General features: G+C 71.1%; 97 protein-coding genes, 11 tRNA genes, 1 other RNA gene and 1 riboswitch (1 of these 110 running past the window's edge). Of the genes, 57 read left to right on the top strand and 52 right to left on the bottom strand.

The window, feature by feature from the left end; all coding sequences use genetic code 11:
- A protein-coding gene (gene sigJ, locus ACWD02_RS37085; RefSeq protein ID WP_451219446.1) for an RNA polymerase sigma factor SigJ crosses the window boundary here: on the bottom strand, window positions 1-845 show its 5' portion. The gene continues 103 nt to the left of window position 1, outside the view; the window shows 845 of its 948 coding nt (coding positions 1-845); its start codon is at window positions 843-845; its stop codon lies beyond the left edge, outside the window.
- Between the two features lie 150 nt (window positions 846-995).
- On the opposite strand from sigJ, the gene ACWD02_RS37080 reads away from it, so the two are divergent.
- From ACWD02_RS37080 to ACWD02_RS37050, 7 genes are all read left to right on the top strand, one after another.
- Entirely contained in the window at window positions 996-1418 is a 423-nt protein-coding gene (locus ACWD02_RS37080) for a hypothetical protein (RefSeq protein WP_451219443.1), read from the top strand.
- Window positions 1419-1450: 32 nt separating this feature from the next.
- Window positions 1451-2260, top strand: coding sequence for an ATP-binding cassette domain-containing protein (locus ACWD02_RS37075; RefSeq protein ID WP_451219440.1), 810 nt, complete (start codon window positions 1451-1453; stop codon window positions 2258-2260).
- On the top strand, window positions 2260-3558 hold the full coding sequence (locus ACWD02_RS37070; RefSeq protein WP_451219437.1) for a DUF7224 domain-containing protein: 1299 nt from the start codon (window positions 2260-2262) through the stop codon (window positions 3556-3558). Before ACWD02_RS37075 ends, ACWD02_RS37070 begins: the two co-directional genes overlap by 1 nt.
- Complete coding sequence (locus tag ACWD02_RS37065) at window positions 3555-4169, top strand: hypothetical protein (RefSeq protein WP_451219434.1); 615 nt, start codon at window positions 3555-3557, stop codon at window positions 4167-4169. Before ACWD02_RS37070 ends, ACWD02_RS37065 begins: the two co-directional genes overlap by 4 nt.
- A 38-nt stretch (window positions 4170-4207) precedes the next feature.
- Entirely contained in the window at window positions 4208-5095 is an 888-nt protein-coding gene (locus tag ACWD02_RS37060; protein WP_451219431.1) for a DUF2797 domain-containing protein, read from the top strand.
- 29 nt (window positions 5096-5124) lie between these two features.
- Window positions 5125-5571 (top strand): ankyrin repeat domain-containing protein, encoded by a 447-nt coding sequence (locus tag ACWD02_RS37055; RefSeq protein WP_451219429.1) that lies wholly within the window; start codon window positions 5125-5127, stop codon window positions 5569-5571.
- A gap of 506 nt (window positions 5572-6077) precedes the next feature.
- The gene (locus tag ACWD02_RS37050; protein WP_451219426.1) at window positions 6078-6422 is read left to right on the top strand and encodes an antibiotic biosynthesis monooxygenase family protein; all 345 of its coding nucleotides are present in this window, start codon (window positions 6078-6080) and stop codon (window positions 6420-6422) included.
- Window positions 6423-6492: 70 nt separating this feature from the next.
- Here the strand turns inward: ACWD02_RS37050 and ACWD02_RS37045 are convergent, their stop codons facing one another.
- A complete protein-coding gene (locus ACWD02_RS37045) occupies window positions 6493-6777 on the bottom strand; it encodes a hypothetical protein (protein WP_451219423.1) in 285 nt (94 codons plus the stop codon).
- Window positions 6774-7070 (bottom strand): hypothetical protein, encoded by a 297-nt coding sequence (locus ACWD02_RS37040; protein ID WP_451219421.1) that lies wholly within the window; start codon window positions 7068-7070, stop codon window positions 6774-6776. Before ACWD02_RS37040 ends, ACWD02_RS37045 begins: the two co-directional genes overlap by 4 nt.
- Before the next feature lie 171 nt (window positions 7071-7241).
- On the opposite strand from ACWD02_RS37040, the gene ACWD02_RS37035 reads away from it, so the two are divergent.
- From ACWD02_RS37035 to ACWD02_RS37005, 7 genes are all read left to right on the top strand, one after another.
- On the top strand, window positions 7242-7718 hold the full coding sequence (locus tag ACWD02_RS37035; protein WP_451219651.1) for a GntR family transcriptional regulator: 477 nt from the start codon (window positions 7242-7244) through the stop codon (window positions 7716-7718).
- Window positions 7719-7789: 71 nt separating this feature from the next.
- Window positions 7790-8551 carry a response regulator transcription factor gene (locus ACWD02_RS37030; protein ID WP_451219419.1) on the top strand — a complete coding sequence of 254 codons (762 nt, stop codon included), beginning with the start codon at window positions 7790-7792 and terminating at the stop codon, window positions 8549-8551.
- Complete coding sequence (locus ACWD02_RS37025; protein ID WP_451219416.1) at window positions 8548-10134, top strand: sensor histidine kinase; 1587 nt, start codon at window positions 8548-8550, stop codon at window positions 10132-10134. Before ACWD02_RS37030 ends, ACWD02_RS37025 begins: the two co-directional genes overlap by 4 nt.
- A 26-nt stretch (window positions 10135-10160) precedes the next feature.
- Entirely contained in the window at window positions 10161-11531 is a 1371-nt protein-coding gene (locus ACWD02_RS37020; protein ID WP_451219413.1) for a glycosyltransferase, read from the top strand.
- Window positions 11528-13708, top strand: a complete 2181-nt coding sequence (locus tag ACWD02_RS37015) for an ArnT family glycosyltransferase (protein WP_451219410.1) — start codon at window positions 11528-11530, stop codon at window positions 13706-13708. Before ACWD02_RS37020 ends, ACWD02_RS37015 begins: the two co-directional genes overlap by 4 nt.
- Before the next feature lie 158 nt (window positions 13709-13866).
- Window positions 13867-15384 (top strand): MFS transporter, encoded by a 1518-nt coding sequence (locus ACWD02_RS37010; RefSeq protein ID WP_451219407.1) that lies wholly within the window; start codon window positions 13867-13869, stop codon window positions 15382-15384.
- A 96-nt stretch (window positions 15385-15480) separates the two neighbouring features.
- Entirely contained in the window at window positions 15481-16251 is a 771-nt protein-coding gene (locus ACWD02_RS37005) for a TetR/AcrR family transcriptional regulator (RefSeq protein WP_451219404.1), read from the top strand.
- 23 nt (window positions 16252-16274) lie between these two features.
- Here the strand turns inward: ACWD02_RS37005 and ACWD02_RS37000 are convergent, their stop codons facing one another.
- The 4 genes from ACWD02_RS37000 to ACWD02_RS36985 form a co-directional block, all read right to left on the bottom strand.
- Complete coding sequence (locus tag ACWD02_RS37000) at window positions 16275-16736, bottom strand: PPOX class F420-dependent oxidoreductase (RefSeq protein ID WP_451219401.1); 462 nt, start codon at window positions 16734-16736, stop codon at window positions 16275-16277.
- A 26-nt stretch (window positions 16737-16762) separates the two neighbouring features.
- Window positions 16763-17581 (bottom strand): YceI family protein, encoded by an 819-nt coding sequence (locus tag ACWD02_RS36995; RefSeq protein ID WP_451219398.1) that lies wholly within the window; start codon window positions 17579-17581, stop codon window positions 16763-16765.
- A gap of 173 nt (window positions 17582-17754) precedes the next feature.
- A complete protein-coding gene (locus tag ACWD02_RS36990; RefSeq protein WP_451219395.1) occupies window positions 17755-20280 on the bottom strand; it encodes an MFS transporter in 2526 nt (841 codons plus the stop codon).
- A 14-nt stretch (window positions 20281-20294) separates the two neighbouring features.
- A complete protein-coding gene (locus ACWD02_RS36985; protein ID WP_451219392.1) occupies window positions 20295-20774 on the bottom strand; it encodes a MarR family winged helix-turn-helix transcriptional regulator in 480 nt (159 codons plus the stop codon).
- Window positions 20775-20946: 172 nt separating this feature from the next.
- Between ACWD02_RS36985 and ACWD02_RS36980 the strand changes: the two genes are divergently transcribed.
- Complete coding sequence (locus tag ACWD02_RS36980) at window positions 20947-21150, top strand: hypothetical protein (protein WP_451219389.1); 204 nt, start codon at window positions 20947-20949, stop codon at window positions 21148-21150.
- Between the two features lie 91 nt (window positions 21151-21241).
- On the opposite strand, the gene ACWD02_RS36975 is transcribed toward ACWD02_RS36980, so the two are convergent.
- The 9 genes from ACWD02_RS36975 to ACWD02_RS36935 form a co-directional block, all read right to left on the bottom strand.
- A complete protein-coding gene (locus tag ACWD02_RS36975) occupies window positions 21242-22027 on the bottom strand; it encodes a hypothetical protein (protein WP_451219386.1) in 786 nt (261 codons plus the stop codon).
- Between the two features lie 110 nt (window positions 22028-22137).
- Window positions 22138-23013: an RNA polymerase sigma factor SigF gene (locus ACWD02_RS36970; RefSeq protein WP_451219383.1), complete on the bottom strand. Its 876-nt coding sequence runs from the start codon at window positions 23011-23013 to the stop codon at window positions 22138-22140.
- A gap of 244 nt (window positions 23014-23257) precedes the next feature.
- The gene (locus ACWD02_RS36965) at window positions 23258-24217 is read right to left on the bottom strand and encodes an RNA polymerase sigma factor SigF (protein WP_451219380.1); all 960 of its coding nucleotides are present in this window, start codon (window positions 24215-24217) and stop codon (window positions 23258-23260) included.
- Window positions 24218-24453: 236 nt separating this feature from the next.
- The gene (locus tag ACWD02_RS36960) at window positions 24454-24747 is read right to left on the bottom strand and encodes a Dabb family protein (protein ID WP_451219377.1); all 294 of its coding nucleotides are present in this window, start codon (window positions 24745-24747) and stop codon (window positions 24454-24456) included.
- A gap of 52 nt (window positions 24748-24799) precedes the next feature.
- Window positions 24800-24979: a hypothetical protein gene (locus ACWD02_RS36955; RefSeq protein ID WP_160505981.1), complete on the bottom strand. Its 180-nt coding sequence runs from the start codon at window positions 24977-24979 to the stop codon at window positions 24800-24802.
- Between the two features lie 398 nt (window positions 24980-25377).
- A tRNA-Ser gene (locus tag ACWD02_RS36950) sits at window positions 25378-25462 on the bottom strand.
- A gap of 58 nt (window positions 25463-25520) precedes the next feature.
- Window positions 25521-25952 carry a tRNA adenosine(34) deaminase TadA gene (tadA, locus tag ACWD02_RS36945; RefSeq protein ID WP_451219648.1) on the bottom strand — a complete coding sequence of 144 codons (432 nt, stop codon included), beginning with the start codon at window positions 25950-25952 and terminating at the stop codon, window positions 25521-25523.
- 62 nt (window positions 25953-26014) lie between these two features.
- Complete coding sequence (locus ACWD02_RS36940; protein WP_451219645.1) at window positions 26015-26587, bottom strand: tRNA adenosine deaminase-associated protein; 573 nt, start codon at window positions 26585-26587, stop codon at window positions 26015-26017.
- A 205-nt stretch (window positions 26588-26792) separates the two neighbouring features.
- Window positions 26793-26978 carry a hypothetical protein gene (locus tag ACWD02_RS36935; protein ID WP_367043588.1) on the bottom strand — a complete coding sequence of 62 codons (186 nt, stop codon included), beginning with the start codon at window positions 26976-26978 and terminating at the stop codon, window positions 26793-26795.
- Window positions 26979-27117: 139 nt separating this feature from the next.
- Between ACWD02_RS36935 and upp the strand changes: the two genes are divergently transcribed.
- Window positions 27118-27753 (top strand): uracil phosphoribosyltransferase, encoded by a 636-nt coding sequence (gene upp, locus ACWD02_RS36930; RefSeq protein WP_363210194.1) that lies wholly within the window; start codon window positions 27118-27120, stop codon window positions 27751-27753.
- A 3-nt stretch (window positions 27754-27756) separates the two neighbouring features.
- On the opposite strand, the gene ACWD02_RS36925 is transcribed toward upp, so the two are convergent.
- Both ACWD02_RS36925 and ACWD02_RS36920 read right to left on the bottom strand, forming a co-directional pair.
- Entirely contained in the window at window positions 27757-28401 is a 645-nt protein-coding gene (locus tag ACWD02_RS36925) for a LytR C-terminal domain-containing protein (protein ID WP_451219373.1), read from the bottom strand.
- A 166-nt stretch (window positions 28402-28567) separates the two neighbouring features.
- Window positions 28568-28864 carry a type II toxin-antitoxin system VapB family antitoxin gene (locus ACWD02_RS36920; RefSeq protein WP_003955420.1) on the bottom strand — a complete coding sequence of 99 codons (297 nt, stop codon included), beginning with the start codon at window positions 28862-28864 and terminating at the stop codon, window positions 28568-28570.
- Between the two features lie 264 nt (window positions 28865-29128).
- On the opposite strand from ACWD02_RS36920, the gene ACWD02_RS36915 reads away from it, so the two are divergent.
- Complete coding sequence (locus ACWD02_RS36915; RefSeq protein WP_451219370.1) at window positions 29129-30679, top strand: helicase HerA-like domain-containing protein; 1551 nt, start codon at window positions 29129-29131, stop codon at window positions 30677-30679.
- A 422-nt stretch (window positions 30680-31101) separates the two neighbouring features.
- Here the strand turns inward: ACWD02_RS36915 and ACWD02_RS36910 are convergent, their stop codons facing one another.
- Window positions 31102-31257, bottom strand: a complete 156-nt coding sequence (locus ACWD02_RS36910; RefSeq protein WP_451219367.1) for a hypothetical protein — start codon at window positions 31255-31257, stop codon at window positions 31102-31104.
- 622 nt (window positions 31258-31879) lie between these two features.
- Entirely contained in the window at window positions 31880-32458 is a 579-nt protein-coding gene (locus ACWD02_RS36905; protein ID WP_451219364.1) for an HhH-GPD-type base excision DNA repair protein, read from the bottom strand.
- A gap of 200 nt (window positions 32459-32658) precedes the next feature.
- On the opposite strand from ACWD02_RS36905, the gene ACWD02_RS36900 reads away from it, so the two are divergent.
- The gene (locus ACWD02_RS36900) at window positions 32659-34260 is read left to right on the top strand and encodes an ABC-F family ATP-binding cassette domain-containing protein (RefSeq protein ID WP_451219361.1); all 1602 of its coding nucleotides are present in this window, start codon (window positions 32659-32661) and stop codon (window positions 34258-34260) included.
- Here the strand turns inward: ACWD02_RS36900 and ACWD02_RS36895 are convergent.
- Together ACWD02_RS36895 and ACWD02_RS36890 are read right to left on the bottom strand one after the other, a co-directional pair.
- Window positions 34257-35474: a cation:proton antiporter gene (locus tag ACWD02_RS36895; protein ID WP_451219358.1), complete on the bottom strand. Its 1218-nt coding sequence runs from the start codon at window positions 35472-35474 to the stop codon at window positions 34257-34259. The genes ACWD02_RS36900 and ACWD02_RS36895 overlap by 4 nt on opposite strands.
- A gap of 55 nt (window positions 35475-35529) precedes the next feature.
- Window positions 35530-36459 carry a LysR family transcriptional regulator gene (locus ACWD02_RS36890; RefSeq protein ID WP_451219355.1) on the bottom strand — a complete coding sequence of 310 codons (930 nt, stop codon included), beginning with the start codon at window positions 36457-36459 and terminating at the stop codon, window positions 35530-35532.
- Between the two features lie 124 nt (window positions 36460-36583).
- Between ACWD02_RS36890 and ACWD02_RS36885 the strand changes: the two genes are divergently transcribed.
- Window positions 36584-37069, top strand: a complete 486-nt coding sequence (locus ACWD02_RS36885; RefSeq protein ID WP_451219352.1) for a cupin domain-containing protein — start codon at window positions 36584-36586, stop codon at window positions 37067-37069.
- 8 nt (window positions 37070-37077) lie between these two features.
- Window positions 37078-40314, top strand: a complete 3237-nt coding sequence (locus tag ACWD02_RS36880) for a BTAD domain-containing putative transcriptional regulator (protein WP_451219349.1) — start codon at window positions 37078-37080, stop codon at window positions 40312-40314.
- A 64-nt stretch (window positions 40315-40378) separates the two neighbouring features.
- On the opposite strand, the gene ACWD02_RS36875 is transcribed toward ACWD02_RS36880, so the two are convergent.
- Together ACWD02_RS36875 and ACWD02_RS36870 are read right to left on the bottom strand one after the other, a co-directional pair.
- Window positions 40379-41203 carry an ABC transporter permease gene (locus ACWD02_RS36875; protein WP_451219346.1) on the bottom strand — a complete coding sequence of 275 codons (825 nt, stop codon included), beginning with the start codon at window positions 41201-41203 and terminating at the stop codon, window positions 40379-40381.
- Window positions 41204-41305: 102 nt separating this feature from the next.
- On the bottom strand, window positions 41306-42259 hold the full coding sequence (locus ACWD02_RS36870) for an ATP-binding cassette domain-containing protein (RefSeq protein ID WP_451219343.1): 954 nt from the start codon (window positions 42257-42259) through the stop codon (window positions 41306-41308).
- A 366-nt stretch (window positions 42260-42625) separates the two neighbouring features.
- On the opposite strand from ACWD02_RS36870, the gene ACWD02_RS36865 reads away from it, so the two are divergent.
- From ACWD02_RS36865 to ACWD02_RS36855, 3 genes are read left to right on the top strand one after another with little or no spacing between them, the layout of a single operon-like run.
- Complete coding sequence (locus ACWD02_RS36865) at window positions 42626-44005, top strand: FAD-binding oxidoreductase (protein ID WP_451219340.1); 1380 nt, start codon at window positions 42626-42628, stop codon at window positions 44003-44005.
- A gap of 53 nt (window positions 44006-44058) precedes the next feature.
- A complete protein-coding gene (locus ACWD02_RS36860) occupies window positions 44059-44343 on the top strand; it encodes a hypothetical protein (protein ID WP_451219337.1) in 285 nt (94 codons plus the stop codon).
- Between the two features lie 57 nt (window positions 44344-44400).
- Complete coding sequence (locus tag ACWD02_RS36855) at window positions 44401-45510, top strand: sulfite oxidase (RefSeq protein WP_451219334.1); 1110 nt, start codon at window positions 44401-44403, stop codon at window positions 45508-45510.
- A 70-nt stretch (window positions 45511-45580) separates the two neighbouring features.
- On the opposite strand, the gene ACWD02_RS36850 is transcribed toward ACWD02_RS36855, so the two are convergent.
- Window positions 45581-45668: transfer RNA gene (locus ACWD02_RS36850), tRNA-Ser, on the bottom strand.
- A gap of 121 nt (window positions 45669-45789) precedes the next feature.
- Between ACWD02_RS36850 and ffs the strand changes: the two genes are divergently transcribed.
- The 6 genes from ffs to ACWD02_RS36820 all read left to right on the top strand — a co-directional run bounded on the left by ffs (window position 45790) and on the right by ACWD02_RS36820 (window position 54599).
- Window positions 45790-45888: signal recognition particle sRNA small type (gene ffs / locus ACWD02_RS36845), an RNA gene on the top strand.
- Between the two features lie 44 nt (window positions 45889-45932).
- Window positions 45933-48290 (top strand): DNA polymerase III subunit gamma and tau, encoded by a 2358-nt coding sequence (locus ACWD02_RS36840; RefSeq protein WP_451219331.1) that lies wholly within the window; start codon window positions 45933-45935, stop codon window positions 48288-48290.
- A 144-nt stretch (window positions 48291-48434) separates the two neighbouring features.
- A complete protein-coding gene (gene purD, locus ACWD02_RS36835; RefSeq protein ID WP_451219328.1) occupies window positions 48435-49688 on the top strand; it encodes a phosphoribosylamine--glycine ligase in 1254 nt (417 codons plus the stop codon).
- Between the two features lie 313 nt (window positions 49689-50001).
- Window positions 50002-51837, top strand: coding sequence for a hypothetical protein (locus tag ACWD02_RS36830; RefSeq protein ID WP_451219325.1), 1836 nt, complete (start codon window positions 50002-50004; stop codon window positions 51835-51837).
- Between the two features lie 293 nt (window positions 51838-52130).
- Window positions 52131-53618 (top strand): N,N-dimethylformamidase beta subunit family domain-containing protein, encoded by a 1488-nt coding sequence (locus tag ACWD02_RS36825; protein ID WP_451219322.1) that lies wholly within the window; start codon window positions 52131-52133, stop codon window positions 53616-53618.
- A gap of 84 nt (window positions 53619-53702) precedes the next feature.
- A complete protein-coding gene (locus ACWD02_RS36820) occupies window positions 53703-54599 on the top strand; it encodes a phosphoribosylaminoimidazolesuccinocarboxamide synthase (protein ID WP_451219319.1) in 897 nt (298 codons plus the stop codon).
- An 81-nt stretch (window positions 54600-54680) separates the two neighbouring features.
- Here ACWD02_RS36820 and ACWD02_RS36815 read toward each other — a convergent pair.
- The 8 genes from ACWD02_RS36815 to ACWD02_RS36780 all read right to left on the bottom strand — a co-directional run bounded on the left by ACWD02_RS36815 (window position 54681) and on the right by ACWD02_RS36780 (window position 59253).
- Window positions 54681-54756 (bottom strand) — tRNA-Gly (locus ACWD02_RS36815).
- A 23-nt stretch (window positions 54757-54779) separates the two neighbouring features.
- Entirely contained in the window at window positions 54780-55388 is a 609-nt protein-coding gene (locus tag ACWD02_RS36810) for a response regulator transcription factor (protein WP_160505955.1), read from the bottom strand.
- Entirely contained in the window at window positions 55385-56683 is a 1299-nt protein-coding gene (locus tag ACWD02_RS36805) for a sensor histidine kinase (protein ID WP_451219314.1), read from the bottom strand. The genes ACWD02_RS36810 and ACWD02_RS36805 overlap by 4 nt, the downstream gene beginning before the upstream one ends.
- Entirely contained in the window at window positions 56680-57474 is a 795-nt protein-coding gene (locus ACWD02_RS36800) for an ABC transporter permease (protein WP_451219311.1), read from the bottom strand. Before ACWD02_RS36800 ends, ACWD02_RS36805 begins: the two co-directional genes overlap by 4 nt.
- Window positions 57471-58424: an ABC transporter ATP-binding protein gene (locus ACWD02_RS36795; RefSeq protein WP_451219308.1), complete on the bottom strand. Its 954-nt coding sequence runs from the start codon at window positions 58422-58424 to the stop codon at window positions 57471-57473. Before ACWD02_RS36795 ends, ACWD02_RS36800 begins: the two co-directional genes overlap by 4 nt.
- 138 nt (window positions 58425-58562) lie before the next feature.
- A tRNA-Gly gene (locus ACWD02_RS36790) sits at window positions 58563-58638 on the bottom strand.
- A 79-nt stretch (window positions 58639-58717) separates the two neighbouring features.
- Window positions 58718-58789: transfer RNA gene (locus tag ACWD02_RS36785), tRNA-Gly, on the bottom strand.
- 146 nt (window positions 58790-58935) lie between these two features.
- The gene (locus tag ACWD02_RS36780; RefSeq protein WP_451219306.1) at window positions 58936-59253 is read right to left on the bottom strand and encodes a histone-like nucleoid-structuring protein Lsr2; all 318 of its coding nucleotides are present in this window, start codon (window positions 59251-59253) and stop codon (window positions 58936-58938) included.
- A 345-nt stretch (window positions 59254-59598) separates the two neighbouring features.
- Between ACWD02_RS36780 and purS the strand changes: the two genes are divergently transcribed.
- The 6 genes from purS to ACWD02_RS36750 all read left to right on the top strand — a co-directional run bounded on the left by purS (window position 59599) and on the right by ACWD02_RS36750 (window position 65194).
- Window positions 59599-59850 (top strand): phosphoribosylformylglycinamidine synthase subunit PurS, encoded by a 252-nt coding sequence (gene purS / locus ACWD02_RS36775; RefSeq protein WP_135332092.1) that lies wholly within the window; start codon window positions 59599-59601, stop codon window positions 59848-59850.
- Window positions 59847-60527, top strand: a complete 681-nt coding sequence (gene purQ, locus ACWD02_RS36770; protein ID WP_344522188.1) for a phosphoribosylformylglycinamidine synthase subunit PurQ — start codon at window positions 59847-59849, stop codon at window positions 60525-60527. Before purS ends, purQ begins: the two co-directional genes overlap by 4 nt.
- Window positions 60524-62773: a phosphoribosylformylglycinamidine synthase subunit PurL gene (gene purL, locus ACWD02_RS36765; protein WP_451219302.1), complete on the top strand. Its 2250-nt coding sequence runs from the start codon at window positions 60524-60526 to the stop codon at window positions 62771-62773. The genes purQ and purL overlap by 4 nt, the downstream gene beginning before the upstream one ends.
- A gap of 103 nt (window positions 62774-62876) precedes the next feature.
- Complete coding sequence (locus ACWD02_RS36760; RefSeq protein WP_451219299.1) at window positions 62877-63515, top strand: TetR/AcrR family transcriptional regulator; 639 nt, start codon at window positions 62877-62879, stop codon at window positions 63513-63515.
- 9 nt (window positions 63516-63524) lie between these two features.
- Window positions 63525-64319: a sterol carrier family protein gene (locus ACWD02_RS36755; protein WP_451219296.1), complete on the top strand. Its 795-nt coding sequence runs from the start codon at window positions 63525-63527 to the stop codon at window positions 64317-64319.
- A gap of 59 nt (window positions 64320-64378) precedes the next feature.
- Complete coding sequence (locus ACWD02_RS36750) at window positions 64379-65194, top strand: META domain-containing protein (protein ID WP_451219293.1); 816 nt, start codon at window positions 64379-64381, stop codon at window positions 65192-65194.
- Here ACWD02_RS36750 and ACWD02_RS36745 read toward each other — a convergent pair.
- From ACWD02_RS36745 to ACWD02_RS36735, 3 genes are all read right to left on the bottom strand, one after another.
- Window positions 65160-66497, bottom strand: a complete 1338-nt coding sequence (locus ACWD02_RS36745) for an LPXTG cell wall anchor domain-containing protein (protein ID WP_451219290.1) — start codon at window positions 66495-66497, stop codon at window positions 65160-65162. The two genes, ACWD02_RS36750 and ACWD02_RS36745, sit on opposite strands and share 35 nt — an antisense overlap.
- A gap of 155 nt (window positions 66498-66652) precedes the next feature.
- Window positions 66653-68053, bottom strand: coding sequence for a sulfatase family protein (locus tag ACWD02_RS36740; protein ID WP_451219287.1), 1401 nt, complete (start codon window positions 68051-68053; stop codon window positions 66653-66655).
- Window positions 68054-68131: 78 nt separating this feature from the next.
- Window positions 68132-68233 (bottom strand): putative leader peptide, encoded by a 102-nt coding sequence (locus ACWD02_RS36735; RefSeq protein ID WP_451219284.1) that lies wholly within the window; start codon window positions 68231-68233, stop codon window positions 68132-68134.
- Between the two features lie 163 nt (window positions 68234-68396).
- Here ACWD02_RS36735 and purF point away from each other — a divergent pair, with 163 nt between their 5' ends.
- Both purF and purM read left to right on the top strand, forming a co-directional pair.
- The gene (gene purF / locus ACWD02_RS36730; protein ID WP_451219281.1) at window positions 68397-69923 is read left to right on the top strand and encodes an amidophosphoribosyltransferase; all 1527 of its coding nucleotides are present in this window, start codon (window positions 68397-68399) and stop codon (window positions 69921-69923) included.
- Window positions 69924-69962: 39 nt separating this feature from the next.
- Complete coding sequence (gene purM / locus ACWD02_RS36725) at window positions 69963-71030, top strand: phosphoribosylformylglycinamidine cyclo-ligase (RefSeq protein ID WP_451219279.1); 1068 nt, start codon at window positions 69963-69965, stop codon at window positions 71028-71030.
- A gap of 113 nt (window positions 71031-71143) precedes the next feature.
- Here the strand turns inward: purM and ACWD02_RS36720 are convergent, their stop codons facing one another.
- Both ACWD02_RS36720 and ACWD02_RS36715 read right to left on the bottom strand, forming a co-directional pair.
- On the bottom strand, window positions 71144-71401 hold the full coding sequence (locus ACWD02_RS36720) for a DUF3073 domain-containing protein (RefSeq protein WP_363310544.1): 258 nt from the start codon (window positions 71399-71401) through the stop codon (window positions 71144-71146).
- Window positions 71402-71691: 290 nt separating this feature from the next.
- Complete coding sequence (locus tag ACWD02_RS36715) at window positions 71692-72774, bottom strand: Leu/Phe/Val dehydrogenase (protein ID WP_451219275.1); 1083 nt, start codon at window positions 72772-72774, stop codon at window positions 71692-71694.
- Between the two features lie 209 nt (window positions 72775-72983).
- Between ACWD02_RS36715 and ACWD02_RS36710 the strand changes: the two genes are divergently transcribed.
- Together ACWD02_RS36710 and bldC are read left to right on the top strand one after the other, a co-directional pair.
- Window positions 72984-73868: a hypothetical protein gene (locus ACWD02_RS36710; RefSeq protein WP_451219272.1), complete on the top strand. Its 885-nt coding sequence runs from the start codon at window positions 72984-72986 to the stop codon at window positions 73866-73868.
- Between the two features lie 511 nt (window positions 73869-74379).
- Window positions 74380-74586: a developmental transcriptional regulator BldC gene (bldC, locus tag ACWD02_RS36705; protein ID WP_003949541.1), complete on the top strand. Its 207-nt coding sequence runs from the start codon at window positions 74380-74382 to the stop codon at window positions 74584-74586.
- 523 nt (window positions 74587-75109) lie between these two features.
- Here the strand turns inward: bldC and ACWD02_RS36700 are convergent.
- The 3 genes from ACWD02_RS36700 to hrpA all read right to left on the bottom strand — a co-directional run bounded on the left by ACWD02_RS36700 (window position 75110) and on the right by hrpA (window position 79629).
- Window positions 75110-75319, bottom strand: coding sequence for a DUF6274 family protein (locus ACWD02_RS36700; protein ID WP_451219269.1), 210 nt, complete (start codon window positions 75317-75319; stop codon window positions 75110-75112).
- A gap of 159 nt (window positions 75320-75478) precedes the next feature.
- Window positions 75479-75553 (bottom strand) — tRNA-Asp (locus tag ACWD02_RS36695).
- A 95-nt stretch (window positions 75554-75648) separates the two neighbouring features.
- On the bottom strand, window positions 75649-79629 hold the full coding sequence (hrpA, locus tag ACWD02_RS36690; RefSeq protein WP_451219267.1) for an ATP-dependent RNA helicase HrpA: 3981 nt from the start codon (window positions 79627-79629) through the stop codon (window positions 75649-75651).
- An 84-nt stretch (window positions 79630-79713) separates the two neighbouring features.
- On the opposite strand from hrpA, the gene ACWD02_RS36685 reads away from it, so the two are divergent.
- The 4 genes from ACWD02_RS36685 to ACWD02_RS36670 are packed head-to-tail and all read left to right on the top strand — an operon-like array spanning window position 79714 to window position 82890.
- On the top strand, window positions 79714-80079 hold the full coding sequence (locus ACWD02_RS36685; protein ID WP_451219264.1) for a hypothetical protein: 366 nt from the start codon (window positions 79714-79716) through the stop codon (window positions 80077-80079).
- A 55-nt stretch (window positions 80080-80134) separates the two neighbouring features.
- Entirely contained in the window at window positions 80135-80893 is a 759-nt protein-coding gene (locus tag ACWD02_RS36680; RefSeq protein WP_451219261.1) for a DsbA family protein, read from the top strand.
- Window positions 80890-81750, top strand: a complete 861-nt coding sequence (locus tag ACWD02_RS36675) for a cytochrome c biogenesis CcdA family protein (protein ID WP_451219258.1) — start codon at window positions 80890-80892, stop codon at window positions 81748-81750. The genes ACWD02_RS36680 and ACWD02_RS36675 overlap by 4 nt, the downstream gene beginning before the upstream one ends.
- 30 nt (window positions 81751-81780) lie before the next feature.
- Window positions 81781-82890: an ABC transporter permease gene (locus ACWD02_RS36670; RefSeq protein ID WP_451219255.1), complete on the top strand. Its 1110-nt coding sequence runs from the start codon at window positions 81781-81783 to the stop codon at window positions 82888-82890.
- Window positions 82891-82965: 75 nt separating this feature from the next.
- Here ACWD02_RS36670 and ACWD02_RS36665 read toward each other — a convergent pair.
- From ACWD02_RS36665 to ACWD02_RS36650, 4 genes are all read right to left on the bottom strand, one after another.
- A tRNA-Phe gene (locus tag ACWD02_RS36665) sits at window positions 82966-83039 on the bottom strand.
- Window positions 83040-83063: 24 nt separating this feature from the next.
- Window positions 83064-83138 (bottom strand) — tRNA-Asp (locus ACWD02_RS36660).
- A gap of 39 nt (window positions 83139-83177) precedes the next feature.
- Window positions 83178-83250: transfer RNA gene (locus ACWD02_RS36655), tRNA-Glu, on the bottom strand.
- Between the two features lie 79 nt (window positions 83251-83329).
- Window positions 83330-84886 carry a metallophosphoesterase family protein gene (locus ACWD02_RS36650; RefSeq protein WP_451219252.1) on the bottom strand — a complete coding sequence of 519 codons (1557 nt, stop codon included), beginning with the start codon at window positions 84884-84886 and terminating at the stop codon, window positions 83330-83332.
- A gap of 59 nt (window positions 84887-84945) precedes the next feature.
- Between ACWD02_RS36650 and ACWD02_RS36645 the strand changes: the two genes are divergently transcribed.
- From ACWD02_RS36645 to ACWD02_RS36605, 9 genes are all read left to right on the top strand, one after another.
- Window positions 84946-85296: a metallopeptidase family protein gene (locus ACWD02_RS36645; RefSeq protein ID WP_190082831.1), complete on the top strand. Its 351-nt coding sequence runs from the start codon at window positions 84946-84948 to the stop codon at window positions 85294-85296.
- 99 nt (window positions 85297-85395) lie between these two features.
- Complete coding sequence (locus tag ACWD02_RS36640; RefSeq protein WP_451219249.1) at window positions 85396-85971, top strand: hypothetical protein; 576 nt, start codon at window positions 85396-85398, stop codon at window positions 85969-85971.
- A 320-nt stretch (window positions 85972-86291) separates the two neighbouring features.
- Window positions 86292-88568, top strand: a complete 2277-nt coding sequence (locus ACWD02_RS36635; RefSeq protein WP_451219246.1) for a DEAD/DEAH box helicase — start codon at window positions 86292-86294, stop codon at window positions 88566-88568.
- Between the two features lie 132 nt (window positions 88569-88700).
- The gene (locus ACWD02_RS36630) at window positions 88701-90224 is read left to right on the top strand and encodes an amino acid permease (protein ID WP_451219243.1); all 1524 of its coding nucleotides are present in this window, start codon (window positions 88701-88703) and stop codon (window positions 90222-90224) included.
- A 110-nt stretch (window positions 90225-90334) separates the two neighbouring features.
- Window positions 90335-90407, top strand: a tRNA-Lys gene (locus ACWD02_RS36625).
- A gap of 141 nt (window positions 90408-90548) precedes the next feature.
- Window positions 90549-90622: transfer RNA gene (locus tag ACWD02_RS36620), tRNA-Met, on the top strand.
- Window positions 90623-90770: 148 nt separating this feature from the next.
- The gene (locus ACWD02_RS36615; RefSeq protein ID WP_451219240.1) at window positions 90771-91928 is read left to right on the top strand and encodes a PP2C family protein-serine/threonine phosphatase; all 1158 of its coding nucleotides are present in this window, start codon (window positions 90771-90773) and stop codon (window positions 91926-91928) included.
- A 202-nt stretch (window positions 91929-92130) separates the two neighbouring features.
- Window positions 92131-92277: riboswitch (cyclic di-AMP (ydaO/yuaA leader) on the top strand.
- 11 nt (window positions 92278-92288) lie between these two features.
- Window positions 92289-93374: a M23 family metallopeptidase gene (locus tag ACWD02_RS36610; protein ID WP_451219237.1), complete on the top strand. Its 1086-nt coding sequence runs from the start codon at window positions 92289-92291 to the stop codon at window positions 93372-93374.
- Between the two features lie 131 nt (window positions 93375-93505).
- Window positions 93506-94450 (top strand): aldo/keto reductase, encoded by a 945-nt coding sequence (locus tag ACWD02_RS36605; protein ID WP_451219234.1) that lies wholly within the window; start codon window positions 93506-93508, stop codon window positions 94448-94450.
- On the opposite strand, the gene ACWD02_RS36600 is transcribed toward ACWD02_RS36605, so the two are convergent.
- From ACWD02_RS36600 to ACWD02_RS36585, 4 genes are all read right to left on the bottom strand, one after another.
- On the bottom strand, window positions 94447-95799 hold the full coding sequence (locus ACWD02_RS36600) for a PrsW family glutamic-type intramembrane protease (RefSeq protein ID WP_451219231.1): 1353 nt from the start codon (window positions 95797-95799) through the stop codon (window positions 94447-94449). The genes ACWD02_RS36605 and ACWD02_RS36600 overlap by 4 nt on opposite strands.
- A gap of 76 nt (window positions 95800-95875) precedes the next feature.
- The gene (gene trmB / locus ACWD02_RS36595) at window positions 95876-96667 is read right to left on the bottom strand and encodes a tRNA (guanosine(46)-N7)-methyltransferase TrmB (protein WP_451219228.1); all 792 of its coding nucleotides are present in this window, start codon (window positions 96665-96667) and stop codon (window positions 95876-95878) included.
- A 137-nt stretch (window positions 96668-96804) separates the two neighbouring features.
- Entirely contained in the window at window positions 96805-98007 is a 1203-nt protein-coding gene (gene lhgO / locus ACWD02_RS36590) for an L-2-hydroxyglutarate oxidase (RefSeq protein ID WP_451219225.1), read from the bottom strand.
- Window positions 98008-98149: 142 nt separating this feature from the next.
- Window positions 98150-99616 (bottom strand): MFS transporter, encoded by a 1467-nt coding sequence (locus tag ACWD02_RS36585; RefSeq protein ID WP_451219222.1) that lies wholly within the window; start codon window positions 99614-99616, stop codon window positions 98150-98152.
- A gap of 698 nt (window positions 99617-100314) precedes the next feature.
- On the opposite strand from ACWD02_RS36585, the gene ACWD02_RS36580 reads away from it, so the two are divergent.
- Window positions 100315-102414, top strand: a complete 2100-nt coding sequence (locus ACWD02_RS36580; protein ID WP_451219220.1) for an asparagine synthase-related protein — start codon at window positions 100315-100317, stop codon at window positions 102412-102414.
- Between the two features lie 124 nt (window positions 102415-102538).
- Window positions 102539-106018 (top strand): AfsR/SARP family transcriptional regulator, encoded by a 3480-nt coding sequence (locus ACWD02_RS36575; protein WP_451219217.1) that lies wholly within the window; start codon window positions 102539-102541, stop codon window positions 106016-106018.
- Window positions 106019-106076: 58 nt separating this feature from the next.
- On the opposite strand, the gene ACWD02_RS36570 is transcribed toward ACWD02_RS36575, so the two are convergent.
- Window positions 106077-107975, bottom strand: coding sequence for a sigma-70 family RNA polymerase sigma factor (locus tag ACWD02_RS36570; protein ID WP_451219213.1), 1899 nt, complete (start codon window positions 107973-107975; stop codon window positions 106077-106079).
- A gap of 249 nt (window positions 107976-108224) precedes the next feature.
- Window positions 108225-108998 (bottom strand): TetR/AcrR family transcriptional regulator, encoded by a 774-nt coding sequence (locus ACWD02_RS36565; RefSeq protein WP_451219210.1) that lies wholly within the window; start codon window positions 108996-108998, stop codon window positions 108225-108227.
- Window positions 108999-109372: 374 nt separating this feature from the next.
- Between ACWD02_RS36565 and ACWD02_RS36560 the strand changes: the two genes are divergently transcribed.
- On the top strand, window positions 109373-110731 hold the full coding sequence (locus ACWD02_RS36560) for an NAD(P)/FAD-dependent oxidoreductase (RefSeq protein WP_451219207.1): 1359 nt from the start codon (window positions 109373-109375) through the stop codon (window positions 110729-110731).
- Between the two features lie 142 nt (window positions 110732-110873).
- Complete coding sequence (locus ACWD02_RS36555; protein WP_451219204.1) at window positions 110874-112547, top strand: ATP-binding SpoIIE family protein phosphatase; 1674 nt, start codon at window positions 110874-110876, stop codon at window positions 112545-112547.
- Window positions 112548-112550: 3 nt separating this feature from the next.
- Here ACWD02_RS36555 and ACWD02_RS36550 read toward each other — a convergent pair whose 3' ends face one another.
- Complete coding sequence (locus ACWD02_RS36550; protein ID WP_451219201.1) at window positions 112551-113828, bottom strand: MDR family MFS transporter; 1278 nt, start codon at window positions 113826-113828, stop codon at window positions 112551-112553.
- A gap of 122 nt (window positions 113829-113950) precedes the next feature.
- Here ACWD02_RS36550 and ACWD02_RS36545 point away from each other — a divergent pair, with 122 nt between their 5' ends.
- Entirely contained in the window at window positions 113951-114499 is a 549-nt protein-coding gene (locus ACWD02_RS36545; protein ID WP_451219198.1) for a MarR family winged helix-turn-helix transcriptional regulator, read from the top strand.
- Window positions 114500-114830: the final 331 nt, after the last annotated feature.

Here is a 114830-nt window from a genome sequence, read left to right as displayed (position 1 = left end):
CCGTCCGCGGTGATCTCCAGGCACATGACGCCGACGACCCGGCCCTCGACGGCCACCACCAGGGCGGGGCCGCCGTTCGCCGTAGTGGCCCAGACGTCGGGCGAGCCGCCGACGATGGCGCGCTTGGCCTCGCTGGGCTTGCTGAACAGGCCCCGCATGAACCGCGCGACCGCGACGGCGCCCTCGAACGCCTTGGCGCGCGCGGGGACCTTGCCGCCGCCGTCGCCGATGGAGATGGCGTCCTGCGTGAGCAGCCGCACGAGCGGCTCGGTCTGCCCGCTGGTGGCCGCCGCGAGGAACTCCTCGACGATGCGCTGGGCGGTGGCCTCGTCGATCTCGGTGCGGGCCTTGCCCGCAGCGACGTGCTTCTTGGCGCGGTGGAAGATCTGCTGGCCCGCGGACTCGGTGATGTCGAGGATCTCCGCGATCTCCCGGTGCGAGTAGCCGAAGGCCTCACGCAGCACGTACACCACGCGCTCGTTGGGCGAGAGGCGCTCCATCAGGGCGAGGACCGCGTACGAGACGGACTCGCGCTGCTCGGCGGTGTCGGCGGGGCCGAGCATCGGGTCACCGGCGAGCAGGGGCTCGGGCAGCCACTGGCCCACGTAGGTCTCCCGGCGGGCGCGGGCCGAGGTGAGCTGGTTGAGGCACAGGTTGGTGAGGACCTTCGTCAGCCAGGCCTCGGGGACCTCGACGTGGTCGACGTCCGCGGCCTGCCAGCGCAGGAAGGTGTCCTGCACGGCGTCCTCGGCGTCGCTCGCCGAACCGAGGAGGCGGTAGGCGATGGCTTCGAGCCGGGGCCTCGCGGCCTCGAACCGGTCCACGTCGTTCACGGTCAGAGCCATGCTGCGGATCCTAGCCCGCGTCCCATGACGGCCCCATGACGAGCACCGATGTGATCACCGGCACAACCGTGCCGAACTTCGCCGGAGTCACGGATTCCGCACATAGCGTGATCAACGACCAAGTAAGTCCTGCTTTATTGGAGGATCTTGATGCGCAAGTTGTACACGGGGAAGCGCAAGCTCGCGGTGGTCGGGACGCTGACGGCGATCGCCATCGGCGTGCCGGCCGTGGGTGCGGTGGCGGCGGAGATCAGCGGGAGCAGGCTGCCCTTCTCCATAGCCACCGCGGGGAACAAGGAGGACGGTGACCGCTGGAAGGGCAAGAGCAGCGGTCACGCCAAGGCCTGTGGCGATGTGCCGGTGAACGACACCAGGACGTTCAGCGCGTACATCTACCAGGACAAGAGCTTCCGCCCCGACCCGAAGATCGCCGGCACCTCCCGCAGCTACAAGCAGGCGTACGGCTGCAGTGGCTACAAGGGCACCAGCACCAGCGGCAAGTACTACACCAAGGCCACCTGGGCCGGTATCCCCGGCAGCCGGGCCTACGGTTACGTGAACGCCCAGAACTGATTCGTGAACGCCCAGAACTGATCAGGAATCACGTGACCATCAGCAAGAGCGCCGCCGCGACCGGCTCCCAGCCGGTCGCGGCGGTCGCGGCGGTGACCGTCCAGTACGGCTCCACGGTCGCCCTCGACGACGTGTCCCTCGAATTTCCCTCCGGCGTCACCGGACTGCTCGGCCCCAACGGGGCGGGGAAGAGCACTCTGTTGTCGCTGCTCAGCACGGCTCGCAGACCCAAGTCCGGTTCGGTCACCCTCCTCGGTGACGAGGCGCCGGGGCGGGCGCGGGTGCAGCGCATCCGGCAGCGGATCGGCGTGCTCCCGCAGTCCTTCGGGTTCTATCCCCGTTTCACCGTCCAGGAGTTCACCGAGTACGCGGCCTGGCTGCGCAAGGTGCCCGCGGGCGAGCGGCGCGAGCGGGCCCGCGCCGCGTTGCGCCTCGTCCAGATGGAGAAGCACGCGGACCGGAAGATGGGCGCCCTGTCCGGCGGCATGCTGCGCCGCGTCGGCATCGCCCAGGCCATGGTCAACGAACCGGCCCTGGTGCTCCTCGACGAACCGACCGTGGGCCTCGACCCGGCCCAGCGCGTCGGATTCCGTGCGCTGATCCAGGAGTTGGGCGAGCGTTCGGCCGTGGTGATGAGCACGCACCTCGCCGAGGACGTCGCCCACGTGTGCGACCGGGTGGCGGTCCTCCTCGAAGGGTCGGTCCGCTTCACGGGGACGGTCGCGGAGTTGTGCGCGCTGCCGGACGGGGGTCCATCCGGGGCGGACGGCAAGGACGTCGACGGGGGAGCCGTGGAAGCCGGTTATCTGCATCTCGCCGGTACGGAAGCGGTGGCGACCTGATGCGTGTGCTGCTGACCGAGATGCGGCGCGGCGAGGCCAAGTGGGCCGCCGCGCTCATGGGCGCGATCGGCGTCTACTACTTCACCGCCGACAGCCCCGACGAGAGCGACTGGATCGGCTGGTGGACCCAGACCAGCCTCCAGGTCCAGCTCTACTCGGTGATCGTGATGGGCTCGGTGATGAGCGCGGCCGCCGCCTGGGGAGCGGGCCGCGCCTTCCGGCACCGGACCAGGGTCTGGGCGGACACCGCGGCGCGCGGCGGCTGGGCGCAGGCGCTGCTGCTGTGGCTCGCGGTGTGGCTGTGGGCGTTGATCGCGTACGCCGTGCTCGTGGCCGTCGCGTTCTCGCGGACCGCGGGGGTCAGTGACGTCAGCGAGCCCGCATGGACGCCGTTGCTGCTCGGGGCCGGGATGATGGGCCTGGAGATCGCCGTGGGGGTCGCGATCGGTTCGGCGCTGCCGTCCCGCGTGGTCGCGCCCTTCGCGGGAATCTTCTGGTACGGACTCTTCGTCTTCGTCGCGTTCGTCCCCGACACCCCGCTGGACAAACTGTTTCCGGCGATAGACGAGTTCTGGAGCTCGGAGTTCGAGCCCAACACCACGCGCATGCTGATCGCCTTCGCCTGGTGCCTGGCCCTCGGCCTGCTCCTGACCGCACTTCCCGCGCTGCGACGCCGCGCGTCGCTCACCCCGCGGCCCCTCGCCCTCGGGGCGCTCGTCGTGGCGGCCGTCGTCGCGGGCGGTGCGCTCGTCGCCTTCCGTACGCCGACGCCCGACTCGTACTGGGCGGTGCGCAAGGCCCAGCCCGCGCAGCCGCTCTGCGCCACGAGTGGCGGCACGAAGGTGTGCCTCTGGCCGGAGGACCGCCATCTGCTGCCCAAGGCCCGCGCCGCGGTGAAGACCGTCGACGCACGGCTCGGCGGCCTGAAGGGGCTCAACCGGGCCTTCTACGCGAGCGGCCTGAAGCGGCCGCCGGGCGCCGCCGAACTGTCCCTCATGACACCGGCGGAGACCGAGGCCGACCTGACCGACGCGCTCTTCGCGGCGGCGCTTCCCCAGCCCAAGTCCTCCTCCTGCGAGCCTCACTTGCTGAAGGAGACCGGCGGCTACCCCGACACGTTCCTCTTCGAGGCCGTCATCCGCGGCCGGGCCGGGGCACCCGGCGAGTACTACGGCGAGAAGTTCGGCCGCGTCCTCGCCCGCATCACCGAAGCACCAGCGGCGAAGCAGGACGCGTGGATCGAGGAGGCGGCCGGGGACATCCGCGCCTGCCGTGCCGTCCCGGAGCCGCCGCGGTGAACGCGGCAGCCGCCTTCGTACGGTGTCGTGGCCTGCCCCGGGCCGCCGGTGTCGCGCTGCTGATCGCCCTCGCGGCGACCGCGTTCGCGGGGCAGCGCGTCGCGGTGCCGGAGTTCCGCTATCTGGTCGACTTCAGCGTGCCGGTGGCGGAGATCGTGCCGCTCGCCCACGCGGTGGTCCTCGCCACCACGCTGTTCTCGCCGATGGCGGACCTGGAGCAGACCGCGGCCCAGCCGATGAGCCGCCTGCGGGGCGGGTATCTGGTGCTGCTGCTCGTGCTCGCCCTCGGCCTGACCGCGCTGCCGCTGCTCACCGGCGCGACCGCGGAGGTGTTCGGCTCGGCGGCCCGCAACGTCGTCGGCTACCTCGGCCTCGGCATGATCAGCGCCCGCCTCTTCGGCAGCGGGCTCGCCTGGCTGCTGCCGCTGGGCATGTTCGGCCCGACGCTGCTGCTCGGCGTGGACAGCGACAACACCCCGGAGCCGTGGGCCTGGTCGCTGCACGCCTCGTCCAGTACGTCGGCTGCTGCGGTGGCGGTGCTGCTGTGGCTGACGGGGGTGGTGGCGGCGGCGACGGGCCGGCCACGACAGACGGAGCGGGCGGAGCAGTAGGGAGCAGCAGGGGCTCCGCGCTGCGCGAGACTGGCGGTATGGAGTGGCGCAGTGCGGGGTTGAGCTGGGCGGACGGTGCGGATGGTGCGGATGGTGCGGATGGTGCACGGCCCGTGCTCGTGTGGGAGCGGGGGGACGTCGTGAGTCCGCTGGTCGTGGGGAGGCGCGTGGGCTTCCGTGCGCTCGGCCACCGGGGGTGCGTGGGGGCACGGGGGAACTCCTGCCCGGTGGCCGCCGCGGTCCCGGCGCGCGGGACGCAGGCCCGGTGCGCGGAGTGCGCGCGCCTCGACCGTGCGCATTCGGTGGCCGCCGACACGATCGCCGACGATCCGCGTACGTACCGCGTGTACTTGGCATGGTTCGGTGCTGAGCTACTGAAGGTGGGAATCACCCGAGAGGAACGAGGGCCGGCCCGGCTCCTCGAACAGGGAGCGGTGGCCTTCGCCTGGCTGGGCCGTGGGCCTCTGATGGCGGCGCGCCGGGCCGAGGAGTTGCTGCGGGTGGCGCTCGGGGTGCCGGACCGGATCTCGTACGCCAGGAAACGTGCCGTGAGGGCGAGCCTGCCGGGCGGGGAGGAGCGCCGGCGTGAACTGGAGGAACTGCACGGCTTCGCCCTCGCGCTCGAAGGCTGGCCGGAGTCGCTGGAGCGGCTTCGAGCGCCTGTCGTGGACCACGGCGAGACGTTCGGGGTGGACCGCCTCGCGGGGGACGCGGGTTACGCGGTGACGGAACTCGTCGACGGCGGCGTGGTCCTTGGCGACCTCGTCGCGGTGGCCGGCCCCGACATCTATCTCACCGACGGCGGCCGCCTGCTCGTCCTGGACAGCCGACTGCTGCGGGGGTGGCGACTGGAGGGGGCGGGCGGCGCGGCGCGTACGAGTGTGCCGGTACGGGAGGTCCCTGCGGTCCAGGACGGCCTTTTCTGACCTGACCTCCGGGGGGTGCCCCTATCTGTTTGGTCAAGGTCGTGGGTCAGGTCTGTTTGGTCAAGGTCGTGGGTCAGGACGGCGGCATGACGGATCGGGATCTGCTGGGGCGGACGGCGGTGCACTATGCGGCGGCTGATGGAGACGCGCAAGGCATGAAGGTGCTGTTGGCCGGGGGTGCCGACCCCGAGGCAGCCGATGCCGCGGGCTGGACGCCGCTGCATTTCGCGGCTCAGGCCCAGGCGTCGTCGGCCATCGAGGTCCTCGTGGCGGCGGGTGCGGCGGTCGATCCCGCGGATAGTCACGGGAACACGCCGTTGTGGAGGGCGGTGTTCTGTTCGCAGGGCGAAGGGGCCGTGATCCGGCTGCTGCTGGAGGCCGGCGCCGACCCCGACCGTGTCAACGCTCATGGTGTGAGCCCGCGGGCCTTGGCCGGACGGATCGTCAACCATGACGTTGCGCCCCTCGGATCATGAACAAGAACGAGGGGGCGCCATGGCGGACCGGGGTCGTGTCCCAGGAAGTGGCGTAGTAATCCGGAGTTCACGACTCCGCAGGTCATCGTGACAGTGAGGCTGCCGCCCCACCCGAACATCGTCGGCGTCGCCACGAACAGCGCCGCTGCCGCTCGTAAACGCCCGGCGGCGCCGGCAGACGAGTAGGCGAGTGACGGAGGGGGGCTGGGCTGGGCTGCCGGGTGCTGTCACGCTGCGGCGCCGACCGCGTGCCGCGGCACCCGGGCCTTTCGAGTGCGGCCGCATGCCGCATGCTTCGCGTTCGCCGTGCCAGCCGCACTTGCTGTGCCGGCCGGGTGCTGTCGCGTCTCCCGCACCCATCGCACCCATCGCACCCGTCGCGCCTGCCGCGAAGCCGGCGCGCTTCCGCGCCCCCAGCTGACCGAATGGTCAAGTCTCTCTGCCCGTACGGCAATGAAGGGCTGGCGAGGGTGGACAGGCAGGTGGGGGCCGTTGAGGCTGTGGTCATGAGCGATCGAGCCGTCAGACCTGTCCTGCCTTTCCAACCCCCCTACTACGCCGTCGTGTTCAGCTCTCTGAGGACCGACTCCGACGACGGTTACGACGAGACCGGCGACCGCATGGACGAGCTCGTCGCCTCCGTGCCCGGCTTCCTGGGGATGGACTCCGCGCGGACTCCCGGCGGCCTCGGTATCACCGTCGGGTACTTCCGCGACGTAGACGCGATCGCGCAATGGCGCAGCGACGCCGAGCACCGTACGGCCCAGAAGCGGGGGCGCGCCGAGTGGTACGAGCGGTACGTCGTGCATGTAGCCAAGGTGGAGCGCAGCTACGGCTTCGAGCGGGGGTAGGGGCGGCCCTGTGGCAAGAAAATCCCGGCGGTGCGGTCCACCGCCGGGATTTTCTTGCCACGCAGACGTCTCAGCGCAGCCTGTGACCCCGGCTCTCCGCGACGCGCAGAGCGTCCTGGAGCGCCTCCGTCAAGCGCTCGGCCAGGTAACGGATCTCGCCCTCGGTGGCGTCGCCGAGCATGCCGCGCGCGTACGTGAGCAGCTCGCCGCCCATGCCTAGCTGTACGGACTCCATGGCGTCGGCGACCCGGGACACGGGGCCCGTGGCGTCGCCGATCAGGTAGCAGGGCTTGCCCTCCGGGCCGGACCAGGGCAGCAGGCGGGCGGGGGTGATGAGGTCGTCATCGTCCGTCATCGGGCCACCTCCACGCCGTGGATCCAGTACGGGCCAGGCATGTCCAACCCGAGTGTCGCCAGTGCCAGTTCACGGCGGCGGGTGTGTTGTTCGTGCGCGGTGAGGTACGGGCGTACGAGGCGGCTTGCCTCTCCGGTCAGGGGAAGCAGGGCGTCCAGACCGTAGCGGCTGCGGGGGGTGGAGAGGTCCGGGCCCGCTGATCTGGGGGGCGTGGAGGCGGTCGTCGTGGGCGTGGGGTGGGGGATCAGGAGGAGTCTCACCCAGGCGGTGAGGTGGCGGATAAGGTCGGGCATGTCGTCAGCTCCTTGCTTTGGTTGGCTGATGGCCACGCCCCCGGACGGTTGCCTCCGTCGCGGGGGTCTCGGCCTCCGTCACGATAGCAAGGCTAACCGAGCATGCTAGGGCTAACTGAACAATTCCCTGAATCGCACTGGAGTGCATGGCATGCCCATCATGGTCTGGTGATGGAATTCGCCCCAGACAAGCCTCGCTGGCGCCAAGTGGCCGAGGTGATTCAAAACCGGATTGAGGACGGCACGTATCCCTCGCGCAGCCGTGTGCCGTCCGTCGTCCAACTGACCGCAGAGTTCGGCATCGCCAACGCGACCGCGCACAAGGTGCTTACGGGGCTACGCGCGAAGGGTCTGACCTACACCGAGCCGGGTCTCGGCTCTTTCGTCTCCCCTGCTTCCCGGTCAAAGGGACCCGCTGAGAGCCACGACACCCAGCCTGCCTGGCGCCAGGTCGCCTCAGTCATCACCGCGCGCATCAGCGACGGCAGCTATCCCGTTGGGGCGCGAGTACCGTCCACGTTGGAACTGTCCGCCGAGTTCGAGATCGCGACATCCACGGCTCAGAAGGTGCTTGCCCACCTCAAGGAGGAGGGGCTCGTCCGAGCCGAGGTCGGTCTCGGCTCGTTCGTAGCTGAGCCTCGGCGGTAGGCCCCCGTTTCTCAGGAAATTCACAGGTTCCGGCAAGGGCCCTCTCAGGCCCCCCGCCCAAGCTGTACGCCATGACTACGACCTCGCCCCAGGGGCGTACCGAACTGCTCAGGGCGGACGGGAGCCCCGTCCGCGTGCTCGTCGTCGATGACGAGGTTTCGTTGACCGAGCTGCTCTCCATGGCCCTGCGCTACGAAGGCTGGCAGATCCGCAGCGCGGGGGACGGCGCCGGTGCGGTACGCGCCGCCCGTTCCTTCCGGCCCGATGCCGTCGTGCTCGACATGATGCTGCCGGACATGGACGGCCTGGCCGTGCTCGGACGGCTGCGGCGTGAACTGCCCGACGTGCCCGTGCTGTTCCTCACCGCCAAGGACGCCGTCGAGGACCGCATCGCCGGGCTCACCGCCGGGGGCGACGACTACGTCACCAAGCCCTTCAGTCTGGAGGAGGTCGTCGCCCGGCTGCGTGGGCTCATCCGTCGGGCGGGGGCCGCCGACCGGCGCAGCGAGTCCGTCCTCGCCGTCGGAGATCTGACCCTCGACGAGGACAGTCACGAGGTCACGCGGGGCGGGGACTCCATCCATCTCACCGCCACCGAGTTCGAGCTGCTCCGCTTCCTGATGCGCAACCCGCGCCGCGTGCTCAGCAAGGCGCAGATCCTGGACCGTGTGTGGAACTACGACTTCGGGGGCCAGGCCAACGTCGTCGAGCTCTACATCTCGTATCTCAGGAGGAAGATCGACGCCGGCCGTGAGCCGATGATCCACACGCGGCGCGGTGCCGGGTACCTGATCAAGGCCGCGTCCGCGACCGAGGCGGCCGCCGCCTCATGACCCGGCGGCGGCAGCCGCGGTCGCTGCGGACGCGGCTCGTCGTCTCGGCGGTGGCGTTGATCGCCGTCGTCTGCGCGGTGATCGGCACGGTGACCACCATCGCGCTGCGCTCGCACCTGTACGACCAGTTGGACAAGTCGCTCGACGCCGTGGCGATGCGGGCGGCGGGGCCGTTGCCCGATCCGGGGGCCGATGTTCCCGGCGGCCGGGCGGGGGACTCGGAGGACGATCCACTGCGGTTCGTCTCCAAGGGGCCTCAGGAGATCGGCACCATCGGCGCCGTGGTCGAGAGCGACGGCTCGGTCGGCGAGGCCCTGGTCAGCAACGAGTCGGACAGCGGCAGCATCGAGCCGCAGACCGAGCACCTCGACGGGGCGCAGTCGGAAGCGCTCGCTTCCGTGCCGCGCGACAGGGCCTCGCACAACGTCGACATCCCCGCCCTCGGCGAGTACCGCGTCCAGTACTCGACGGGACCCAACGGCGACTTCCTCGTCGGCGTCCCCACCACCAAGGTGCAGAACACCCTCAATACGTTGATCATCGTCGAGGTCAGCGTCACCGCCGCGGGCCTGGTCGCCGCCTCGCTGGCCGGCGCCGCCATGGTCGGCGTCGCGCTCCGCCCGCTGCGCCGGGTCGCGGCGACCGCGACCCGGGTCTCCGAACTCCCGCTGCACAGCGGCGAGGTGACGTTGTACGAGCGCGTCCCCGACACCGAGCCGAACACCGAGGTCGGACAGGTCGGTGCCGCGCTCAACCGCATGCTCGACCACGTGCACTCCGCGCTGCACGCACGCCAGGAGAGCGAGACGCGCGTACGCCAGTTCGTCGCGGACGCCAGCCATGAACTGCGTACGCCGCTGGCCTCGATCCGTGGCTATGCCGAACTGACGCGCAGGGGGCGGGAGTCGACCGGGCCCGACACCCGGCACGCGCTCGGGCGGATCGAGTCCGAGGCGCAGCGGATGACGGGGTTGGTGGAGGATCTGCTGTTGCTCGCCCGCCTCGACGAAGGGTGTGACGGCGGGCGATCCGGGGCTTCCGGGCGCCCCGGTGCCAGACTGCCGCTCTCGTACGAGAGCACTGATCTCTCGCCGCTGGTCGTGGACACCGTCAGCGACGCACGCGCCGCGGGACCCGAGCACTGCTGGGCCCTTGAGCTGCCGGACGAGCCCGCGCTCGTCCTCGCCGACGCGGCGCGCCTCCAGCAGGTCGTGGTCAATCTGCTGGCCAACGCGCGTACGCACACGCCACCGGGCACGAAGGTCACCGCCCGCGTGCGGTGGGCCGGGCCGGGCGTCTGCCTGGAGGTCGAGGACAACGGTCCCGGCATCTCCCCCGCCCTGCTCCCCCACGTCTTCGAGCGGTTCGCCCGAGGCGACGCCTCGCGCTCCCGGAACGCGGGTTCCACCGGGCTCGGCCTCGCCCTCGTGCAGGCGATAGCGGCGGCTCACGGCGGCACCGTGACGGTGGACAGCGTGCCGGGCCGCACGGTGTTCACCGTGTCCCTCCCTGCCGCATCGCCGCAGGTCAGCGGCGCGCCATGGGGCTCACAGGCGGGTCACAGGCTCACCACACAGCCCTGACAGACCAGTTGGCGAATGTCGGTCCCATGCAAACCGACTCTTCCCGGGGCGCTTCCCCGGACGCTTTCCAGGGCGGCGCTTGCTCGGTTCCTCTGCCGGCACGGGCCCACCTCCCCGCCGGATGGCGCGATGTGCCCGTCCTGGACATCGTGATCCCCGTCTACAACGAGGAGAAGGATCTGGGGCGGTGTGTGCGGCGCCTGCACGACCATCTCGTACGGACCTTCCCTTACCCCTTCCGCATCACCATCGCGGACAACGCGTCCACGGACCGCACCCCCGAGGTGGCGGCGCGGCTCGCCGCGTCGAGCGAAGAAGTCCGCTACACGCGACTCGAGCAGAAGGGGCGCGGGCGGGCGCTGCGCGCCGTGTGGTCCGCCTCGGACGCCCCCGTCCTCGCCTACATGGACGTGGACCTCTCCACCGACCTGAACGCGCTGCTCCCGCTGGTGGCGCCGCTGATCTCCGGGCACTCCGACCTGGCGATCGGCTCCCGGCTCGCGCGCAGTTCGCGTGTGGTGCGCGGCCCCAAGCGGGAGTTCATCTCGCGCGGCTACAACCTCATCCTGCGCGGCTCCTTGCAGGCCCGCTTCTCCGACGCCCAGTGCGGGTTCAAGGCGATCAGGGGGGACGTGGCGGGGGTGCTGCTTCCGCTGGTCGAGGACACCGGGTGGTTCTTCGACACGGAGATGCTGGTGCTCGCCGAGCGCGCGGGCCTGCGCATCCACGAGGTGCCGGTCGACTGGGTCGACGACCCGAACTCCACGGTCCACCTGGTCAGGACGGCCACGGACGACCTCAAGGGGGTGTGGCGGGTCGGGCGTGCCCTCGCGGTCGGCGCGCTCCCGCTCGACCGCCTCGCGCGCCCCTTCGGGGACGACCCGCGCGACCGGCAACTGGCCGGTGTGCCCGGCGGCCTGGCCCGCCAACTGGTCGGCTTCTGCGTGGTCGGCGCGCTCTCCACGCTCTTCTACCTGCTCCTGTACTCCGGCTTCCGTACGTTCTCGGGCTCGCAGGTGGCCAACGCGCTCGCCCTGCTCGTCTCGGCCGTCGCCAACACGGCCGCCAATCGGCGCCTCACCTTCGGGGTGCGCGGCCGTGACCGGGCGATGCGCCATCAGGCGCAGGGCCTGGTGGTGTTCGCGATCGGCCTCGCCCTGACCAGTGGCTCGCTGGCCGCCCTTGGCGCGGCTTCCGGCGACCCGTCCCACTCCACGGAACTCGCCGTGCTGATAGCCGCCAACCTCGCGGCGACCGTGCTGCGGTTCCTGCTCCTTCGGGCCTGGGTCTTCCCGGAGCGCCGCTCGGATCCGCCACTGCCCTCGCCCGACGCCTCGTCCTCGTACGAGCTCACCTCCGCACATGACTACGCACACGACCCGAGGAACGCCCGATGACGACGACTTCCCACGCGACCGCGTCCGCGCCGCCGCTCGTGGCGCCGGGTGAGCGAGCCCACCGGGCCACGCGCAGCCTGCCCGTGCGGCTCTGGCGCGGGCGCCCCGACGACCCGCGCTGGGCACGCCCCGCCTTCCTCGGCCTGTTGCTCGCGACCGCGGTCCTGTACTTCTTCAACCTGAGCGCGTCCGGTTACGCCAACTCCTTCTACTCCGCCGCCGTCCAGGCAGGCAGCCAGAGCTGGAAGGCGATGTTCTTCGGCTCGCTGGACGCGGGCAACGCGATCACCGTCGACAAGCCCCCGGCCGCGCTCTGGCCGATGGCCCTGTCCGTACGCCTCTTCGGGCTCAACTCCTGGGCGGTCCTTGCCCCGCAGGTGTTGATGGGCGTCGCGACGGTCGGTGTCCTGTACGCCGCCGTGCGCCGCCGGTTCAGCCCGGCGGCCGGGCTGATCGCGGGTGCGGTGCTCGCGTTCACACCCGTGGCCGCGCTGATGTTCCGGTTCAACAACCCGGACGCGCTGCTCGCGCTCCTGATGACGGTCACCGTGTACTGCGTCCTGCGTGCCCTTGAGCACGGCCGGACCAAGTGGCTGGTGTGGGCGGGCGTCGCGGTCGGCCTTGCCTTCCTCGCCAAGACGCTTCAGGCGTTCCTGATCCTGCCGCCGCTCGCCGTCCTCTATGCGGTGTGCGCACCCGTGCGGCTGCGCAAGCGCTTCGGCCAGCTGGCCCTCTCCGGGCTCGCGATGATCGTCGCGGGCGGCTGGTGGGTCGCGATCGTGGAGCTGTGGCCCGCGTCTTCGCGCCCGTACATCGGCGGCTCGCAGAACAACTCCTTCCTCGAGCTGACCTTCGGCTACAACGGCCTCGGCCGCATCAACGGCGAGGAGACCGGCAGCGTCGGCGGCGGGGGCGGCCCCGGCGGAGGCGGCGGCCAGTGGGGCGAGACCGGGCTCGGGCGGATGTTCAACTCCGAGGTCGGCGCCCAGATCTCCTGGCTGCTTCCCGCCGCGCTGATCCTGCTCGTCGGCGGCATCGTCCTGACCTGGAAGGCCCGCAGGACCGACACCACGCGCTCGGCGTTCGTGGCGTGGGGCAGCGCGCTGCTGATGACGGCGGCCGTCTTCAGCTTCATGGCGGGGATCTTCCACCAGTACTACACGGTCGCCCTCGCCCCCTACGTCGCCGCCCTGATCGGCATGGGCGCCACGGTCCTGTGGGAGGAGCGGGCCAAGTGGTGGGCGGGCGCGCTGCTCGGCGTGAGCGTCGCGGGCACGGCGTGGTGGGGGTACGTACTCCTCGGCCGGACCCCGGATTACCTGCCGTGGCTGCGCTGGGCGGTGCTGATCGGCGGCCTCGTGGGCGCGGCGGGCCTGCTGCTCGGCGCCCGGCTCGGGCGGCGACTCGCGCTGGTGGCGGTGGGGCTGAGCCTCGCCGCTTCGGTGGCGGGTCCGGCCGCGTACACCCTCTCCACGGTGAACAGCGCGCACACCGGGTCGATCGTGACGGCGGGTCCGGCTTCTGCGGGTGGGATGGGCGGCGGTCCCGGTGGCGGTGGCGGTCGGCCTGGCGGCGGTGGCGGCGGCGGTGGCGGTGGCGGTGGCGGTGGCGGCGGAATGCAGCCGCCCGGCCAGCAGAACGGTCAGGCTCCCGGGGGACAGAAGGGGCAGGCGCCTGGCGGCCAGAACGGCGGCGGCATGGGGCAGCCGCCGGGCCAGGGAGGGCAGACCGGCCAGCAGGGGAAGCAGCAGCGCGCCATGCCCGGCGGTGGCACGGGCGAGCGCGGAGGCGGCGGCATGGGCGGCCTCCTCGACGGCGCCCAGGTCAGCGCGAAGGCGAAGAAGCTCCTGGAGGCGGACTCCGGCGACTTCACCTGGGCGGCGGCGGCCATCGGCTCGCAGAACGCCGCGAGCTACCAACTCGCCACCGGGGACCCGGTGATGGCCATCGGCGGCTTCAACGGCAGCGACCCGTCCCCGACCCTCGCCCAGTTCAAGCAGTACGTCGAGGACGGGAAGATCCACTACTTCATCTCGGGCGGCGGCATGGGAGGTGGAGGCGGCATGGGCGGCGACAGCGGCACCTCCTCCAAGATCACCTCCTGGGTGGAGGACACCTTCAAGAAGGTCACGGTCGGCAGCGCGACGTTCTATGACCTGACCCAGCCCAAGAGCTGACCCGGCCCCGGTCCGGGAGACGACCGGAGGGGCCGACCGCAACCAGCGGCCGGCCCCTCGCGCATACCCGTCGGCAACCCTCTTGTACGCCGTACGGGAGATGCCTTACGGTGTACATCGCACTCCGCACTTACACCGTATAAGCAGAAGGAGAGGGCATGACGGCAACGACGACCGCCGAGACCCCCACCGCCTCTCAAGGGCACCCGCAGCGCTGGCTGATCCTCGGTGTCATCTGCCTCGCTCAGCTCACCGTCCTCCTGGACAACACCGTCCTGAACGTCGCCATCCCCTCCCTCACCGAGGAACTGGACGCGTCCACGGCCGACATCCAGTGGATGATCAACGCCTACTCGCTCGTCCAGTCGGGCCTGCTGCTCACCGCGGGCAGCGCGGCCGACCGCTACGGCCGCAAGAAGATGCTCATCGCGGGCCTGGCCCTCTTCGGGATCGGCTCGCTGGTCGCGGGCCTCGCCCAGTCCTCGTCGCAGCTCATCGCCGCACGGGCCGGGATGGGCGTCGGCGGTGCGCTCCTGATGACCACCACCCTCGCGGTGGTCGTGCAGATCTTCGACGACACCGAGCGGATGAAGGCCATCGGCCTCTGGTCGACCGTCAACTCCCTCGGTTTCGCGCTCGGTCCGCTGATGGGCGGGGTCATGCTCAACCACTTCTGGTGGGGCGCGATCTTCCTGATCAACATCCCGGTCGCGCTCATCGGGCTCGCCGCCACGGTCAAACTGGTCCCCGAGTCCAAGAACCCCCTGGGTGACCGGCCCGACCTGCTCGGCGCGCTGCTCTCCACCATCGGCATGGCCTCGGTCGTGTACGCGATCATCTCCGGCCCCGAGCACGGCTGGGCGTCGACGCAGGTCCTGGTGGCGGCCGCGGTGGGCGTCGTGGTCCTCGGCGGCTTCGTCGTCTGGGAGCTGCGCATCCCGTACCCGATGCTGGACATGCACTTCTTCCGCAACCAGCGCTTCATCGGGGCCGTCGCGGGCGCCATCCTGGTCGCCTTCGGCATGGGCGGCTCGCTGTTCCTGCTCACCCAGCACCTGCAGTTCGTGCTCGGGTACGAGCCGTTGGAGGCGGGCCTGCGCACGGCGCCGCTCGCGGTGACCGTCGTGGCGCTCAACCTCACCGGCCTCGGCGCGCGGCTCCTGAAGAGGACGAGCACCCCCGCGACGATCGCCATCGGCATGAGCCTGCTCGCCGCGGGTCTCGCGGCCATCGCCGTGCTCGGCGGCGACAACTACGGCGGGATGCTGGCCGGCCTCATCGTGATGGGCGCGGGCATCGCGCTCGCCATGCCCGCCATGGCCAACGCGATCATGAGCGCCATCCCGCCGGCGAAGGCGGGCGTGGGGGCCGGCGTCAACGGCACGCTCGCGGAGTTCGGCAACGGTCTCGGCGTGGCCGTGCTCGGCGCTGTCCTGAACTCTCGGTTCGCCTCGCTCGTCACCGTCTCCGCCGTCTCGCTGCCCGCCGCGCTTGCCGCAGCGGGGTCGGACGCCGAACGCACCAGGATCGCCGACGCGTTCTCCTCGGGTCTTCAGACCAGTCAGCTGGTGGGCGCGGTGGCCGTGTTCCTCGGGGGCATGCTGGCAGCCGCGTTGCTGAAGCGTGCGGAGAGGGCAGACTCTGCGAAGACGGACCCGGCCGCGGCGTCCGCATAGCATCGACGGACGGGCGACGGACTGGCTGATTCCGGTCTGTCGCCCGCTTCGGACCACCGGTACCAGTACAAGAGCTCAGGACCAGGAAGGTGCGCCATGGCGAAGGCAGCCGACCGCGCGAAGCGCCCCGCGCGGACCAGCGTCTGGCTGGAGGGCAAGGCCCCCCGGAACGGCGCGGGCCGCAGGAGTGATCAGCCGTCGGGCCTGGACCGGGAGCGCATCACCGAGGCCACGGTCCGCCTCCTGGACGAGGAGGGCCTCGCCAAGTTCTCGATGCGCCGCCTGGCGGCGGACCTGAACGTCACGGCGATGTCCGTGTACTGGTACGTGGACACCAAGGACGACCTCCTCGAACTGGCCCTGGACGCGGCCGCCGGGGAGATGGCCTTGCCGGACCCGGAGTCGGCCACACCCGAGCGGTGGCGCGAGGCGCTGCGCGAACTGGCCGAGGAGTACCGGCGGTTGCTGGTCAGGCACGCCTGGGTGTCACCGCTCGTCGGCAACTTCCTGAACATCGGGCCGAACTGGATCAAGTTCGCCCTCGCCGTGCAGGAAGTGGTCCGCGGCACCGGCCTGCCCACGGAGAAGCAGGCGGGCGCGATCGCCGCGGTCTTCCAGTTCGTGTACGGATTCGGCACCGTGCAGGGCCACTACATCGCGCGGTGCGCGGCTGCCGGGCTCACGCCGGAGGAGTACTTCAGGGAGGCCATGGGCGCGGTCAGCGACCATCCGAGCCTGGAGAAGACCCTGGACGGCTCCACCGACATCATGGAGGCGCGGGGCGGGGCCACGGTCGAGGAGATGTGGGAGCTCGACTTCAAGGTCGCGCTCGACCTGCTGGTCGCGGGCATCGAGGCGACCCTGTAGCCCTGTGGCTGAACATTGACCCGCTAGTCCTTGGGTGCCGGGAACCCCCCGGTGGCCACCGGCCCCCACCGCTCCGGGGTGATCCGGATGATGGACTTGCCCTGCTTGACCATGGCCTCGCGGTACTCGTCCCAGTCCGGGTGCTCGCCGGAGATGTTCCGGAAGTACTCGACGAGGGGCTCGACGGACTCCGGGGAGTCGATGACCTCGGCCGGGCCGTCGATCTGCACCCACGGCCCGTTCCAGTCGTCGCTCAGCACGATGATGCTGACCCGCGGATTCCGCTTGGCGTTCCGCGTCTTGGCCCGCTCCGGGTAGGTGGACACCACGATCCTGCCGGAGTCGTCGACCCCGCAGGTCAGGGGGGATCCCTGCGGGGTGCCGTCGGCGCGGGAGGTGAGCAGGACCGCCCGGTGCCTGGGCCGGACGAAGTCCAGCAACTCATCGATGGAGACCGTGGTGTTGGTAGCGATGTTCGGTGCCATGACCGCACCCTAGTGGCCGCGGACCGCTAGACCTGGGGGAGTGCGTCCCCTTGGACCGCCTGGATGTCCAGCTCCACCCGCAGGGTGGTGCCGATCGCCGAGATGCCCGCCTGGACCACCTGGTTGTAGTTCATGGCGAAGTCCTCGCGGCGCAGCTCGGCCGTGGCACGGAAGGCCGCGCGGGTCCCGCCCCAGGGGTCGGCCCCCGTACCGAGGTAGCTGAGGTCCAGGTCCACCGGACGTACGACACCGTGCATCTGGAGCTCGCCGTGTACCGTCCAGCGGTCCGGACCGGCGGGCGTGAGGCCCGTCGACCGGTAGACGAGCTCCGGGTACTGCTCGACGTCCAGGAAGTCCGGCGACTTCAGGTGGCCGTCCCGCATGCCGTTGCCGGTGTCGATGGACGCCGACCTGATGACCGCCTCGACGCGCGACTTCTCCACGTCCTCGGCGATCTCCACCAGCCCGCCGAACTCGGTGAACCGGCCGTGCACGCTGGTGATCCCCAGGTGCTGGGCGGTCGCGCCCACCGTCGAGTGCGCCGGGTCGATGGTCCAAGGGCCGGGCGGCGGCAGCTCCGTGCCGCCCTGCCTGGCCAGGACGATGTTGCCGACCTCGGCACGGCCGCTCGCCGTGACGAGCGCGGTCGAGGCCACGGGTGCGTAGCCGACCGCGGTGACGATGACGGTGTACGGGCCCGGCGGCAGGTCGGTCGCGTCGCGTACGGCACCTTCCTGGTCCGCGGCGGCGCGCAGCACCTGCGTGCCGGTCATGTCCGTCAGGGTGACGACGGCGTGCGACACCGCCCACCCGTCACGCGTCCGGATCCGAGCGCTGAGTCCCATCCCGTTTTCTCCTTGCCAAAGCTGAAAAGCCAGAAGCTCAAAAAGTGTGCGGCCCCCGGCGGTGGTGACACGGCCGTCCCCTGCCGTGTACGTCACCACCAACCCGGGGGCCCTTTCCACAACCGGCCCGTGCGCGCGCATCCGCTCGAAGCGCGCGCACGGGCCGGGGTCAACTACTCGCCCGGGTGGGCGAGTTCGATGTCGTGGTCGCTGACACCTTCACCGGCGACGGTGAGGCCGGTCGCCACCGGCGGGTAACCGGTCGCGATGACCGTGTACTCGCCGCTGTCCAGGTCGGTGAAGGCGTACGCGCCGTCCGACCCGGTGGTCGCGGAGGCGACGACGTTGCCCGCCGCGTCCACCAGGGTGACCCGTGCGTCGTTCAGCGGCCCGCCCGCGGCACGCACGGTGCCGAGCACCTGCGAACCGGAGTTGAGCTCGACCTCGACCCGGGTGACACCGACCGCGCCGACCTCGACGGGCAGCGCCATCGGGCGGTGGCCCGCGGCGTTCACCGCGATGGTGACCTGTCCGGGAACCAGCTCGGCGAAGGTGAACTCGCCCTGCTCACCGGTGAGCCCGGTGGCCAGGACGTCGCCGCGCACGTCGGTCACGATGACCATCGCGCCCGCGACCGGCAGCTTGCCGTCGGAGGCCCGCACCACACCGCTGAGGCCGCTCGTGCCGCTCAGCAGGATGTCGTACGTCAGGGCTTCGTCGGAGACGACGATCGTGGAGGCCTGCGGCTGGAAGCCGTCGGCCGACGCGATCAGCACGTACGAGCCCGCGCCGGGGGCGTCGACCGCGTAGGACCCGTCGCCCTGCGCGACCGAACGGCCCAGCTGCCGTCCCCCGAGGGAGATCAGCGTGACCGCGGCCCGCGGGACCGGGGTGCTCTCCGCGCCACGGACGAAGCCGCGGACGGGAGTGCCGCCGGTGGTCTGCAGGGGGGCGTCACCGGTGGCCGACGAGGCCAGGGCGGCGAGCTTCTGCGTGCCGTCGGGGCCCGTCTCGGTGTGTGCCCCCACGGAGGCGAGTACCGGTTGCTCGGCGGCCGCGGCGCCCGACGCGGTGGCGGCCGGGGCGTCGGCGTCCGAGGACTCGCTGGCCTGGGCCAGCGCACCCGACGTACGCAACGGAACCTCCTTGATGAAGATCGTGATCAGGAAGGCGAGGAACGCCAGCGGGGCGGCGATCAGGAAGACGTCGGCGATGCCGTGCCCGTAGGCGCTCTCCATGACCGTGCGGAACGGGGCCGGGAGCTTGTCCAGGTCCGGGATGGCGCCGCCACCCGTGCCGCCGTGACCCGCCTGCGCTGCCTTGGGGCCGAGGTCGGCCAGGCCGTCCTTCACGTAGTCGGTGATGCGGGTCGCCATCACGGCGCCGAGCGCCGAGACGCCGATGGCGCCACCGAGGGAACGGAAGAAGGTGACGACGGAGCTCGCGGAGCCGAGGTCCTCGGGAGCGACCTGGTTCTGCGTGGCGAGCACGAGGTTCTGCATCATCATGCCGATGCCGAGACCCATCAGGGCCATGAAGATCGCGATGTGCCAGTACTCGGTGTCGTACCGCATGGTGCCGAGCAGGCCGAGACCCGCGGTCAGGAGCGCACCGCCGGCGACCAGCCAGACCTTCCACTTGCCGGTCTTGGTGATGATCTGGCCCGAGACCGTCGAGGAGATGAACAGGCCACCGATCATCGGGATCGTCATGACACCGGACATCGTCGGCGACTTGTCGCGCGCCAGCTGGAAGTACTGGCTGAAGAACACCGTGCCCGCGAACATGCCGACACCCACGAAGAGCGAGGCCAGCGAGGCGAGGGTGATGGTGCGGTTGCGGAAGAGGCGCAGCGGGATGATCGGCTCGCTCGCCTTGGACTCGACGAGCAGGAAGAGCAGGCCGAGGACGATCGAACCGCCGACCATGGCGCCGGTCTGCCAGGACATCCAGTCGTACTTGTCACCCGCGAAGGTCACCCAGACCAGGAGCAGGCAGACGGCCGCCGTGATGAAGAAGGCGCCGCCCCAGTCGACCTTGACGTCCCGCTTCACGACGGGGAGCTTCAGGGTCTTCTGCAGGACGATCAGGGCGATGATCGCGAAGGGCACGCCGACGTAGAAGCACCAGCGCCAGCCGAGCCACGAGGTGTCGGTGATGACACCGCCGAGCAGCGGGCCGCCGACGGTGGCGACGGCGAAGGTCGCGCCGAGGTAGCCGGAGTAGCGGCCGCGCTCGCGCGGGGAGATCATCGCGGCCATCACGATCTGCGCGAGAGCGGAGAGACCACCCACGCCGATGCCCTGCACGACACGGCAGGCGATCAGCATCTCGGGGCTCTGCGAGAGACCCGCGACGATCGAACCGCCGACGTAGATGATCAGGGCTATCTGGACCAGGGCCTTCTTGCTGAAGAGGTCCGACAGCTTGCCCCACAGGGGCGTGGTCGCCGTCATCGCCAGGAGCGAGGCGGTGACGACCCAGGTGTAGGCGGACTGGCCGCCACCCAGGTCGCCGATGATTTCAGGCAGGGCGTTGGAGACGATCGTCGACGACAGGATCGCGACGAACATGCCGAGCAGCAGGCCGGAAAGGGCCTCCATGATCTGGCGGTGCGTCATCGGAGCGCCGGCGTCGTGGGACGCCGCTCCGTGCTTGGCGTGGCTGCCCCGCACACCGGATGGTGTGGTTGTTGCCATGGGCTTCCTCTTCGTTACGCGGGTGTACGGGTGGTCTCTTCCAGGGGGAGCCGGGCCGAAGCCGCGCGGCAGTCCCCGAAGCTGTCGCGCAGTCGCGCGAGCAGCGTGCTGAGCTGGACGACTTCGTCGTCTGACCAGTCATGCAAGTAGTGGGTGAGTGTCCTGACGGACAGCTCGGACAGCTCATTGACCTTGGCCTTGCCCGTGGGCGTGAGGCGCAGGATCCGGGAGCGCTTGTCGGCGGGGTCGGGGTCCCGGAGGATCCACTCCTTCTCGGCCACATGGGCCACATGGCGAGAGGTCACCGACATGTCCACGGCCAGCAGCTCGGCGAGCCTGCTCATCCGCATCTCTCCATGCCGGTCGAGCAGGATCAGTACGGCGGCGGACCCGCCAGGGCAGTCGTGCGGCAGGCCTCTGCCGAGGCCGCGCTTCACGGCACCGATGGCGCTGAGCTGTCGGGCCAGGTCCTCGTAATGACGCTGCGCGGCCACGACACCTCCTATGTTGTTGCTTAGGGCAACGATAGAGACAGTTGGTTGCCGCAGGCAAACTAAAACTGGACCAACCGCCTAAAGAGTCGGCAAAGCTCTGGGACCACGCTCGTAAAGTCCGTGGTCAGCGGGGGTTGGGCGGACCCCCGCTGATTCGCTAGGGTCCTGCGCTATGGCACACAACCCCCAGGGCCCCCAGAACACCCCCGACCCCGCCGGCAGCACGCAGATGTTCCGCGCCTTCGTCGACGAGTCCCCGCAGGGCCGCGCCCAGCAGCCCGCGGCCGCGTCCGCCGGCCCGCGCGTCGGCCTGATCATCGGCGTCGTACTCGCGATCGTGGTGATCGCGGGAGTGGCGTGGCTGGCGCTGAAGTAGAAGACGCCCTGGAGCGCCCCGCAGGGGCGCTGTAGGGGCGCGGGGAACTGCGCGCCCAGCCGCATGCGGCCCGCAGGCAGAGAAGAAACCCCTACTTCCACTTCACGGAGACGTCCTGCGTCTCCACATGCATGCCCAGCGGCACCCGCCAGGCCTCGACACACACGGGCCAGGTCTTCTTCACGGTCTCCCCCGCGCCGATGGGCGCGGGCAGCTCCCGCGTGGAGTCGATCGTGGCCCAGTCCACGCCGAGGGCGCCGATGATGTGCGTACCGAAGGTGACCGTGCCCGACCGCACCGGCGATCCGCCGGTGTTCTTGAAGGCGACGGTCACTTTCTCGCACCAGCGGTCGTCCGCGGGCTTCCGCTGCGGATCGCCCACGCTGAGCTTCGCGGGTCCGCTGGGAGGGGCGCTGGAGCTGCCGCCGGGGCTGGAGGGGCTGTCGCTCGCCCCGCCCTCGGGGCGGTCCGCCGATCCACCTCCGGAACTTCCGGAACCTCCGGAACTGCTATCCGTACGACCGGGCTTGGCGCCGCCGGTCGAGGTCTCGCCACCGGTCGGGGTGTCCGGAGAGTCGGAACTGCCCACTTGGTCGGGGGACTTGCCGGTGGAGTCGCCCGAACCGGATTTCGGGGACTCGGATTCACCACCCTTGCCGCCGGGCGAGGCGTCCTCGGCGGCGCTCTCGTCGAGCGGTACCAACTCCACGTCCCCGGTGGGGGCAACGCCCTTGCCCGGAGCCCGATCAGGCCCCGCGGCAGCCGGACCCGTGGCCACATAGCCGTCGCCGTCCCCGCCGCCGCAGGCCGCAAGCAGCCCGCCCAGGCACAGGGCGGCCGTAGACGCACCCAGTACGTTCCGCATGCCACGTCGCATCGCGACAGTGTGGCTGACGGGTCGTCAATTAGGAACCCCGTCAGCAACTCCAGGCCGTTTACGGCAACTCCTGTCCCCCTGCGGCGCCTTGAGCCACAGGGGGCGTGACCTCAGTCCGCGATGAGACCTTCCCGCAGCTGCGAGAGCGTGCGCGTCAGCAGGCGCGAGACGTGCATCTGGGAGATGCCGACCTCCTCGCCGATCTGCGACTGCGTCATGTTCGCGAAGAAGCGCAGCATGATGATGCGGCGCTCGCGCGGCGGGAGCTTGGCGAGCAGCGGCTTGAGCGACTCGCGGTACTCGACGCCTTCCAGCGCGCTGTCCTCGTACCCCAGGCGGTCCGCGAGGGAGCCCTCGCCGCCGTCGTCCTCGGGGGCCGGGGAGTCGAGCGAGGAGGCGGTGTACGCGTTCCCGACGGCCAGGCCGTCGACCACGTCCTCCTCGGACACCCCGAGCGCCTTGGCGAGTTCGGGCACGGTCGGCGAGCGGTCCAGCTTCTGCGCCAGCTCGTCGCTCGTCTTCGTCAGCGCGAGCCGCAGCTCCTGGAGGCGGCGCGGGACGCGCACCGACCAACTGGTGTCACGGAAGAAGCGCTTGATCTCACCGACGACCGTCGGCATCGCGAACGTCGGGAATTCCACGCCCCGTTCGCAGTCGAAGCGGTCGATCGCCTTGATCAGGCCGATCGTGCCGACCTGGACGATGTCCTCCATCGGTTCGTTCCGGCTGCGGAATCGCGCGGCCGCGTAACGGACGAGGGGGAGGTTGAGCTCGATCAGCGTGTCTCTCACATAGACACGCTCCGGGCTGTCCTGGTCGAGCGCGGCGAGCCGCAGGAACAGGGAGCGGGACAGGGTGCGGGTGTCGATGGCTCCGGGGGTCCCGGAAACTACTGAACTCACCAGCGCGTCAGGCGCTGATTCGCTCGGCGCTGATTCGCTCTTCGTGAGCGTGAGCACCTTCGAGCTGCCCTGGTCTGCGGACATGCCACCCCCTTGAGGTCGCGGACGGTCGCGGCGGACGTTCCCGTCGGAGGAACGCAGCCTCCACCTGAATACCGGACGTGGGGCTCCGGCAAACGCGGTTCCAGCAGAATGTCACATGTCGGCAACACGCTGTAGTTACATGTCGACAAAGAAGGGTGACATCGATGCAGGAAAGAGGGGGTCTGGGGCTTTTCTGCGCACGAGGCAGTCGGGAACCGCCGTGAGAGCAGTCCACTCGATACGGTTACGCCTCGATACGGTTTGCGGATCGAAGTCGCGCGAAGCTTCTGGCCAGCAGTCTTGACACATGCATCTGAGAAACGCCCAATTCGGCGCTGATCTGTGATTGCGTCAGATTGCTGTAGTAGCGAAGCAGCAGGATGCGCTGTTCGCGCTCGGGCAGTTGGACGAGAAGATGGCGGACGAGGTCGCGGTGCTCGACGCCGTCGAGTGCCGGGTCCTCATAGCCGAGCCGGTCGAGCAGGCCGGGCAGCCCGTCGCCCTCCTGAGCCGCCTCCAACGACGTCGCGTGGTAGGAACGTCCGGCCTCGATGCAGGCCAGGACCTCCTCCTCGGTGATCCGCAGCCGCTCGGCGATCTCCGCGGTCGTGGGCGAGCGCCCATGGGTCGTGGTGAGGTCCTCGGTCGCCCCGGTCACCTGCACCCACAGCTCGTGAAGACGGCGCGGCACATGGACCGTTCGTACGTTGTCGCGGAAGTACCGCTTGATCTCGCCGACCACGGTGGGCATCGCGAAGGTCGGGAACTGCACGCCGCGCTCGGGGTCGAAGCGGTCGATGGCGTTGATCAGACCGATCGTGCCGACCTGGACGACGTCCTCCATCGGCTCGTTGCGGCTGCGGAAGCGGGCGGCGGCGTACCGCACCAGCGGCAGGTTGGCCTCGATGAGCGCACCGCGGACGCGGCCGTGCTCGGGGCTGCCCGGCTCCAGGCCCTTCAGCTGGCCGAAGAGCACCTGGGTCAGGGCCCGGGTGTCGGCGCCCCTGCTGCTGGGGGTGCTCGGGGTGGTCGTGGCCGGCTGGGTGTCCTGGAGGGGCGGCGCGCTCTGTGTGCTCTGGGGGGCTTGTGGGCTCTGTGGGCTCTGTGGGCTCTGTGGGCTCTGTGGGCTCTGTGGGCCGGGTGGGCCGGGGCTGCTCGCCTGCGGGGTCACGGGTGGCGCTTCGGGCGCAGTACTGGCCGGCACGGTCAACGCCACCCCTTCTCGGTCAAGCCAAGTCAAGTCCTGTCGAGCTCAGTCAAGATCAGTCGACCTTCGTCAACTCATCCGTCAAAAGCGGTCATAGCATCACAAGACATGTGCACTGTGTGCAAGCACCCGATAACTACGTGTTGTGGGCCAAGTTGGGCCATAAGACGCAGAAAAGCCCCTCACCGTTCCGGTGAGGGGCCGCTTCGGGCGGGGCCGCTGAGCCGGGTGGCTCAGTACTCGTAGTCGGCGATCACCCACGTGGCGAACTCCCGCCACAGCGCGACGCCCGCCTGATGGGCCGGGTGCTCGATGTACCGCTTCAGCGCATCGGTGTCCTCGACCGCCGAGTTGATGGCGAAGTCGTACGCGATGGGCCGGTCGGTGATGTTCCACGCGCACTCCCAGAACGCCAGCTCCGGGATCTGCCCGCCGAGCGCGCGGAAGGCCTTGACGCCCTCGACGACGCGCGGCTCGTCGCGCTCCACACCGTCGTTGAGCTTGAAGAGGACCAGATGGCGGATCATGCGCACTCCTGGGAAGCGGGGAGAGGAGGGAGAGGACGGCGGGCCGAGCCGCTCAGTCCTTGCCTCCGTTGGCGACCCACGTCATGAAGTCACCGATGCTCTGAGCGGCGTCCGAGACCGCCTCGAAGCCTATCTGGACGTAGTCCGCGGCCTTGGCGGGATCGGTGATGATCACGTAGAGCATGAAGACGACGAGCGCGAAGAGCCCGATCTTTTTCCACTGCACCGCCATGCTCTCGGCCTCCCCTTACCTGCTGCGCTCTGTGGCCCCTGTGACGGCGGTGAGTCTAACCCGGCCAGTGCTCACAAGGTCTTTAAGGACCAACGGCCCGGCAGCGGAGGCCCTTTGCCGTGCCGTCCCCGGTGGCGCCGGGCGCAGGATTGGTGATGTGCCCCAGCGGATCTGGCAGGAATCCGCGGGCAAGGGACTGGCCCCACTGCGGGGACACGCGCCGTCGGCTTCCCCCCGAAAGGCGGCGCTGGCTCAGGGGTTCCAGTCCTCATCGGGGGGAGCGGCTTGTCCCCCCGATGCCGTTCCCCCCGTCCAGACAGTCCTGGCACCGTCCTGACCACTTCACCTACTGAACGACGAAGGCCCCGTCCTCGCGGACGGGGCCTTCGTATCAAGAGCGGTAGCGGTGGGATTTGAACCCACGGTGAGTTTCCCCACACTCGCTTTCGAGGCGAGCTCCTTCGGCCGCTCGGACACGCTACCGAGAGGAACTCTAGCCCAAAGAGGGCCGTGGTCAGAAATCCGTTGTCCGGGAGGCTTCTCAGCGTCCCCGGAAGAAGCGGGTGAGCACCCCCGCGGTCTCCTCCGCGAGCACGCCCTCGATCACCTCGGGCCGGTGATTGAGCCTTCGGTCGCGTACGACGTCCCACACGGAGCCCGCCGCGCCCGCCTTCTCGTCACGCGCCCCGTAGACGACCCGGTCGACCCGGGACTGGACGAGCGCGCCCGCGCACATCGTGCAGGGCTCCAGGGTCACCACCAGCGTGCAGCCGGTGAGCCGCCACTCCCCGAGCGCGGCCGCGGCCCGGCGGACGGCGAGCACCTCCGCGTGCGCCGTCGGGTCGCCGGTCGCCTCGCGTTCGTTGTGACCCGACGCGAGCACCGTCGTGCCGTCCGGGGACAGCACGACGGCGCCGACGGGCACGTCGCCGCCCCGCGCGGCCAGTTCGGCCTCGGCCAGGGCGAGCCGCATGGCGGCCCGCCAGTGGTCGCGCACGGGATCGGCTTCTCGCCCGGTTTCGGTCACACCTGAACCTAACGGACGGTCTCGAGCACCTCCGCCGCCCCGAGGATCTCGGCGATGTCGCTGAGCGCGTCACCGGGCTCCAGGCCGAGCAGGTCCTTCTCGGGCACGCCGAGGTCGGTCAGGAGCTCGGAGTCGCCGAGGGGCCCCGCGGGCACCGCGTCACCCGACGCGTCCCCCGGGTCGTCGTCAGCGGCGGGATCGGGGGCGGCATCGGAGCCGGCGGGTTCGCCGTCCTCCGTGCCGTCCAGGTCGAGGGCGTCCAGATCGACGCCCGGATCGTCGTTGCCCGGCTCGCGGCCGAGCATCTCGTCGGTGAGCAGGATCTCGCCGTACGAACTCCGGGCGGCCGCGGCCGCGTCCGAGACGTAGATACGAGGGTCCTCCTCACCGTCCACGCGGACGACGCCGAACCAGGCGCCCTCCTGTTCGATGAAGACGAGGACGGTGTCGTCCTCAGCGCTGCCGGCCGTGGCCTCGCGGGCCAGGTCGGTCAGATCCGACAGGGTCTCCACATCGTCGAGCTCCGTGTCGCTCGCTTCCCACCCGTCTTCGGTGCGCGCGAGCAGTGCGGCGAAGTACACCGTGACTCTCCCACTGGTCATAGACAGTGCCGGTTGACGGTTTGGGTGTCCCCCCGGCGAGTTCGGGGAGCGGGGGAGTTGCTGTTCCAAGCCCCGCCCACTCGGAATCGTGGCAGAAACCACGGCCTGAGGAGAGGTCTTCCGCCCGCTGTGTCCGCGTCGCGTTTCCCGGACAGCTCCCCGATGCCTGCGTGAGAGGTGGCCGCTACCAGCGGAACGTGCGCATACGCATCTGCTGACGCATCCGTGCCGCCCGGGCGCGGCGCGGCTTCACACGGTCGCGGAGCTCAAGGGCCTCGGCCCTTTCGTGCAGGAACTGGGCACGGCGGCGCCGGCGCTCGGCTTCGGTCTCGCGGTCCGGCTCTCGGCCGCCGGGCTCTCTGTCCGGCATGGGCAACACCACCCCAGGTCGTACGTCCACTTTCCCCCGTACGGCGGGTTTGATGCCAGCGCTGGTTGTTCCGGGGGTGACGGGAGGTGCCCCTGACGAGGGGAGAGCAGGTGCCCCGGGCGCGGTTACCGTTGAAGGCATGCGTATCCACGTCGTCGACCACCCGCTGGTGGCGCACAAACTCACCACGCTGCGCGACAAGCGCACCGACTCACCTACCTTCCGGCGTCTCGCCGACGAGCTGGTCACCCTGCTCGCGTACGAGGCCACCCGGGACGTGCGCACCGAGCAGGTCGACATCGAGACCCCGGTCACCCCGACGACCGGCGTCAAGCTGTCGCACCCGCGCCCCCTGGTCGTGCCGATCCTGCGCGCCGGGCTCGGCATGCTGGACGGCATGGTGCGGCTCCTGCCGACCGCCGAGGTGGGCTTCCTCGGGATGATCCGCGACGAGGAGACCCTGCAGGCGTCGACGTACGCGACGCGCATGCCGGAGGACCTCTCCGGGCGTCAGGTGTACGTCCTGGACCCGATGCTGGCCACCGGCGGCACGCTCGTCGCGGCCATCCAGGAACTGATCAAGCGCGGCGCCGACGACGTCACCGCCGTGGTGCTCCTCGCCGCGCCCGAGGGCGTCGAGATCATGGAGCGTGAGCTCGCGGGCACGCCGGTGACGGTCGTGACGGCGTCGGTGGACGAGCGGCTCAACGAGAACGGCTACATCGTCCCGGGCCTCGGCGACGCCGGGGACCGGATGTACGGGACCGCGGAGTAGCGCTCAGCAGTTCTTCCTGCCGTCGGACGTCGAGGGCGCCGGCTTGGGTTCGGCGAGTACCGCCAGAGCCTTGTCGGCGTCCTCTTTCTTTGCCAGATCCTTGAACTTCGTGCCCAGGATGAGGTCCACCTCGCCGCCCTTGCGGGCGTCGGCCTTGCTCTCGGCGCCCGCGAGCTGCGTGCCCAGTACCGGCAGCGCGGTGTCCGTGGCGGTCCTGGCACCGAGCAGCATCCCGGTGCCCTTGACCTTCTTGTCGTACTCCTTCGGCGCGTTGTCCACCTTGCCGATGGCGAAGCCGCGCTTCTTGAGCTCGGCCGCGACGTCCTTGGCGAGGCCGGATCGGGGCGTGGCGTTGTAGACGTTGACCTTGACCTGGCCCGGCTTGGGCAGCGCCTTGGGGGCGGGCTTGGCCGAGGGGGCGGGCTTGGCCGCGCAGCCGTTGCGCGAGCTCGCCGCGGTGGCCTTGTCGCCGCCCGTGAAGACATCGATGAGCTGCAGTGTTCCCCAGCCGATCAGGCCGACCGCCACGACGGACGCGACCACCGCGAGCACGAGCCTGCGGCGGCCACGGGGTCGGCGCATTCGCGGGTACTTGGCCCCCGTGATGCGGTACTTGCCGCCCATGCCGGGGGGAGTGAGCATGCTCATGGGCGCAGCGTAGTGCGACGACGCCGTGATGCCTACTAAATGATCATTGGCTTGGGCGCAGTCCAACCCGAAAGGGCCAATGCGGGTGTGGGCGCGGGCACGGATGTGGACGTGAGGTGGGCACGCGTGAGACACGCGTGCCCGATGTCATGGCCGTGTGCCGCCGTCAGCCCAGTTCGAGTACGCGGGCGTGCAGCACCTGGCGCTGCTGGAGCGCCGCACGGACCGCGCGGTGCAGTCCGTCTTCCAGGTACAGGTCGCCCTGCCACTTCACCACGTGCGCGAACAGGTCGCCGTAGAACGTCGAGTCCTCCGCGAGGAGTGTCTCCAGGTCCAGCTGGCCCTTGGTCGTCACGAGCTGATCGAGGCGGACCGGGCGCGGCGCGACGTCCGCCCACTGCCGGGTGCTTTCCCGGCCGTGGTCGGGGTACGGCCGGCCGTTTCCGATGCGCTTGAAGATCACACGGAAAGCCTACCGGGCAAGGCTCTCCGGGCGCAGCCATGGAGACGCAGTGCGACTCTGGGAAATGACGCCGGATATCGGGGCAAACCGGTAACACTCAAGCCGGGAACAGGGGCAGAAGTGAGCGACAGCCAGCCGATCCCGTCCATGTCGGGGCCCGCAAACCCCTCTAACGTGTCTTCGCCGGTCACAGAGGTGACGACCGGAGGGGAAGGTTCCGGCGGGGGTGTCGGTCCAGGGAATGCCGCGCTGCCCCAGGAAGCGATGGAGATCGTCTCCGGCTATGCCTTCGCCGGGCCCGCGCTGGACCTCGGCGCGCTCCTGTGGGACGGGAGCTGTCTGCCCGACGCCCAGATCCGTGTCCCGCTGGCCATGCTCAACCGGCACGGGCTCGTCGCGGGCGCGACCGGCACCGGGAAGACGAAGACCCTCCAGCTCATCGCCGAGCAGTTGGCCGCGCAGGGTGTGCCGGTGTTCCTCGCCGACATCAAGGGGGACGTGTCCGGGATCTCGGTGCCGGGGGCGTACGGCGAGAAGGTCGTCGGGCGGGCGCGGGAGGTCGGACAGACGTGGGAGGCGACGGGCTTCCCGAGCGAGTTCTACGCCCTTGGTGGGATCGGCACCGGGATTCCGGTGCGGGCCACGATCACGAGCTTCGGCCCCGTGCTGCTGTCGAAGGTGCTGCAACTGAACCGGACCCAGGAGCAGTCGCTGGCGTTGATCTTCCATTACGCCGACCAGAAAGGGCTCGAACTGGTCGACCTGAAGGACCTGCGGGCCGTGGTGACGTTCCTGACGTCGGACGAGGGCAAATCCGAGCTCAAGGGGATCGGCGGGCTCTCCACGGTCACCGCGGGCGTCATCCTGCGGGCGCTGACCGCCTTCGAGGCGCAGGGCATGGGGGAGTTCTTCGGGGAGCCGGAGTTCGACACGAGCGAGTTCCTGCGGGTGGCGCCGGACGGCCGTGGTCTGGTGTCGGTGCTCGAACTGCCCGCCGTGCAGGACAAGCCGCAACTCTTCTCGACGTTCCTGATGTGGCTCCTCGCGGACCTCTACAACGACCTGCCCGAGGTGGGGGATGTCGATCAGCCGAAGCTCGTCTTCTTCCTCGACGAGGCGCACCTGCTCTTCAACGGGGCGTCGAAGGCGTTCCTGGAGGCGATCACGCAGACCGTGCGGCTGATCCGCTCGAAGGGGGTCGGCGTCTTCTTCGTGACGCAGACGCCGAAGGACGTGCCCGCCGACGTCCTCGCCCAGCTGGGCAACCGCGTCCAGCACGCGCTGCGGGCCTTCACCCCGGACGACCAGAAGGCGCTGAAGGCGACGGTCCGTACGTTCCCGAACTCGGCGTACGACCTGGAGGAGACGCTGACCGCGATCGGCACGGGCGAGGCGGTGATCACCGTACTGAGCGAGAAGGGCGCGCCCACGCCGGTGGCCGTGACACGGCTGCGGGCCCCGGAGTCGCTGATGGGCCCGGTGGAGGCCGGCGCACTCGACGCGGCGGTAAAGGGGTCACCGCTGTACGGGCGGTACGCGGAGGCGGTCGACCGTGAGTCGGCCTACGAGAAGCTGACCGCACGTCAGGCAGAGGCGGAGGAGGCAGCCGCGGAGGTCGCGGCTGCCGCGGAGGCGGCGAAGGCAGGGGGCAAGCCGGGGGCCAAGGACAGGGACCACAAGGCCGAGGCTCCCGAATCCGTGGTGGACCAGGTGGTGGGGAGCGGCATCTTCAAGTCGCTGGCGCGGTCGCTGGGGACGCAGATCGGGCGAGAGATCTCCAGGTCGGTGTTCGGGACGGCGCGGCGTAGACGGTGATTTGGGGGGGGCGGCCGGAGGGGGAGGGGGCGGCCGTCAGGGTGGTGAAGGTGGGTGGTGAAGGTGGGGGTGTGGGGGTGCTGGTCGGGCGAGGGGTCTTGCGGGTGGTGTTTGGGGTGGTTCGGCGCTGACGCTGAAATCTGGGCGGGGCGCCCGCGTCGGAGCGGGTGGCCGTGGGGGTGGTGAAGGTGGGGGTGTGGGGGACGTAGGTCGGGTGGGAGGTCTCCAGGTCGGTGTTCGGGACGGCGCGGCGTAGACGGTGATTTGGGGGGGGCGGCCGGAGGGGGAGTGGGTGGCCGTGGGGGTGGTGAAGGTGGGGGTGTGGGGGACGTAGGTCGGGTGGGGGGGTCTCGTGGGTGACGTCAGGGGTGGTGCGGCGCAGACGCTGTGCCTGGCGTCGGCGTCTGCGCCGGTGGGGTGGGTCAGCGGTCGTGGTTCTGCTCGGGGCGCTCGCGCTCCTTCCGCTGGTGCTGTTCGGCCTCTTCCGTCTGTGTCGGGGCCGTGGCGGGGCCGGGCGCGTTGCGTACGGCTTCGGCGCGGAGGAGGGCGTGCAGGGCCGCGTACGGGTCGATGGGCATGGGTGTCTGTCCTGTCGTTCGCTGCTGGTGGGGTGGGCTGAGGCGGGCCTGTCAGCAGCGGAGGACGACGGAGCGTGGTGCGGGTACGTGTTCACGACACCGGGCGGGCAAGGGGAGGCTCCGGCGCGGGGCGCGCGGGCGGGCGGCCGGAACGGTGACGGTGACGGGACGTCTGCCGGACACCCTGGCGGAACTGTCGGAGGTGTCCTGGTGGGCCTCCCCTGCGGGCTCTGTGGAGACGGCAGCGGGTGGGGCGGGGGCGGCCTCGCAGGGGGAGGCGGGAGCGAGGACGGTGCCAAGGAGGGCCAGCAGAATGAGGACGGCGCGCAGCCACACGGGGCGGCGGGACGCGACGCGGCTCATGAGGGTCATGTCCCACGGCTGACCCCGCTTGCTGTGGCCCGACGCTCAGATCCGCCCTCTTGGGCTACGGGGGCGAGTCCCCGGCCCGCCCCCACGAGAAGGCGGCCGAACCCCGACGCCCCACCGCGCCCCCTCTCACCCCACGCCCGGCACCCGCCCGCCCTTCGAGAGCCGCGGGCTCATTCGGTACGGGGCGTACGCGGGGTAATCGGGCGAGTGGGAGAGGCCCCCGGTCAGGGAGAGGCCCCCAGGCCCAGCTTCACGTGCCGGAAGCCTTCGCCTTGAGCTCCTGCTTATGGGCGCGGACCCGCCGCAAACTCTCGGGCCCGGTGATGTCCGCGACAGAGCGATACGCGTCCGGCTCCCCATAGGCCCCCGCCGCCTCCCGCCAGCCGTCAGGACGTACGCCCAGCTGCTTGCCGAGCAGAGCCAGGAAGATCTGGGACTTCTGCTTGCCGAAGCCGGGGAGGTCGTTCAGGCGCTTCAGGAGATCCTTGCCGGACGCGGCGCCCTCCCACAGGGCGGCGGGGTCACCCCCGTAATGCTCCACGAGGTAAGCGCACAGCTGCTGGATCCGCTTCGCCATCGACCCCGGATACCGATGCACCGCGGGCTTCGCGGAGAGCAGGGCGGCGAACCCCTCGGGGTCGTACGCCGCGATCTCGTGCGCGTCGAGATCGTCCGCGTCCAACCGCCGAGCGATCGTGAGCGGGCCCGCGAAGGCCCACTCCATCGGGACCTGCTGGTCCAGCAGCATCCCGACGAGCGCGGCCAGCGGACTGCGGCCGAGGAGCTCATCGGCTTCCGGCTCCTGGGCCAGGTGCAGGGTGACGTCCATGGGGTCGATCATCCCGCGCGGAGCGGAGCCCCGCACGGTGGTGCGAGCCCGGCCCGTGACGTCCGTGGCGGGGAAATCCCCGTGCGGTCCCCGATCCCCGCCCGCTACCCTCGCCGTATGTCTACGCCCCGCATCTCCTAGCCAGGACACCGGTCTCCACGTCACCCGTGTGTCCATTCGCTACTGCGGAGCGTTACCCCATGATCACCGCCCGACGCATCGACGTCCGCGGCGGCGCCCGGCTACTGCTGGCCGGCGCCTCCTTCCACATCGCCCCCGGCGACCGCATCGGCCTCGTCGGCCGTAACGGCGCCGGCAAGACCACCCTGCTCAAGGCCCTCGCGGGGCAGCTCGCCCCGGCCGCGGGCACCCTCACCCGCACCGGCTCCCTCGGCTACCTCGCCCAGGACCCCGCCGCCGCCGACCCGAACGGCACCGTCACGGCCCGCATCCTCTCCGCCCGCGGTCTCGACCGGGCGGCGCAGGCCCTGCGTACCGCCGAGAGCGCCATGGCCTCGGCGGCGAGCGCCGCCGAGCAGCGGCGGGCCATGGACGCCTACGCCCGCGCGGACGACGCGTTCCAGGCCCGGGGCGGGTACGCCGCCGAGGCGGAGGCCGCCCGCGTGGCCGCCGGTCTCGGGCTCCCCGAGCGCACGATGGACACGCCGGTCGGCCACCTCTCCGGCGGCCAGCGGCGCCGCGTCGAGCTGGCCCGCATCCTCTTCTCGCGCCACGACACCCTGCTCCTCGACGAGCCGACCAACCATCTGGACGCCGATTCGGTGGGCTGGCTGCGGGGCTATCTGGGGTCCTATCCCGGCGGGCTCGTGCTGATCAGCCATGACACCGGGCTGCTCGCGGACACCGTCAACCGCGTCTTCGCGCTCGACCCGGGCCGCGCCGCCCTCGACGTGCACAACACCGGCTGGCGCACCTATCTCGACCAGCGCGCGGCCGACGAGCGGCGGCGCGGCCGCGAGCGGGCCAACGCCGAGCGGAAGGCCGCGTCGCTGCGCAGCCAGGCGGAGAAGATGCGCTCGCACGTCGCCACCGCCACCGCGGCGAAGAACATGGCCCGCCGCGCCGACCGGATGCTCGCCGCCACCGAGCCGGTGCGGCGGAGCGAGCGGGTCGCGCGGATCCGGCTGCCCGAGCCCGCGCCGTGCGGACGTACGCCGCTCGGCGCGGTCAGCCTGGTGAAGGCGTACGGAGGCCGTCGCGTGCTCGGCGGCGTCGACCTGGCCGTCGACCGCGGCAGCCGGCTCGTCGTCCTGGGGTTCAACGGCGCGGGGAAGACCACCCTCCTGCGTCTCCTCGCCGGGGCCGAACTCCCGGACAGCGGGCGTGTGGTGCACGGTCACGGTGCCCGGCTCGGCTACTTCGCGCAGGAGCACGACACCCTCGACCCGGGGATGACCGTGCGGGAGAACCTCGCCGCCGCCGCTCCCGGCCTGACGGACGGTGAAGTGCGGGGCGTCCTGGGGTCCTTCCTGTTCCGCGGGGACGACGCCGACAAGCCCGCAGCGGTGCTCTCCGGTGGCGAGAAGACCCGGCTCGCGCTCGCGGGGCTCGTGCACTCGGGGGCGAACGTGCTGCTCCTCGACGAGCCGACCAACAACCTCGACCCGGCCTCGCGCGACGAGGTGCTCGGCGCCGTGGGCACGTATCCGGGCGCGATCGTGATGGTCACGCACGACGAGGGGGCGGTCGACGCGCTGCGGCCCGACCGCGTGCTGCTCCTGCCGGACGGGACCGAGGATCTCTGGGGCCCTGACCACCGCGAGCTCGTCGCGCTCGCCTAGATCCCGTCGGACGTGCCCTGACCGGTGCCGGGGGCGCTGAGGCCGCGTGGCGAACGTGCCCGCAGCCTCAGTGCCGCCAGCGGGAAGACGAGCACCGACACCATCGCGGCCCCGACCAGCGCCGCGGCCTCACCCGCCGTCAGGGCCTTGTCGTCGAGGCCGATCGTGGTGATCGCGACGACGAGCGGCAGGGCCGTCGACGAGTAGAGCGTGAGCGCGCGCCGGTCGTGCGCGGCCAGGTCACGCGGGGCGAGGAAGTACACCGGCAGGCCGCGTACGACGAGGAAGAGGAGGAGGAAGGCGGGCAGCAGGACGAGTGCTCGGCCGCCGTGCAGCAGGGCGTCCAGGTCGAACTCGATGCCGGCGACGACGAAGAAGACCGGCACCAGGAAGCCGAAGCCCATCGCCTCGATCTTCCCGAGGACCACCTCGCTGCTCCCGGGCGCCGCGCCCTGCAGCACGAGCCGGGTGAGCAGGCCCGCCGCGAACGCGCCCAGGAGCGTGTCGAGGCCGAAGGCGTACGAGAGGCCGAGCATCGCGGCGAGCAGCAGCATCACGAAGCGCACCGCGAACTGGCCGCTGCTGTGCAGGGTCTTGTCGATGACCTGGGAGAACCAGGGCGGCCTCGGCCGCATCGCCCAGAAGACCGCGAGGGCCGTGACGGCGGCGAAAGCGACGAGCACCACGGTCGAGACGCCGGGGGAGCGTCCGCTCAGGAGCAGCGACATCGCGATGATCGGGCCGAACTCGCCGACCGCGCCGAAGGCCATCATCACCGTCCCGAAGCGGCCGCGCAGGTCCCCGGAGTCGCGCAGGATCGGGAGCACGGTGCCGAGCGCGGTGCTGGTCAGTGCCGTGCCGATGACGAAGCTCTTGGTGACGGCGCCCGCGGTCAGCGCGAACGCGACGCCGAGTCCGAGCGCCAGCGAGATCACCCACGCCCACACCGAACGGCGCAGGGTGTCGCCGCGGACGGCGCCGAACTGGATCTCGTACCCCGCGAGAAAGATCAGCATCGTGAGGCCGAGGTCCGAGAGGACGTCGATGACCGCTTCCTGGTGGGCCCATCCCAGCACGTCGGGGCCGATGAGGATGCCGAGCAGGATCTCGAAGATGACCAGGGGGACGGGGAGCCAGCGGCTGAAGCCGTGGGTGAGGAGGGGGGCGAGCACGGCGACGGCCATGATCAGGATGAGGGTCCCCGGCTGCGACATGGTTTGTATTTAACCTAAAGCAGGGCAAAACCTCTCGCTCCTCGGCCGCCGCGCCCTACGAACGTCCGGGCAGGCGATTCTCGGCGGAGGGCAGTTGGGCCGCCGTGGCCCGCAGTGCGTCCAGGAGGCCCCCGACCGCCGGGCGGTCCGGCGCCGGTCCCCGCACCGCCGCGTGGATCGACCGGAGCGGCACCGGGTTCCGGACCTCGCGGACGACGACCCCGGAGTGGGGCGTGTCCAGGCCCAGTTCCGGTACGAGGCTGACGCCGAGCCCCGCGGCGACGAAGCCCTGCGCCGTGGCGTAGTCACCGCTCTCCACCACGAAGTCCGGGCTGAAGCCGGCCGACCCGCACGCTTCGAGGATGGGGTCGAGGCAGGGCCCCGGCGACTCGCTCGCCACCCACGGTTCGTCGGCCAGGTCCGTCATCTCCAGGAGCCGCTTCGCGGCCAGGGGATGCCCCACGGGCAGCACCGCCTTGTACCGGTCGTCCAGGAGATGCTCGAACCGGACGCCCTCCACGCCCAGTTGGCCCCGCGGCCTGACCACGAGGGCGAGATCGGCCTGCCGGTCCCGGACCGCGGGCATCGGATCGTCGGGATCCGACAGCTTCAACTCGACCCGCACCTCCGGCTGCGCGCGCCGGAGCGCGGCCAGGGCCGGGGCGACCAGCCTGGCGCCCGCGGTCGTGAAGTACCGCATCGCGACCCGGCCCGTCCGCCCGGACCGCAGCCCGGCGAGCGCCGTCTCCGCCTCGGCGAGCTGTCGGCCGATCGCCACCGCGTACTCGGTGAGCAGCCGCCCGGCGTCCGTCGCCCGCACCCCGCGGCCGGTGCGCTCCAGGAGGGCGATGCCCGCCTCCTTCTCCAGGGCCGCCATCTGCTGGCTCACCGCGGAGGGCGTGTACCCGAGGTTGCGTGCCGCCGCGGTCACGGAGCCGCTGGTGACCACTGCACGGAGGACCTGCATGCGGCGCGTATCAAGCATGCAGGCCAGCTTAATCCTGCCCGGCAACCCTTACGCAGAACTAACAGGGCGAGTGGGTATCCGCTGGATAGGGTCAGCAGCCAGTGAGCGACAACTGACCGTGTCACGACGCAAGGAGCGGAACATGTCCTATCCGGAGCCCCGCTATCTCGGCGAAGAGGGCGAGATCAACGCCGTGTTCAGGCCGGCCGACCAGGAGCCCGACCTGGTGCGCCCCGGCGGCAACCGCACGCACTACCTCGCGACACACGCCGCCACCGGCGGCGAATTCGGCCTCTACAAGGTGGACTTGGGGCCGAAGTCCCCCGGGCCGAGCACCCACTTCCACAAGTCGATCTCGGAGTCCTTCTTCGTCCTGTCCGGCCAGGTCCAGCTCTACAACGGCGAGCGCTGGATCACCGGCGGCCCGGGCGACTTCCTGTACGTCCCGGTCGGCGGCCTGCACGCCTTCAAGAACGACGGCGACGACCCCGCCTCCATGCTCCTGCTGTTCTCGCCGGGCGCCCCGCGCGAGGAGTACTTCGAGCAGGTGGCGGAGATGGCCCAGAAGGGCGGCAAGGAGTTCGGCGAGTTCCTCGTCAAGCACGACAGCTTCTTCGTCGAGCGCTGAGGACCCCGGTGAAGATCTGCCTGCTCGGTGCGCTCGAAGTCACCGCCGGCGGCGCGGCACCCCTCGCCTTGGGCGGCGTACGGCTGCGGATGCTGCTCGCCAGGCTCGCCCTGGAAGGCGGGCGCCCGGTGTCCGTCGACGCTCTGGTCGACGGTCTGTGGGGCGAGCAGCCGCCCGCGGACGCGGGCAACGCCCTGCAGGCGCTGGTGTCCCGGTTGCGCAAGGCCCTGCGCGGCGCCGGGACGGTGGACTCGGTCGCGGGCGGCTACCGCGTCACGGTGGACGCCGACGACGTGGACGCCCACTGTTTCGAGACGCTGGCCGCGCAGGGCAGGCGTGAACTGGCCGCGGGCCGCCCGGCGGAGGCCGCCTCGACGCTCGCCGACGCCCTCGCCCTGTGGCGGGGGCCCGCCCTCACGGACGTCCTGGAGGCCCCCTTCGCCCGCCCCGCGGCCGCCCGTCTCGACGACCTGCGGACCGCCGCCGCCGAGGACCGCTTCGACGCGGAGCTGCGCCTGGGCCGGCACGCCGACATCCTCGCCGACCTCGAATCGGCGGGTGCGCACAGCCCGTTGAGCGAGCGCACGGCCGCCCTGCGGATGCGCGCGCTGTCCGCCGCGGGCCGCAACGCCGACGCGCTCGGCGTGTACGAGGAGATACGAGGCAGGCTCGGCGACGAACTCGGCGTGGACCCGTCGGCCGAGCTGCGGGACGTTCATCTCGCGCTGCTGCGAGGCGAGTTGGCGCAGCCGGTCGCGCGCCCCGAGGCCACCCCCGCGCCGAACCGTCTCCCCGCCCGGCTCACCAGCTTCGTCGGCCGTGACGCCGAACTCGACGAGGTCGCCGCGCTCCTCACCGCCTCCCGTCTCGTCACGCTCGTCGGACCCGGCGGCGCGGGCAAGACCAGGCTGGCGCTCGAAGCCGTCAGCCGGCACCGGGCCCACCGGCTCGGCCGGGTGTGGTTCGTGCCGCTGGCCGGTGTCGGCACCCCGGACCAGCTTGCGGATGCCGTGCACGCCGCGCTGAGCACGGGGTCGGTGGCCTCCGGCGACGGACTCACCGGCGCCGGCGCGGGGGTCGACCGCGTGACCGAGGTGCTCGACGTCGGCGAGACCGTCCTGGTGCTGGACAACTGCGAACACCTGGTGGAGGCGGCGGCGGACCTCGCGCACGAACTCCTCGACCGCCTCCCGCACCTGAGGATCCTCGCCACCAGCAGGGAACCCCTCGCCATCACCGGCGAGGCGCTGTGCCACCTCGGCCCGCTCGGGGTGCCCGCGGGGACCCCGGAGCTCGCGGAGGCGGCCGGCTCGGCGGCGGTACGCCTTTTCACCGACCGGGCGACCGGAGTACGGCCCGGCTTCGCGCTCGACGCGTCCACCGTGGACCCGGTGGTGGAGATCTGCCGGCGTCTCGACGGCCTCCCGCTCGCCCTCGAACTGGCCGCGGCCAAGCTGCGTTCGATGAGCGTCGGCCAGATCGCGCGCCGCCTCGACGACCGGTTCCGCTTGCTCACCTCGGGCAGCAGGACCGCGCTGCCGCGCCAGCGCACGCTGCTGGCGCTGGTCGAGTGGAGCTGGGACCTGCTCGACGAGCCCGAGCGGATCCTCACCCGCAGACTGTCGGTGTTCCCCGGCGGGGCGACCGTCGCGGCCCTGGAGGCGGTCTGTTCGGACGAGACGCTGCCCGCCGACGACGTGCTGTACGTCCTCGGGTCCCTCGTGGAGAAGTCCCTCCTGGAGACCTCCGACGACGCCGACGGCGAGCAGCGCTACCGCATGTCGGAGACGGTGCGCGCCTTCGCGGCGGGCCGCCTGGCCGAGGCGGAAGCGGAGGCCGCACCCGCGCCCGAGGGCGGCGCCCGGACCGCGGACCGCTTCGCCGCCTACTTCCTCGCACTCGCGGAGCACCACGAACCCGCCCTGCGCACCGGCGACCAGCTCCGCTCGCTCGCGCTGTTCGACGCCGAGCACGACAACCTGGTCTCCGCCCTGCGCGGCGCCTTCGAGGCCAGGGACGCGGACCTGGCGTCCCGGTTCGTGCGCGCCCTGTTCTGGTACTGGGGGATCAGGGGGATGAGCACCCAGTTCGAGACGTTCCTCGCCGAGGTGCTCACCTTCGACGAGGCCCTGCCCGGCCGGGCGCGGGCCGCCTTCCGCGTGGTGCGCCTGATGGCGGGCACGCCCGGGGCCGCGGGCGGCGACGACATTCCCGTACGGACCCTGATCGAGGACTGCGAGCGGGCCGACGCCGGGGAGTTCCACCCGGCGCTGCTGCTGTGGATACCGATGCTCGCGTTCCTCACCGGCAACGCCGACCTGGGGGAGAGCGGCCTGCGGCGCGCCGCGGAGCGGCCGGAGCCCTGGGTGCGGGCGACGGCACACTGGGCGCGGGACTTCGTGCTCACCGGGCGGGGCGAGCAGCCCGCGGGAGCCGAACCGCGCCGCGCGGCCCTGCGGGGCTTCGAGGCAGTGGGCGACCGGTGGGGCCTCGGCCTGGCGCTGCTCGCCGTCGGCGGTGACCACTCCCTGCGCGGGGAGCACGCCGAGGCGATCGCCGCGTACGCGAGAGCGGTGGCCCTCAGCGGCGAACTGGGCGCCGAGGACGACCTGTTCAACAGCCTGGCCCGGCTCGCGGCGGAACGGCTGCGCGGCGGCGACCGGGAGGGCGCCCTGCGGGACATCCACGCGGCACAGCGGCAGGCCAAGGAGCGGGGCTACCGGCGGATGGAGGCCGAGATGCTGTTCAGCCTGGCCGAACTGCACCGCAGGTCGGGCGAGTTGGAGCAGGCCGACCTGGTCCTCGACCGCCTGGACACCGTCGCCGACCGGCTCACGCTCCCCGACGACATGGCCCGCGACCTGATCGCGGGCGCCCGCATGGCGAACCGGCTCGCACAGGGCGACGCCGTGCGGGCGCGCGAGCTCCTGCCGAGGGCGGTGAGCGGCGCCTTCGCCCGGGGCGAGGTCGCGGACATCGCGCGGGCCGCCGAACTCCTGGCCCGGCTCCTCCTGTTGGAGGGCGACGCGGCGGGGGCGGCCACCGCGCTCGGCATGAGCCAGGTCGTCCGGGGCGTGTTCGACGAGGGGGATCCGCAGCTGCGGGAGCTGGTGGGCGAGGTGGCCGAGCGGCTCGGCGCCGCCGGGTACGAGGAGGCGTACGGCCGGGGCGCGGGCCTGGCGAGGGCGGACGCACTGAACCGGCTGACCGGGGAGGCCGGTCAGCCGGTGACGTCGTACTGGTGATGGGTACTGGTGAGGCGTACCGGTGATGCGTACGGGGCTCGCGGGTCGGGAAGGGGGCGGCGGCTCAGGCGGCGCGCTTGCGGTAGGCCCGCATCGCGAGGGGGGCGAAGACCGCGATCACGCCGATCATCCAGGCCAGGCTGCCGAGCAGCGGTCCCGCGACCTCGCCGCCGTTGAGCAGGCCGCGCATGGTGTCGGACATCAGGCTGACGGGGTTGACGTCCGACCAGACCTGCAGCCAGCCCGGCATGGTGGTGTCCGGCACGAAGACGTTGCTGGCGAAGGTGAGCGGCAGGACCAGGACGGTCATCAGACCCTGCACGGAGCCGGGGGTCCTGACCAGCATGCCGACGTACACCGACATCCAGGAGAAGCTGACGGCGAAGCCGATGAGCACCGCGAGCGCGGCCAGTGCCGCCAGGGGGTCGGTGTCGGGCCGGTAGCCCATGACCAGGGCGAGGGCGATCAGCGTGACGAGGCAGACCACGTACCGGACGACGTCCGCGAGGACCGCGCCGATCAGGGGCGCCGAGCGGGCGATCGGCATGCTGCGGAAGCGGTCGAAGATGCCGGTGCTCGCATCGGCGTTGAGGGAGACGCCGATGCCGATGCTGGCCTGGAAGACGGTCATCACCATGATGCCGGGCGTGATCATCTGCAGGTAGGCGTCGGTGTCGCCGCCCGCGATGGCGCCACCGAAGAGGTAGACGAACATCAGCAGGAAGACGATCGGCGTGAGGACGACGTCGACGAGCCGTGCGGGCGACTTGACGAACTTGGTGATGCCGCGCCCGGCGAGCGCGAGGCTGTGGCGGGTGGCCTTGGCCGGGGTGACGCGGAGCGCGGGGCGGGCCGACCGCGGGGCGTGCGGGAGGGTGACGGTGCTCATGACGGGTTCCTTTTCGGCGTGAGGGCTTGGGGGAGTTGGGCCGCGGCGTGCGGTGACGGGTCACCCGGCGGCGGTCACCGGGCGGCGGTCACCGGTCGGCGGTCACCGGGCGGCGGCCTTCCTCGCCGCCCCGCCGGTGAGCGCCAGGAACACCTCGTCCAGGCTGGGCAGGCGCAGCCCCAGCTCGTCGGCGCTGATGCCGGCCCCGTCGAGGCGCCGTACGAGGGCGGAGATCAGCATCGGGTCGTCGACCGGCACGGTCAGCGATCCGTTGCCGGCGTCGCGCTGGGGCGCGGTGCCGGTCAGCTCGGCGAGGATGCCCGCCACGATGTCCAGGTCACCGGCGACGGTCGGCCGCACCTGCAGCGTCTGACCGCCGACCCGCCGCTTGAGCTCGTCGGGGCGTCCCTCCGCGACGACCCGGCCACGGTCGAACACGGTGATGGAGTCGGCGAGTTGATCGGCCTCCTCCAGGTACTGCGTGGTGAGCAGCACGGTGGCCCCGTCGGCGACCAGGCGCCGCACGACCGACCAGACCTCGGTGCGGGCATGCGGGTCCAGACCGGTGGTCGGCTCGTCCAGGTACAGCACCTCCGGCCGTCCCACCAGGCTCGCCGCGAGGTCGAGGCGGCGGCGCATCCCGCCGGAGAAGGTGCTGATGGGCCGCTGGGCGGCCTCCGTCAGCTCGAACTGCTCGAGGAGTTCGACGGCCCGCGCCCTGGCATCGCGCCGCGACAGGTCGAGCAGCCGTCCGAGGAGCACGAGGTTCTCGGCGCCGGACAGCTCCTCGTCCACGGAGGCGTACTGCCCGGTGAGCCCGATCAGGCCCCGGACCCGCACCTGGTCCCTGACCACGTCGTGGCCCCCGACGGTGGCGTGCCCCGCGTCGGGCCGCAGCAGCGTCGACAGGATGCGCACGGTGGTGGTCTTCCCGGCACCGTTCGGTCCGAGCACCCCGATCACCTTCCCGGCCGGGACCTCCAGGTCGACGCCGTCCAGCGCGACGAAGTCCCCGTACCTCTTGACCAGACCCTCGGCCTTGATGGCGTACGACATCGTGGTTCTCCTCCGCGGCCCTGTCCGGGCCTCTCGTCTCCGTGTTTCTCGACAAGGAGGACGATGCCGGGGGTGGCTGACAGCGGGCGGCCAGGGCGCTGACAGGAGCTGACAGGACGCGACCTGTTGCTGTCAGGTCCCGTCAGATCCCGTCAGGTCTCGTCGGACGCGGTCGCGCGCCGCCGGTGAATTGCGGGCCCGGCCGAACGGCGGGACGCTGGAGAAGTCAGCTCCGGGACGCCGGAGAGGACGGCTTCGCGGCTGACGGGGGGCGCCAGGACGCCGGCGCACGAACCGCTCACCGACGGCCCGACATGGGGGAGGCCGGTTGCGAGAAGCGGTCCGCGCCTCGGCAAGGAGCCCGTCATGGACGGCAGCACCCTCGAAGACATGAGAGCCGCACTGCGCGGCCCGGTCATCGGCCCGACGGACCCCGAGTACGACCGGGCCCGCACCATCTACAACGCGATGATCGACCGGCGCCCGGCCGCGCTCGTGCGGTGCGCGGACGCTGCGGACGTCATGGCAGCCGTCGACTTCGTCCGCGACCGGGGCCTGGAAGTCGCCGTCCGGGGCGGAGGCCACAGCGGCGCCGGACTCTGCGAGGTCGACGACGCCGTCACCATCGACCTCTCCCCCATGCGCTGGGCGCGCGTCGACCCCGTGGCGAGGACGGCCCGGGTCGGCGGCGGCAGTCAGCTCGGCGACCTGGACCACGCCGCCCACGCCTTCGGCCTCGCCACTCCCGCCGGCATCATGTCGACGACGGGCGTCGGCGGCCTCACCCTCGGCGGCGGCCACGGCCACCTCACCCGCAAGTACGGCCTGACGATCGACAACCTCGTCGCCGCGGACGTCGTGCTCGCCGACGGCAGTTTCGTCACCGCGAGCGAGTCCCAGCACCCGGACCTGTTCTGGGCCCTGCGCGGCGGAGGAGGCAACTTCGGCGTCGTCACCTCGTTCCGCTTCCGGCTGCACCCGGTGGGTGACGTGGTCGTGGCGGTCACCGTGTGGCCGGTCGACCTGACCGGTGACGTACTGCGCTGGTACCGCGACTTCCTGCCGCAGGCACCCGACGACCTGAACGGCTTCTTCGCCGCGCTCACCATCCCGCCGGGCCCGCCGTTCCCGGAGGAGATCCACGGCCGGAAGATGTGCGGCGTCGTGTGGTGCTGGACCGGCGACCCGGACGACGCCGAGCACGTGCTTGCCGCCGTGCGCGAACCGGGTTCGCCCGCCTTCCACTTCACCGCGCCGATGCCTTACCCGGCGCTGCAGACCATGTTCGACGAGCTGATCCCCACCGGCCTCCAGTGGTACTGGCGCGGCGACTTCTTCGACCGGATCACCGACGACGCGATCGACGTGCACAGGAAGTACGCCGAGAACCTCCCCACCGACCTGTCGACGATGCACCTCTACCCCGTCGACGGGGCCGCCGCCCGGGTCGACCAGGAGGAGACCGCGTGGGGTTACCGCGACGCGGTCTGGTCAGGGGTCATCGGCGGCATCGACCCGGACCCGGCCAACGCCGGGGCGATCAGGCAGTGGTGCGTCGACTACTGGGAGGAGCTGCACCCGCACTCCATGGGCGGCGCCTACGTGAACTTCATCGGCGAGGACGAGAGCCGGAGCCGCGTGACGGCCACCTACCGGGACCACTACGCCCGTCTCTCCCGCATCAAGAACGCCTACGACCCGGCCAACCTCTTCCACGCGAACCAGAACATCGCCCCGTCGCCATGACGGCGCGCCCACCCACCCAGGCACCTTCATCCATTTCCAGAGGAGCAGCCACGATGACGATCTTCATGCACGCTGCCGTACCGGGCATCACCACGGACCAGTACGACACCCTCAACGCCAAACTCCAGGAGACACCCGAGATCTTCGACGGCTGTATCGCGCACGTCTGCGTGCCGAGCGAGGACGGCCTGGACATCTACGACGTGTGGGAGTCCGAAGGCCACATGAACGCGTTCGCCGAGAAGATGATGCCGGTGGCGGCAGATCTCGGCTGGCCGGTCAGCGGAGGAAAGTCCGAGGTGTCCACCATCTACAACCACTGGATCCCCGGAACCTGAGAGCCGGGCGAGGCCAAGTCCCGTGCGGGCCCGGCCCGCATGGGCAACCATGGGGCCATGGAGCGGACATCGCTGGGCGCTGTCAGCACACCGGGACGCGTCGCCGCCACCGGTGAGGGCATCAGCGAGGAAGAACTGGCCCTCGCGGCACGCAACCACGGCCTGCCGCTCGAAGCCCTGCGCCACGACGTCACCCCCGCGGGCCTGCACTACGTGCTCGTCCACTACGACATCCCGTACATCCCCGAGGCGGACGCGAACGGATGGCGGCTTTCCGTGGGCGGGCGGGTCGGCAAGCCCCTGGACCTCGGCCTCGCGGAACTGCGGCGCCTGCCGTCCGTCACGCACCGGGTCACGATGGAGTGCGCGGGCAACGGCCGCGCCAGGCTGTCCCCGCGGCCGGTCAGCCAGCCCTGGCTGGTGGAGGCGGTGGGAACGGCCGACTGGACGGGCGTACCGCTGCGGACCGTGCTCGCCGAGGCGGACGTCGACGACGGCGCGGTCGAGGCGGTGTTCACGGGCGCGGACCACGGCATCGAGCGCGGCGTGGAGCAGGACTACCGGCGCAGCCTGCCGCTCCCCGTGGACGCGGACGTGCTGCTCGCGTACGAGATGAACGGTGCCCCGATCCCGCCCCAGCACGGCCACCCGCTGCGTCTCGTGGTCCCCGGCTGGTACGGCATGGGCAACGTCAAATGGCTCCGCTCCATCGAACTGGTCGACACCCCCTTCACCGGATTCCAGCAGGCGGTGGCGTACCGGTACCGCCAGTTCGCCGACGACCCCGGCGAGCCCGTCACGCGCATCGCCCCGCGCGCCCTGCTGATCCCGCCGGGCTTCCCGGACTTCATGTCACGGGTACGCGTGGTGCGCAGCGGTCCGGTGGAACTGCGGGGACGCGCGTGGTCCGGCCACGGCCCCGTCACGCGGGTCGAGCTGAGCACCGACGACGGCCACACCTGGACGGACGCCGAGGTCACCCCGCCGGGCCCGCACCGCTGGGCCTGGCAGCCCTGGCACACCACCTGGACCGCGACCCCCGGCCACCACACCCTGACGGCCCGCGCCACGGACGCCACCGGCCACACCCAGCCCCTCGAACCACCCTGGAACCGAGGCGGCTTCGCCAACAACGCGGTGCAACGCGTCCCGCTCCTGTGCCACTGAGCCCCCCGGAAACGGAGAAGGGCCCCGCTGCAAGCAGCGGGGCCCTTCAACATCGTGCCCGGTGAGGCACTGGCGGAGGATACGAGATTCGAACTCGTGAGGGGTTGCCCCCAACACGCTTTCCAAGCGTGCGCCCTAGGCCACTAGGCGAATCCTCCGCCGCAAACAATACAAGACGTTGGGGAGTGCTCGCGAACACGATCCACTCGGCGGCTTCCCGAGGTCGGAACGGTGTCCTCCCGGCGTCGCTTCCGGCCCCGGGCATCCGCTAAGGTGGGGCTCAGCCCCTCACGTGGCGCTATCTGACTGAACTCCCCCAGGGCCGGAAGGCAGCAAGGGTAGGTTGGCTCTGGCGGGTGCGTGGGGGGCGCTTTGCGTTGGGGCGGTCCTGGTTGTCAGTGGTCGCCATTAACCTCGTATGTGTGTCGTCTCTCGCGTTGTACCGCCGTTATCGCCCGGAGTCGTTCGCCGAGGTCATCGGGCAGGAGCATGTAACCGACCCGCTGCAGCAGGCGCTGCGCAACAACCGGGTCAATCATGCCTACCTGTTCAGTGGCCCGCGCGGCTGCGGCAAGACGACGAGCGCGCGCATCCTGGCCCGCTGTCTCAACTGTGAGCAAGGTCCCACCCCGACGCCCTGCGGCGAGTGCCAGTCCTGCCGTGACCTGGCGAGGAACGGCCCGGGATCGATCGACGTCATCGAGATCGACGCCGCCTCGCACGGAGGCGTGGACGACGCGCGTGATCTGCGGGAGAAGGCCTTCTTCGGGCCGGCGAGCAGCCGGTACAAGATCTACATCATCGACGAGGCGCACATGGTCACCTCGGCGGGCTTCAACGCCCTGCTGAAGGTGGTCGAGGAGCCGCCGGAGCACCTCAAGTTCATCTTCGCGACGACGGAGCCCGAGAAGGTCATCGGGACGATCCGGTCGCGCACGCACCACTATCCGTTCCGGCTCGTGCCGCCCGGGACCCTCCGCGAGTACTTGGCCGAGGTGTGCGGCCGGGAGCAGATGGCCGTCGAGGAGGGCGTGTTCCCGCTGGTCGTGCGGGCCGGTGCCGGGTCCGTGCGTGACTCGATGTCCGTCATGGACCAACTGCTGGCCTCCGCGGCGAACGACGGTGTGACGTATGCCATGGCGACGTCCCTGCTCGGCTACACGGACGGGTCGTTGCTCGACTCCGTGGTGGAGGCCTTCGCGTCGGGGGACGGCGCCGCCGCCTTCGAGATCGTCGACCGCGTCATCGAGGGCGGCAACGACCCGCGGCGCTTCGTCGCCGACCTGCTGGAGCGGCTGCGGGACCTGGTTATCCTCGCCGCGGTTCCGGACGCGGCGGAGAAGGGGCTCATCGACGCCCCCTCGGACGTCGTGGAGCGGATGCAGGCGCAGGCGAGCGTCTTCGGCGGCGCGGAGCTCAGCCGCGCAGCCGACCTGGTGAACGAAGGTCTCACGGAGATGCGGGGGGCGACCTCGCCCCGGCTGCAGCTCGAGCTGATCTGCGCCCGCGTGCTTCTCCCGGCCGCGTACGACGACGAGCGTTCGCTCATGGCCCGCCTCGACCGGCTGGAGCGTGGCGGCAACTTCATGGCGGCGGCGCAGGGCGGGGGAGCCGGACCGGCCATGGGGTACGCGCCGGGACCCGAGGCCCATGCGGGTGTGCAGCAGGGGGCGCCCATGCAGCCGGGGCCTGCCGCGCCGCAGGTTCCGCCGGGGGGCGGGGTCGCGGCGGCGCGGGCTGCGGTGCGGGGCGGGGGCCAGGCGGCTCCTGCTCCTACGTCTGCTCCCGCCGCTCCCACGCCTGCCACTACGCCTGCCCCTACGCCTGCCCCTACGTCTGCTCCCACTGCTCCTCCCGCCTCCGAGCCGGCGGCTCCGGTTCAGGAGAGCCCTCCGGTGACTTCTCCGGAGCCGGTTGCCGCCCCGCCGTCCGGTGAGCGGCGTCCCGGTGGGTGGCCCACGGCTTCGGCGCCCGGCAGTGGCCCGGCGAGGTCCGCTCCCGCGGCTTCCGCTCCGTCTGCTGCTGCTCCCGTGCCTGCTCCGGAGGCGGCTCCTCGGCCTGGCGGCTGGCCCACGGCCGCGGCGGCGGGGGGCGGCGCCCCGGCTCCGCAGCAGCCCGCGCCCGCGCAGGCGACGCCCGCTCCGGCGGCCTCCCAGGCTCCGGCGCAGGCCCCGGCCCAGGCGGCTCCGGTGGGCGGACCCGACCCGCGGACCCTGTGGCCGAACATCCTTGAGGCGGTGAAGGGCCGCCGCCGCTTCACCTGGATCCTGCTGAGCCAGAACGCCCAGGTGGCGGGCTTCGACGGGACGACCCTGCAGATCGGCTTCGTGAACGCGGGGGCGCGGGACAACTTCGCCAGCAGCGGCAGTGAGGACGTACTGCGGCAGGCGCTGTCCGAGCAGTTCGGGGTGCAGTGGAAGGTCGAGGCGATCGTCGACCCCTCGGGGGGCTCGGCGCCGCCCCCCGCCGCGGGCAACTTCGGGGGAAGCTCGCCGTCCGCGGGTGGATACGGGGGTGGTGTGCCGTCGGCTCCTCCGCAGCAGCAGCGGCAGTCGCCGCCGCCCGCGCAGCCCGCCGCCGGCCCGGCACCGGCCGCTCCCTCGCCTGCCCCGGCTCCCGCTCCGGCCCCGGAGCGGCGCGTCGTGGACCACGTCTCGCCGGAGGACGACACATGGGCGGACGACGACCCCGACCTGGTCGAGTCGGCCCTGTCCGGCCATGACCTGATCGTCCGCGAGCTGGGCGCGACGATCGTCGAGGAATACAACAACGAACCCTGACCCACCCCCCCGGAGGTGCCGGGGGAGGGCCTCAAGGGAGGGCCTCACACCGCCCCGCCCCTGGAGGAACGTACAAGCGAGGTGGCCCCCAGGACTGGGGCGGCCGTACGAAGGCACGGGCCACGCCAAGCTAGGCTGGCGCCCGTGAAGGTCCTCGTCATCGGCAGTGGTGCCCGCGAACACGCCCTGTGCCGCTCTCTGTCCCTCGACCCCGACGTCTCCGCCCTGTACTGCGCTCCCGGCAACGCCGGCATCGCGGACGTGGCCGAGCTGCACCCGGTCGACGCCCTCGACGGCAGCGCGGTGGCCGCCCTCGCCACCCGGCTCGGCGCCGACCTGGTGATCGTGGGCCCGGAGGCGCCCCTGGTCGCCGGAGTCGCCGATGCCGTGCGCGACGCCAAGATTCCCTGCTTCGGGCCCTCCGAGGAGGCCGCCCAGCTGGAGGGCTCCAAGGCCTTCGCCAAGGATGTGATGGCGGGCGCCAACGTGCCCACCGCCCGGTCCTACGTCTGCACGACCCCCGACGAGATCGACGAGGCGCTCGACGCCTTCGGGGCGCCGTACGTCGTCAAGGACGACGGCCTCGCCGCCGGCAAGGGCGTCGTCGTCACCGACGACATCGAGGCGGCCCGCGCCCACGCCCTGGCCTGCGACCGCGTCGTCATCGAGGAGTTCCTCGACGGCCCCGAGGTCTCGCTCTTCGCCGTCACGGACGGCGTCACCGTCGTCCCGCTGCAGCCCGCGCAGGACTTCAAGCGCGCGCTCGACGGGGACGAGGGGCCGAACACCGGCGGCATGGGCGCGTACTCGCCCCTCCCGTGGGCCGATCCGAAGCTGGTCGACGAGGTCATGGAGAGCGTGCTCCAGCCGACCGTCGACGAGCTGCGCCGCCGCGGCACCCCGTTCGCGGGGCTGCTCTACGCGGGGCTGGCGATCACCGGCCGCGGCGTACGCGTCATCGAGTTCAACGCCCGCTTCGGCGACCCCGAGACGCAGGTCGTCCTCGCCCGCCTGAAGACGCCGCTCGCCGGGGTCCTGCTGGCCGCCGCGAACGGCACCCTCGTGGACCTGCCCCCGCTGCGCTGGAGCGAGGACGCCGCGGTGACCGTGGTCATCGCCTCGCACAACTACCCGGAGACCCCGCGCACCGGCGACCCCATCGAGGGCCTCGGCGATGTCGCGGCACAGGATGCCCCGGACGCGTACGTCCTGCACGCGGGGACGAGGCGCGAAGGCGACGCCGTGGTCAGCGCGGGCGGCCGTGTGCTCTCTGTGACGGCCACCGGCACGGACCTGACCGAGGCCCGCGAGCGCGCGTACAAGGCGCTGGGCCGCGTCCGCCTCGACGGCTCCCAGCACCGTACGGACATCGCGGCGAAGGCCGCGTCGGAGGCCTAGCCCAGAGCGGCGAAACGGCTCACAGGCCCCGGATCTGACACTGGATCCGGGGCCTGACCGTCATCCACCTTTACCCAAAGCCATTCCATCGAGTGACCGCTGGCCCATCCGGCTGACGATGCCCGGCACCCCAACTAGGGTGCGGCGCAAGCGGTTCAGGTGCCCAGAGCCAAACAGACCACCGGCATTGCGATGTCAGTGGCGGGTGCCACAGTGGGGGAGTGAGCAAATCCATCGGCGGCTGCCGTCCGCCCGTCGTCCCGGCCCCCGGCCGGGAGGCAGGCGGCGCAGGCAGCAGGGGGTGACATCGGTCGTGTCAGGTACGGGTGTGGAGGTGGGCGTGCAGTCCGCGCGTTCCCAGGCGCTCGCCGTGCTGCGCATCCGCAGCAGGGCGCTCGCCGTCGCGCTGCTGCCCGCCGCCGTCGCCGTCGTGCTCATCGCGGGCGGCGTCACGGGCCAGATGACCGGCGGGAGTTGGGACGTCGCGCGCGGTGTCGTGACGGCCTTCGCCCTGGTCGTCCTGCTCGCCGCCGCGGGCATCGCGCTGGTGGTCGCGCGGTCCAGGCCCGCCGTCAGCCCGACCGTCCCGGTCACCGAGAGCTCGGCCCCCGATCTGTACCGCCTGGTGCGGGACCTCGCCGACCGCCTCGACGTGCCGGCCCCCTCGGCGATAGCGCTCACCCCGGACTGCGACAGCTGGCTGGAGGACCGCACGCATCCCGCGCACGGCCCGCCCGCGGAAGGCTCCGTCCCGCCGCCCACGAAGGACGAGGGCAATGGCGTACGGGACGGCCGCCCCGCCCCGCGCCGCCCGGCACCCGTCGCTCCGGTGCTCGTCATCGGCTCCCCGTTCCTGTGGTGGATGCGGGTCGGCGAGCTGCGCGCGGTGCTCGCCCCGGTCGTGGCCGGCACGGGACCCTCGGCGCACCCCGACATAGCCGCGGCCCGGCGCTTCATCCGCGGGCTCGACGCCGCGGTCGCGGTCACTTCCGCGCCGGGACGCGGTCCCCTCGTGCGTACGGTCCTCGGTGGTGCCGGCTGGGTGACGCGGCTGCTCCTGCGCAGTGTCCGCGGGCATGCGGGCGAGATGGAGCGCGGGGTCGCTGCGGCCGCCGCCGAGCGCGCCCAGGCCGTGGACTACGGAGTGCGGATCGTCGCCCAGGAGCAGGTGGGCCTGGCGTACGCCGGGTGGGACCGGCTCCTGACCAAGGTCGCGCTGCCCGCCTGGCGGATGGGCCGCTGGCCCTCCCGCCTCGACGCGGGTGTCGTGTCCGCCCTCACCGAGCTCTCCCGCAGGGACCGTCTGGCGGAGGGCTTCACGTCCCGCCTGGGCGAGCGCCCCGCCTGTGACCTTCTGGAGGAGCCGGGTTCGGTGGACGAGGCGGCTTCGCTGCTCGCCGCCCGCCTCTTCCACGGCGGCCCCGCAGAGCAGGGCCCGGACTGGGCGCCGGTGGCGTGGCAGGAGTATCCGGACGAGGTCGTCGACCGCAAGTGGCGCATGGACGCCGCGCGCCTGCACCGCGTACTGGACTCGCTGGGCATCAGCCACTGCGCCGACCCGACGACAGCCGGCTCCAAGGGCCCGACGCTGGGCCGCGTACTGGACCACCTGACGGCGGAGGCCACGGACACCACCGACGTGGCGGAAGCCACGAAGGCCACCGAGACCACGAAGGCCACGGAAAAGGCAACCGCGGTCGGTGAAGAGGTCATGTTCGGCCAGGAGCCCGAGGACGGCGAGGAGTCCACCGACGGCCCCGGCGGTCTCCTGGCCGCGGGCCTCACCGCGGAGATCGCCCGCGAGGAAGCCGCCGCCCCGCCCCGCCCCGCGCCCACGGGACAGGGCCCGGACGACGCGCTCTGGGACGACGGAATGCTGCCGCTGTTCCCGCTCCAGCCGCCGCGTACGGGACGGGAGTTGCTGGCCGATCACGTCACGGCACTGGTCTGCTGCGCGGCCGTGGACACGGCGGGAGCCGCCCCCGGTCTCGACTGGCTCGACGGCCCCTCCCTCCTGGTCGACGGGGAGCGCGCGGCGGATCTCACGCCGCATGTCCTGAGCCTCGTGGAGGACGGCGACCCCATCCCCCTGCGCGGCTGGCTGGCCCGCCTGGGCGTCCGCCCGGAGAAGCCGGTGCGCCTGGTCTGAGGCGGGCCCCACACCACCCCGCACCCACCACCCCGCACCCACCACCCCGCGCCCGCCCCCGCCCCCACTCCCCGGAACGCTCCCTTCCGTTCTCGTCGATTCGCGACGAACGGTGACGGAGTGCGTGCGTAATGTGATGTGCTGGGATCGGCCGTTGGTCCGGCATGCGATCCGACAGGTCACGCGACATGTGATCCGACATGTGATCCGGCAGGCAGGCGGCGGCACCGCACACGGGAAGCGCACCGCGGTACAGAGCAATTTCGGGGGAGCAGCGAGGGAGGGGCACACACATGGGGTCGGAGCAGATCCGCAGGTGGGAATCGGGCGCCCTGGCGCACGCCGTGACCGACCCCTTCGGCCAAGGGCCCCTGCCCTGGCTCCGAGGCGCCGAGCACTACTTCGACGACACGGGCCAGGTCGTCCCCTGGTACATCGACCACGCCCCGGCCCCCGGCGCCCGGAACATCCCCGCACCCCGCACCCGTACGAACGGCCCCCGCACCGCCGACGACGTGCACGGCCAGATCAAGGGCTTCGCCTCCACCGGCGCCGCCGCCCCCGGCGAGGCGATCGACTTCCACGTCACGGTGGACCCGCCCCAGCAGTTCAGCGTCGACATCTACCGCATCGGGCACTACGGCGGCGACGGCGCCAGCAAGATCACCACGAGCCCGCGCCTGTCCGGCATCGTCCAGCCGCCCCCGCTCGCCGCCGACCGCACGGTCTCCTGCCACCACTGGTGGCTCTCCTGGCGTCTGCAGATCCCGAGTTACTGGAGCGTCGGGGCGTACGTGGCGGTCCTCACCACGGTCGGCGGCTACCGCTCGCACGTCCCGTTCACGGTCCGCGACGACCACCGCGCCGATCTGCTGCTGCTCCTGCCGGACATCACCTGGCAGGCCTACAACCTCTATCCCGAGGACGGCCGCACGGGCGCGAGCCTCTACCACGCGTGGGACGAGAAGGGCCGTCTCCTGGGCGAGAGCGAGGCCGCGCACACGGTCTCCTTCGACCGTCCGTACGCGGGCGCGGGCCTGCCCCTGCACGTCGGCCACGCCTACGACTTCATCCGCTGGGCCGAGCGGTACGGCTACGACCTCGCGTACGCCGACACCCGCGACCTGCACGCGGGCCGCATCGATCCGACCCGCTACCGCGGCCTGGTCTTCCCGGGCCACGACGAGTACTGGTCGGCGAACATGCGCCGCTCCACGGAGCAGGCCCGCGAGCACGGCACGTCCCTCGTCTTCCTCTCCGCCAACACCATGTACTGGCAGGTGGAGTTGGGCCCTTCCCCGTCCGGCGTGGCAGACCGCCTGCTGACCTGCCGCAAGCGCCACGGACCCGGCAGACCGGCCCTCTGGCGGGAGCAGGACAAGGCCGAACAGCAACTCCTGGGCATCCAGTACGCGGGCCGGGTCCCCGAACCCGCCCCCCTCGTCGTGCGCAACGCCGACCACTGGCTGTGGGAGGCGACGGGCGCGCACGAAGGGGACGAGATCGAGGGCCTGGTCGCGGGCGAGGCCGACCGCTATTTCCCGCGCACCGCGCTGCCGGAGCACCAGGGCCGCATCCTCCTCGCCCACTCTCCGTACGAGGACTCCGACGGCGCCGTGCGCCACCAGGAGTCGTCCCTCTACCGCGCCCCCTCCGGCGCCCTGGTCTTCGCCTCGGGCACCTTCGCCTGGTCCCCGTCGCTCGACCGCCCCGGTCATGTGGACACGCGTGTCCAGCGCGCCACCGCCAACCTCCTGGACCGCATCTGCAAACGGGACTGACGCTCGTCGGCATCCCCCTGGCCGCGAGCCCTCTCCCCATGCGGGAGAATCAGCAGCATTCAGCCAGAACCACGGGGAGGAACCGTGTCCGGATTCGTAGAAAAGCCCGAGCCGCTTCAGGTGCCGGGCCTGGTGCATGTGCACACCGGCAAGGTGCGCGACCTGTACCGGAACGAGGCGGGCGACCTCGTGATGGTCGCGAGCGACCGCATGTCCGCCTACGACTGGGTGCTGCCCACGGAGATCCCTGACAAGGGCAGGGTCCTCACGCAGCTCTCCCTGTGGTGGTTCGACCAGCTCGCCGACCTCGTGCCGAACCACGTCATCTCCACCGACGTGCCGCCCGGCGCCCCCGCCGACTGGGAGGGCCGGACCACGGTCTGCAAGTCCCTGGCGATGGTCCCGGTCGAGTGCGTCGCCCGCGGCTACCTCACGGGCTCGGGCCTGGTCGAGTACAACGACTCGCGCACCGTCTGCGGCCTCGCGCTGCCCGACGGCCTGAGCGACGGTTCGGAGCTGCCCGCACCCATCTTCACGCCCGCCACGAAGGCGGCGGTCGGTGAGCACGACGAGAACGTGAGTTACGAGGAAGTGGCCCGCCAGGTGGGCGCCGAGACGGCGGCCCAGCTCCGCCAGGCGACCCTCGCGGTCTACGGCCGGGCCCGTGACATCGCCCGCGACCGCGGCGTGATCCTCGCCGACACGAAGTTCGAGTTCGGCTTCGACGGCGAGACGCTGGTCATCGCGGACGAGGTCCTCACCCCGGACTCGTCCCGCTTCTGGCCGGCGGACAGCTGGCAGCCGGGCCGCGCCCAGCCGTCGTTCGACAAGCAGTTCGTCCGCGACTGGCTCACCTCGCCGGCCTCCGGCTGGGACCGCAAGAGCGAGCAGCCGCCGCCCGCGCTCCCGCAGGACGTGGTGGACGCCACGCGCGCCAAGTACATCGAGGCGTACGAGCGTCTTACGGGCATGGCCTGGTAGCCGTACGCGGCGAAGGCAGCCGCACATAGCGGAGCACGAAGAAACCCCCGGCGCCGAGAGGCACCGGGGGTTTCTTCTCCGTGGAGCGGACGACCAGGTTCGAACTGGCGACCTCAACCTTGGCAAGGTTGCGCTCTACCAACTGAGCTACGTCCGCGCTGCGCCGAAGCGCGATGCCAACTATACCCAACCTCGCTCGCGTGCGAGACGCACCGCGGCATGACGATTCTCGGCCCCGATCTTGGTGGCGGCGGAGGAGAGGTAGTTGCGGACCGTCCCCTGCGACAGCGCGGCCCGCTCGGCGATCTCCGCGACGGGCGCCCCGTCGGCGGCGAGTTCGAGCACCTCGGCCTCGCGGACGGTCAGCGGCGAGTCCCCGGCGGAGATCGCGTCGGCGGCCAACTCCGGGTCCACATAGCGATTACCGGCATGAACGGTGCGGATGATCTCCGCGAGGCGCTGCGCGCTCACCGTCTTCGGCACGAAGCCCCGTACGCCCACCGCGAGCGCACGCTTGAGATGCCCCGGTCTGCCATGGCTCGTCACGATCATGGTGCGGCAGTGCGGCAGTTCGTCCCGCAGCGATGTGGCCACACTCACACCGTCGGCGCCCGGCATCTCCAGGTCGAGCACGGCCACGTCCGGCCGGTGGGCGAGGGCCATGGCGAGCGCCTCGGGCCCCGACGCGGCCTCGGCGACCACGACGAGATCGTCCTCGAGGGCGAGGAGCGCGGCGAGGGCGCCGCGGATGAGGTGCTCGTCGTCGGCGAGCAGCACACGCAGGCTCATGGCGCGACCCTTTCGATTTCCTGTCGGCTGACCTGCCGGGAACCGTCCTGCCGGGGGCGGGCCGTCGGCACCTCCGCGGCGAGGCGGAACCGCCCTTCGCCGGAGGCGGACTCCAGCGTCCCGTCCACCGCGGCGAGCCGCTCCCTGAGTCCGGCGAGGCCGGAGCCCTTCCTGCCCTCGGGCACGGCATCGGGCGCCCCGTCGTTCTCGACGACCAGCGACGTACGTTCGTCGGTGATCGTCAGGGTGATGTCGCACCGCTGCGCGTCCCCGTGCCGCAGCACATTGGTGGTCGCCTCGCGCACGACCCATCCCAGCGCCGACTGCACCGAGACCGGAAGGCCGGCCGACGACCCGCTCACCCGGCAGTCGATCCCCGCCGCCTCCAGCACGCCCTGCGCACCGGCGAGTTCGACCGCGAGGTCGGCCTCCCGGTACCCCCTCACCACTTCCCGTACCTCCCGCTGCGACTCCTGCGCGATCCGCTGCACCTCGACCATCTGGTCGACCGCCTCGGGCCGCCCGCGCTTGGCCAGCTGCACGGCCAGCTCGCTCTTCAGCGCGATGACGGCGAGGTTGCGCCCCATCACGTCGTGCAGGTCACGGCCGAAGCGCAGCCGCTCCTCGGCGACCGCGAGCCGTGCCTCGACCTCGCGGGCCCGGTCGCCCTCCCACATCACGGCGAGGGTCCAGGCGCCGCAGCGCGAGGAGACCAGCGAGAGCAGACCGGCGAGGACGATCACCAGGGCCAGGCCGAGGAGCCGCCCGTCGTGGATGCCTGCCGCCGCCGACGCGGCCACCGCCGCGACGGTGATCATGGCGATCCGGATGAGGAAGGAGCGGACGGGCACGGCGAAGGCGACGGACATCGCGTAGGGGACCACGCCGAAGAGGGACGCGAGGACGAGGGTCTCCGGCTCGGCGCCGTCCACGCTCTGCAGGGCGATCACCAGGCCCAGGACGAGGACCATGAGCGTCGCCGACACCGTGAGATCGCGGCGCGGCATTCCCGCGCGCTTCAGGTAGTGGTCGAGGGAGGCTCGGATGGTGCGGTTGACGTGCACGCACTGCGCGGCGGCGAGTGCGATCAGGGTCCAGCCGAGGACGAGCGGAACCGTCTGGTGCCGCAGGCTCAGGCCGAGGGGCAGGGAGGCCCAGCTGAGGAAGAACAGCCAGGGCATGGAGTGCCACATGGCCATGCTCTGGAGCTCCACCTTCTGGATCTTGCTGGAGCTGTGCCAGTCCCGCTGCACCCTTCGCATCCGCCCGACGACCACCGCCGACCCCTTCCTCAACGCCGCGGCTCCCAGCGGAACCACCGCCGTACAGCAAACACCGAGACCACGGTCCAGGCCACCGCGGTGGCGGTGGCGCCGAGAGCGTCCGACGCCGCGAGATTGCCCGTCCAGCCGCCCCGCACCAGCTCGATCACCGGCGAGAGCGGAAGCAGTTCGCAGACCGCGGCCAGCTTGTCGGGCATGACCTCGAAGGGGATGAAGAGGCCGGACCCGAACATCGAGCCGAACGCCAGCGGCATGGCCATGACCTGCGCGGACTCCACGGACCTGCTGAAGCTCGCGGTCACCGCGCCGAGTGCGGCGAACATCACCAGGCCGAGCAGTACTCCGATGACGGCGAGATGCGGCGCGCTCGGCGCCCCCGCGTCGAGCAGGGCGACGCAGGCGACCGCGAGGACGACGATCTGGATCACGCCGATGGCGACCGAGGGCAGCGCGGCCCCGGCAAGGATCTCCGGGTCCCGCAGCTCACCGGTGCGCAGCCGCTTGAGCACCAGTTCCTCGCGGCGCGCGGCGTAGACAGCGGTCAGCGCGGAGTAGACGGCGAAGAGCAGGGAGAAACCGATGGCGCCGGGCACCACCACGGAAGCGACCGAGAGCCCGGTGCCCTTGAGGTTCATGCCGTCCGCGGCCTGGTGCAGGCTGAACGGCATCACGAGCGGCACGAACAGCGCCGCGAACAATGTCCCCTTGCTGCGCCCGAGCAGCGTGAGTTCCGCCCGGGCGAGCGCGGCCATCCGCTTGGCGGGAGTCGTCACCGCTTGCGGGGCAACCGTCAGCGCACTCATGCCACCTTCTCCTTCTCCGCGACACCGGCCGCGCTCTCGGCGTCCCGCGCGATGCGCAGGAACGCCTCCTCCAGCGACGCGGCCCGTACGTCGAGCCTGCCGAGCTCGACGTTCGCGTCCCGCGCCCACAGCAGCAGCCCCGTGGCCGCCCGCTGCAACTCGTGTGTCCGCAGCCTGACCCGGCCGCCGATGATCTCGTGCTCGCTCACCCCGAGCTCACCGAGCGGCGGCAGATCGCCGATGAAGTACCCGGCGGGCAGTTCGAAGGAGACGTGGGAGGGCTGCTCGGCCACCACGTCGGCGACCCGGCCCGCGGCGGCGATCCGGCCCTCGTGCAGGATCGCGAGCCGTTCGGCGAGGTTCTCGGCCTCTTCGAGGTAGTGCGTGGTGAGCAGCACGGTCGTGCCGCCGTCGCGCAGGGCGCGCACCAACTCCCAGGTCTCGCGGCGGCCTTCGGCGTCGAGCCCGGTGGTGGGTTCGTCGAGGAAGAGCACCTCGGGCCGCCCGATGAGAGCCGTCGCCAGGTCGAGCCGCCGCTTCTCGCCGCCGGAGAGCATCTTCACGCGTACGCCGGCCCGCTTGCCGAGGCCCACCATGTCGAGGGCTTCCGCTGCGGGGCGCGCGCCGCTGGTGCACGCCGCCCACATCCGCACGGTCTCCGCGACCGTCAGCTCGGAGGGGAAACCGCCTTCCTGGAGCATCACACCGATCCGGTGGCGCACGGCGCCCCGCTCGGCGTACGGGTCGTGCCCGAGCACCCGCACCCGCCCCCCGGCGGGCGGGGCGAGCCCTTCGAGGAGTTCCACGGTGGAGGTCTTTCCGGCGCCGTTGGTCCCGAGCAGCGCGAAGAGCTCGCCGCGTCCGACGGAGAACGAGACTCCCCGGACCGCCTCGAAACCGCCCCCGTACACGCGCCGCAGATCGGTCACGTCGATCACTTGGTCAGTCATGACTGAAGCGTCCCCCGGCCCCGGGCGCCGGAGCAGTGCGCGCTGTCACCGGCTCGAATGACAAATGTCAGAAGCGGGCTCGGCCGCGGGGGCGCACACGAAGAAGGCCCCGGTCGCGATGACCGGGGCCTTCTTCTCTGGAGCGAACGACGAGGTTCGAACTCGCGACCTCAACCTTGGCAAGGTTGCGCTCTACCAACTGAGCTACGTTCGCATTGCCTCCGACCAGCTCTCACTGATCGGCGCGAGCACCAGCCTACCGCACTCGAAAGAGTGCTCGGTGAGCGATGCAGAGCGGGTGACAGGAATTGCACACTGCGCCTTCCCCCTGGAAGGGGGATGTTCTACTACTGAACTACACCCGCAAGACTCCGTGAGGTTCGGGCCTTTCGGCCTTGCCCCTCGGCGTGCTCCAGACTTTAGCCGAACGTCGGGGGTGCAGGTCAAGTCGGTTGCCGAGGGGCCCTCCTGGCAGGCCATCGGCCGAGGTCGGCCGGGGTGGGCCGGAGCGTCAGTTGGCCGCCTCGAAGGCCTCGTAGACCTTCTTGGGGATGCGGCCGCGCGGCGGGACGTCCATCTGGTGCGAGCGGGCCCAGGCGCGGACGGCCGCGGGGTTCGCCGCCACTGTCGTGTGCCGGAAGGCCTTGCCGGACTTCGACTGCTTGCGGGCCGCGTCCAGGTACGGGGCAAGTACCTTGCGCAGTTTCTTGGCATTGGTTTGATTGAGGTCGATCTCGTACGACTTGCCGTCAAGACCGAAGGCGATCGTCTCCGCCGCTTCCCCGCCGTCGATGTCGTCAAAGAGAGTGACTACGACACGCTGCGCCACGAATATCGGTCCCTTCGTGCGGCTCCACCGACGTTGACGTGCGGTGATGCCGACTGTCCGGCTGTTATGGGCACTGTTATGTGCAAAGGATCGGCCAATGCCTTTTCCTTTGTACAGTGCCCGGCATTGCATTGTGAAGCCCGACTAAATCCGCCCGCGTGTCCGGGTGCAATGGCGATGCGTGATCTTTTCCAGGATTTTTCGCGAAGGTGCCCCGTTCGATACGTGAGTATGAGCAGGAACGTGACCGTCCTCACGTAGGTTTCTACGAATCTACGCGAGTAGAATTTTTGTGCGGGTAGTCTGAAGGGACCGCTCAGCCAGCACCACACACCGGGAGTGCCAGTGGCACGCGTCGTAGTCGACGTCATGCTCAAGCCGGAGATCCTCGACCCCCAGGGCCAGGCGGTGCAGCGTGCACTGCCGCGCCTCGGATTCAAGGGGATCGCCGACGTACGTCAGGGAAAGCGCTTCGAACTCGAGGTGGACGGGCCCGTCGATGACGCAGCCCTCGCCCGTATCCACGAGATGGCGGAAACCTTCCTCGCCAACACCGTGATCGAAGACTTCTTCGTAAAGGTGGAGGAAGAGAAGTGACTGCTCGAATCGGAGTCGTCACTTTCCCCGGAACGCTCGACGACCGCGACACCCAGCGCGCCGTCCGCGTCGCCGGCGCCGAAGCAGTGCCGCTCTGGCACCGGGACAAGGACCTGAAGCAGGTCGACGCCGTGGTGCTTCCCGGCGGATTCTCGTACGGCGACTATCTCCGGGCCGGGGCCATTTCACGGTTTTCGCCCGTCATGGAGTCGGTCATCGAGCAGGCGAAGGCGGGGATGCCGGTTCTCGGTATCTGCAACGGCTTCCAGGTGCTCACCGAGTCGCACCTGCTGCCCGGCGCGATGCTGAGGAACAACCACCTGCACTTCATCTGCCGCGAGCAGAAGCTGCGCGTGGAGACGGACCGGACCGCATGGACCGCCGACTACACGGCCGGCCAGGAGATCCAGATTCCGCTCAAGAACATCGACGGCCAGTACACGGCCGACGAGCGGACCCTGGACATGCTGGAGGCCGAGGGCCGCGTCGCCTTCCGCTATCTGGACGGTAACCCCAACGGCTCGCTCCGTGACATCGCCGGCATCACGAACGAGGCGGGCAATGTCGTCGGCCTCATGCCGCACCCCGAGCACGCCGTGGAGCCGCTGGTCGGGACCGGCCGCACCGACGGCCTCGGATTCTTCACCTCGATCCTGAAGAAGCTGGTCAACGCATGACTCTGGACACCGTCAAGCACGCAGCCGAGACTCCCGACGTCAAGCTGCCCTGGGCCGAACTGGGCCTGAAGGAAGACGAGTACGCGCGCGTACGCGAGATCCTGGGCCGCCGTCCCACCGGCGCCGAGCTCGCCATGTACTCCGTCATGTGGTCCGAGCACTGCTCGTACAAGAGCAGCAAGGTCCACCTGCGCCAGTTCGGCGAGAAGGCCCCCGACAACGACGCGATGCTCGTCGGCATCGGCGAGAACGCCGGTGTCGTCGACGTCGGCAACGGCTACGCGGTCACCTTCAAGGTCGAGTCGCACAACCACCCCTCGTACGTCGAGCCCTACCAGGGCGCGGCCACCGGTGTCGGCGGCATCGTCCGCGACATCATCGCGATGGGCGCCCGCCCGGTCGCGGTCGTGGACCCGCTGCGGATGGGCGCCGCCGACCACCCCGACACGAAGCGTGTCCTGCCGGGAGTCGTCGCGGGCATCGGCGGCTACGGCAACTGCCTGGGCCTGCCGAACATCGGCGGCGAGCTCGTCTTCGACGCCTGCTACCAGGGCAACCCCCTCGTGAACGCCGGTGCCATCGGCGTCATGCGGCACGAGGACATCCACCTCGCGAAGGCCAGCGGCCCCGGCAACAAGGTCATCCTCTACGGGGCCCGGACCGGCGGCGACGGCATCGGCGGCGCGTCGATCCTGGCCTCCGAGACCTTCGACGACACGAAGCCTTCGAAGCGTCCCGCCGTGCAGGTCGGTGACCCCTTCCAGGAGAAGCTCCTCATCGAGTGCACCCTGGAGGCCTTCGCCGAGAAGCTCGTCGTCGGCATCCAGGACCTCGGCGCGGCCGGACTCTCCTGCGCCACCTCGGAGTTGGCGTCCAACGGCTCGGGCGGCATGCGCGTCGAGCTCGACGACGTACCCCTTCGCGACTCCACGCTCACTCCCGAGGAAATCCTCATGAGTGAGTCGCAGGAACGCATGTGCGCGGTCGTCGAGCCGGAGAAGGTCGAGCGCTTCCTCGCGATCTGCGAGAAGTGGGACGTCATCGCCACCGTCGTCGGTGAGGTGACCGACGGCGACCGCCTGGAGATCTTCTGGCACGGCGAGAAGATCGTCGACCTCGACCCGCGCACGGTCGCCCACGACGGCCCGGTCTACGAGCGCCCTTACGCGCGCCCGAAGTGGCAGGACGCCCTCCAGGCGGACGACGCCAACAAGCTGGCACGACCGGCGGATTCGAAGGAGCTGCGCGAGCAGGTCCTCGCGGTCGTCGCGTCCCCGAACCAGGCCTCCAAGGCGTGGGTGACGGATCAGTACGACCGTTTCGTGCAGGGCAACACGGTGCTCGCGCAGCCCGAGGACTCCGGCATGGTCCGCATCGACGAGGAGACCGGCCTCGGTGTCGCCCTCGCCAATGACGGCAACGGCCGCTACTCGAAGCTCGACCCGTACGCGGGCGCGCAGCTGGCCCTGTCGGAGGCGTACCGCAACGTCGCCGCGACCGGTGCCAAGCCGCTCGCCGTCTCGGACTGCCTGAACTTCGGTTCGCCCGAGGACCCGGACGTCATGTGGCAGTTCGCCGAGACCACCCGTGGCCTCGCCGACGCCTGCCAGATCCTGGGCACCCCGGTGACCGGCGGCAACGTCTCCCTGTACAACCAGACGGGCGAGGCGGCGATCCACCCGACCCCGGTCGTCTCGGTGCTCGGCGTGATCGACGACGTGGCGCGCCGCACGCCGATCGGGTTCGCCGAAGAGGGCCAGCTGCTCTACCTGCTCGGTGACACCACCGAGGAGTTCGGCGGCTCGGCCTGGTCGCAGGTCGTCCACGACCACCTCGGCGGGCTTCCCCCGAAGGTCGACCTGGAGCGCGAGCGGCTGCTCGCCGAGATCCTGATCTCGGGCTCGCGCGACGGCATGATCGACGCCGCGCACGACCTCTCCGACGGTGGCCTCGCGCAGGCCGTCGCCGAGTCCTGCCTCCGCGGCGGGAAGGGCGCACGCCTGGTCGTCCCGGACGGCCTGGACGCGTTCACCCTCCTGTTCAGCGAGTCGGCGGGCCGTGCGGTCGTGTCCGTCCCCCGCTCCGAGGAGCTGCGCTTCACCGACATGTGCGGGGCGCGGGGCCTGCCCGCGACGCGCATCGGTGTGGTCGACGGTGACGCGGTGGAACTGCAGGGCGAGTTCACGCTCCCGCTGGCCGAGATCCGCGAGGCGCACGAGGGGACCCTGCCGGGGCTCTTCGCCTGACCGGTTCGGCTCGCGCACGACCGAAGGCCCCACCCGATCTGCCTCGGGTGGGGCCTTCGGTCATGTCGGTCCGGGATGAGGCCGCCCCGGTACCGTGACCTGCATGACTGAGGAGCTGGGGCTGCGCGCGCGCAAGAAGAAGCAGACCGCGTCGCGGATCTGGCGGGTCGCCGTGGACCTCTGCTCCGAGCGGGGCTTCGACCACGTCTCCGTGGCGGAGATCGCCGAGGCCGCCGACGTGTCGAAGATGACCGTCTTCAACTACTTCGGCACCAAGGAAGGCGCGATCGTCAGCCCCATGGAGGAGCACGTCGGCGACCCGGCCCGAGCGGTGCGCGAGCGGCAGCCCGGGGAGTCCGCGGTCGCCGCGATGCGCGGCCAGTTCCTGGGGCAGATCGCCGGACGCGACCCGTCGATCGGACTCAGCGGCGACCCGCGCGCCCTCAAGGTGCGCCAGCTCATCAGCGAGACACCGACCCTCGCGCACCGCATGGTGATCTTCCACATGCGCAGCGTCCAGCTCCTCTCCGACGCCCTCGCCGAGGAGACGGACGACCTGCTCCTCGCGCGCGTGGCCGCCGCCCAGCTGATCGGCGCCCGGAACGCGCTCATCGTCGAGAACCACGAGCGCACCCTCGCCGGTGACCCCCTCGACGAGATCGCGAAGGACTGCGCCGAGTCGGCCGAGCGTGTCTTCGGCCAGGTGGAGAAGGGCCTTGGGGGCTACCCCGGGAAGAATTAGGCTCGGCCTATGCCACCGGCCAAGAAGCGCACGCGTATCTACGACTCCGCCAAGATCCGCACCGCCGTCCTCGCCCAGTTCGGGAACGTACGGGACGCGGTCGGCACCCTGGAGCCCGAGCAGCTCGCCCTGCCGACCCGGCTCGGCGGCTGGACCGTCCGCGAGCTTGCCGCCCACCTCACGATGGCACTCGGCGGCGCCACCCGCTTCCTCGCCATGCCGGAGCCCCCGGCGCGCGAAGTGGCCCTGCTCGACTGGCCGTTCGCGACCGCGTCGGCCGCCGCGCAGGTCGACGAGGCCTCGCGGGCCTTCGCCGCCCAGGAGGATCTGACCGGGCTGTACGCGCGCACCCTCGCCGGCTTCGAGGACGCGCTGCCCGAGGTCACGGCGGGCCGGCTCATGCCGACGCGGTTCGGCGCGATGACCCTCGACGACTTCCTGGTCACCCGTACCGTCGAACTCGTCGTGCACACCGACGACCTGAACGACGCGGTGCCCGGCCTTGACGTCCCGTACGACCGTCAGGCCCTGGCAGCCTGCACCCGGCTGCTCGCCGACGCCCTCGCGGTGAAGGCCCCCGGCGGTGCCGTCGAGGTCAGGATCCCGCCGTTCGCCGTGGTCCAGTGCGTCGAAGGGCCCCGGCACACTCGCGGAACCCCGCCGAACGTCGTGGAGACCGATCCGCTCACCTGGATCCGCCTCGCGACCGGGCGCACGGACTGGAAGACCGCCCTCGACGCGGCGAAGGTCGGGGCGAGCGGGGAGCGGGCGGACCTGGCGGGGCTGCTGCCGGTCATGAGCTAGCCGGGCGAACCGGATGGCGAGAAGGGAACCAGATCACCCACTTGTCCCGTCACAGCGGCATGCAGAAGCAACGACTGACTCCGACCGTCATGGCCCTGGCCGCCGCGGGCATGCTCACCGCGTGCGGCACCGAGACCGGCTCAGGCAGCGGGTCCGTCGGGTCTCAGCCGAGGCTCTCCGGCGTGCACTGGAGCGTCGAGAGCGTCACGGTGGACGGCAAGAAACAGCAGGCCCCCGGCGATGCCTACGTCAAGATCGGCGACAAGGGCAAGGCCGAGGGCAACTACGGCTGCAACGGCTTCACCGCGGACGTGAGGACGGACGGCGACACCGTCGGCTTCGCCAACGCCCTCTCCACCAAACGGGGCTGCGAGAAGCAGGACTTCGAGAACGCCTTCAAGGCCGCCCTCGCCAAGGGAGAGCTGAAGGCCGCCGTCGACGGCGACAAGCTGACGCTCACCACCGACAAGGGAGACCGCGTGGCCCTCACCTCTGAACCGGACGCGGACGCCGCCCCCCTCACGGGCACCAAGTGGAGCGTGAACGCCATCGGTGACGGCAAGGTCGCGGCGTCCCTGCCGAAGGAAGTGGCCGGCAAGGCCCATCTGACCTTCGGCAAGGACGGCACCGTCCGCGGAAAGCTCGGCTGCAACAGCGTCTCCGCCAAGGCAGACGTACGGGACGGGGAGATCATTCTGGGCGCCCCCCGGACCACCCGCATGCTGTGCGAGGGAGCCGCGGGGGAGACCGAGAAGAAGCTCCTCAAGCTCTTCGACGGCAAGGTGAGCTACCAGCTGACCCACGCAGGGCTCTCCCTCACCGCCGCCGACGGCACGGTCGTCAGCGCGAACGCCGCCGACCCGAAGGAGAAGTGACGGCGACGCGGCGGGCGCGGGACTTCAGCAGGAACGCGCCGCCGAGGGCGAGCATGAGGCCACCGCCGAGGGAGTAGGCGAGCGTGGTGTCCGAATCGCCGCCGGTCTCGGCGAGCTCGGTGGAATCACCGGCGGGGCGGGCCGCGTTGGGGGTTTCCGCGGGGGCCTCAGCAGGAGCCTCAGCGGGGGTTTCCGCGGGCCCGTCCTCCTCGGTCGGGGCGGCGGCGGCCTCCTTCGGCGCCGCGACGCCGTCCAGGCTGACCTGCACCGTCGCCGTCCCGGCCGCCGCCTTCACGACCTTGACCTCGACCTTCCGTGCCGTGTCCGTCAGGGTCGCGCCCGCCTTGAGGGCGTCCGCGTCGGCCGGGGCGTCACTGTCGGAGCCGTCGGTGTCCGGCGTCGGGTCGATGAGCGCCGACTTCGCGTAGTCCGTGGCCGGCACCCGGTAGGCGTGCACGCCCTGGATGCCGCCGTCGACGGTGCCGGACTCGTGCCGCAGCTCCACGACGAGACGGTCGTCGCCCAGCGGAATGTCGAGCGCACGGACCCCGCCCCCGCTCCCGTACAGCGGACGCAGGTCGTACGTGCCGGACTTGGCGACCTTCGCGACCTCGCCGCCCGTCAGCCACTTGTTGTGCAGCAGCTCGGGAGAGGTGAGCCCGGCCTCCCAACCCCCGCCGCCCATCGGGGTCTTGTGGCTGGTGCCGTCCTCCTTGCAGCCCGCGCCGAGGTCGCCGTCGGGGCAGCGAAGGCGCATGTGGTGGCTGTAGCCGAAGTTGTGGCCGAACTCGTGGACCAGGGCCGTCATCGACATCTTGCCGTCGGCGCCGATCGGCATCCAGGTGGTGCCGCCGCCGACGGTCCCCAGGGCGAGCCAGTCGCAGCCGGCCTTCTCCGAGGGGAAGACGAGCGACAGGTGGTCGTAGCTCTCCTCGGGGACGCCCTTCGCGGCCAGGGCCTTGCGCGTCAGGCCGTTGATCTTGCCGGTGTCGCAGCCGGTGGCCGCGAGGTCGATGTCGACGGGTCCGGTGACGCCGTCGCCCTCGGCGGCCCTGAAGGTGGTCGCGCCGCCGGTGACCTCGTTGTAGTACGAGGTCAGGGAGCCGTCGGCGCCAAAATAGTTGTCCTTCAGGGCGGTCTCCAGCTTGCCCGCGTCCGGGATCCGGCTGTCGGTGAAGTTCACCATGGCGACCTGGACGCGCCGCTCCCGTTCGTCGGCGGCGGGCGCGGGCGCCGCCGCGGCGGCGGTCAGGGCGGCGGCCACGGCGGCCGGTATGAGGCAGAGGCGCGGGGACGGTTTCATGGGGACCTTCCGAGTGGGGGTTCGCGCGGGCCGAAGATCAACTCGGGTGCGTGCCAGGCACGCTAGCGATCACTCGGGCCCCCGCGAACCCCCGGGAAGGCTTCTTAGGCCGCGCTTAAGGCTCAGTTCAGGCAGCGGCTCGCCCCGGCACGGTCTCAGGCGGCCGGATACGGCAGCAGCCCCTTGTCCGTCTTCTCCCAGGCCGCCTTCAGCTCGGCCAGCAGCCGAGGCTCGCGCGCCGCCAGGTCGGCCTGCTCGCGCTGGTCCGCCGAGAGGTCGAAGAGCTGGTCCTCGCCGCCCTTGCCCCGGTAGTACTTCCAGTCACCGCGCCGCAGGGCCCGCTCCCCGCGCACGCGCCAGAACAGCTCCCGCTCCGCGAGCTCCTCGCCCTTCAGGAGGTAGGGCGCGAGGCTGGTCCCGTCCAGCGGGTACGCGGGGCTCGGCCTGGCCCCGCCGATCTCCAGGAGCGTGGCCGTCCAGTCCGGGGTGAACACGGGCTCGTGGCTGACCTGCCCGCCGTCGAGCCGCGCGGGCCAGCGCACGATGGTCGGCACCCGGATGCCGCCCTCCTGGAGCGAGGCCTTGTTGCCCGACAGGGGCCAGTTGTACGAGAAGCGCTCGCCGCCGTTGTCGGAGGCGAAGAAGACCAGGGTGTCCCGCTCCTGACCGGACCGCTTCAGGGCCTTGAGCACCTCACCGACCGACCGGTCCAGGTCCTGCACCATCTCGGTGTACTTCTCGACGGACCCGCCGTCCTGATGCCAGAGCGCGCCCTTCTCGCCCGCCTTGATCCTCCGTACGATCTCGGCGCTCTTCTCGGTGTCGCCGTCGGCTATCCAAGGCCAGTGCGGGGTGGTGAAGTTCAGATTGAGCAGCCAGGGCTTGTCGCCGTGGTCCCGCCGCACGTACTCGCTCGCCCGCTCGGTCAGGATGCGCGTGTAATAGCGCAGGTCCTTGTACTCGGCGTCGCCCTCGTAGAGGTCGTACTCACCGCCGAGCCCCAGCTTCGAGTAGTACTCAAGGGCCCCGCCGAAGTTTCCGAAGAACTCGTCCCAGCCCGACCTGGTCGGCGAGTAGTCCGGCAGATAACCCGCGTGCCACTTGCCGATGAGCGCGGTCGCGTACCCGGCGCCCCGCAGCAGCGACGCCAGCGTGGGATGCGTCGGCTCCAGGCCCACGGACTTGTCCGCGATCGGCTCCGCGAGCCCGCCCTCCGTACGGCCGGGGTAGCGCCCGGTGTACAGGCTGAACCGGGTCGGTGAGCAGGTCGCGGACCCGGCGTAGGCGTCGGTGAACCGCACGCCCTGGCGTGCGAGGCGGTCCAGGTTCGGGGTCTTGATGTGCGGCGACCCGTAGGAGGAGAGGTCGGCCCAGCCCAGGTCGTCGCCGAGGATGAACAGGATGTTCGGCCGCTTGGAGCCGGGCCGCGAGGCGGCGCGGAAGGGCCGCTCACGCGCCTCGGCGGCGGCGGGCACCCCCACCGCGGCGGCGGCACCGGCGCCCACGGCGCCTCCGAAGGAGCGACGGGACAAGGCGAACCGGTCGTACGAAGACATGGCTGCGCTCCTGAACGGGGCACGGCGCGGCAGGGGGCACGTACCCGGAGTAGAGAAATAGAGGGACGGAGAGTGAGTTCAGGCAGCGCTGTGACAGATGGCGCTCGCGACACGGACCAGGTCGACGTGGCGGCGCTCCACAAGGGTGACCGAGGGGTCACCAGGGGGCTGCAGGTGCATGGACCAGGAGCTTCACGGGGCCCGGTGACCCCTGTCAACGCTTCGGTCCACCTGTTCACACGGGCTTCGTACTCCCCGTGCGCGCCAGGGCCACGATTACGCTCCGTGCGGGGGCCGTATCCCCAATTCGGACCAGTGGTCGATCTCGCCTACACTCGATGTCGTGCCACGTGGTGACGGTCGACTCAATCATGATCTGCTCCCCGGCGAGAAAGGCCCCCAGGACGCTTGCGGCGTCTTCGGTGTCTGGGCTCCGGGTGAAGAGGTCGCCAAGCTCACTTACTTCGGGCTGTACGCCCTCCAGCATCGAGGCCAGGAATCCGCGGGAATCGCGGTCAGCAACGGCTCCCAGATCCTTGTCTTCAAGGACATGGGCCTTGTCTCCCAGGTCTTCGACGAAACGTCTCTCAGTTCGCTCCAGGGTCATATCGCGGTCGGTCACGCCCGCTACTCGACCACTGGTGCCTCCGTATGGGAGAACGCCCAGCCGACGTTCCGTGCCACCGCGCACGGCTCCATCGCGCTCGGGCACAACGGCAACCTCGTCAACACGGCCCAGCTCGCCGAGCTCGTGGCCGCCCTGCCCAAGGAGAACGGCCGCGCGACCCAGGTCGCGGCGACCAACGACACCGACCTGGTGACGGCTCTCCTCGCGGGCCAGGTGGACGACGACGGCAAGCCGCTGACCATCGAGGAAGCCGCCACCAAGGTCCTCCCGGACGTGCAGGGCGCCTTCTCCCTCGTCTTCATGAACGAGCACACGCTGTACGCGGCCCGTGACCCGCAGGGCATCCGCCCGCTGGTCCTCGGCCGCCTGGAGCGCGGCTGGGTCGTGGCCTCGGAGTCCGCGGCGCTCGACATCTGCGGCGCCAGCTTCGTCCGCGAGGTCGAGCCCGGCGAGTTCATCGCGATCGACGAGAACGGCCTGCGAACGTCCCGATTCGCGGAAGCGAAGCCCAAGGGCTGTGTCTTCGAGTACGTCTACCTGGCGCGCCCCGACACCGACATCGCCGGCCGGAACGTCTACCTCTCGCGTGTCGAGATGGGCCGGAAACTCGCCAAGGAAGCTCCGGTCGACGCCGACCTCGTCATAGCGACCCCGGAGTCCGGAACGCCCGCCGCGATCGGTTACGCGGAAGCCTCCGGCATCCCCTTCGGCGCCGGACTGGTCAAGAACGCCTATGTCGGCCGGACCTTCATCCAGCCCTCGCAGACGATCCGCCAGCTCGGCATCCGTCTCAAGCTGAACCCCCTCAAGGAAGTCATCAAGGGCAAGCGTCTGGTCGTCGTCGACGACTCGATCGTGCGCGGCAACACCCAGCGCGCCCTGGTCAAGATGCTCCGCGAGGCCGGCGCCGCCGAGATCCACATCCGGATCTCCTCGCCGCCCGTGAAGTGGCCCTGCTTCTTCGGCATCGACTTCGCGACCCGCGCCGAGCTCATCGCCAACGGCATGACGATCGACGAGATCGCCACGTCCATGGGCGCCGACTCGCTCTCGTACATCTCCATCGACGGCATGATCGAGGCAACGACCATCGACAAGCCGAACCTGTGCCGCGCCTGCTTCGACGGCGTGTACCCGATGGACCTCCCCGACCCCGAGCTGCTCGGCAAGCAGCTCCTGGAGACGGAGCTGGCCGCCGGTCCGGCGTCCACGGCAGCGGCCGACGCGATCCGTCGCCCGTAAGCCACCCGTAGTAACGACACGAAAGCTCTCAAAATCACCATGTCTGAGACCACCGGTGCCAGCTACGCAGCCGCAGGCGTAGACATCGAAGCGGGCGACCGCGCCGTCGAGCTGATGAAGGAGTGGGTGAAGAAGACGAAGCGCCCCGAGGTACTCGGCGGCATCGGCGGCTTCGCCGGACTCTTCGACGCCTCCGCCCTCAAGCGCTTCGAGCGCCCCCTGCTCGCCTCCGCCACCGACGGCGTCGGCACGAAGGTCGACCTGGCCCGCCAGCTCGGCGTGTACGACACCATCGGGCACGACCTGGTCGCCATGGTCATGGACGACATCGTGGTGTGCGGCGCCGAGCCGCTCTTCATGACCGACTACATCTGCGTCGGCAAGGTCCACCCCGAGCGTGTCGCGGCCATCGTGAAGGGCATCGCCGAGGGCTGTGTGCTCGCGGGCTGCGCCCTCATCGGCGGCGAGACCGCCGAGCACCCGGGCCTGCTCGGCCCCGACGACTTCGATGTCGCGGGCGCCGGCACGGGCGCGGTCGAGGCGGACCGCGTGCTCGGCCCCGACCGCATCCGTAAGGGTGACGCCGTCATCGCCATGGCGTCCTCCGGCCTTCACTCGAACGGGTACTCGCTCGTCCGGCATGTGGTCTTCGACCGCGCGGGCTGGTCCCTGGACCGCCAGGTCGAGGAGTTCGGCCGCACGCTCGGCGAGGAGCTCCTGGAGCCCACCAAGATCTACTCCCTGGACTGCCTGGCGCTCACCCGCACCACGGACGTCCACGCCTTCAGCCACATCACGGGCGGCGGCCTCGCGGCGAACCTGGGCCGGGTCATCCCGGACGGCCTGCACGCGATCGTCGACCGCGAGACCTGGACCCCCGGCGCGGTCTTCGATGTCGTCGGCAAGGCCGGTCAGGTCGAGCGCCTGGAGCTGGAGAAGACGCTGAACATGGGCGTCGGCATGATGGCGATCGTCCCCGAGGAGTCCGCGGACGCGGCCCTCACGACCCTCGCGGACCGCGGCGTGGACGCCTGGATCGCCGGTGAGATCACCGAGCGCGGCGCGCACACCACGGGCGCCGAGCTCATCGGTGACTACGCGAAGTAGAAGTCCGAAAGGGCAGCACAAAACCCGGTCCGTTGTGGTGACCACCCCGGACCGGGTGAGGTGCAGTTGCTACGAGAACTGCGAATACTTCAGGTGCTGCGAATGCAACGAGGTCAAGCGCCGCGGCGCTGCGACGAAGAACCGGACTCGTCGGAAGAGTCCTCGTCCTCGTCGTCGTTATACAGATCCGCGTACTGGGCGTACGGGTCGTCTTCCTCGTCGTCGTCCTCGAACGGCTCGCCATTCGGCGGCTGTTGCGAAGTCGAAGCGCCCAGCTCATTGGCCAGACGCGAGAGGTCAGTCCCGCCGCTGCTGTACTTCAGCTGGCGGGCGACCTTCGTCTGCTTGGCCTTTGCCCGGCCGCGCCCCATGGCTCGACCCCCTCGGATATGGGGCTTGGTGACCCCAGAGTCTTGACACGCGTTCATGATCAGGAACGGGCTCTCCGTGGAGAGGCCGGTCCGTAGGGCTTCCACGGTACCTGCTCCTGCGGCCATACGGTACGTCGCCCGCAGGACGCGCCTCGGCGCACAACCCGCGAGGAGCCCTGTCCTCGCTGGTCAACTGCGATTTTAACCTCTTCTTGCCGGGCGACCCGCCGACGGGGGTGAGTCTTGTCTCTCGCGCACGTCGGCGGGGCCCTTTCACGGCGTCCCCAAGGTCAGCGGGAGCGGGCCTCCGCCATCCGCTGCTCGGCGATCCTGTCGGCCGCCGCGGCCGGCGGAATGCCGTCTTCCTTCGCACGAGCGAATATGGCAAGAGTGGTGTCGAAGATCTTCGACGCCTTCGCCTTGCACCGGTCGAAGTCGAAGCCGTGCAGCTCGTCGGCGACCTGGATCACGCCGCCCGCGTTCACCACGTAGTCCGGCGCGTAGAGGATGCCGCGGTCGGCGAGGTCCTTCTCCACGCCGGGGTGCTCCAGCTGGTTGTTGGCCGCGCCGCAGACCACCTTCGCGGTGAGCACCGGCACGGACTCGTCGTTCAGGGCGCCGCCCAGCGCGCAGGGGGCGTACACGTCGAGGCCCTCGTACCGGATCAGCGCGTCGGTGTCGGCGACGGCGGTCACGGACGGGTGCTTGTGGATGATCCGGTTCACGGACTCCTCGCGCACATCGGTGATCACGACCTCGGCGCCGTCCTGGAGGAGGTGCTCCACGAGGTGGTGGCCGACCTTGCCCACGCCCGCGACACCGACCGTGCGGCCGCGCAGCGTCGAGACGTCCCACAGGTGCATGGCGGAGGCGCGCATGCCCTGGAAGACACCGAAGGCGGTGAGCACGGAGGAGTCGCCCGCGCCGCCGTTCTCGGGGGAGCGGCCGGTCGTCCAGCGGCACTCACGTGCGACGACGTCCATGTCCTTGACGTACGTGCCGACGTCGCAGGCCGTGACGTAGCGGCCACCCAGGGAGGCCACGAAGCGGCCGTAGGCGAGGAGGAGCTCCTCGCTCTTGATCTGCTCCGGGTCACCGATGATCACGGCCTTGCCGCCGCCGTGGTCGAGACCGGCCATGGCGTTCTTGTACGACATCCCGCGCGCGAGGTTCAGCGCGTCGGCGACGGCCGCTTCCTCGCTCGCGTACGGATAGAAGCGGGTGCCGCCGAGGGCCGGGCCCAGGGCGGTGGAGTGGATGGCGATGACGGCCTTGAGGCCGCTGGCACGGTCCTGGCAGAGCACTACTTGCTCATGGCCCCCCTGGTCCGAGTGGAACAGGGTGTGCAGGACGCCGTTGTCTGCTTCGGTCACTGTGGTGACTCCCGGTCAAGTGGCGGCGGTTGGGCGGGCGCCCGTGCGGGTGGCGGGGCCCGATGGGCATGAGACTAAAGCCTGGAAGAACCCGGTGGCCGCGCAGTGCCGAGGATCACCCTCTCCCGGCGCAGCGACCGGTACGGCGGAGTTCGGCCATGGCACGATTTGCAGTGTTTTCCAGCCGGTACGCAGGGGAGGGAGCAGCCGTGCCCAAGGTGTCTTCGTTGGTCGTCCCGTACGCGTCCTACTTGCGCGTCTATGAGCCCCTCGCCGCTTTCCCGGAGCCCGAGCGCGGCCACTGGTCCCGCTACGCGCGACGCACCGACCGCCCCTCGTACCAGGACGAACTGAGGCGCTCCCTGGCGGACTTGGTGCCCACACCGCCGGTGCCCGTCCCGGTGCACGAGAGCAGCGACGCGTTCGTGGTCGAGGCCGACGGAGTGGTGTGCGTCTGCCCCTGGCGCACCCGCCTTCGCGGCTGGCAGGCCCTGGGGGAGCTGCCGGGGCAGCTGCCGCCCTCGGTGCTCGACGCGGTCCTGCCGCCGGTGGTGCGCCGCCAGACGGCCGCGGACTACGAGCAGTGGCTCGCCCGGAACCCCGACGCGCGCCCCTGGATCCGTACGTCGACGTGGCAGGTGCCGCTGAACTGGTTCGTGCTCGTCGCGGACGAGGAGCGTCAGTTCGAGAAGGGGTACGAGAAGAGGGGCGGAGAGGGCGCGGACGCCGAGGGCGCCGAGGCTGCCTGTGCGCCCGTCCTGCGCTACCGCACGCCGATGGTCCAGGCGCGGCGTCGGGTGGCCCGCGGGCTCAGGACGCTGCGGGACACGCTCGACGACGGACCGCTCGTCGACGGGCTCACGGACGTGGGCCGGTGGCTCGAGGAGTTTCATCCGCGCTCCCTGGTCGAGCTCGACTACGGCGGGCTCGTGCACGCGCTGACCGAGGAGCAGCTCGACGGGGACCACTCGGCGGCGGACATGGCGGAGGGAATCGAGGCGCTGCGCAACGGCGACGGCGAGGGTGCCGGCGCGGCGTATGCGAGGCTCATGGAGCGATGGAGGGCGGTCAGGGACCGCCAGTTCTCGAACTGAGCGCCGGTCGGATCTCGAACTGCGCGTCAGCCGGGCGTCCGTGGGTGATCCCTACGTGGCGCCTACACGGGACGTAGGTCCCGATCCGGGCTTTTGTGTCAAGCGTGACGGACCGCACTTACGGGGCCCTTGCGCCCATCGCCCCCCCTCGTGCCAAAATAGGACAAGGAGTCCGGGGAGGGCTCCTTCCGTCCATGTGTGGGCGGAATGCTCAGCATTGCACGCTATGGGGGGTCTGTTGACTCCTGATCGCTCTGTGACTGATCGTCACTGTGGCGTGACTGTCCGCTATGGCATGGTCCATCGGCTTCCGTCGCTGATAGACACCTGGGAGGGCAATTCCATCGGTTTGGCCGACGTGGCTGGACGGATGGTGTAGTTGTAGTGCCGAGGACAAGCCGTTCGTCCTATAACCGACTCGACTCGCGTCCGCCATTTCGGGCAACGCGGGTCAAGGTGCAGAATTTAGAGGAATGAACCGAGAAGGTTCGGTTCTCCGAGGAGGCCGCTCATGACCGCTCGCACCCCTGATGCCGAGCCGCTGCTGACCCCGGCTGAGGTTGCCACGATGTTCCGCGTCGACCCGAAGACGGTGACGCGCTGGGCCAAGGCTGGCAAGCTCACGTCGATTCGCACGCTCGGCGGGCATCGCCGATACCGCGAGGCCGAGGTCCGCGCACTGCTCGCGGGTATCCCGCAGCAGCGCAGCGAGGCCTGATTTACCGCATAACCGCAGTACCAGGACGAAAAGTACGCCCGCTGCCGGGTCCCCCAACTCGGCCGCACCGTCCGACCCCTAGCTACACACGACGCGGGTCCCGCCCCAACGGGTCCCACGCCTGAGCCTCATGGGTGAGTCGTTTCGATCGCGCTGGACTCCGCCGGGTCCAGCGCGATCTTTTTTGTGCGCCCGGGAGGTGCTGGTGAGCGCCGCAGTGAGCGGGCTTGTTGGTCTCTGAGGGGTGCTGGGGCCGCGCTGTGGGAGGCGCTCGGCGGACGCTGTGCGGGTGGTGCAATTGCACATATTAAATTGACTGGTTGTAGGAGGGGTGTAAGTTCGGGGGTTTCAAAAACGACTTCGGTGACACCCGTCACACGCCGGGAACCTTGTTGCCCACGACACCATTGGGCTAGAGGAGATCCCGGATGGCGCAGGGGAGTTGGCGGGTGCCGGTTCAACGCACCCGAGGGCCCTACCCCTCACCCTCCCACCACCGGGGTGGGTCGCGGGTCGGCTTTGGTCACGCGTTCGGGGGACTTTCGTCCTCGCCCGGCTCGCAGCCGCCCTCACAGCCGCTCTGGGCGGCGGAGGAGGCCTCCAGGGCCAGCCGTTCGAGCCGATGGCAGATCGGGCAGTGCCGGGTCAGGTGGCGATAGCTCGTCGCCGCGGAGAGATGGGCCCGCAGGAGAGCGCGAGTCTCGTGCCGTGCGGATGCCGCTGAAGCCGTCATGCGCCACCTCCAGATGAGGAACCGGTCCCGCCCCGTTCCCTGATGTCTGGGTACCGGCGGAATGTGACGCAGTCAAGATGCCCGAACGGTAATGGGCCGCGTGGTGGGGCATGCAAGAAGGGCCGCACCCGGCTGGCGGGTGCGGCCCTTCTTCTACTGCGGTCCTGACGGGATTTGAACCCGCGGCCTCCACCTTGACAGGGTGGCGAGCACTCCAAACTGCTCCACAGGACCTTGCTTTGCGGCGCTTGTTGGTGCGTTGCGCTGCGAGACAGGACTCTACAGCAGCGCAGGCCCGGCGGTCGAACTCACCCAGGGTGCGCGGCTGGTCACGGTGCGGCCGCGTCGATCGCCTTCACGATCCGCTTGTCCGAGACGGGGTACGCCGTGCCGAGCGCGTGCGCGAAATAGCTGACCCGGAGCTCCTCCAGCATCCAGCGGATGTCCAGGACCTCCCGCGGTACGGGGCGGCCCTGCGGAAGTTGTTCCAGGAGCCAGGCGTACTCGTCCTGCATCTCGTGGACCTTCTCCATGCGCGAGGTGTCCCGCTGCACGTTCGTCGGCATCTGCTGGAGCCGGCGGTCGGCGGCCACCATGTAGCGCATCAGGTCCGCCAGGCGGCGGATTCCCGTGGCCGTGACGAAGCCGGGGCCGACCAGGGCGTCCAACTGGGCCCGTACGTCCGTGAGGTTGGCCAGGAGCGTCGGGCTCTGCGTCGACTTCAGGCGGCGCTCGCAGGCCTGCCAGGCGGCGAGGACCTGCTGGACCTGGGAGACCGTACGGACCGTCGTGTCGACGATCTCGGCGCGCACCTTCTCGTACAGCTTGCGGTACGACTCCTCGTCCCAGGCGGGACCGCCGAAGTCGCCGATCAGCTTGTCCGCCGCCGCCATCGCGCAGTCCGCGAAGAGTGCCTGGATGGAGCCGTGCGGGTTCGCGGACAGGGCGATCTTCTGGGCGTTCGTCAGCTTGTCCGAGGCGAACTTGGCCGGATTCACCGGGATGTTGCGCAGGATGAGCCGGCGCGTGCCCTTCCACATGGCCTGCTGCTGCTCGGCCTCGGTGTCGAAGAGGCGTACGGAGACGGTGTCGCCGTCATCCACGAGCGCGGGGTACGCCTTCACCGGCTGGCCCGCGCGACGCGTCTCGAAGACGCGGCTGAGCGGGCCGAAGGACCAGTCGGTGAGGCCGGACCGCTCGACGGCCGCGCCGCCGCTGCGCTCCGCGGTCGCCGCGGCGGCCTGGGAGAGCGCCTTGCGGGCCTTCGGGCGGAGCTGGAGTTTCAGCGCCTCCAGGTCCTTGTCCTCGGCGAGCTTCCTGCGCCGCTCATCGGTGATCCGGAAGGTGATCTTCAGGTGGTCCGGTACGCGCGTGAGGTCGAAGTCGTCCGGTGAGACGGGGACGCCGACCATCCGCTGGAGCTCGCGGGCAAGGGTCACGTGCAGCGGCTCCTGGAGGGGGACCGCCCGCTCCAGGAACGCCTTCGCGTAGTTGGGCGCGGGGACGTAATGCCGGCGGATCGGTTTCGGCAGGGAGCGGATCAGCTCGATCACGACCTCTTCGCGCAGGCCCGGGATCTGCCAGTCGAAGCCGTCCGCCGTGACTTGGTTCAGGACCTGGAGCGGCACGTGGACGGTGACGCCGTCCGCGTCCGCGCCCGGCTCGAACTGGTACGTCACCTTGAACTTGAGCGGCCCCTGGCGCCACGTGTCGGGGTAATCGTCCTTCGAGACGTCGCCCGCGCGCTCGTTGATCAGCATCGACCGTTCGAAGTCGAGCAGTTCGGGCTCTTCGCGCTGCTTCTTCTTCCACCAGGAGTCGAAGTGCGCGCCGGACACGACGTCCGCGGGCACCCGCTGGTCGTAGAAGTCGAAGAGCGTCTCGTCGTCCACGAGGATGTCGCGGCGTCTCGCGCGGTGCTCCAGCTCCTCCACCTCGGTCAGGAGGCGGCGGTTGGCGGCGAAGAACTTGTGGTGCGTGCGCCAGTCGCCCTCGACGAGCGCGTTGCGGATGAACAGGTCGCGGGAGACCTCGGGGTCGATGCGGCCGTAGTTCACCTTGCGGTCGGTGACGAGCGGGACGCCGTACAGCGTCACCTTCTCGATCGCCATCACCGCGGCCTGGTCCTTCTCCCAGTGCGGCTCGCTGTACGTGCGCTTCAGGAGGTGCTGGGCGAGCGGCTCGACCCACTCGGGCTCGATCCGCGCGTTGACGCGGGCCCAGAGGCGGGAGGTCTCCACCAGCTCCGCGGACATGATGAACCGCGGGGGCTTCTTGAAGAGCGCGGAGCCGGGGAAGACCGCGAACTTGGCGCCACGGGCACCCAGATACTCGCCTCGGCCGCCGCGCTGCTTGGGGTCCTTCTCCTTGCTCTCCTTGGACTCCTTTACGTCCTTCATCCCGATGTGGGAGAGCAGGCCGGCCAGGAGCGAGATGTGGACGTGCTGCTCGGGGGCGTCGTCCTCGTTCAGATGGATGCCCATCTGCTTGGCGACCGTACGCAGCTGCGTGTAGATGTCCTGCCACTCGCGGATCCGCAGGAAGTTGAGGTACTCCGTCTTGCACATCCGGCGGAAGGAGGACGAACCGCGCTCCTTCTGCTGCTCGCGGACGTAGCGCCACAGGTTGAGGAAGGCGAGGAAGTCGGACGTCTCGTCCTTGAAGCGCGCGTGCTGCTGGTCGGCCTGCGTCTGCTTCTCGGCGGGGCGCTCGCGCGGGTCCTGGATGGAGAGCGCGGCGGCGATCACCATGACCTCGCGTACGCAGCCGTTCTTGTCGGCTTCCAGGACCATGCGGGCCAGGCGCGGGTCGACGGGGAGCTGGCTGAGTTTGCGGCCCTGCTCGGTGAGGCGCTTCTTCGGGTCCTTCTGCGTGGGGTCCAGGGCGCCCAGTTCCTGGAGGAGTTGGACGCCGTCGCGGATGTTGCGGTGGTCCGGCGGGTCGATGAAGGGGAACTTCTCGATGTCGCCGAGACCGGCCGCCGTCATCTGCAGGATGACCGAGGCGAGGTTGGTGCGCAGGATCTCCGCGTCGGTGAACTCGGGGCGGGCGACGAAGTCGTCCTCCGAGTAGAGGCGGATGCAGATGCCGTCCGACGTACGCCCGCAGCGGCCCTTGCGCTGGTTGGCGCTGGCCTGGCTGATCGCCTCGATGGGCAGGCGCTGCACCTTCGTGCGGTGGCTGTAGCGGGAGATGCGGGCCGTGCCGGGGTCGATGACGTACTTGATGCCCGGGACGGTCAGCGAGGTCTCGGCGACGTTCGTCGCGAGGACGATGCGTCTTCCCGTGTGCTGCTGGAAGACGCGGTGCTGCTCGGCGTGCGAGAGCCGGGCGTAGAGGGGAAGGACCTCGGTGAACTTGTAGGCCTTCTTGTTCAGCGCGTCCGCCGTGTCCCGGATCTCGCGCTCTCCGGAGAGGAAGACGAGGATGTCGCCCTTGCCCTCGGCCTGGAGCTCCTCGACGGCGTCCGTGATCGCGGTGATCTGGTCGCGGTCGGAGTCGTCCGAGTCCTCTTCGAGGAGGGGGCGATAGCGCACCTCGACGGGATACGTCCGGCCGCTGACCTCGACGATCGGGGCGTCCCCGAAGTGCCGGGAGAACCGCTCGGGGTCGATGGTCGCCGAGGTGATGACGACCTTCAGGTCCGGGCGCTTGGGCAGCAGCTGGGCGAGATAACCCAGCAGGAAGTCGATGTTCAGGGACCGCTCGTGGGCCTCGTCGATGATGATCGTGTCGTACGCGCGCAGCTCGCGGTCCGTCTGGATCTCGGCCAGCAGGATGCCGTCCGTCATCAGCTTCACGAACGTGCCGTCCGGGTTGACCTGGTCCGTGAAGCGGACCTTCCAGCCGACGGCCTCGCCGAGCGGGGTGTTCAGCTCGTCGGCCACGCGCTCGGCCACCGTGCGGGCGGCGATACGGCGCGGCTGCGTATGGCCGATCATGCCGCGGACGCCGCGCCCGAGCTCCATGCAGATCTTGGGGATCTGCGTGGTCTTGCCGGAGCCGGTCTCGCCCGCCACGATCACGACCTGGTGGTCGCGGATCGCCTCGGCGATGTCGTCCTTCTTCTGGCTGACCGGCAGCTCTTGCGGATACGTGATCTTGGGCAGACGGCTGCCCCGCTCGGCCATCCGGGCCGCGGCCTTGTCGACGTCCGCCGCGATCTCGGCGAGAACGGCGGCGCGGGCATCGGGCTTGCGGATCCGGCGCGCACCCTCGAGCCGGCGGCCGATCCGGTGCTCGTCGCGCAGCGACAGCTCGGACAGGCGCGGGGCGAGGGCATCGAGGGTGAGGGCAGGCTGCGTAGACATAACGGCGTCCAGGATCTCACCCGCCGCTCGGAGGTGGCGAACCGATTTATCTGGCGGGGCGCCCGGGCACGTACGATTCCGGGCATGTCGTCCCGTACGCGTCTGTCGTGGTGCCCCCTGTTCGGGGTGCTGCTCGTCGTGCTCGGGGTGTTCTGCGGGCCCGCCGTGGCCGCGGAGCCGGCGGCCGCGAGGCCCGAGGTGTCGGTGCAGGCCGAGGTGTCCGCCGGGGTGCCCGGCTGCGGCAAGGGCGGTCAGCGCGATGCCGGTCAGGCGCCCGCGGCGCCCCCGCGCTCCAGTTCCGCGTACGAGCTGCTGCCTGCCCTGCAGCAGGCCCATGCCGCGTCCGGCGCGTGCGGCGTCGGGCAGAGCGTGCCGCTGCTGACGCCGGAGCGCGGGCCGCCGCCGCTCACGCCGCCCTCTCCGGTCGATCTCTCGGTCCTGCGCGTGTAGAGGCCCCCGTTCCGGGGCCCCTTCAACGACGTACAGGAACAGAGAGAACTCCCTGATGCCCAAGAGCGGCAACAACAAGAAGAAGAACATCGCCATCGGGACCGGCGTAGCCCTCGCCGCCCTGCTGCTCGGTGCCGCCTCCTACAGCGCCACCAAGCCCGACGAGCCCTCCTCCGTCACCGCGAAGGAGGAATCCCCCGCGGACGTCTCCGCCGACCCGCAGGCCGGGGTCTACCCGGAGCTGGCCAAGCTCGCCCGGCGCGACGGCAAGGACGCCCTCGCCCAGGGCCGCAAGGGCGCGCCGGTCGTGCTCATCGAGTACGCCGACTTCAAGTGCGGCTACTGCGGCAAGTTCGCCCGCGACACCGAGCCGGGCCTCGTGGAGAAGTACGTCGAGGACGGCACCCTGCGCATCGAGTGGCGCAACTTCCCCATCTTCGGCGCGGACTCCGAGTCGGCGGCGCGGGGGGCGTGGGCCGCCGGGCAGCAGGGCAGGTTCTGGCAGTTCCACGCGGCTGCCTACGCCGAGGGTGCCAAGGAGAAGGGCTTCGGGGGCGAGCGCCTGAAGGAGCTCGCGAAGGAGGCCGGCGTCAAGGACATCGGCCGCTTCACCGACGACGCGGGCAGCGCCGCGGCCAAGGCCGCGGTGAAGAAGGACCAGGAGGAGGCGTACGGCCTGGGGGCCACGTCGACCCCGTCCTTCCTGGTCAACGGGCGGCCCATCTCCGGGGCGCAGCCGGACGAGGTCTTCGACCAGGCGATCGAGCAGGCGGCGAAGAGCGCGGGTGCCGGCTCCGGTCCGGCGGACAAATGACCGCCGACGTCGGGTACTTCGCGGCGTTCCTGGGAGGTCTCCTCGCCCTGATCAGCCCTTGCAGCGCGCTGCTGCTTCCCGCCTTCTTCGCGTACTCGATCGACTCGACCTCGCGGCTGCTCGCGCGCACCGGCATCTTCTACGCCGGTCTCGCCACGACCCTCGTGCCGCTGGGCGCGGCGGGCTCGGTGGCCGGGCGGTTCTTCTTCGGTCACCGGGACCAGCTGGTGCTCGTCGCCGGATGGCTGATCATCGCGCTCGGCGTGCTCCAGGTCGTGGGCATGGGGTTCGCCTCGCGGAAGATGTCCGAGCTGTCGGGTCGCATCCGGCCGACGACGGCCGTCTCCGTGTACGCGCTGGGTGCGGTGTACGGGCTCGCGGGGTTCTGCGCGGGCCCGATCCTCGGCAGCGTCCTCACCGTGGCCGCGGTGAGCGGCAGCCCTGTCTACGGGGGGCTGCTGCTCGCCGTCTACGCCCTGGGGATGGCGGTGCCGCTGTTCGTGCTCGCCCTGCTCTGGGAGCGGTTCGACCTCGGGCGGCGGCGGTGGCTGCGGGGCCGGGCCTTCCGGCTCGGCCGCTTCGAACTGCACACGACCTCGCTCCTCTCGGGCCTCTTCTTCGTGGCTCTCGGCGCGCTCTTCCTGGCGTACGACGGGACCACGGCGCTGCCGGGTCTCCTCGACGTGGACGACTCGTTCGCCGTGGAGCGGTGGGCCGGGGACGTGGGCCGGGCCGTGCCGGACTCGGTGCTGCTGGTGGGTGTGGTGGCGCTGGTGGGTGCGGGGTTCGCGGTGCGGGCGTGGCGGAAGCGGACGCGGGCGCGGACGAGTGGGCCGGTTGAGGCCGAGCAGGGGTGAGTCCGTTTCAGGTGTTTTAGCCTGATTCGTATGGCCGAACAGCTTGATCACGAAGAACACCGGCATGGAGCCCATGGCGCTCACGGCGCCCACGGAAGGGCTCCCACCGGGCGTGAGCGCTGGTCGGCGTTCAAGGACTCGCCCTTCCTGCCCGCGGTCGTGCTGGTGTTCATCCTGGCGGCGGCCGCGGGGCTCTTCGCGGGCTCCTACACGTACTCCATGGCGAAGCCGACCCCGCACCACATCCCCACCGCGGTGGTCGGCGCCCAGGAGGCCACGCGGGGCAAGGCGTTCCTCGACGGCATGGAGAAGGCGCTGAACGCGTCCCTGGAGGTGCACGAGTACGGCAGTGTCGCCGCGGCGCGCGACGCGGTGGCGGAGCAGAAGGTCTTCGCGATCCTCGCGGTGGCTCCGGGGGGCGGGGACAAGGTGACGTTCGACGTCTCCGGCGCCTCGGGGGCGTCGGTCGCCCAGCTGCTCGCCGAGGCGGCGCCGAAGGTGGGCAAGGAGGTGGGGGTGCCGGTCACGGTGAAGGACATCAAGCCCCTCCAGGAGGGCGACCCGCGAGGACTCGCGATCTTCTACATCTCGCTGGCCGCGGTGATCATCGGCTTCGTCGGGGCGATCCAGCTGAGCGTGCACGCCCGGGGGCTGAATCCGGCCGAGCGGATCGCCTTCACCATCCTCTACGCGCTGCTCGGCGGGTTCGTGATCGCGGCGGTGGTGGACTGGTGGCTGGGGGCGGTGGACCTGCCGTTCGTCGAGTCGTGGCTGATCCTGGCGCTGACGATGTTCGCGTCGGGGATGGTCTTCACGATGTTCAACACGATGTTCGGGCGCTGGGCGATGATCCCGACGTGGGGCCTGATGGTGCTCCTGGGCAACCCGTCGTCGGGCGGCGCGGTGTCCTGGCCGCTGCTTCCCTCGGTGCTCGGCCACATCGGGCGGTGGCTGCCGCCGGGCGCGTCGGTGAACGCGCAGCACACGGCGGTGTATTTCGGCTCCCACCAGCACGCGTTCCCGTTCCTGGTCCTCGCGGGCTGGGCGGTCCTCGCGTCCGCGGTGTTCTGGGTCTGGCGGCACCGGCATCCAGGCGGACGGGAGAAGCCCGCGGCCCATGCGGCTGCTCCGGCGGGGTGAATCAGGGGCATGCGAGGGGGGCGAGCGAGGGGGCATGCGAAAGGCCCCGTCCATCGGACGGGGCCTTCGAAGAGGTGGCTGGGGCCGGGATCGAACCGGCGACCTATCGCTTTTCAGGCGATCGCTCGTACCAACTGAGCTACCCAGCCACGCGATCCGCGTGGAATCGCAAGCGGTCCTGACGGGATTTGAACCCGCGGCCTCCACCTTGACAGGGTGGCGAGCACTCCAAACTGCTCCACAGGACCAAGCGTTGTGCGAGCACTAGTCTCGCACAAGGTGTTGCGTGCCCCCAACGGGATTCGAACCCGTGCTACCGCCTTGAAAGGGCGGCGTCCTGGGCCACTAGACGATGAGGGCTAAGGGCCCACCTGGGCGCTTTGCAGCGCGTCGGGGACGTGAGAAGCATATGGGATGCGGGGAGCTATCGCCAAAACGGTTATCGGGGGGCCGGGGAACCGCTGCCCGGGGAGCGCCCGGGAGGGGCCGGCGACGGGGTCGCCCCGGGCTGGTTCTCCTTCGGCAGATGGCGGCTGACCTCCGCCTTCGTCAGCCCGAGGCCGCCCAGTTTGATCTCGTCCCAGGCCTGGAGCCGCCGGGTCTCCCGGTCCAGGTAGAGGACCGACGCCTCGACCGGGTCGGGGTACTTGCCCTCCACGGCCCGAAGCCCGCTGCCACCCGTGGAGCCCTCGATGCGCAGCCGGGTCCCGCGGTCCATGACCTCCATCTCCTGGTGGTGCACATGGCCCGCGAGGACGAGCGGCACCTCCCCGTCCGTCTCGCGCGCGGCGTCGGGGTTGTGGGCGACGGCGATGTCCACGGGAGTGCCGGCCGCCTGCTGGTCGCGCAGGGCGGAGGCGAGGCGGATGCCCGCCATCTCCTCGACGGGCTTGCCCTCCGCCGCCACCGAGCGGTCCGGGGTGTACTGCGGATCGCCCGTCCCGGCGAACCGCAGGCCCGCGACCGACACCGCCCTGCCCTCGTCCAGTACGTGGACGTTCTTCATGCGCTGGAGGTAGCGCTGGGTGGTGGCCGAATCGTGGTTGCCGCGGACCCAGACGTATGGGGCGCCCAGATCCTCGATCGGGTCCAGGAAGGCGTTCTCGGCGGCACTTCCGTGGTCCATCGTGTCGCCGGAGTCGACGATGACGTTGATGTCGTACTGCTCCACCAGGGAGGAGATGATCTTCCAGCTCGCCGGGTTCAGGTGGATGTCCGAGACGTGCAGGACGCGGATCGTGGACGGGTCCGGCGAGTACACGGGGAGCGTCGACGTCACGTCGTACAGCTTGGTCACGTTGGTGACCAGGCGTGCCAACTCCTGCTGGTAGACGTCGAATTCGCTCACGATGCTGCGGGCGTTGCCGACCACGGAGGGCGCGCTGCTGAGGAGGCCGGAGAACTTCGGCTCCAGGACGGACTTCGGGTTCCACGTCGCGTACGCCGCCGCGCCCGACGCCGCGAGGAGGGCGAGGGCAAGGCCGCCTGCCGCCAGAGCCCTGCGCGGGCGCCGGTAGACCGCGAGGCCCAGTGCCGTGGCGCCCGCGACGACGGCGGCACAGGAGCGTGCGGCCAGGTCGAGGGTGCCGTGCCCGACGTCCTTGACCACCTCGTCCTGGAGTCCGGCGATCCGTTCGGGGTGGTCGACCAGCGCCTGGGAGCGGACCGGGTCAAGGCGGTCCACGTCCACGTCCAGGCGGATGGGCGCGATGTGCGAGCGCAGCTCCAGGGCGCCGAGCGGGGAGACGTCGATCTTCGTGCCGCCGGTGAGCGAGGGGCGCAGCGTCATCCGTGTGTCCATGGGCCCCACGGGCGCGTGCACGCTGCCGACGATCAGCAGGCCCAGCCAGGCGCCGAACAGGACGACCGCGACCAGACCCAGGGCGCGGCCGTAGGGATGCGGAGGGTGGATGAGCTCGCCCACCGGACGAGGGTGGCGGGATCGGTAGTGGCGTACGAGGGCGGCGGGCGCACGGAAGTCGCGAAGCCGGACCATTGGGGCCGTATGCCCAAGGGGAGGGGCGGCCATGCGGAGCGGTGGCCGACAATGGGGGTGTGCTGGAGATGACGCGGGAAGAGTTCGAGGAACTGGTCGCCGAGGCGCTTGACCGGATTCCTCCCGAGTTGACGCGGTTGATGGACAACGTGGCGGTGTTCGTGGAGGACGAACCACCGGCCGAGGACCCCGAGCTGCTCGGGCTCTACGAGGGAACGCCGCTGACGGACCGGGGCGAGTGGTACGCGGGAGTGCTGCCGGACCGGATCACCATCTACCGGGGGCCGACGCTGCGTATGTGCGAGTCGCGCGAGGACGTGGTCGCGGAGACCGAGATCACCGTGGTGCACGAAGTCGCACATCACTTCGGGATCGACGACGAGCGCCTGCACGCCCTGGGATACGGCTGACGGAAGGCGGCAGGTCCGTCCGCCGGTCCGTGTCCTCTTGCGGGGCAAGGGAGTTGGGTAGGGCGTCCCCGCTTCTCAGCGCCTCGGAGGTGCTAGGCCGTGCGCCAGTTGTACGTTCCTGTCCGGTTGGCCGCGGCGGCGGTGGCCGTCATGGCGACCGCGGGCTGTATGAGCATCGGCGACGACGACGGCGGTGAGCCGGGGCCCGCGCGGTCCGTCGGCGAGCGCAGCGCGGCGGCCGCCCCTGACGGCGGAGGTGGCACACCGGGCGCCGGTTCGGCCGGTGGCGGCAGCGGAGGCCGCGACGACGCCAAGGGCGGCAAACGCGCCAAGGGCGGCAAGGGCGGCAAGGGGAAGAGCAAGGGCAAGGGGGGTTCGGACGCGCGCGGCGGGTCCGGTTCCGGCGCCGCCCAGGCCTCGGCGTCCGCGTCCGGCGGCGGCGACCCCGCCCCGCCGACGAGCGACGGGCGCCCCTCGCCCACCAGGACCAGGCCCGACCCGCCGCGCCCCACGCCGACGCCCGATCCCCCGAAGCCGACCCCGACGCCGACGCCCGAGCCCACCCCGGAGCCCTCGTCGTCGGCGCACGAGGGGCCGAAGCAGGGCGCGCAGCTGGGGGAGCGGTCGGAAGGGCTCAGGTCACGTGAACCGTCACCGGAGGCCGGACCCGCCTAGGTCGGCTCGGATCGCTCGGATGGCTCGGATCGCTAGGATGGCCTGAGCCTGTTCGCCCCTGTCCGAAACCCGCTTCGTCGCAGGTGAGGCGGGCTGTGGGGAGTGGAATCCAAGGTGCCCCGGAGGGTGCGGTTTGCCTTCTGGGGGGGTGGGTGCGTATGGTGGTAGATCGTTTGATCCCATTTGCCCGGCGCCGAAAAAGAAGAGCGCCGCGTGGCGCGTACTCTCCCTTGCCGTGGCTGACCGCATCGAGGCGGTCCATTGCGAAATCACGGAGTTGACGGGCGCGTGCCGAGACTCCGGAAGGTTTCGCATTTCGCATGTCCATTTCTCACTCTGACCACGCCGTCCTGCCCGAGAACGAGACGACCGACGAGCTGACGGTCGAGGCCGTCGTCGAGGCCGTCGAGACGGTCAAGGCCACCGACGTCGCCGACGTCGTGGAGGCCGCCGAGCAGGTCGTCGTTCAGACCGAGGCGGCCGCCGAGGCCGTCGCCGAGGTCGAAGAAGCCGCCGAAGAGGCCGAGACCGGCCCCACCTTCGGTGACCTCGGACTGCCCGAGGGCATCGTCCGCAAGCTCGCCCAGAACGGCGTGACCTCCCCCTTCCCGATCCAGGCCGCGACCATCCCGGACGCCCTGGCCGGCAAGGACATCCTCGGCCGTGGCCGCACCGGCTCCGGCAAGACCCTCTCCTTCGGCCTGCCGATGCTGGCGACGCTGGCCTCCGAGGGCCGCACCGAGAAGAAGAAGCCCCGCGGCGTCATCCTCACGCCGACGCGTGAGCTCGCGATGCAGGTCGCGGACGCCCTCCAGCCGTACGGCGACGTGCTCGGCCTGAAGATGAAGGTCGTCTGCGGCGGTACGTCGATGGGCAACCAGATCTACGCCCTCGAGCGCGGCGTCGACATCCTCGTCGCCACGCCGGGCCGTCTGCGCGACATCATCAGCCGTGGCGCCTGCTCCCTCGAGAACACCCAGATCGCGGTGCTCGACGAGGCCGACCAGATGTCCGACCTGGGCTTCCTGCCCGAGGTCACCGAGCTGCTCGACCAGGTTCCGTCCGGCGGCCAGCGCATGCTGTTCTCGGCCACGATGGAGAACGAGATCTCCACGCTGGTCAAGCGCTACCTGAACAGCCCGGTCACGCACGAGGTCGACAGCGCCCAGGGCAACGTCACGACCATGACCCACCACATCCTGATCGTGAAGCCCCGCGACAAGGCGCCCGTCACGGCCGCCATCGCCTCGCGCAAGGGCCGCACGATCATCTTCGTCCGCACCCAGCTGGGCGCGGACCGCATCGCCGAGCAGCTCTGCGAGTCCGGCGTGAAGGCCGACGCGCTGCACGGCGGCATGACGCAGGGCGCCCGTACGCGCGTTCTCGAGGACTTCAAGAAGGGCTACGTCAACGCGCTCGTCGCCACCGACGTCGCCGCGCGCGGCATCCACGTCGACGGCATCGACCTGGTCCTGAACGTGGACCCGGCCGGCGACCACAAGGACTACCTGCACCGTTCCGGTCGTACCGCTCGCGCGGGCCGCTCCGGCACGGTCGTGTCCCTGTCCCTGCCGCACCAGCGCCGCCAGATCTTCCGCCTGATGGAGGACGCGGGCGTCGACGCCACGCGTCACATCATCAACGGCGGCGGCACCTTCGACCCGGAGGTCGCCGAGATCACCGGCGCCCGTTCGATGACCGAGGTGCAGGCCGACTCCGCGGGCAACGCGGCGACCCAGGCCGAGCGTGAGGTCAAGGACCTCACCAAGGAGCTGGAGCGCGCGACCCGTCGCGCGACGGAGCTGCGCGAGGAGGCCTCGCGCCTCACCGCGCGTGCCGCCCGCGAGCGTGGCGACGACCCGGAGACCGCGGTCGCCGAGGCCACCGCCGCCGCCGAGGCCGAGGTCGAGGCCGCTGTCTCCGTCCCGGAGCAGCCCGCGGCCGCGCCTCGCGAGGAGCGCCGTCCGCAGCGTGACGAGCGCGGCAACTACGAGCGTGAGCGCCGCGACGACCGCGGTGGCCGTTCCTTCGAGCGCCGTGACGACCGTTCCTCGGGTGGCTTCCGTGGCGGCGACCGCCGCGAGGGTGGTTTCCGTGGCGGCGACCGTCGCGAGGGCGGCGGCGGCTTCAACCGTGACCGCAACGACCGTCCCTCGGGCGGTTTCCGTGGCGGTGACCGTCGTGAGGGTGGCGGCGGCTTTAACCGTGACCGCAACGACCGCGGTGGCTCCGGCTTCCGCCGTGACGACCGTCCGTCGGGCGGCTTCCGTGGCGGCGACCGTCGTGAGGGTGGCGACCGTGGCGGCTTCCGCCGTGACGACCGCCCGTCCGGCGGCGACCGTCGCGAGGGTGGCGGCGGCTTCAACCGTGACCGCAACGACCGTGGTGGCTCCGGCTTCCGCCGCGACGACCGCCCCTCCGGCGGCCACCGCGGCAGCGACCGTCCGTTCAACCGTGACCGCCGTGACGACCGCCCCTCCGGCGGCGCCCGCTCCGGTGGCCACGACCGCCCGTCGTTCAACCGTGACCGCTCCGGCACCGGCACCGGCTCCTTCGGCCGCCGTGACGACAAGCCGCGCTGGAAGCGCAACGGCTGACGCCTGCTGAGCAGTTGAACCGAAGGGCCCACCCCATCCGGGGTGGGCCCTTCGGCGTACGTACGTCTTTTGGTCACGTCTTTTGGTCAAACGTGACGCATGTCATGTCCCTGTCGTGGGCAACGCTCGTGCATGAAACCACCACCAGGCTCCGACGAGGAGCGCCTCGCCCAGCTCGGCTACACCCAGGTTCTGGCCCGCCGCATGTCCGCGTTCTCCAACTACGCGGTCTCGTTCACGATCATCTCGGTGCTGTCCGGCTGTCTCACCATGTACCTGTTCGGCATGAACACCGGCGGTCCCGCCCTGATCACCTGGGGGTGGGTCGGGGTCGGTCTGATGACGCTGTTCGTCGGGCTCGCCATGGCGGAGATCTGTTCCGCCTATCCGACCTCCGCCGGGCTCTACTTCTGGGCGCACCGGCTCGCGCCGCCGCGGACCGCGGCCGCGTGGGCGTGGTTCACGGGGTGGTTCAACGTGCTCGGGCAGGTCGCCGTGACCGCCGGGATCGACTTCGGGGCGGCCTCGTTCCTCGGCGCCTATCTGAATCTGCAGTTCGGGTTCGAGGTGAGCGAGGGGCGGACGATCATGCTGTTCGCCGCGATCCTCGTCCTGCACGGGCTGCTCAACACCTTCGGCGTGCGCATCGTCGGGCTGCTGAACAGCGTCAGCGTGTGGTGGCACGTCTTCGGGGTTGCCGTGATCGTCGGCGCGCTCGCCTTCTCGCCGGACTCACACCAGTCGGCGTCCTTCGTCTTCACCGAGTTCGTCAACAACACGGGGTGGGGCAGCGGGCTGTACGTGGCTCTCATCGGGCTGCTGATGGCTCAGTACACCTTCACCGGGTACGACGCCTCCGCGCACATGACCGAGGAGACGCACGACGCGTCCACCGCCGGGCCCAAGGGCATCGTCCGCTCCATCTGGACGTCGTGGATCGCGGGCTTCGTGCTGCTCCTCGGCTTCACGTTCGCCATCCAGTCGTACGACGGGGCCCGTGAGTCGGCGACGGGGGCTCCGCCCGCCCAGATCCTCCTCGACGCGCTCGGAGCGACCACGGGCAAGCTGCTCCTGCTCGTCGTCATCGGCGCGCAGCTCTTCTGCGGCATGGCGTCGGTGACCGCCAACTCCCGCATGATCTACGCCTTCTCGCGGGACGGAGCGCTGCCGTTCTCGCACATCTGGCACTCGGTCAACTCGCGTACGCGCACGCCTGTCGCGGCCGTCTGGCTCGCGGCCCTCGGCGCGCTCGTCCTCGGTCTTCCCTACCTGATCAACGTCACGGCGTACGCGGCGGTGACGTCCATCGCCGTCATCGGGCTCTACATCGCCTACGTCATCCCGACCCTCCTGAGGCTGCGCAAGGGCGAGGAATTCGAGCGCGGGCCCTGGCACTTGGGGCGCTTCTCCCGCCCGATCGGCATCGTCGCGGTGGCCTGGGTCGGCGTGATCACCGTGCTCTTCATGCTGCCGCAGGTCTCGCCCGTCACCTGGGAGACCTTCAACTACGCCCCGATCGCGGTCCTGGTGGTCCTCGGGTTCGCCGCCACCTGGTGGTTCGCTTCGGCCAGGCACTGGTTCCTGAACCCGGACCACGAGCGCACGGCGGCCCGCGAGGCGGCTAGGCGCGGGGCGCCGAAACCGGCCGACCCCTGAGCGCGCGGCGGCCGTTCCGGGCCCGTCGCGGAGCGCGCGACGGGCCCGGGAGGCGATACCCGATCGGACGGCCGGGCCTCTGCGGCTATGCTCGTGGGGTGCATCCGCACGGACCGTTAGCTCAATTGGCAGAGCAGTGGACTTTTAATCCATTGGTTGTGGGTTCGAGTCCCACACGGTCTACCGAGAAGGCCCAGGCCGGGGAGTTCCCCGACCTGGGCCTTCGGTGCGTTCGGCGGATGGCCTTCCCGCGGCCTGCCGGCAGGGCCCTCCGCAACCGGTTCGCTTTCACTCCCCCTGATGGCGTAGAGTTGCATTCAACGGCGCGGGGTGGAGCAGCTCGGTAGCTCGCTGGGCTCATAACCCAGAGGTCGCAGGTTCAAATCCTGTCCCCGCTACTAAAGACCGAAGGCCCGGATCCAGAAATGGATCCGGGCCTTCGGTGTTTTCCGCCGCGGTGAAGGCGCTGCCAGAGGACAGTCCGGCCGATAGCCCGGTCGGCCCACACCGGTCGCCCCACGCCGCCCCTCCGGGAACCCTGAGTGAGTGGGGCAGCGAGGAGGAATCGGCGGGGGCGGCGGCAGGCGTCCCGATGTCCGGCACGAGCGTGCGCTCGTGCGGGCTCTCCCCCTGCTGCTCATCGTCCTCGGGATCGTGTACGACGTCTCTACCCCGCCCAGGTTCACCGCCGTACCCCTGTTCACCGCGGCCCCGCTCATCGCAGCGCCCTTCTACTCGCTGCTCAGCACCGTCCTCATCGGCGCCGCCTCCTGCACCGCCGTGCTCGCCCTGCACTTCAAGACGAGCACCACCACCGACGTCGAGGCCGTCACCGAACTGATCACGGTGGCGACCGTCGCCGTTCTCGCCGTCGTCATCAACCGCGTCGTACGCCGCAGCGACAGACAGCTCGCGTCCGCCCGCTCCATCTCCGAGGCCGCCCAGCGCGCGGTGCTGCCGCAGCCGGACCCCCACATCGGCGGTCTCGACGTCGCGGCGCGGTACGAGGCCGCGGAGGCCGACGCGTTCATCGGCGGCGATCTGTACGCGGTGCAGGACACCCCGCACGGTGTCCGCGTCATCGTCGGCGACGTACGGGGCAAGGGCATGGGCGCGGTGGCGGCCGTCGCCGTGGTGATCGGGGCGTTCCGGGAGGCCGCCGAGCAGGAGACCACGCTGGAGGCCGTGGCGCAGCGCCTGGAGCGTGCCCTCGCGCGTGAGGGCACACGGCGCGACGGGCTCGACGCCTTCGAGGGATTCACCACGGCCGTCCTCGCGGAGATCCCGCACGGCGACGGTCTGGTGCGTCTCATCAACCGCGGGCACCCGGGCCCGCTGCTCCTGCGCGGCGACGGACGGCTGTGCGTCATGTCCGCCACCGAGCCCGCGCTGCCGCTCGGGATGGGCGACCTGGGCGCCTGGCCGGACCGCGCGGACGAGACGGAGTTCCCGCCGGGGGCGATGCTGCTGCTCTACACCGACGGGCTCTCCGAGGCGCGTGACGTCCGGGGCGAGTTCTACGACCCGGCGGCGCGGCTCGGCGGCCGGATCTTCCCGGGGCCGGGCGGCCCCGACGCGCTCCTGACGACGCTCGTCGAGGAAGTGCGGCGGCACACCGGGGGCGGGGGGACCGACGACATGGCGTTGCTCGCGGTGCGGCGGCCCCTGTCACCGGCCGTGACGGAAGGACACCACTCCGCATAACAACTGACGTACTGTCAAGGAGATGTGAAGCTCCGGTGTGTGAAGAAGTGGGGTCAACTCGCCCCGTTCCGGCCCCCGGTGTCCCGATAAGTACGTGCCATGTGCGTTAACGATCAGTCGGAACAGCTTGGAATACCGGCCCGCTGTCTATTAACGTTCGATAACGCAGCGCGGTCGTCCCAGCCGTCACTCGAGTCGGCTCCGCGCGCACGCGCCTAATCCCGAAAGGGAGCCGGGGAACCACTAATTGGGGTGAATCGGGCATCTGTGCCTCCGTGCCAGATGCTCGTAGGAGACCTTCCTGCTCCGAACCCGTCAGCTAACCCGGTAGGCGAGAAGGAAGGAAAGGAGTGCGCCCCAGTGGCGTCCAACCGCCCTGCCCCCCAAGGCGTTTACGTACCGAATGACGACGATTTCGGTGGGTACGACGACAATTCCTGGGAGGAATGGAACCCCACCGAGGAGTCCATCCGTCCCGTCCGCGGCAGGCACCGCGTCCACAAGCGGGGTGGTGGCGGGCTCGCCCGCAGCTCCACGGTTCTCGGCGTAGGCGTCATCGCCGCCGTCGGCGCGGGCGGCATCGCCACCGCGCAGGACGGCAAGCCCCCGGTCTCCATCGCGATGCCGGACCTCTCGGCCGTCACGGACTCGCTGCCGGAGGCCAAGTCGCTTCCGGGCGTGGGGTCCTTGATATCCGACGACTCGGCCGACTCGGGTTCCGCGGACAACGGCGTGGTGACCGCTGCAGCGCCGCTCAGTGCCGCCGGCCTCAGCGCCGCCGACACCGAGCAGGGCACCACGGACGCGGGCGAGGCACTGCGGGCCCGCATCATGGAGCAGGCGGAGAACCAGCAGGACCAGGCGGACGACGCGGTCCAGAAGGCCGCCGAGGAAGCCGCCGTCAAGCAGGCCGCCGCCCAGGCCGCCGCCAAGCAGACCGCGGCCGAGAAGAAGATCGCCGCCGAGAAGGCCGCCGCGAAGAAGAAGGCCGAGGCCGCCGCCAAGAAGAAGGCCGAGGCGGAGCGCCTGGCCAAGCTCGCGAAGAGCTACACGCTCCCCGTCGCCTCGTACACGCTCACCGGCACCTTCGGTCAGCCCGGCTCCATGTGGTCCTCCGGCTACCACACCGGCCTGGACTTCGCGGCTCCGACGGGCACGCCCATCAAGGCCGTCCACTCCGGCACCATCAAGGAAGCCGGCTGGGCTGGGGCGTACGGCTACCGCACGATCCTCGAACTCGACGACGGCACCGAGATCTGGCTCTGCCACCAGTCCTCGATGAGCGTCAGCGCCGGCCAGAAGGTCACCACCGGCGAGACCATCGGCCGCGTCGGCGCGACCGGCAACGTCACCGGCGCCCACCTCCACATGGAGGTCCACCCGGGCGGCGACTCCACCGGGGTCGACCCGGCGGCGTGGCTGCGCGGCAAGGGTCAGTCGATCTGAGGTAACCCCAGTACCCCGGCGGTCCTGGCGACAACCCCCCGACGTCAGGGCTGCCGGTCCGGCATGCCCGCTCCTCCCCGAAAGCGGGGGTCGTACGGAATTCCATGCTCCGTACAGGTGTTGATCCCCTCATGACTTCTCTCCGCAAGCTTGGCTCGTCCGACCTCGAGGTCTTCCCGCTCGCCCTGGGCGGCAACGTCTTCGGCTGGACGGCCGACGAGGCGCAGTCCTTCGACGTGCTCGACGCCTACACCGCCGCGGGCGGCAACTTCATCGACACCGCCGACGTCTACTCGGCCTGGGTGCCCGGCAACAAGGGCGGCGAGTCCGAGACCGTGATCGGCAACTGGTTCGCCGCGCGCGGCAACCGTTCCGACGTCGTGCTCGCCACCAAGGTCGGTGCCCACCCCGACTTCAAGGGCCTGTCCGCGAACACCATCAAGGCCGGTGCCGAGGAGTCGCTGCGCCGTCTGCGCACCGATTACATCGACCTCTACTACACGCACTACGACGACCCGGCCGTCCCGGTCGAGGAGGTCATCGGCGCGCTCGACGACCTGGTGACGTCCGGCAAGGTGCGCGCCATCGCCGCGTCCAACGTGACCCCCGAGCGGCTCCAGGAGTTCCTGGACTTCTCCGACCGCGAGGGCCTCGCGCGCTACTCGGTCCTTCAGCCGCACTACAACCTCGTCTCGCGCGACACGTACGAGGGCCCGCTGGAGCAGGTCGCCTCCCGCTCGGGCCTCGCCGCCGTCCCGTACTACGCGCTCGCCTCGGGCTTCCTGACCGGCAAGTACCGCCCGGGTGCGAAGGTCGACAGCGCGCGGGCCGAGGGCGCCGGCAAGCACCTGGAGACCGAGCGCGGCCGGCGTGTGCTCGCCGCGCTCGACGAGGTCGCCGAGGCCCGTGGCGCCGAGCTCGCGACGGTCGCCCTCGCGTGGCTCGCGGCCCAGCCGACGGTGGCGGCGCCGATCGCGTCGGCCCGTACGGTCGAGCAGCTGCCCGCGCTGCTCGCGGTGGGCGAGCTCGAACTGACGGACGCCGAGCTGTCGACGCTGACGGCGGCCTCGGCCTAGCCCCGGTAGGGGTTGTACGCGGGGTAGGGCATCGCCGGCTGGGCGTGCGGATATCCGTAGGGGTGCGGCTGCGCGTAGGGCTGCTGTGGCGCGTAAGGCTGCGCGTAGGGCTGTGGGTACGGCTGCCGGTATCCGTACGGCGGCGGCATCGGTACGAGTACGGGTGCCGTCGCGCGTGCCGCGTAGGCCAGGGCGGGGCGCGCGGCCTCGCGGCGCTCCCACAGCGCGTGCAGCAACTCCCGCTCCCGTACGACGAAGTCGGCGCCCGCCTTGCCCCGGCGTCCCCGGTGGCGCAGGAGCGCGAGAGACGTCGCGTACGCCTCGTACTGGGCGACCGCGCGGGCCGCGGCCTTGCCCTGGGTGTACGAGGCGTAGTCGCGGGCGAGGGTGCGGGCGCGCATCGTGCCGAGCGCGTACGGCTCGGGAGCGGTGAGCCAGCCCGCGATCGCGTAGGCGGGCAGTTCCGCGCGCACGACGCGCAGGGCGCGCTGCCTGGTCCAGATCGCCAGCCAGGTGAGCAGACCGAACGCGGGCAGCATGAACGTCGCGTACACCGCGAAGAAGCCGTACTCCCCGAAGCTGGCCGAGCCGTTCCACAGGGCGTGCAGGCCCATGGCGAGGAGCAGTCCGGCGAGCGGGAGCAGGACGCGCCGCCAGTTCTGCCGGCCGGTGCCGAGCGCGGCGATGCCGAAGCCGATGCCGGTGAGCACGGTGAACAGCGGGTGCGCGAAGGGCGACATCACGACGCGCACGAAGAAGGTCGCCGCCGTCACGGACGTGAGCCCGGTCTCGCCGTTGAGCTGGTCGGTGCCGAAGGCGCTGCCCAGGTAGAGGATGTTCTCGGTGAACGCGAAGCCGGTGGCGGTCACCCCGGCGATCACGACGCCGTCGACGATGCCGGTGAACTCGCGTCTGCGGAAGAGGAAGACGAGCAGTACGGCCGCGGCTTTCGCGCTCTCCTCGACGATCGGGGCTATGACCGTCGCGCCGAGGGTGTCCGCGCTGGTGGGGTCGGCCGTGGCGGTGGCTATCCAGCGGGTCGCGAAGCTGTTCGCGACGATGGCTATGAGGGCGGCGGCGCAGGCGCCCCAGGCGAAGGCGAAGATCAGATTCCGCCAGGGGCCCGGCTGGACGCGCTGCAGCCAGCGGAAGGCGGCCACCAGGAGCGGCACGGGCAGCGTCGCGAGACCGAGCCCGACCAGGAAGCCCTGCGTGCCGGTCTGCTCCCTGACCAGGGCCAGGATCACCAGGCCCGACAGGGCGAGCAGCGTGACCAGGGCGGCCGCGCGTATCGCGCGCCGCTGCCACCAGCGCGCGTGCCGCAGCCCGGCGGGCCCTGCGGGGGGCATCGGGGGGTGAGGGTGCGCTGAACGGGTGGCCACCCGTTGACCCTAACGAGGGACGGGGCCCGCCCGCGACGGTGTCTCAGCCCTCGTGGCCGGAGGTACGGCGGAACAGCAGGTCGTGGACGACATGCCCCTTGTCCAGACCCTGGCCCTCGAAACGGGTGAGGGGACGGAAGGCGGGGCGGGGCGCGTACCCGCCGTCGGCCTCGGTGTTCTCGAAGGCGGGGTGCGCGGTGAGGACTTCCAGCATCTGCTCGGCGTACGGCTCCCAGTCGGTCGCGCAGTGCAGCACCGCGCCGGGCTTGAGGCGGGGTGCGGCGAGGTCGAGGAAATCGGGCTGGATGATGCGGCGCTTGTGGTGGCGGGCCTTGGGCCAGGGGTCGGGGAAGTAGACGCGCAGGCCGTCGAGGGAGGCGGGCGGGAGCATCTCGCGGAGCAGGATGACGGCGTCGCCGTTCGCGACGCGGACGTTGTCCAGGCCGTTCCGCTCGGCGAGGCCGAGGAGGTTTCCCTGGCCCGGGGTGTGTACGTCGACGGCGAGGATGCCGGTGTCCGGGTCGTCGGCGGCCATCTGGGCGGTTGCCTCGCCCATGCCGAAGCCGATCTCCAGTACGACGGGACGTCCGGCGCCGAACAGCTCGGCGAGGTCGAGGACCCGCTGCCCGTCGATGTCCAGGCCCCACTTGGGCCACAGCCGCTGGAGCGCGTCCGCCTGGCCGGTGGTGACACGGCTCCTGCGGGGCTGGAAGCTGCGGATACGGCGCTCGAAGTGCGACCCCGCGGGGTCGGGCGACGGCCCGTCGGGGAAGCGGGGCTCGCCCTTCGGGCGGGGGGCGTGGGGACGCTCGGGGGCGGGGTTCGACTCAGGCACAGTGGGGCGATTTTATCTGGCCCGGGGCCTTGGGTGCCGTCATCACCGGCTCCGCCGAGTTCGTCCTCAAACGCCGGACGGGCTATTTCAGTGGAAGGGGGCGGGCGGGATCGGGGAAGGCCCCGCAGGGACCGCCCCTACAGAGCCGCAAGCACTCGCCGCGCCACAGCCCGCCCGATCGGGAGCGAAGCCGTCGCCGCAGGCGAAGGCGCGTTCAGTACGTGGACCGTCCGCACCCCCTCCCGGATGAGGAAGTCGTCCACCAGCGTCCCGTCACGCAGGACGGCCTGCGCCCGCACCCCCGCCGCCACCGGCACAAGATCATCTGAGGTCACCGCGGGCAGCAGCCTCCGCACGGCCGTGGTGAACGCCTCCTTGGAGAGGGAGCGCCGAAGCTCCCCGGCCCCATACCGCCAGTGCCGCCCGGCGAGGCGCCAGGACCCCGGCCAGCTCAGCGTCCCCGCCAGCTCCCGTGGCCGCACCACACCCCATCCGTACCCCTCGCGGGCCAGCGCCGGCACCGCGTTCGGCCCCACGTGGACCCCGCCGCCGATGCCCCGCGTCAGATGCACCCCCAGGAAGGGGAAGGCCGGGTCCGGCACGGGATACACCAGGCCCCGCACCAGCTCGGGCCGCGCCAGGTCGAAGTACTCCCCACGGAAGGGCACGATCCGCATCCCGGGGTCGTCACCGGCCAGCATCGCCACCTGGTCGCACTGCAGTCCCGCGCAGTTGACCAGGACCTTTCCCCGCACCACCGAGCCGTCGGCCGTGCGGACGGCCACCCCGAGCCCCGCGCGCCGGTCGATGCGGACGACCTCCGCGCCGTACCGCACATCGGCCCCGGAGGCGTCCGCGAGGTGCTCCGCCACCGAGCCGTAGTCACAGATCCCCGTGGTGCCGACCTGGATCGCGGCGAGGCCCCGCACCTCCGGTTCGTACTCCGAGATCTGGGCGGGGCCGAGCTCCCGCACCGGAATGCCGTTCTCCCGGCCGCGCTGGACGAGGGCGTGCAGGCGGGGCAGCTCGGAGCGCTCCGTGGCGACGATGAGCTTGCCGGTGACCTCGTGCGCGATGCCGTACTCCGCGCAGAACTTGACCATCTCGGCGGCGCCCCGCACCGCGTACCGCGCCTTCAGCGAGCCGGGGCGGTAGTAGATCCCGCTGTGGATGACCCCGCTGTTGCGTCCCGTCTGGTGCCTGGCGGGGCCGCGTTCCTTCTCCAGGACGGTGACCCGCGTCCCCGGCGCGGCACGCGTGATGGCATACGCCGTCGACAGACCGACGATCCCGCCGCCGATCACCAGCACATCGCAGTCGTACGCCACGGCCCGGACCATCCCGCATCACCTCCCACCCCGATAGTGCACTGCGCCACTGACAACGCCCTCAAACCCGGCGAGGACCGCAGGGTTACAGGGCGCGTAAATGCTGTTGCCGCTACGGCGGCGCGCGGAATCCGATGGTGCACGGGAACGCGGACTACGCGGGGGCCACGAGCAGCGGCCTGGCACGCTCCCGCAGCTCCACCACCCGCGGCTCGTCCCCGTACGGCTCCAGGCGGTGCAGCAGGTCCTTGACGTACTCCGTGGTCCGCGCGGACGAGATGCGTCCGGCGACCTCCAGGGCGCGTGTGCCCTGTTCGCAGGCCGCGTCGAGGTTCCCCGACTCCAGCTCGGCGACCGCCGACACCACGAGCCGCAGGCCGTGCGAGCGCACGAACTCCTCCGTGGGACGTGACAGGGCCTGCTCCGTGAAGCGGCGTACCTGGCGGGGTGCCTTCAGGTCGCGGTAGCACTCGGCGGCGTCCGCCGCGAAGCGGTCGTATCCGTAGAAACCGAGCCATGACGGGTCGTTGTCGCCGTCCCTGGCCCGCTCCAGCCATCCCTCGGCCGCCCGGAGGGCGGCTCCCGCCGCCTGCGCGTCGTTGGCGCGCGCGTGCGCGCGTGCCTCGACGAGGCGGAAGAAGCTCATCGTGCGGGCGGTGGCCAGACCGCGGTTGCGCTCCAGGGCCGCCTGCGCGAGGTCGACGCCCTCGTCACCGAAGCCGCGGTAGGTCGCCTGGAGGGACATGGAGGCCAGGACGTACCCCCCTAAGGGCACGTCGGCCGCCGCGCGGGCCAGGCGCAGGGCCTGGATGTAGTAGCGCTGGGCGGCCTCCTGCTGGCCGGTGTCGAAGGCCATCCACCCGGCGAGGCGGGTCAGCTCGGCCGACGCCCCGAAGAGCGAGCGGCCCACCTCGTCCGAGTACGAGCCGAGCAGCAGGGGTGCCGCCTCGACCCGCAGGCACTCCGGGACCATCGACGAACGCCAGTCCCCGCCGCCGTACTTGGAGTCCCAGCGCCGGGCGTCCTCGGCGGCCTCGCGCAGCTTCACCACGTCGCTGTGCCCGACCTTCATCGGATGCCCGCTGTTCGCGCCGCCGGCGCCGTCGTCGGTGAGGCCCATCTCGCGGGGCTCGTCCAGGACGACGTCGCGGGCGACCGAGCTGTCGGCCGGGGTTATCAGCCAGCGCGAGGCCGGCGTGGCGTACGCGCTCACCGCGAAGGAGCCGGCGAGCGACTGCCAGATGCCGCCGCTGCCCGCGCGCCTGCCCGCCAGATCGAGGCGGTAGAGCTCGGTCGCCGACTTCACGGCGGCGCCCACGTCGCGCGGGAAGGCCAGGCCCACCTCCGGCGCGGGATCGGCGTCCGCGAGGCCGATCTCGTGCAGCGGGACGGGGCGGCCGAGTTTCTGCCCGATGGCCGCGGCGATGAGGTGCGGCGCGGCGCCTTGCGGCACCATGCCCTTGGACACCCACCGGGCCACCGACGTCTTGTCGTATCGAAGCGTCAACCCGCGTTGAGCGCCGAGGTCGTTGACCCTGCGCGCGAGTCCCGCATTGCTGATTCCCGCGAGGGCGAGAACGGTGCCGAGTTTTTCGTTCGGCCCGCGTTGCTCCCTGGACATGCGCCACCCCTCGACACAGACGGCTGCCGCGATGGCTTGACCGCGCGGCATGCGTGCTGCGTTCCCCCAGGGGCAGCGGCGTCCGCGACTACGACCGCCGTGGCCCGGAACCTCGGCCGCAAGAGCATTTGGCCGAGCCCCCAGGTATATGCCTCCGCGAAAACATCAGCACACACAGCGTAGTTCGCCGAATCCCAAGCGTTAAGAGGCGCAGTTCCGTATGGCGAGATTGTTGCCGGTAGGGAAGCGGGGGAGTGCCGGGGTGTGCTCCGGGTGTGTGGCCGTGCGCCTGCGTGTGCGCTCTTCACCGGCCATAAGGGGAGCGATTCCATTGACGGTGCGTGGGTCGGCCCGCTGCGCTGGAGTCAGTGGGCTGGGGGACACCGCCGCCTCCATCCCCGCGGGCGGCGGACCGGTCCGGGGGGCGAACACCGCCTCCCGGACTGTGTGTTGCCGATTACGGTTCCGCCGCGCCCGTGGCAACCCCCGATTTGGCCGAAAATCGCCTCTTCGGACGCCGGGGTCGTGCGCCCCAGCGCAAAGAATGCGCCGTGGTCGCGCCTTTCAAGTACCGCTCCCTCGCGGCAGATTAACGGGAGCGTGAGCACCCCCGTAGCCACTCCCGCGCGCCTCCTTCGTGGCAGCATGGGACCCCAGTTCTTCGATGCACTGGTTGTCCACAGCCTGTGGAGGCAACGATGCGGTGGTTGGTGGGGTGGAGCAGCACTGCCGTGCAGCCTGCGGTGGTGGGCTCGGCCGGGGCCACCGGTGAGAACGGCGAGACCGTTCATCCCGTGGGCTCCCAACTCCTTTGGGGTGACCCGGATCCGCTGTGGGCGGTGGGTGACTGGCGCGCCGACGAGGTGCGCACGGTGCAGGCGGACGAACAGACGCGGATCGCGGTCCTCGGCACCTGCGGGGCGAGCGACGAGGAACTGCGGGTCGGCCTCTTCGCCGCCCGGGGCGGCGCCCTGCGGCACCTGACCGCGTGGTCGGGGAGCTACACCGCGGTCGTCCAGGTCGGGCGGCGCGTCATGGTCGCCGGTGACCTCGCGGGCGCGCGTCCCGTCTTCTACACCCCCTGGGCCGAAGGCACGGCCTTCGCGACGGCCGCGCTGCCGCTCGCCGACCTCATCGAGGCCCACCTGGACATCGGTCACCTCGCGGCACTCCTCGCGGCGCCCGACGTACCGGAGGCACTGCACGACTCGACGCCCTACCAGGGCGTGCGCCGTGTACCCCCGGGGCACGCCCTGATCCTGCGCGCCGGCAGCCGGGAGATCGCCGGGTACGAACACGTGGCGTCCCTCGCGGTCGCCGCGCCCGCGGCCGACGCGACCGCCGCGGTGGACGGCGTCCGTGACGCGCTGGTGGAGGCGGTGCGCGCCCGCCTCGGCGCCCCGCGGCACGTCCCCGGAGCATCGGAGGTCGACCCCGGCCCGGTGCCCGGCATGGGCCCCGCCGAGCGGCGCGCGGCGCGCGGGATGCCGGTGCCCGGCATCGGCGCCGACCTCTCCGGAGGGCCCGCTTCCGGCACGCTCGCACTGCTCGCCGCGGGGCTCCCGGGGATGCCCGGCACGGTCCTCGGGCATGGCACCGGCGCGGGGGAGCGGCTCCTCGCGGTCACCTTCAACGACCTCGCGATCAACGGCCGTGAGGCGGAGCTGGAGCGGGCGGGCGTCATCGCGGCCAACCCCCGCCTGCATCACGTAGTGGTGGCCGCGGGCGAAGAGGCCCTCCCTTACGCGGACTTGGAGGGCCCTCTGACGGACGAGCCGAGCGCCACCCTCGTCACGGCACAGCGCCACCGCGCGCGGCTCTCCTCGGGCAGCGCGGACCACTTCACGGGGTACGGCGCGCGGCAGGTGCTCGACGCGCATCCGGCCCGCCTCGCCGATCTCCTGATGGACCGCAGGCGGCGCCATCTGGTGCGCCCCGTCGCGGCGTTGGCGAAGGCGGACGGCTCCCCGGGCTCCGTGATGGTCCCCGCGCGCGTGTACGGCGCCGCGCGCAAGCTGGCCCGGATGTCCTACCGCGCGGGCGTCGACTCGCTCGCCGAGCGTCTTCTGCAGCGCCGGTTCGACGAGCCGGGCGGGGCGGTGGGGGCGTCCCTCGCCGGTCTCGCGTGGGCGAGGCCAGGGCCCGCCGCGCGGTGGCTGACGGGCGAGGCCCTCGCTGAAGTATCGGTTCGCCTCCAGGACACGACCGGACGCCCCGGTGCCGGTCCCGGCCAGCGGCCCGGGGAGTTCCGGGCCCGCGCGGCGCTCGCCCGGCACGCGGCCGACCTGCGCGTCCTCGAACAGGCGGCCGAGGTCCGCTTCCAGCGGCTGCACGCGCCGTTCCTGGACAACCAGGTGGTCCGGGCCTGCCGCGCGCTCCCCGTGGCCCTGCGCGTCCAGCCGGGGGCACGTGCGGCGATCCTGCGCACGGTCCTCGAAGGCGCCGGGGTGGCCGACCTGCCGCCCGGCTGGGGCGCTCCGTCCCACGCGTCGTCCGCGGCGGCGGCGCGGACGGGTCTGCGGGTGGCGGTGGACGACCTCCTCGCCCTCTTCGACACGCCCCTGCTCGCACAGGCGGGCCTGGTGGAGGCCCGCGTCGTCCGCAAGGCACTGCGCGCGGCGGCCGAGGGCGAGCCACTGCCGCTGGACGGCCTGGCGGACCTGGTCTCCACGGAGCTGTGGCTGCGCCGCCTGCTGTCCCGCAGGGGCACGTGCTGGACGGGTACACCCGCGCGGCAGAAGGCCGTCCCCACGGGGAGTGTCGTGCCGCAGCGGGGGGCCTTGGGGGCGGGGCGCTAGCCGGGGCATTCGGTGCCCGCGGGGCGGAGCATCCCGTACCGGGCCGTCGAGGTAGCGGAGAGCGGCTCGCCAGGGGAGAGAAAACCCTCGCGCCTCAACCCTCACGACCGGCGAGAATGACCCCGTGCGGTACAGAATCCTGGGCGCCACCGAGGCGTACGACGAACAAGGAGCGCCCCTGCCCGTAGGGGGCCGGAGGCTGCGCGCGCTCCTCGCCACCCTCGCGCTCCGTACCGACCGCACGGTTCCCGTAGAAGCCCTGATCGCCGAGGTATGGGCCGAGGACGAGCCCCCCACGGACGCTCCCGCCGCCCTCCAGGCCCTCGTCGGCCGCCTCCGGCGCACGCTGGGCAGGACCGCCGTCGCGTCGGACCCCGGGGGCTACCGCCTCACCGCCACCCCCGAAGACGTCGACCTGCACCGCTTCGAACGCCTGGTGAGCGAAGGACGGATGGCGCTCGGCCGGCACGACCCGGCGGCAGCCGCCGACCTCCTCGGTGAGGCGCTCGCCCTGTGGCGCGGCCCCGCCCTCGCCGACCTGCCCGACCGCAGCGCGGCCGCCCGCACCGAAGCGCTGCTCGCCGACGCGACCCGTGCGCGCGTCGAGGCCCGGCTGCTTCTGGGCCACGCCTCCGACGTCGTACCGGAGTTGAGGGAGCTCACCGCCGCCCAGCCGTACGACGAGACGCTGCACGCCCTCCTGATCCGCGCCCTGCGCGCAGCGGGCCGGGGTGCCGACGCCCTGGCCGCGTACGAGAACGCGCGCCGCACGCTCGCCGACGCCTTGGGCACGGACCCGGGCCCGGAACTGCGAGCCCTGCACGCGGAGTTGCTCGACCCGGAGGGGAGCGTGCCGGGCACCGCGGCTCTCGATGGGCGGCGTGCGGGGGGCTCGGAGCGGCTTGAGTACCGGGAGGGTCCGGCGAACACGGGGGACGCAGGGGACGCCGGGGACGCGGGGAACACGGCGGACCCGGAGCGCCCGAGGAGTCCGGGGAGCCCGGTGGGGCCGGGGAGCCCGATGGGGCCGCAGAGCCCGGTGGGGCCGGGGAGTCCGTTGAGTCCGGCGAACAAGCAGCGTTCGGAGGGCCCGGACAGCGCGCCGAACAAGCCTCGCTCGGACGGCCCGGAGCGTCCCGAGCGGCCTCGGCGGAAAGGAAACCTCCGGCCCCGCCTGACCTCTTTCGTCGGCCGGGAACCCGAACTCGCCGCCATCCGTTCTGACATGCGACGAGCACGCCTGGTCACCCTCACCGGACCGGGCGGATCCGGCAAGACCCGCCTCGCCGAGGAAGCCGCCGCCGGGCATCCGCAGGCATGGCTGGCCGAGCTCGCCCCGCTCGACCATCCGGAGGCGGTGCCCGGCGCTGTCGTCAGCGCGCTCGGTCTGCGCGAGACCGTGCTGATGACCAGCGAGCTCTCCGCGCTGCCGCAGGGCGACCCGACCGCCCTGCTCATCGAGTACTGCGCCCCGCGCAGCCTGCTCCTGCTCCTTGACAACTGCGAGCACGTCATCGGGGCCGCCGCCGACCTCGCCCACACCCTCCTCACACACTGCCCGGACCTCACCGTCGTCGCCACCAGCCGTGAACCCCTCGGCGTGCCCGGCGAGTTCGTCCGCCCGGTCGAGCCCCTCCCGCCCGACCCGGCGCACCGCCTCTTCACCGAGCGCGCCATGGCCGTGCGCCCCGACTTCGCCCCGGACCAGGACACCGAGGCCGTCGCCGAGATCTGCCGCCGTCTCGACGGCCTGCCGCTGGCCATCGAGCTGGCCGCGGCCCGTCTGCGCCTGCTCACCCCACGGCAGATCGCCGACCGGCTCGACGACCGCTTCCGCCTCCTCACCAGCGGCAGCCGCACGGTCCTGCCACGCCAGCAGACCCTGCGGGCCGTCGTCGACTGGTCCTGGGACCTCCTCTCGGAGTCCGAGCGGACGGTCCTGCGCGAGGTGTCCGTCTTCGCGGGCGGCTGGGACCTCCCGGCGGCCGAGGCGGTCTGCACCGGGCCCGCCGCCGACCTCATCGGCGCCCTGGTGGACAAGTCGCTGCTCATCGCCGAGCCCACGGCCAAGGGCGACATGCGGTATCGCATGCTGGAGACCATCCACGAGTACGCGACCGAGCGGGCCGCCGAGCGCCCGGAGCTCCGCACGGCCGCGGCCCGACGGCACACCGCGTACTTCCGCGCGCTGGTCGAGCAGGCGGAGCCCCTGCTCCGTTCGGCCGAGCAACTCCCGTGGATCCAGTGCCTGGAGACGGAGCTGGACAACCTCCGCGCGGCCATGCAGCGCACCATCGAGTCGCGCGAGGAGGACGACGCCCTGGCGATCGTCCTGGGCATCGGCTGGTTCTGGTGGCTGCGCAACTACCGCAATGAGGCCATGGAATGGGTGACCCGCCTCCTGGTCCTCGCCCCGCCGCTGCCGTCCGAGCGGCCTGACGCCGGTGCGGACGGCTCGTGGGACGAGCCCCGCCACTGGTCCTGGATGAGCCTGCGCCTGCTGCACATCTTCCTGGAGGTGGACTCCAGCCCGTCGGACGCCATGGCCGATGAGGGCTATCGCGCGTACGTCGCGGAGGTGCGGGACGCCTTCGCGGGGGCGGTGCCCGCGGCGACCCGCTTCCCCGGCCTCATCTGGCCGTTCGCCACCTTCTTCCTCGACGGCTCCGAGGCCGCGAGGCCCGCCATGGACGAGGTGGTCGCCAACTGCCGCACATACGGCGGCGACTGGGAGATCGGCGTCAGCCTGATGTTCCGCACGCACCTGGCCGTCGACGCCCCGGGCAATCTCTCCGGGGTCGACGATGACCTCGCCGAGCTGCGCGAGCTGGCCGGGCGCACGGGCGACCGCTGGATGCGCGCCCAGGTGTCCAGCGCGGCGGGCGAGGCCGCGATGGTGCGCAGCCTGCACGACGAGGCGCGCGTGGAGTACGACGAAGCGCTGCGGCTCGCCTACGAGGTGGGTGCCTACGCCGAGACACCCTTCCTGCTCGTCCGCCTCGCCGAGATCGCGTACCGCGAGGGTGACCGCGCGGTGGCGGTGAAGATCCTGCACGAGGCGGGCATCGAGGCCGATCGCTACGGAGTGGCGGACTCCCGGGCCTTCATGCGTCTCCTTCAGTCGCTCATGGCACTGGACGACGGTGACGTTCCCCGGGCCCGCGCCCTGTTCGAGGCGTCCCGTGACGAGGCGGCGCGTGGCACGCCGCCGCCACAGTTCGACGCGGCCCTGAAGGGCGTGGAAGCCAGGGTCGTGGCCGCCGAGTCCGGCCCGGAGCATGCGCTGCCGCTGCTCGCGGAGGGCCTGCGAGCGGCCCTCGACCACCGGTGCGCGGAGGTGGTCGTCGCCGGCCTGGTGGACGGCGGGGCCACCCTGGTCAGCCGACTCGGCGATCACCCGCGCGCGGCCCGCCTGCTCGCCTTCGGCACCCGGCTGCGGAGCGGCCACCCGCGCCCGATGCCGGAACGCGCCGAGGCCGACGAGACCAGGGTCGCGGCCCTGGCGGCGATCGGCGCCGAGCGGTACGAGGCGGAGTCCGCAGCGGGCGCGCGGCTCACCGCGGACCAGGCGCTCGCGGAACTGACCCGCACGGCACCGGCCTGAGCCGCCCGCGTTCTACGTACGGCGTCGCCAGCGGTCTACGTACGGCGTCGCCCGCGGTCTACGTACAGCGGAAGCGCGACTGGGCCCAGTCCGCGAGTGCGGCCGAGGAGAACGGCGACTGAGGCTCGACGACCAGGCGGATCGTCTTGCGGCCGGTCAGGTTCACCTGCACGGGCACCGCCGGGTCCCCGCCCTTGATCAGCGGCGACCGCCACAGTTGTGCGCCGTCGCCGAAGACCGAGAACCGCACCTTGCCGAGGCCCATCGTCATGTCGTCGACGCCGACGACCGCCTCGTACGAGGAGCAGGTGCGGTTCAGGTCGATGGTGACGGAGGACTGGCCGTGGACGGTCACGCCGTGGCCGTACTGCTTGTCGGCGATGGACATGCCGGAGCGCTGCCAGACCCAGCTGCTCTCGCCGAGCCGCATCTCGGGCTTGGTGCCGTCACCGACGATGCCGTACCGCAGCTCGCTCCACTGGTAGACCGCGGGAGCGGGCGGCGGCGGAGGCGGCGGCTTGGGCTTGGGCTTCGACGGCGTGGGAGTCGGCCTCGGCTTCGGCTCAGGGTCCGGGGCCGGGGGCTTGGGCTTCGCGGTGGGCGTCGGGGCCGGCTTCGGCTCGGGAGCGGACTTCGCCGGAGGCTTCGGCTTCGGCTTCGCCTCGGCGACCGGCTGCTCGGGCTCCGGCTTCGGTTTCGGGTCCGGGGGCGGCGGCTTGCTGGGCGCGACGGGTTCGACGGCCTGCGGTTTGTCGGAGCTCGGCAGGTCCTTGGGCTTGTCCCCGCCCGCGGTGAGGGCCAGCGCCACGGCGGCCGCCGCCGCGACGACCACACCCGCGGCGATACCGGCCTTCGCGGGCGCGCCGAGCCCCTCGGCCGCGGCACCGCCGCCCGCCGCGGCACCGGACGAGCCTCCGCTCGCCGCTGCCGCGCCCGCCGCACCGGCGCCCGCGGCACCCGCGGCGCCACCGCCGACGAGGGCGGCCACCTTCGCGTACCCGGCGGCGCCGAACCAGCCGATGACCGCGATCGGCACGACCCCGGGGATGCCGCTGGCGACTTCCTTGATCTGGCCGGCGGCCAGGCGGCACTTGGCGCACTCCTCCAAGTGCTTGCGCAGGCCGCGCTCGGCCCGGGTGCGCAGACTGCCGCGTGCGTAGGCGCCGAGCCGGTCGGCATACCGGGCGCACTCCTCGTCGGCGGTGAGCGTGGTGCTCACATGGGCCTGGAGATACGCCTCCTTCAGGCCTTCGCGCGCCCGCTTGGCGAGCACCCGGGTGCCGTTGGCGTCGAGCCCGAAGAGGGTGGCGACGTCACTCGGGGACTCGTCCTCGATCTCCGTGTGCCACAGCACGGCCTGCCAGCGTTCCGGAAGGCTGCGGAACGCCTGCATGGCCATGGACTGCTCGGCCTCGTGCATCGCGCGCACGTCCGCGCCCAGGTCCAAGGTGTCGTCGTCGGAGACCTCGGAGCTGCGCGAGGCCTGCGCGGCGAACACCGCGAAGTCCTCGACCAGTTGCTCCCGCTTCGCGGACTTCGTCCACCCGGCGGCGACGCGGCGCACCGTGGTGAGCAGATAGGCGCGGACCGCGTGCTCGGGGCCGCTGCCGCCGCGGACGGCCTGCAGCATCCGCGCGAAGACCTCCGCCGTGAGGTCGTCGGCGGTGTGCGCGTCACGGCAGCAGGTGCGGGCGTACCGGCGGACTGCTTCGGCGTGCCTTCGGTACAGCTCTTCGTACGCGGTGTCGTCGCCCGCCCGCATCCGGGTGATCAGGTCGCTGTCGGCCGGCGGACCCTCGCCTCGAAGGCCCTCACGCTGCGGTGGAACGCTCGGATCAGTGCCCCCGGGGCCAGCGGCGGCCGCGGGCCCGCCTTGGTTCGGCACCTGTCGGGGAGGCAGCCCCGTGGCTTCCCCGCCCGAGGCGGAGGACGACTCGTCCCGCCCGTCACCACTCATCGCGGAAGCCCCCGCTTGCACACTCAGACCCGGCCATCCGGGAAAGACTGCCACAACGTTCCGCTACGACGGACGGCGATGACGGGCAACCACCCTTCCGGGGCGACTTCCCGCAATCGAGCACTACCGTTCACTCATTCGGGGAAGGCTCAACCGCCCTGCGCAGAGCGGCAGTTGAGCCTTCCACGTGACGAACTTGTGCAGACTCTGTGCGGCTAGGGCGCGGTACTGCCGTGCCGTTGTGCCGCGTCAGGCCGTCGGACGTGAGCGCAGCCCTTCCAGCAGGATGTCGAGCAGCCGCGAGGACGCCGCCGCCTGCTGGGCCGCGTCCGGCAGCGAGGGCGCCGCCGTCGCTATCACCAGGAGCACGTCCGAGACGGTCACGTCCGCGCGCAGCTCGCCCGCCGCACGTGCCCGCTCCACGAGACGCCCGACGACGTCCAGGAGCGCGACCGCCCCGGGATCGTCGGCCGCCGACTCCTCGACCGGGGCCGAGCGCTGCTCGACGAGCCGCAGCTCGGGACCGGCCGGAGCCGCCTGCCGCTGCTGCGGCACACGCGCCTCGTCGTCCCGTACCCCCGCGACCTCGTCCGCGACGCCCACCCGCAGCACCTGCGGCGGCAGCAGGCGCCCCGCGCCCGACGCGACGGACGTCCGCAGGAAGCGCGAGAGCGCCGACCACGGCTCGTCCTCCTGCCCGAGCGCCGAACGCGCCTGGTCGGTCAGCCGGGAGGTCTCCTCCTCGGCTATGCGCCGCACCAGCACGTCCTTGCTGGGGAAGCGGCGGTAGACCGTGCCGACGCCGACCCGTGCGCGCCGGGCCACGTCTTCCATCGGCGCGCCGTAACCCAGCTCGCCGAAGACCTCGCGCGCCGCGCGAAGCACGTGCTCGAGATTGCGCTGTGCGTCCACCCGAAGCGGCGTCGAACGCGGTCCGTCCCCCATGTCGCGTCCGTTCCCGCTGGTGGCGACGGCTGATGCCGACGCCGTGCTCGAAGTCCAGTGAGATTCCTGAATATGCATACGCGTTCCCCCGGTAATGACGTCTCCCCCCGGAGACACTCCCCGCCATTGACTAACCGGAGTGTGAGGAGCATGCCCGGCGCCGAGCCCCGTAGCCCGACCCGACGAGCGCATCCCCCGACACCCCGACGACACACGAACATAGTTGAGCCAGAGTCAATTCAGAAGAGGCGGGTTCCGCACGGACCGCCCCCCGATCGGAGTACGCACCGATTCCGACCCGATTGCACCCCCTTGCCTTTCCCCTCTTCCCCCTGCTGACCTGCGCACCTTTCCCGCGCGCCGGCAAAGCCCCGGCGGCGCGTCGCGCACGATGACCGGTCAAACAAATTGTCGAGCCTGTGGACAAACTCAAGAGCTGGGTGCGTCATGGGATGGTGAAGGAACCTGTGCGCATTCTCGTTGTGGGCGGCGGATACGTCGGCATGTACACCGCGCTGCGCCTCCAGCGGAAGCTGAAGCCGGAGCTGAAGCGGGGCGAAGCGGAGATCGTGGTGGTGACGCCCGATCCCTATATGACCTATCAGCCGTTCCTGCCCGAAGCGGCGGCCGGCTCCATCTCGCCGCGCCACGTCGTGGTCCCGCTCCGCCGCGTCCTCGACAGATGCCGCATCGTCATCGGCCAGGTCGAGTCGGTCGACCACGCCAAGCGCACGGCCTCCTTCACCACGCTCGCCACCGCGGACGAGGGCTCGGGCGCCGTCGAGATCACGTACGACGAGATCGTCCTGGCCCCCGGATCCATCTCGCGCACCCTGCCCGTCCCCGGCCTGGCCGAGCACGGCGTCGGCTTCAAGACCGTCGAAGAGGCCATCGGCCTGCGCAACCACGTCATCGAACAGATGGACATCGCCTCGTCGACGCGCGACCCCGCGGTCCGCGACGCGGCCCTCACCTTCGTCTTCGTGGGCGGCGGCTACGCGGGCGTCGAGGCGCTCGGCGAGCTGGAGGACATGGCCCGCTACGCCTCGCGGTACTACCACAACGTCAAGGCCGAGGACATGAAGTGGATCCTCGTCGAGGCCTCCGGGCGCATCCTCCCCGAGGTCGGCGCGGAGATGGGCAAGTACACGGTCCGTGAGCTGCGGCGACGCAACATCGACGTACGCCTGGAGACCCGCCTCGACTCCTGCGAGGACCGGGTCGCCGTGCTGAGCGACGGCTCGCGCTTCCCCACCCGCACGGTCGTGTGGACGGCGGGCGTCAAACCGCACCCGGTGCTCGCCGCGACCGACCTGCCGCTGAACGAACGCGGCCGCCTCGACTGCACCGCGAAGCTGACGGTGAACGGCGCCACGCACGCGTGGGGCGCGGGAGACGCGGCAGCGGTCCCCGACGTCACGGCCGACGAACCCGGCAAGGAGTGCGCCCCCAACGCCCAGCACGCGGTACGCCAGGCCAGGACGCTCGGCGACAACATCGCCGCCTCCCTGCGCGAACAGCCCCTCAAGGAGTACACGCACAAGTACGTGGGCTCGGTCGCGTCCCTGGGGCTGCACAAAGGCGTCGCACATGTCTACGGACGGAAGTTGAAGGGCTACCCTGCCTGGTTCATGCACCGCGTCTACCACCTGAGCCGCGTGCCCACCGTCAACCGCAAGTCCCGGGTGCTCTCCGAATGGGTCCTGTCCGGCCTGTTCAAACGCGAGATCGTCTCCCTGGGGTCGCTCGAGCACCCGCGTGCGGAATTCGAACTCGCGGCCGGGGGCAGAAGCCCGAAGGAGTCCTCCTGACCGGAGGCAGGAACTCCCCGCACGACACCGGCGTCTGACGGATGTCAGTCCGGTCGGCCAGACTGTTCGTGTGACCATGGGCGGGCCAGGACCGCCGGAAATCCCCGCCCGATCCAGAAGCGACATCACGAGGCCTACCGCAGTGAACTTCACGCGCTGGAGCGCCCGGCTCCCCGGAACGCAGCGCCGCGCCGCGGCGCGCACCGACCTGGGGATCTCCCCGCCACAGCGAGCAGAGAGCGCCGTTCCCGCGGCCCGCGTCGAGGGAGGCCCGGAAGCCACCACCCTCACCCCCGCCGCCGCGGGCGTCGACGAACTGCCGACCCGTGAGGTGCTCGACCGCATTCCGGCCCTCGTCGCCCTGGTGCACGGCCCCGACCACCGCATCGCGTACGTCAACGGTGCGTACGCCACCGCGTTCGGCGACCGCCCCGTGGGTGAGCCCGCCCGCGAGGCGCTGCCCGAGCTGGAGGAGCTCGGCCTGCTGCCGCTCCTCGACCAGGTCCTGCGCAGCTCCAAGCTGCGCACGGTCAAGTCCCGCAAGGCGGCGAGCGGCCGGTCGTACACCTTCACCTGCACCCCTGTGACGCTCTCCGTGAGCGGCTCGGACACGGGACTCAAGGACGACGGTGTCCTCGTCTTCGCCGCCGACGTCACCGACCACGCGGAGGCCGCCGAGCGGCTGCGGGCCAGCGAGCGCTCCCAGCGCGAGACCGCCGTCACCCTGCAACGCTCGCTCCTGCCCCAGGAGTTGGAACAGCCGGACGACCTGCGCATCGCCGCCACGTACCAACCGGGCGGCACGGAGGCAGCGGTCGGCGGCGACTGGTACGACGTGATCACCCTCGGCGGCGGCCGCACCGCCCTGGTCATCGGCGACGTCATGGGCCGCGGCGTCCGCGCGGCGGCCGTCATGGGCCAGCTCCGCACCGCCGTGCGCGCGTACGCCCGCCTAGACCTGCCCCCGCACGAGGTCCTGCAGCTCCTGGACGGCCTCGCCGCGGAGATCGACGCCAGCCAGATCGCCACCATGGTCTACGCCGTGCACGACCCGAACGAAGGCAGCCTCGTGTACGCCTCCGCGGGGCACCTGCCGATCCTCGTACGGGACGAGGGCGGCACGATCCACCGCGCGGAGGAGCCCACGGGCCCGCCCCTTGGCACCGGCGGCTGGTTGCACACCTCGGGCTCGGTCCCGCTGGGCCCCGGCTCGACCGCCGTCCTCTACACGGACGGCCTGGTCGAGCGGCGCAGCGAGGACATCGACGAAGGCGTCGCGGCACTGGAACGCGCCCTCGCGGGCGCCACCGGCACACCCCAGGTGGTGTGCGACCGGCTGATCCGCGCCCTGGGCGTGACGGCCGACCACGACGACGACGTGGCGGTCCTCGTCCTCCAGCACCCGGCACGCACCGGCCTGAACGCGGAGCTGTTCCGCAACGCGGCCCTGGAGCTGCTCGGGGGAGTGGAAGCGGCGCCACGCGCGCGTGCCTTCGCCACCGGCGTCCTGGCCAGCTGGCGCTTCCCGCCCGAACTGCACGACCTGGGTGTCCTCGCGGCCAGCGAACTGGTCGCCAACTCCCTCCAGCACGGCACCCCGCCGATGCGCCTGCGGCTGCGCCGCACGGACCGCCGCCTGATCATCGAAGTGACGGACGGCGACGACCACCTGCCGAGGCGCCGCCGCGCCGAGCCCGCGGACGAGGCGGGACGCGGCATCGCCATCGTCGCCACGATCGCCTCGAACTGGGGCTCACGGCGCACACCGGGCGGCGGCAAGGCGGTCTGGTGCGAATTCGCCCTGCCGCGCGCGTAGCGGCTAGGAGTTCGCCGGTACGGGCTCGGGGGCGCCCTGGGCGACCACCCGGCTCTTGGCCACGTACGGCTGGTTCTGCAGCGGAGTGAGCTGCTTGCCAAGCCGCACGGCGAGCACCGTGATGCCGAGCGAGAACAGCAGGAACGTCACGATGTACGGCCCGTGCAGCGCGGCCCCCATCGGACCGCCGACGGCGGGACCGACCGCGAGCGCCAGCTGCTTCACCAGGGCGAAGGCCGAGTTGTACTGACCGACCATCCCGGCCGGCGCCAGATCGGCGACCAGCGGCGCGACCGTCGGCGACAGCATCGACTCACCGAGCCCGAAGAGCGCGTACGTGGAGATGAACGCGGCGGTCGCCATGGCCTGGCTGCCGTGCCCCATCCCCGCATAGCCGGCGGCGATCCACGCGACGGCCCAGATCAGACCGACGGCGGCGATCACCCGCGACCGCTTGCGCCGCTCGACGAACTTCAGGACGGCGAACTGCGCGATGACGATCACGGCCGTGTTGGCGGCGAGCGCGATGCCGAGCGTCGACGGCGAGATCCCGGCCGCCTCCACGCCGTACGCGGAGAGACCCGACTCGAACTGTCCGTAGCAGGCGAAGAAGAGCACGAAGCCCAGCACGCACAGCTGCACCATCGCCTTGTGCCGGAGCAGCGCCCGCAGACCGCTCTGCGGCGCGGACCCGTCCTTGGGCACGGCGTCCTGGATGGACGGCGCGTGCGGAAGCCGCACGGTGACGACGATCGCGGCGAGCACCAGGAACATCACGGCCTCGACGGAGAACAGCGTGATGAAGCTGCCCGGGTCGTGCTCGTCGACGATCTGCCCGCCGATGAGGCCACCGATACCCAGGCCCAGGTTCTGCAGGAAGAACTGCATCGCGAAGGCACGCGTGCGCGTGGTGGGCGTCGAGCACCAGACGATCATCGTGGCGAGCGCCGGCTGCATCACCGCGGTACCGGCGCCGAGGAGGGCCGCCGAGACGATCGCGGTCGGCTCACTGTTCGCGAAGCCCAGGGCCAGGGCGCCCACCGAGGCGGTCAGCGCGGCTCCCATGAGTACGGGGAGCGGGCCGCGCCGGTCGATGACGCGCCCGGTGACGGGCAGGACGATCAGCGCGGCCATGGCGAACGCGGCGAGCACGATGCCCGCCGTACCGGCCCCAAGATCCCGCACCTGCGCCACATAGACGTAGAGGAACGGAACCGTGAACCCGACACCAAACGCACTCAGTGCGCTGCCTACCTGAATACGACGCATCGCTGCGCCCATCGCCCTGGTCACTTTCACCTGCCTTAGGAGTTAGACGTGAAGACTTCGAAGCTAAAGTTAGAGTCTAAACAATACACACCGAAGAACTTCAACGCCAAGTGAGGGCGTGCCATACTGCGGCCATGGGTGACACTCCCGGCCCCAGTGAGCCGACACTCGAAGAGCAGATCGCCGCCTACCAGCGGGAGTTCCAGGACCTCGACCCCCAGGTCGAGGAGATCGTCTCGGCCCTCGGCCGCCTCAACCGGCGGATGAGCGTCGCCTACGGGCGCCAGACCGCGACCCTCGGCATCAGCAACGCCGAGTGGGAGGTCCTCAAGGCCCTCGTCCTCTCCGGCGCCCCGTACCAAATGGGACCCGGCGAGCTCGCGAAGCGCCTGGGCCTCACGCCGGCGGCCATGACCCACCGCATCGACCGCATGGTGGCGGAGGGCCTGGTGACGCGGGACCGCGACGAGTCCAACCGCGTACGAGTGATCGTCGAGCTCACCTCGGAGGGCCGCGAGAAGTGGCTGGAGGCGATGCGCCTCGCGACCGTGTTCGAGGAGGACCTCCTTCAGGACCTCTCCCAGGAGGAGCGCGGAGCCCTCGGTGAAGTACTGACCCGCCTTCTCCGCAGGGTGGAGCACGCCCAGCCGGACGCGGGCGGACGCCTCACCGACCTGGACTGAGCGGCCGTACAGAGGGGACACGAGCGCTCGACCTCGGCGTTTGACAGTCACCTGGCCGATCCGTAAGGTTCTTCGGGTTGCCACGGAGCCGTAACGGTTCTGCGACAGCACCTTCCGCCGCTGAGACGCGGCAAACCAAACTCTGCACGACATCCCCCGGGAACGATTTCGGCATGCCCGAATTCAATTCCAGGACTCGATTATGAGTAACCGGGAAGAACCGCTAGAGTTTGAGACGTCGGAACGGCCCAACAGCCGGGAAGACAAGCCCCGCTGACTGGGAATCAGGCCCGAAAGGATCTGATAGAGTCGGACTCGCCGGAAAGGGAAA

The organism is Streptomyces sp. NPDC002853 (assembly GCF_053591915.1).
This window is presented reverse-complemented; position numbering and strand designations above follow the sequence as displayed.

Bases quoted from the DNA above. Each gene is read 5' to 3' on its own strand.
- ACWD02_RS37080 (WP_451219443.1), top strand. From the start codon at position 996: ATGCGCAAGTTGTACACGGGGAAGCGCAAGCTCGCGGTGGTCGGGACG.
- ACWD02_RS37070 (WP_451219437.1), top strand. From the start codon at position 2,260: ATGCGTGTGCTGCTGACCGAGATGCGGCGCGGCGAGGCCAAGTGGGCC.
- ACWD02_RS37060 (WP_451219431.1), top strand. From the start codon at position 4,208: ATGGAGTGGCGCAGTGCGGGGTTGAGCTGGGCGGACGGTGCGGATGGT.
- ACWD02_RS37050 (WP_451219426.1), top strand. From the start codon at position 6,078: ATGAGCGATCGAGCCGTCAGACCTGTCCTGCCTTTCCAACCCCCCTAC.
- ACWD02_RS37045 (WP_451219423.1), bottom strand. From the start codon at position 6,777: ATGACGGACGATGACGACCTCATCACCCCCGCCCGCCTGCTGCCCTGG.
- ACWD02_RS37040 (WP_451219421.1), bottom strand. From the start codon at position 7,070: ATGCCCGACCTTATCCGCCACCTCACCGCCTGGGTGAGACTCCTCCTG.
- ACWD02_RS37035 (WP_451219651.1), top strand. From the start codon at position 7,242: ATGGAATTCGCCCCAGACAAGCCTCGCTGGCGCCAAGTGGCCGAGGTG.
- ACWD02_RS37030 (WP_451219419.1), top strand. From the start codon at position 7,790: ATGACTACGACCTCGCCCCAGGGGCGTACCGAACTGCTCAGGGCGGAC.
- ACWD02_RS37025 (WP_451219416.1), top strand. From the start codon at position 8,548: ATGACCCGGCGGCGGCAGCCGCGGTCGCTGCGGACGCGGCTCGTCGTC.
- ACWD02_RS37020 (WP_451219413.1), top strand. From the start codon at position 10,161: ATGCAAACCGACTCTTCCCGGGGCGCTTCCCCGGACGCTTTCCAGGGC.
- ACWD02_RS37015 (WP_451219410.1), top strand. From the start codon at position 11,528: ATGACGACGACTTCCCACGCGACCGCGTCCGCGCCGCCGCTCGTGGCG.
- ACWD02_RS37010 (WP_451219407.1), top strand. From the start codon at position 13,867: ATGACGGCAACGACGACCGCCGAGACCCCCACCGCCTCTCAAGGGCAC.
- ACWD02_RS37005 (WP_451219404.1), top strand. From the start codon at position 15,481: ATGGCGAAGGCAGCCGACCGCGCGAAGCGCCCCGCGCGGACCAGCGTC.
- ACWD02_RS37000 (WP_451219401.1), bottom strand. From the start codon at position 16,736: ATGGCACCGAACATCGCTACCAACACCACGGTCTCCATCGATGAGTTG.
- ACWD02_RS36995 (WP_451219398.1), bottom strand. From the start codon at position 17,581: ATGGGACTCAGCGCTCGGATCCGGACGCGTGACGGGTGGGCGGTGTCG.
- ACWD02_RS36990 (WP_451219395.1), bottom strand. From the start codon at position 20,280: ATGGCAACAACCACACCATCCGGTGTGCGGGGCAGCCACGCCAAGCAC.
- ACWD02_RS36980 (WP_451219389.1), top strand. From the start codon at position 20,947: ATGGCACACAACCCCCAGGGCCCCCAGAACACCCCCGACCCCGCCGGC.
- ACWD02_RS36975 (WP_451219386.1), bottom strand. From the start codon at position 22,027: ATGCGACGTGGCATGCGGAACGTACTGGGTGCGTCTACGGCCGCCCTG.
- ACWD02_RS36970 (WP_451219383.1), bottom strand. From the start codon at position 23,013: ATGTCCGCAGACCAGGGCAGCTCGAAGGTGCTCACGCTCACGAAGAGC.
- ACWD02_RS36960 (WP_451219377.1), bottom strand. From the start codon at position 24,747: ATGATCCGCCATCTGGTCCTCTTCAAGCTCAACGACGGTGTGGAGCGC.
- ACWD02_RS36955 (WP_160505981.1), bottom strand. From the start codon at position 24,979: ATGGCGGTGCAGTGGAAAAAGATCGGGCTCTTCGCGCTCGTCGTCTTC.
- tadA (WP_451219648.1), bottom strand. From the start codon at position 25,952: ATGCGGCTCGCCCTGGCCGAGGCCGAACTGGCCGCGCGGGGCGGCGAC.
- ACWD02_RS36935 (WP_367043588.1), bottom strand. From the start codon at position 26,978: ATGCCGGACAGAGAGCCCGGCGGCCGAGAGCCGGACCGCGAGACCGAA.
- upp (WP_363210194.1), top strand. From the start codon at position 27,118: ATGCGTATCCACGTCGTCGACCACCCGCTGGTGGCGCACAAACTCACC.
- ACWD02_RS36925 (WP_451219373.1), bottom strand. From the start codon at position 28,401: ATGAGCATGCTCACTCCCCCCGGCATGGGCGGCAAGTACCGCATCACG.
- ACWD02_RS36915 (WP_451219370.1), top strand. From the start codon at position 29,129: ATGGAGATCGTCTCCGGCTATGCCTTCGCCGGGCCCGCGCTGGACCTC.
- ACWD02_RS36910 (WP_451219367.1), bottom strand. From the start codon at position 31,257: ATGCCCATCGACCCGTACGCGGCCCTGCACGCCCTCCTCCGCGCCGAA.
- ACWD02_RS36905 (WP_451219364.1), bottom strand. From the start codon at position 32,458: ATGGACGTCACCCTGCACCTGGCCCAGGAGCCGGAAGCCGATGAGCTC.
- ACWD02_RS36900 (WP_451219361.1), top strand. From the start codon at position 32,659: ATGATCACCGCCCGACGCATCGACGTCCGCGGCGGCGCCCGGCTACTG.
- ACWD02_RS36895 (WP_451219358.1), bottom strand. From the start codon at position 35,474: ATGTCGCAGCCGGGGACCCTCATCCTGATCATGGCCGTCGCCGTGCTC.
- ACWD02_RS36890 (WP_451219355.1), bottom strand. From the start codon at position 36,459: ATGCTTGATACGCGCCGCATGCAGGTCCTCCGTGCAGTGGTCACCAGC.
- ACWD02_RS36885 (WP_451219352.1), top strand. From the start codon at position 36,584: ATGTCCTATCCGGAGCCCCGCTATCTCGGCGAAGAGGGCGAGATCAAC.
- ACWD02_RS36875 (WP_451219346.1), bottom strand. From the start codon at position 41,203: ATGAGCACCGTCACCCTCCCGCACGCCCCGCGGTCGGCCCGCCCCGCG.
- ACWD02_RS36870 (WP_451219343.1), bottom strand. From the start codon at position 42,259: ATGTCGTACGCCATCAAGGCCGAGGGTCTGGTCAAGAGGTACGGGGAC.
- ACWD02_RS36865 (WP_451219340.1), top strand. From the start codon at position 42,626: ATGGACGGCAGCACCCTCGAAGACATGAGAGCCGCACTGCGCGGCCCG.
- ACWD02_RS36860 (WP_451219337.1), top strand. From the start codon at position 44,059: ATGACGATCTTCATGCACGCTGCCGTACCGGGCATCACCACGGACCAG.
- ACWD02_RS36855 (WP_451219334.1), top strand. From the start codon at position 44,401: ATGGAGCGGACATCGCTGGGCGCTGTCAGCACACCGGGACGCGTCGCC.
- ACWD02_RS36825 (WP_451219322.1), top strand. From the start codon at position 52,131: ATGGGGTCGGAGCAGATCCGCAGGTGGGAATCGGGCGCCCTGGCGCAC.
- ACWD02_RS36810 (WP_160505955.1), bottom strand. From the start codon at position 55,388: ATGAGCCTGCGTGTGCTGCTCGCCGACGACGAGCACCTCATCCGCGGC.
- ACWD02_RS36800 (WP_451219311.1), bottom strand. From the start codon at position 57,474: ATGAGTGCGCTGACGGTTGCCCCGCAAGCGGTGACGACTCCCGCCAAG.
- ACWD02_RS36795 (WP_451219308.1), bottom strand. From the start codon at position 58,424: ATGACTGACCAAGTGATCGACGTGACCGATCTGCGGCGCGTGTACGGG.
- purL (WP_451219302.1), top strand. From the start codon at position 60,524: ATGACTCTGGACACCGTCAAGCACGCAGCCGAGACTCCCGACGTCAAG.
- ACWD02_RS36760 (WP_451219299.1), top strand. From the start codon at position 62,877: ATGACTGAGGAGCTGGGGCTGCGCGCGCGCAAGAAGAAGCAGACCGCG.
- ACWD02_RS36755 (WP_451219296.1), top strand. From the start codon at position 63,525: ATGCCACCGGCCAAGAAGCGCACGCGTATCTACGACTCCGCCAAGATC.
- ACWD02_RS36750 (WP_451219293.1), top strand. From the start codon at position 64,379: ATGCAGAAGCAACGACTGACTCCGACCGTCATGGCCCTGGCCGCCGCG.
- ACWD02_RS36745 (WP_451219290.1), bottom strand. From the start codon at position 66,497: ATGAAACCGTCCCCGCGCCTCTGCCTCATACCGGCCGCCGTGGCCGCC.
- ACWD02_RS36740 (WP_451219287.1), bottom strand. From the start codon at position 68,053: ATGTCTTCGTACGACCGGTTCGCCTTGTCCCGTCGCTCCTTCGGAGGC.
- ACWD02_RS36735 (WP_451219284.1), bottom strand. From the start codon at position 68,233: ATGCACCTGCAGCCCCCTGGTGACCCCTCGGTCACCCTTGTGGAGCGC.
- purM (WP_451219279.1), top strand. From the start codon at position 69,963: ATGTCTGAGACCACCGGTGCCAGCTACGCAGCCGCAGGCGTAGACATC.
- ACWD02_RS36720 (WP_363310544.1), bottom strand. From the start codon at position 71,401: ATGGGGCGCGGCCGGGCAAAGGCCAAGCAGACGAAGGTCGCCCGCCAG.
- bldC (WP_003949541.1), top strand. From the start codon at position 74,380: ATGACCGCTCGCACCCCTGATGCCGAGCCGCTGCTGACCCCGGCTGAG.
- ACWD02_RS36700 (WP_451219269.1), bottom strand. From the start codon at position 75,319: ATGACGGCTTCAGCGGCATCCGCACGGCACGAGACTCGCGCTCTCCTG.
- hrpA (WP_451219267.1), bottom strand. From the start codon at position 79,629: ATGTCTACGCAGCCTGCCCTCACCCTCGATGCCCTCGCCCCGCGCCTG.
- ACWD02_RS36685 (WP_451219264.1), top strand. From the start codon at position 79,714: ATGTCGTCCCGTACGCGTCTGTCGTGGTGCCCCCTGTTCGGGGTGCTG.
- ACWD02_RS36680 (WP_451219261.1), top strand. From the start codon at position 80,135: ATGCCCAAGAGCGGCAACAACAAGAAGAAGAACATCGCCATCGGGACC.
- ACWD02_RS36675 (WP_451219258.1), top strand. From the start codon at position 80,890: ATGACCGCCGACGTCGGGTACTTCGCGGCGTTCCTGGGAGGTCTCCTC.
- ACWD02_RS36670 (WP_451219255.1), top strand. From the start codon at position 81,781: ATGGCCGAACAGCTTGATCACGAAGAACACCGGCATGGAGCCCATGGC.
- ACWD02_RS36650 (WP_451219252.1), bottom strand. From the start codon at position 84,886: ATGGTCCGGCTTCGCGACTTCCGTGCGCCCGCCGCCCTCGTACGCCAC.
- ACWD02_RS36635 (WP_451219246.1), top strand. From the start codon at position 86,292: ATGTCCATTTCTCACTCTGACCACGCCGTCCTGCCCGAGAACGAGACG.
- ACWD02_RS36630 (WP_451219243.1), top strand. From the start codon at position 88,701: ATGAAACCACCACCAGGCTCCGACGAGGAGCGCCTCGCCCAGCTCGGC.
- ACWD02_RS36605 (WP_451219234.1), top strand. From the start codon at position 93,506: ATGACTTCTCTCCGCAAGCTTGGCTCGTCCGACCTCGAGGTCTTCCCG.
- ACWD02_RS36600 (WP_451219231.1), bottom strand. From the start codon at position 95,799: ATGCCCCCCGCAGGGCCCGCCGGGCTGCGGCACGCGCGCTGGTGGCAG.
- lhgO (WP_451219225.1), bottom strand. From the start codon at position 98,007: ATGGTCCGGGCCGTGGCGTACGACTGCGATGTGCTGGTGATCGGCGGC.
- ACWD02_RS36585 (WP_451219222.1), bottom strand. From the start codon at position 99,616: ATGTCCAGGGAGCAACGCGGGCCGAACGAAAAACTCGGCACCGTTCTC.
- ACWD02_RS36580 (WP_451219220.1), top strand. From the start codon at position 100,315: ATGCGGTGGTTGGTGGGGTGGAGCAGCACTGCCGTGCAGCCTGCGGTG.
- ACWD02_RS36570 (WP_451219213.1), bottom strand. From the start codon at position 107,975: ATGAGTGGTGACGGGCGGGACGAGTCGTCCTCCGCCTCGGGCGGGGAA.
- ACWD02_RS36565 (WP_451219210.1), bottom strand. From the start codon at position 108,998: ATGCATATTCAGGAATCTCACTGGACTTCGAGCACGGCGTCGGCATCA.
- ACWD02_RS36560 (WP_451219207.1), top strand. From the start codon at position 109,373: ATGGTGAAGGAACCTGTGCGCATTCTCGTTGTGGGCGGCGGATACGTC.
- ACWD02_RS36550 (WP_451219201.1), bottom strand. From the start codon at position 113,828: ATGGGCGCAGCGATGCGTCGTATTCAGGTAGGCAGCGCACTGAGTGCG.
- ACWD02_RS36545 (WP_451219198.1), top strand. From the start codon at position 113,951: ATGGGTGACACTCCCGGCCCCAGTGAGCCGACACTCGAAGAGCAGATC.